A 112,034-nucleotide genomic window follows, 5' to 3' on the forward strand; every position below is an offset into this window, starting at 1 on the left:
CGGCCCGGCGTCTGGCGAGGCCGGTCCATCGGCGCAGGCCCAGCAGGGCCACAGGCAGCAGGACGAACCCGAGCCCGGCCGCGACCGTCGTCGCGGACACACCGAGCAGCAACAAGGGCATGGGCAGCGTGGCGATGCTGGTGAACAGCGAGAAGGTCAGATAGCGGGCCGCCCGAAGGCCCGTGGTCAGGCGCATCCGTGTTCTCGTCCGCTTCTCCGTCACGTTCACAGGGGCAAGGCTCACGGATCGCGCCGGGGCCGGCAGTGGAGCCTGCTACACCATCGTCCGGGGAGTGTACCTGCTCGTGGGCGGGCCGCAGCTCTCCCTAGCGTTGGCGTACATGACGATCAATCATCCAATTCCTGACGCTCCGCCGCGTCATGGCACCGGGAGAACGCCTGTGCCGTGGCGCGCCGTCGGAGCCTTCATCGGCCTCGCCTTCGGCGGGGCGTGGGTGGCCATGCTGCCCCTGCTGCTGAGCGGCTTCCGCCGTGCCGAGGTCGCGCACGACATGAGCGCGCTCATCCAGATCTGCATCGCGGCGATGATGCTGACCCCGGCCCTGGCCGGGGTCGTGGTACTGCGGTGGATCCACCGCTCGGCGAACATCCGGGCCGCGATCGGCCTCGTCAGGCCCCGGCCGTTCGGCCGGCTGGCACGCGAGAGCCTGCTGGCCCTGGCAGTGCCGTGCGGAGTGCAGATCCTCACGCTCATGGTCGCGGCCCTGGCCGGGACCTACAGGTTCGACCTGACCGGCTTCTCCGGCTTTCGCGCCCAGTTCGCTCCCGGCACCGTCGGGCAGAGCGGGATCCCCGTGGCGGAGCTCGCGGTATGGCTCGGGACCCTCGTCCTCAGCATGGTCATCTGGCTGCCGATGTTCTTCGGCGAGGAGGTCGGCTGGCAGGGCTACCTGCTGCCCCGGCTCCTGTCGCTCGGCGTGTGGCCGGCGATGGCCTGCACAGCACTGGTGTTCGCCCTGTGGCACCTGCCCACCCTGATCATGGGCGGGCAGTACCCGGGCCACTCCCCGCTGGCCTCCGTGGCGTACATGATCATCAGCACGGTCCTGCTCGTGCCGATCTTCACCTGGCTGCGCATGCGGTCGGGATCCGTTTGGCCGGCGGTCCTCGCGCACAACTTCGTCAGCAGTGCGGGCGTGCAACTGATATGGCTGTTCTCCGACGCCGATCACCCGATCGACCCCCTGCACGTGGGTCTGAACGGCTGGCCCGGCTGGATCGTCATGGGAGCGTTCGTCGCGTTCCTCGCCGCGACCGGCCGGCTCCGATGGGCGGCGAGCGCCGGAGCGCAGGAGTCGCGCCGCCCGTAGGGGAGCTCAGGGGCCGTTCTCGCAGGAACCCTTCCCGCCCGCCGGTGCCGGCGGTGCGGGCGTCATCCCCTGGGGAGGAGGCCGCGCTGGAAGGCGGCGGCCACCGCCGACGCCCGGTCGTTGACGCCCAGCTTGGCGTAGATGTGCAGCAGGTGCGTCTTGACCGTGGCCTCGCTGATGAACAGCCGGGCGGCCGCCTCCCGGTTGGTGGTGCCCTGCGCGATCAGGTCGAGGATCTCCAGTTCCCGCCCGCTCAGCGGGTCGGCGGGGGCGCGGACCTGACCGAGCAGGCGGGTGGCCACCGACGGGGAGAGCGCGGCCTCCCCGCGCGCAGCCGCGGCGACCGCGCGTGCCAGTTCCTCCCTCAGCGCGTCTTTGAGGAGGTAGCCGGTCGCGCCCGCTTCGATCGCGGGCAGCACGTCGCTGTCGGTGTCGTACGTGGTCAGCACCAGCACCCGCGCCTTGAGGCGCAGCCGGGCGAGCTCCCTGATGGCCGTCACCCCGTCCATCCTGGGCATCCGCAGGTCCATGAGGATCACGTCGGGGTCGAGCGCCCGCGCCAGGTCGACGGCCTGGGCGCCGTCGCCGGCCTCGCCGACCACCTCGAAACCGGGATCGCCGGCGAACATGCCGCGGATGCCGTCGCGGACGATGGGGTGGTCGTCGGCGATCAGCAGCCGGACGGGGGCCTCAGGCACTCCGGGACTCCTCAGGGGTGGTGGCGAGCGCGGTGATGGCGGGCACGACGGCGGAGACGGCGGTGCCGGACCCGGGCTCGGACTCGATCTCGAAGGCGCCCGCCAGGCGGGTCACCCGGTCGCGCATCGACGCCAGGCCGAAGCCGCCGCCGTCGAGCGCCCGCGCCCGGTCGAAGCCCGCGCCGTCGTCGCGGACGTCGAGGCTGACCACGTCCTCCATGTAGGACAGCGTGAGCCCGGCCCGCGACGCGCCGGCGTGCTTGGCGATGTTGGCCAGCGCCTCCTGGGCGATGCGGAGCAGGGTCGCCTCCACCTGTGGATGCAGGGGACGCGCCGTGCCGGTCGTGGCGACCTCCACGCGCACGGCGTTCAGCTCCGACCACCGGGCGGCGATCTCCGCGAGCGCCGCCGGCAGCGGGGCGGACTCCAGCGGGCCCGGCTGGACGGCGTGCACGGATCTGCGGGCCTCGGCCAGGCTGTCGCGGGCCAGCCCCACCGCGTGGTCGAGGTGCCGCCGCCAGGCCTGCGGGTCGGCCTCGGTCTGCACGGCCGCCTGGAGCTGGGTGATGATGCCGGTCAGGCCCTGGGCGAGCGTGTCGTGGATCTCCCTGGCCATGCGCTGGCGCTCGTCGAGCACGCCGGCCTCGCGGGCCTGGACGAGGAGCTGGGCGTGCAGGCCGGCGTTCTCCCGCATCGCCTCCTCCAGCCGCGTCACCATGCGCTTGCGTTCGGCGCTGCGCTCGGCCGTGACCTCGCCGACGAAGCTGAACAGGCTGACCACGGCCACGATGGCGACGGTGAAGAGCAGGTGGGTGGCGATCGCGGGCGGGGTGGGCTCGGGCAACCCTCCGGTGTAGGCCGTGATCGAGATGGCCGCCGTGGCCGTCACCCCGACGAACCTCCACTTCCCCTTCAGCAGGTGCCAGGAGTGGAGGTATCCGGTGAAGGCGAAGAAGCTGCCGAACCACAGTCCACGCGAGCAGAGCACCGCGATCATGATCACCAGGCCCGTGACATAGACGACCGGTTGGCGCCCGGGCATGAACCAGATCCACGCCGCGGCGAGCACGGAGAGGCCGAGCGTGACGAGATGGTACGTCCCCGGCCGGTCGTCGGCCAGCCACGACAGCGCCATCGAGATGGCCAGCAGGACGTACGGGACGGCGGTGAGCAGCCGCTGCAGCAGCCGCTCCCACCGGTCAAGACGGGCGCCGTCCCCTGTCGTCATCACTCACTCCCACCGGAAGAACCTGGCCGCGGCGAGACTGACGATCACCGCGTACGCGGCCATGACGCCCAGCATCAGCGGGCCCGGCGACACCCCCGCCCAGACGTCATGAAGGGCCTGCCGGAACGCGCCCATAGGGGTGAACGCGCCGATGCGCGCCAGGATATCCGGCATCTGGTCCACCGGTTGCATGAGCCCGGCGAGGTAGGCCAGCGGAAAGTACAGCAGCACGCCCACCCCGTTGGCGGTGCGCCCGTTCGCCGCCAACGCCGCGATCAGCAGGCCGATGGCGAACATCGCGGCCGTGCCGAGCAGGAACACGGCGGCGATCAGCGGCGCCTGGGAGGGAACGTGCGCGCCCAGGATGGTGCCCGCGACCGTGATCAGCAGCGCGCAGGCGATCAGCGCCAGCACGAACTGCAGGATGAGCTGCACCGCCAGCATGCTTCCAGGCCGTACCGGGGTGGTGGAGAGCCGGCGCAGGATGCCGCGTTCGCGGTAGGTGGCCAACGTGGTCGGCAGCTGGTAGAGGCCGACGAGCCCGACGGCGATCACCAGCGTCATCGGCAGGAGCACCGTGTCGCCGGGCGGGATCGAGCTGCCGAAGACGAAGAGGATGAACAGCGGGATGAGCACCGAGAAGATCGAGCCGGGTTCGCGGGCCAGCAGCTTGAGCTCGACGGTGGTGAGCTTGGCGACGACGGTCATGGGAATCTTCCTCACGGGTGGAACGAGCGGCCGGTCAGGGCGGTGAACGCGTCGTCGAGCGTGCGCTTGTCGATGCGCAGGTCCGCGACGGGGATGAGGTTGCGGGCCAGTGCCGAGGTGACGGCCGTGGCGAAGTCACCCCGGCCCGTCACGCTCACCCCGTCGCCGTCGCGGGTCACGCCCGAGACGCCGGGAAGGCCGCTCAGCAGGGCGACCGGGTCGCTGGCGTCGCCGGCCATCAGCGTGAACCGCATCTGGTGCTCGGCGTCGACCCCGTCGATCAGCTCCGCCGGGCTGCCGGTCGCGACGATGCCGCCCCCGTCGAAGACCGCGACGCGGTCGCAGAGCTCCTCCACCTCGTCCATGAAGTGGCTGACCAGGACCACGGTGACGCCCGACGCCCGCACCTGCTTGATCAGCTCCCAGGTGGCGCGGCGGGCCTGCGGGTCGAGCCCGCTGGTGAGCTCGTCGAGGAAGGCCACCTTCGGGTTGCCCACCAGGGCCAGGGCGATGAACAGCCGCTGCTTCTGGCCTCCCGACAACTTGCCGAAACGGGCGTCGCGCTTGCCGGACAGCCCCCATTGGTCCAGCAGCTCGCGCCAGTCGCGCGGCTCGGCGTAGAAGGAGGCGTACAGGTCGAGCGCCTCCCACACCTTGATGTTCTCGGGCAGCTGGGTGTGCTGGAGCTGCACCCCGATGCGCTCGCGCAGCGCGCGGCCGTCGCCGATCGGGTCGAGCCCGAGCACCCGGATCGTGCCGCCGTCGGGCCGCCGCAGACCCTCCACGCATTCGACGGTGGTGGTCTTGCCGGTGCCGTTGGGGCCGAGCAGGCCGAAGATCTCGCCCTGCTCGACGGAGAAGGAGACGCCGTTCAGAACCGTGTGGTCGCCGTACCTCTTGGTGAGGCCGGCGACGTCGATGACTGCCATGCGTCCATCATGGTTTCGCAGCTCACGGTGGGGATCGACCCGCCGGCCATGCTCGGCGGCGGATCGGGCTGAGCGCGGAATCCACCGATCGGTGGATGGCGCGCTCAGCCCGCTTCTGTTCACGGCGGTCCCGGTCAGCCGGAGAAGGCGGTACGGGCGTGCACGGCGGTCCCGGTCAGCTGAGCAGCGGCATGAGCTGCTCCTCCTCGTAGTCGAGGTGCGCCTCCAGTTCCTCGGTGAGGCGGTTCACCTCGGCCAGCAGCGCCCGCGGCGCGAGGTCGTCGGCCGCCAGCACGGCCCGCAGGCGATCCAGGAGCCGCTGGACGACCACGTGCTCGGCGCGCAGCCGTTCCAGCGCGGGGGCCAGCTCCGGATGGCGGTCCTCCAGCGCCGGGAACATGAACCCGTCCTCGCGCGCATGGTGCACGTGCAGGCCCTGGCACAGGGTCAGGCAGTTGACCCGCAGCTGCGCGCCCAGGCGCGGGCCCGAGGCGGCGACCTCCCCGCGGATCAGCGCCAGCTCCCTGCGGAAGGCGTCGTGCACCTTCTTGAGCGCGTCACCCAGAGAGCCGGCGGGCGGCCCGGCGTCGCGCTCGACGAGCGCGACCACCGGCAGGTCCCTGCCCGCCCTGTCCTGGTACGCCCCCCACGCGGGGTCGGCCTCCACCGCTCGCGCGAACACGCGGTCGCGTTCCTCGCCCTCCAGCACGACCGCCGTCGCGGGGTAGGCGAAGATGCCGTCCTCCACGGTGACCTCAGGGTCGGCGAGCAGGTTGTGATACCAGGCCGGGTGCCTGGGCGAGCCGCCGGCCGAGGCGATGACGACGACGCGGTCACCGTCGGGCAGGTAGCCGAGCGGCGTCGTACGCCGTTCGCCCGACTTCGCGCCGACGGTGGTCAGCAGGAGCAGCCTGGCTCCTTCGAAAGGGCCGCCGACCTGGCCCTGGTTGGCACGGAACTCGTCGATGATCTGCTGGTTCAAGTCGATGGGCATGCTGGGTTATCGCTCCAGGCGGGTGTGGTGAGGGCAGGGAAGAACCCCGCACGGCATGCCGGCACGGGCGGGTCAGGACACCACCTGGGGCATGGGGCGACGCGCGGGGGCGGTGTGCTCAGGCAGCACCGATGTTGCGGCTGGTCACGGCGTCATCCCCTTGGATCCGGCGCCTCCATGCCGCCCCGCGTCCTCGGGCGGGCGACACGCGACGCGGCCATCATTACGCCCATATGCTCATGACACTGTCAAGCCGCACGGCGGCGACCGGTGGAGACGCAGGCGAGAGTCGAACTCGCACGGACGGCTTTGCAGGCCTACCTCCGCACCCGCGGACTGCGCCGGGCCCGCCTCGGCCCCCATCGCGTCGAGGCGGATCGTGCGCGAGGACGGAGTCGAACCGCCACAGCCGAAGCGCCCGGTTTACAGCCGGGTGGGCTCCCCTATGCCCAGCTCGCGCGAGGAGAATCGAGGTCGGCCCGGCAGGAGTCGAACCTGCGACGCCCGGTTTGTAAGACCGGCGCTCTGACCACCTGAGCTACAGGCCGTGGTCTGGCTGAGTGGCCCCAGCAGGATTCGAACCTGCAACGGACCCGGCTTCGTAGGCCGGCGCTCTCTCCATTGAGCTATAGGGCCGGAAAAACATAGTGGTAGCACCCCGTACCGGATTTGAACCGGTGTTCTCCCGGGTGAAAGCCGGGCGTCCTGACCGCTAGACCAACGGGGCCTGCCTCGACATGCGTCGAGGTTCGTACGTCCGGCGGGATTCGAACCCGCAACACCCGGCTCCTGAGGCCGGCGCCTCTCCCGTTGGGCTACGGACGCGTGGAGCCGCAGCGGGGTCTCGAACCCCGTCCTGCTGGGTGGAAGCCAGCTGCCTTACCCGTTCGGCCTCTGCGGCGTGATGCGCTCATGAAATTGTCAAAGGGCGTCGGCCCGTATGCGGGCATGGACAAGAGAAAAGGCCGCCCGATGGGATCCGGCGGCCTCTGGATGCGCGTGGCGAGAATTTATCCAGAAGCCTGCCCGGCCAGCCCGCAGCCGAGCACCACAAGCCGGCGGCAGCTGCGCCGTTCCTGCTCCAGAGTGGTGACCGCGTATCGCATGACTGGCCTTTCCTGACGTTTCCGATCTCGACGGAGTAAACATTAACCGGCGGGCGCCGGCGGGTGCCACTCATTTATTCAGACGTACCGGCCGCCGATATGGTTTCCGCCGTGGCCGGTGGGCCGCGGCCCGGGGTCACCGGCTTTACTGGGGGCATGCGGATCGGAGAGCTGGCCGCGCTGCTCGGGGTGTCGACCCGGACGGTGCGCCACTACCACCAACAGGGCGTCCTGCCGGAGCCACCGCGGCTGGCCAACGGCTACCGCCACTACGGCATGCGCGACGCCGTCGCCCTGGCCCGCGTCCGCCGTCTGGTCCAGCTCGGGCTGAGCCTGGACGAGGCACGAGACGTGATCGCCGACGACCGGTCGAGGGAACTGACCGAGGTCCTGACCGAGATCGACGCGGATCTGGCCAGGCAGGAAAGGGAGATCCGGGAGCGGCGGGCGAAGCTGGCGGAGGTGCTCAGGCGGGCCGAGTCGGGATCGCTGGACCCCGACGACGTCGCCTCGCCCGATCTGGTGGCGTTCCTGCGCGTGGTGGGCCTGCCCGAGTCGAAGGCGGCGGCCTGGGACCGCGAGCTGCTGGTGCTGATGGACAGCGTGGCCGGCGAGCCCGGCAGGAGCAGCGCCTTCACGCAGCTGGAGTCGCTGGCCGCCGATCCGGAGGTGACGGCCATCGGGCACGAGTTCTACCGCAGGCTGGACGAGCTGGCCGACGCCGAGCCCGGCGACCCCAGGATCGCGCCGCTGGCCCGCTCGCTCGCCGGCTACAGCATGGAGCACCTGCTGGCCGATTCCGGGCTGGGCGCGCACGGGTGGGATCCGGCGCTGCTCGAGCCGTTCCTCGACGGGCTGGCCCCGGCGCAGGCCGAGGCCGTGCGCCAGGCGATCGGGATCATCGCGGGCGGGGTCGCGGGCGGGTTCGAGAAGGACACCGGCACGTCGGCGACGGCCGGGCGGCGGGCGGGGAGGGACGACGGCCGCGCCGGCCGGCCGGCGCCCGGCGGCTCAGGGCGCCGGTACGAGGCCGTCGGCGACGAGGCCGTCGAGGACCGCCTCACCCAGCGCTTCGACCGCGGACTTCGGGCGCACCATCACCGTGAACTCCTTGATCAGGCCGGCCTCGTCCAGGTGGATGAGGTCGATGCCGTGGATCTGCCTGCCGCGTACGGTGGCCTGGAAGACCAGGACGATCGACGGGGTCTCGGCGCCGCCGACGCCGGTCTGGGCGGCGCCGTCGAGCCGGCCGACGTACCGGAAGTCCTCGAAGACGCGCAGCAGCACGCCGAACAGTCCCAGGACGGCGGGCTTGCCCTCGAAGGGGGTGAACGTCACCGGGCTGTAGAGGCGGACGTCGTCGGTGAACAGCTCGTCCAGCGCGGCGAGATCGCGCCGCTCGACGGCGGCGCTGAAACGGTCGGCGGCGGTCATGGCCGTCCTTCCTAGTAAAAAAGGCGAATAGTCAGTTTCTTGACTATCATGGCGGTGTCCGTACGGGAAGAGGAGGACGTCGCGGTGGCTTTGCGGCACGCCGTGCTGGCGGCACTGCTGGACGAGGAGCTCAGCGGGTACCAGCTGGCCAAGGCGTTCGGCCTGGGCGTGGCCAACTTCTGGCACGCCCTTCCCCAGCAGCTCTACGCCGAGCTCGCCCGGCTGGAGCGCGACGGGCTGGTCAGCGGCCGGGAGGTGGTGCAGGACACCCGGCCCAACAAGCGCCTGTTCACCGTGACCGACGCCGGCCTGGCCGAGCTGGAGCGGTTCGCGGCGACCGCCAACAAACCCTCGTTCATCCGCGACGACCTGCTCGTGAAGGTCCAGGCCGCCGACCACGTCGCCGCCGGCACGCTCATCGAGCAGCTCGCGGAGCGGGCCGCGTTCGCCGACGCCAAGATCGAGCTGCTCGGCGGCCTGCTGCGGAAGCTGCGCGGCGGCATGAGCGAGGAGGAGTTCCTGCGCCACGGCGAACGCGTCGGCCCCTACCTGACGTGCCTGCGCGGCATCGCGTTCGAGCAGGGCAACCGTGACTGGTGCCGCCGGAGCGCGGCGATCCTGGAAGAGAGGCGGACGGCGCATGCGCGAGGGTGACCACCTGCGTTACGTCGCCCTGGGCGACAGCCAGACCGAAGGGCTCGGCGACGGCGACGACGCCAACGGCCTGCGCGGGTGGGCCGACCGGCTCGCCGAGCAGCTCGCCCGCGCTGCTCCCGGCCTCCAGTACGCCAACCTGGCCGTGCGCGGGCGCGTGGCCGCCCAGGTCCACGCCGAACAACTCGAACCGGCCCTCGCCCTGCGCCCCGACCTGGCCACCGTCGTCGCCGGGGTCAACGACCTGCTCCGGCCCAGGTTCGACGCCGACGAGGTGGGCGGCCACCTGGAGGCGATGTTCGCCGCGCTCACCGCCCAGGGCGCCCGCGTGGCCACCGTCACCTTCCCCGACCTGGCGCGGATCACCCCGCTCGCCCGCCCGTTCAGCCCGCGGGCCGCCGCGCTCAACCAGCGCATCCGCGCCGCGGCCCGCCGCCACGGGGTCGCCGTCGCCGAGACCGCCCACCACCCGGTCGTCACGGACGCCCGGTTGTGGAGCCCCGACCGGCTGCACGCCAGCCCGCTCGGGCACGAACGCATCGCCGCGGCGGTCGCCCACGCGCTGGAGCTGGCCGGCAGCAGCGACGCATGGACGCATCCCCTGCCGCCCGTGCCCGCCCCGCCCTGGTGGCGCGCCGCGGGCACGGAGCTGCGCTGGGTCGCCGGCTTCCTCGGCCCCTGGGCCGGCCGGCGCCTGCTCGGCCGCTCCTCCGGTGACCACCGCACCGCCAAACGCCCGGAACTGCTGCCCGTCGGTGCGTGGCCCTCCTTACGTGAGGAGCGGACAAAGTAGTCAGTTGATGGGCGCTTTGGGCGCTGGAGGTCCTGGCCTCGATGAGGCCGTGAGCGCCTGACCTTCCGGGTGGCCGCGCTGCCCTGCACGAGGCGTTTGCGGGCCTTCGCGGCGCCGCACTACGGTGACGGCATGGATCTCTTCTCGCGCTCTTGGACGGCGCTGCGCACGGCGGTCGCCGGCCTGCCCGACAAGGACTTCGCCCGGCCGTCCGGCTGCGCCGGCTGGCTCGTGCGAGACCTCGCGTGTCACCTGATCATCGACGCCCAGGACGTCCTGATCACGCTCGTGACCCCTGCGGAGAAGGACCCGACCTGCGACGCGGTGACCTACTGGAAGGTCGGTTCGACGCCGCCGACCGGTGACGACCCGCTCGACGCGCTGATCGTCCGGCTGGCCGCCGCGTACGAGGAGCCGCGGCTGCTGAAGTTCCACCTCGACGACGTCGGCTCCGCCGCCGGCCGCGCAGCCGAACTCGCCGACCCGCGCCGGCGGGTCGCCACCCAGGACATGGTCCTCACCGCGGGCGACTACCTGGCCGCGTACGTCCTGGAGTGGACGCTGCACCACCTCGACCTGATCGCGCACCTGCCCGACGGGGAGGAGCCCCCCGCGGAAGGGCTCGCCCGGTCCAGGGAGATGCTGGAGAAGATCGCCGGGACCGCGTTCCCCGCGTCGTTCTCCGACAAGGACGCGCTGCTGGTCGGCACCGGGCGGCGTGCCCCGGCCGACGCGGAGAAATCCGAGCTGGGAGACCTGGCCGCGCGCCTCCCCTTCGTCATCGGCTGATCGCCCGACGGTCGGGACAGCTCTTCGGGGCGGCTCGGGCCGGATTCTGCCGCTACGCCCGAGCCCGCCCTGACCTCACACCGCCCATCGACGTCACCGTGCTCACCACCTCATGGGGCTGGGGCCCGACCGTGCGCCGCGCTGCGGGGTGACCCGGAAGCATCAGGTCAACGCTCTGACCTTGCCCAGCCGCACGGGCGCCGGTAGCGAGATCATCGCGGGATCCGCTGATCGCCCGGCGCACGCCCGGGCGTAGCAATGGCGTCAATTATCGGGCTCTAGTCGTATAAAACCCGTCAAGAACGACAAGACGTCTGAAATTCCGGGATTTGCTTGCCTTAACGCCGCCCGCTCCGGCGGGCGAAACACCTATCACCCAACTGAGGAGTGAGGATGACAGACGTCATCTTCGTCGGCCTGACGATCGCGGTCTTCGTGATCCTCGGGCTGGTTGTGAAGGCGGCGGAGCGGCTGTGAACGCCGTCAACGCCACTGGCCTGGTCGTGATCGCCGGCCTGGTGGTCTTCGCGGTCGCGGCCCTGCTGTTCCCGGAGCGGTTCTGATGTCCCCGACTCTGGCCGGGATCTTGTTCATCGCGTCCCTGCTGCTCGCTCTCGCGCTGTGCCACCGGCCGCTGGGCGACTACATGTACCGCGTCTACACCGGCACCAAGCACTCGCGGGTCGAGCGGGTGATCTACCGGCTGATAGGCGTGCGACCCGGCAGCGAGCAACGCTGGGGCGTCTACGCGCGTAGCGTGCTGGCGTTCTCGCTGGTGTCGATCCTGTTCCTGTACGGCCTGCAGCGGCTGCAGAACCACCTCTTCCTGTCCCTGGGCATGGAGCCGGTGGAGCCGGCGCTGGCCTGGAACACCGCGGTCAGCTTCGTCACCAACACCAACTGGCAGGCCTATTCCGGCGAGTCCACGATGGGCCACGTGGTGCAGACCGCGGGCCTGGCGGTGCAGAACTTCGTCTCCGCCGCGGTCGGCATGGCGGTGGCGATCGCGCTGGTGCGCGGGCTCGCCCGCACGAAGAGCGACACGCTGGGCAACTTCTGGACGGACCTGGTCCGCGGCACGATCCGCATCCTGCTGCCGATCGCCTTCGTCGCGGCGCTGGCACTGGTGGCCGGTGGCACGATCCAGACGTTCGCCGGTCACAGCACGTGGACGACGCTGACAGGCGGGGAGCAGACGTTCACCCCGGCCGCGGCCGCCTCACAGGAGGCGATAAAGGACCTGGGCACCAACGGCGGCGGCATCTTCAACGTCAACTCGGCCCACCCCTTCGAGAACCCGACATCGTGGACCAACTGGTTGACGATCTTCCTCCTGTTGGTGATCTCGTTCTCACTGCCGCGCACCTTCGGCCGGATGGTCGGCGACAACCGGCAGGGCTACGCCATCGTCGCGGTGATGGCGAGCATCTTCATGATCAGCGTGACGCTGACCAACTGGGCCGAAATGAGCGCGGGCGGCACAGTGCCGCAGGCCGTCGGGACGGCGATGGAGGGCCGCGAGGTGCGCTTCGGCGTGTCGAACTCGGCCATGTTCGCCTCCTCCACCACCCTGACCAGTACCGGCTCGGTCGATTCCGCCCACGACTCCTACACCGCGCTCGGCGGCGGCATGCTGATCTTCAACATGCTGCTCGGCGAGATCGCTCCCGGCGGCGTCGGCGCGGGCCTGTACGGCATGCTGATCCTCGCTGTGATCACCGTTTTCGCGGCCGGGCTGATGGTCGGCCGCACCCCTGAATACCTGGGCAAGAAGATCGGCGCCCGCGAGATCAAGCTCGCCTCGCTCTCCTTCCTCATCACCCCGGCGCTGGTGCTGGTCGGTACGGCGGTGGCGATGGCCACCGCGACGGGACGGGCAGCGATGCTGAACAGCGGCCCGCACGGTCTCTCGGAGATCCTGTACGCCTACACCTCGGCGTCCAACAACAACGGCTCCGCCATCGCCGGGGTCAGCGTGAACACCCCGTTCCACAACAGCACACTCGGACTGTGCATGGCTCTCGGCCGCTTCCTGCCCATCGTGCTGGCCCTGGCGCTGGCCGGATCCCTGGCCCAGCAGGCGTCCGTTCCTGCGGGCGTGGGCACGCTGCCCACCCACCGGCCGCAGTTCGTCGGCATGGTCGTCGGCGTGACGATCATCCTGGTCGCCCTCGCCTTCCTGCCCGCGCTGGCGCTCGGGCCGCTCGCAGAAGGAATTCGCTAGCCATGTCCACGTCGACAGTGCAGGCTCCGGGCCGTACCCCCGCACCCAAGGGTGGAAAGGTGGGCGGCGGGCTGCTCGATCCCAAGCAGATGATCCGATCGCTGCCGGACGCGGTGAAGAAGCTCAACCCGGCCACCATGTGGCGCAACCCGGTGATGTTCATCGTCGAGATCGGCGCGGTCTTCACCACCGTCCTGGCGATCGGCGATCCCTCGTGGTTCGCCTGGGCGATCGTGGTGTGGCTGTGGCTGACCGTCGTCTTCGCCAACCTGGCCGAGGCGGTGGCCGAGGGGCGAGGCAAGGCGCAGGCCGCCACGTTGCGGGCAACCAAGCGCGACACCACCGGCCGACGGCTCAAGAGCCGCACCTCGGCCGAGTGGGACGTGGTCGGCGCGCCCGAACTCAGGCAGGGCGACTTCGTGGTCGTCGAGGCGGGGGAGATCATCCCCGGCGACGGCGACGTGGTGGAGGGCATCGCGTCGGTGGACGAATCGGCCATCACCGGCGAGTCAGCGCCGGTGATCCGCGAGTCCGGCGGCGACCGTTCGGCGGTGACCGGTGGCACGAAGGTGCTGTCCGACCGGATCATCGTGCGGATCACGCAGAAACCCGGCGAGAGTTTCGTCGACCGCATGATCGCTCTGGTGGAGGGCGCGAACCGGCAGAAGACGCCGAACGAGATCGCGCTCAACATCCTGCTCGCCGCCCTGACGATCATTTTCCTGGTCGCCGCCGCCACGATGCAGCCATTGGCCATCTACTCCAAGTCCATCAACCCCGGCGTGCCGGACTCGCTCGCCCTGACCGGCGACGGGGTGAGCGGCATCGTGCTGGTGTCGCTGATCGTCTGCCTGATCCCCACCACGATCGGCGCGCTGCTCTCGGCCATCGGCATCGCCGGCATGGACCGCCTGGTGCAGCGCAACGTGCTCGCCATGTCCGGCCGCGCGGTCGAGGCGGCAGGGGATGTGTCCACGCTGCTGCTGGACAAGACCGGCACCATCACCCTGGGCAACCGGCAGGCGTCGGAGTTCGTCGTGGTGGACGGGGTGAGCGAGGCCGAACTGGCCGAGGCCGCACAGCTGTCGAGCCTGGCCGACGAGACCCCCGAGGGGCGCTCCATCGTGGTCTACGCCAAGCAGGCCTACGGGCTGCGCGAGCGCCAGCCGGGCGCGCTGGCCCACGCCGAGTGGGTGCCGTTCACGGCACAGACCCGCATGTCCGGGGTGAACCTGGACGGCCGCGAGGTCCGCAAGGGCGCGGCCACCGCGGTCATGAAGTGGGTGCGCGACGCCGGCGGCCACCCCACGGACGAGGTCGGGCACATCGTGGACGGCATCTCCGGCTCCGGCGGCACCCCGCTGGTCGTCGCCGAGAAGGGCCGGGTGCTGGGCGTCGTGCACCTCAAGGACGTGGTGAAGGCCGGCATGCGCGAACGCTTCGACGAGATGCGCCGCGTGGGCATCCGCACCGTCATGATCACCGGCGACAACCCGCTGACCGCCAAGGCCATCGCCGACGAGGCCGGGGTGGACGACTTCCTGGCCGAGGCCACCCCCGAGGACAAGCTGGCGCTGATCAGACGGGAGCAGGAGGGGGGCCGCCTGGTCGCCATGACCGGTGACGGCACCAACGACGCCCCCGCCCTGGCTCAGTCCGACGTCGGCGTGGCCATGAACACCGGCACCTCCGCCGCCAAGGAGGCCGGGAACATGGTCGACCTGGACTCCAACCCGACCAAGCTCATCGAAATCGTCGAGATCGGTAAACAACTGCTCATCACGCGGGGCGCGCTGACGACGTTCTCGATCGCCAACGACATCGCCAAGTACTTCGCCATCATCCCGGCGATGTTCGCGGCGGTCTACCCGGGCCTGGACGCGCTCAACATCATGCGCCTGGCCAGCCCCCAGTCGGCGATTCTGTCGGCGGTCATCTTCAACGCCCTCGTGATCATCGCATTGATCCCCCTGGCGCTGCGCGGGGTCCGCTACCGGCCCACCAGCGCCTCCAAACTGCTGTCGCGCAACCTGTACGTCTACGGCCTGGGTGGCATCGTGGTGCCGTTCATGGGCATCAAACTCATCGATCTTCTGATTCAGTTTCTTCCGGGGATGTCATAAATGGACCGCATGCCCAGCTGGGTCCGCCGGCACCTCGCCGCGCTGCGCGCGCTGCTCGTGCTCACGGCGGTCACCGGCCTCATCTACCCGCTGGCCGCCACCGGCGTGGCCCAGGCACTGTTCAACGGGAACGCCAACGGCTCGATCATCGATAAGGACGGCAAGATCATCGGCAGCGCGCTCATCGGCCAGTCCTTCACCGACGCCGACGGCGACCCCATCCGCAGGTACTTCCAGTCCCGCCCGTCGGCGGCCGGTGACAGCTACGATCCCACCTCGACCAGCGCCGGCAATCTGGGCCCTGAGGATGTCGTGGACGTGCTGCCGGTGCCCGGCGCCAAGGACGAGGAGGGCGAACCGGACGAGGGTAAGCGGTCGCTGCTCACCCAGGTGTGCGCTCGGTCCAAGGCGGTCGGCGCGTTGGAGGGCGTCAGCGGCGCCCGGCCGTACTGCACCGCGGACGGGGTGGGCGCGGTGCTCAAGGTGTTCTCCGACCGTGCCGTGAGCGTCAACCAGGCCTGTCCGGCCACCCCGTTCGTGACCGCGTACCAGGGCGTGAAGGTGGAGTGCGCCAGGCCGGGCGAGGACTACGCGGCCGGGAAGACCGTGACGGTCAGAGGGAACGCGGGAACCCCGGCCGTGCCCTCCGACGCGGTCACGGCGAGCGCCTCCGGCCTCGACCCGCACATCTCGCTCGCTTATGCCGAGTTGCAGGCGCCGCGCGTGGCGAAGGAACGCGGTCTCCACCAGGCCAGGGTCGAGCAGCTCATCGAGCGGCACACCGTCGGTCGGGCGCTCGGCTTCATGGGCGAGCCGGCGGTGAACGTGCTGGAACTCAACCTCGCGCTCGACCGCTCATGAAAAGGGGTCGCCTGCGGGTCTACCTGGGGGCGGCCCCCGGGGTGGGCAAGACGTACGCGATGCTCGGCGAGGGCCGCCGGGCCTGTGAGCGCGGCCGGGACGTGGTCGTGGGGTTCGTCGAGACCCACGGCCGCTCCCGCACCGCCGCCCTGCTGGAGGGCCTGGAGGTGATCCCCCGCAAGACGCTGGTCTACCGAGGGGCCACCTTCGCCGAGTTGGACGTGGACGCCGTCATCGCCCGCGCGCCGAAGGCGGCGCTGATCGACGAGCTGGCCCACACGAACGTGCCCGGCTCGAAGAACGTCAAGCGCTGGCAGGACATCGACGACATCCTCGACGCCGGTATCGACGTCATCTCCACGGTGAACATCCAGCACCTGGAGTCGGTCAACGACGTCGTGCGGGAGATCACCGGCATCCCGCAGCGCGAGACCGTGCCCGACGAGGTGGTGCGGCGAGCCGACCAGATCGAGCTGGTCGACATGTCCCCTGAGGCGCTGCGCCGCCGCCTGGCGCACGGCAACGTCTACGCCCCTGAGAAGGTGGACGCCGCGCTGTCCAACTACTTCAGGGTGGGCAACCTGACCGCGCTGCGGGAACTCGCCCTGCTCTGGGTCGCCGGCAAGGTCGACGAGCAGCTCGACCGTTACCGCGCCGACCACGGCATCGACAGCACGTGGGAGGCGCGCGAGCGCGTGGTGGTGGCGCTTACCGGCGGCCCGGAAGGCGACACGCTGGTACGCCGGGCCGCCCGCGTCGCCGCCCGCACGAAGGGGGCCGACCTGCTGGCCGTCCACGTCACCAGCGCCGACGGGCTGGACGGCGGCGACCCTGCCAACCTGGCCCGCCAGCGCGCCCTGGTCGAAAGCATGGGCGGCACCTACCACCAGGTCGTCGGCGACGACATCCCGCGCGCCCTGCTCGACTTCGCCGGCGGCGTCAATGCCACCCAGCTCGTGCTGGGAGCGTCGAGAAGGGGGCGCTTCGCCCAGATATTCTCCCGTGGCGTCGGGGTCGAGACCACGGCCCTGTCCGGCTCCATCGATGTCCACCTGGTCACCCACGAGGAGGCCAAGAAGGGCCGCCGCCACCCCGAGCGCTCCCGGGCCGCGCTCACCAGGAAGCGCAGGCTGGCCGGCTGGGTGGTCGCGGTGGCGGGCCTGCCGCTGCTGACCGCCGCGCTCGCCCCGCTTCGCGGTGTGCTCTCGCTGCCCACCGAGATCCTGCTGTTCCTGAGCCTGGTCATCGGGATCGCGCTGATCGGTGGAACGTGGCCGGCGATCACCGCGGCGGTCGGCGGCTTCCTCCTGCTCAACCGGTTCTTCACCCCTCCCCTGTACACCTGGACCATTGAGGACCCTGAGAACCTTCTCGCCCTGGTGGTGTTCGTCCTGATGGCGACCGCGGTCAGCGCGATCGTCGACCTGGCCGCCCGGCGTTCCCGGGAGATGGCCCGTGCCCGCGCCGACGCCGCGACGCTGTCCACCCTCGCCGGGCACGTGCTGCGCGGCGAGGCGGCGCTGTCCTCCTTGCTCGGGCGACTGCGCGAGACATTCGCCCTGGACTCGGTCACCCTGCTCGAACGCGTTGGCGAGCCCACGCTCGACGATCAATTCGAAGGCGACGCCTGGCGCATCATCGCCACCTCCGGCTCCGCGCCCTGCACCACCCCTTCCGCCGCCGATACCGACGTGACCATCAGTGACCGACTGGTGCTCGCCGCGCGGGGACGGTTGCTGGATGCCAGCGATCGGCGGGTGCTGGAGGCGTTCGCCGCAGAGGCGGCCGTCGCGCTGCGCCAGGAACGTCTGCAGCGAGAGGCGGAACAGGCCAAGCCGCTGGCCGAGGCCGACCGGATGCGCACCGCGCTGCTGGCGGCCGTCAGCCATGACCTGCGCACCCCGCTGTCGGCGGCCAAAGCCGCCGTCGAGAGCCTGCGCAGCCACGACGTTCACTGGTCTGCGGAGGATCGCGAGGAGCTGCTGGCCACCGCCGACGAGTCCCTGGCCAGGCTGGACCGGCTGGTGGAGAACCTGCTCGACATGAGCCGCCTACAGGCCGGCGCGCTCGGGATCTCCCTCCAGCCGCTCGCCCCGGAAGAGGTCGTCCCCCACGCCATCGACGACCTCGGGCCGCTGCGCGACCGGGTCGAGGGCGACATCCCCGCCGACCTGCCCGAGATCCTCGCCGACCCGGCCCTGCTCGAACGAGTGCTGGTCAACCTGATGAGCAACGCCGTCCGCTACAGCCCGCCCGCGCAGCAGGTCCTGGTCACCGCCAGCTGGCACGACGACCAGGTGGAGATCCGCGTCATCGACCGCGGCCCCGGCATCCCGCCCGAGGCGTACGAGCGGGTCTTCCTGCCGTTTCAGCGGCTCGGCGACCGCGACAACGGCACCGGCGTCGGCCTCGGCCTCGCGCTGTCACGCGGGCTCACCGAGGCCATGGGCGGTGCCCTCGTTCCCGAAGAGACGCCAGGAGGCGGTCTCACGATGATCATCAGAATGCCGATCGGCTCCGGGCGGTGACTCCATGACCAAGATCCTCGTCGTCGACGACGAGCCGCAGATCCTGCGCGCACTGCGCATCAACCTGGCCGCCCGCCACTATGAGGTGGCGGTCGCCGCCGACGGCGGCTCCGGCCTGCGTGAAGCCGCCGAATGGCATCCCGATCTGGTCGTACTCGATCTCGGGTTGCCCGACATGGACGGCATCGACGTCATCCACGGCCTGCGCGGCTGGACCAAGATCCCTATCGTCGTCCTGTCGGGCCGGGCCGGCAGCGCCGACAAGATCGAAGCCCTGGACGCGGGAGCCGACGACTACGTCACCAAGCCGTTCGGCATCGACGAATTCCTCGCCCGCATCCGCGCCGTCACCCGCCGAGCTGCCGTCCACGAGGCCGAGCTGGCCAGCATCGAAATAGGCGACCACACCGTGGACCTGACCCGCAAGACCGTCTCGCCAGGCATACGGCTCACCCCCACGGAATGGCACATCCTGGAAATCCTGCTTCGCAACCCCGGAAAGCTCATCCCCCAGCGCTACCTGCTGGCCGAAGTATGGGGCAGCAAACACGTCAAGGAAACCCACTACCTGCGCCAGTACATGGCCCAGCTTCGCAAGAAGCTCGAACGCGACCCCGCCCACCCGGTTCACCTGATCACCGAACCCGGCATGGGCTACCGCTTCACCCCATGACCGGAAACGGGACACACCCGCTGGCCGAGGTGGCCTGCCCGCGAGATCTCGATGGGGTCGTTGCCGGCGATCACTCCGTGCCGGCCGGAATGCAGCCACTCGCTGAAGCCTTCGCAGGCCTCCAAGACGCTGATCCCTCGTGATAAGGGAGCGACTGTTCCGGCATAAGCAATCCTTCTGCTGAACTGCGGAAACATCCCCATTTTGCCGCTTATGCTCGCGTAGTAATCATGCGTTCCTGTGGACGACGAGTTCCCCGCCGGCGACCCAACCCGTCCACCACCGGAACGGTGCTGCTTGCCGGCGGAGGCGACCCCTCCGTGGCATCAGGCGAAGAGGAGCCGAAGATGTCCGTGCCAGGACACGTCGCCGGCACCCGCAGGGCGGCCCTGTACGTCATCAAGATCGGAAGTGCCGGTCTGGACCACGAGAAGCTCTTCGACGAGGTCGCCGGCCTGCGCGCCCGCGGCGCCAGGCTGCTGCTCGTCGCGGGCGGCACGGCCGGGATCGCCCGGCACTACGCTGACATCGGCCGGCTCGTCCGGACCATGCGCACGGGCGGAGGAGAGGTGCGCTACTGCCCGCCCGCCGAGATCCCGCACATCGTCGCCGCCTACGAGCAGGTGACCCTGCCCCGCGTGCGGCGCGCGCTCTCCGAGCGCGGCCTGCGCGTGTTCGCCGCGGTCGCGCAGACCGGCGCCCTGGTGTCCGCCCTGGCCAACCCGCCGGTACGGGCGGAGATCGACGGCCGGACGTGCGTGGTGCGCGACCATCGCGCCGGCACGGTGTGCGCGGTGGACGTCGACGGCGTCAACCGGCTGCTCGAGGTGTTCGACGTCGTGTGCCTGGCTCCGCCGGTCTCCGACGCCACGGGCGGCACGCCGCTCAGCGTGGACGCCGACGTGCTCGCCGCAGAGCTGGCCAACGCCCTGGACGCCGACCACCTGCGCCTGGTCACCGGCACGGCCGGCCTGCTCGCCGACCCGGCGGACCCGGCCGGCCGGATCCAGCACGCGACCCGCGGCGAAGGCCAGGCGTACGCGCGGGGCCGCATGCGCCAGAAGGTGCGGGCCGCCGAGATCGCGCTGTCCGGCACCGCGGACGTCGCGATCACCGGGCCGCACATCCTGTCGCCCGCGTCCGGCACCCGCTTCTGGCGCGCTCCCGCGCCGGCCGCCGACCTGTCGCTGCTCGCCAGGACCGTGGAGATCTCCTCGGTCTCGTACGACGAGCGGGAGCTCGCGGAGTTCCTCGTGGACTGGTGCACGGAGCACGGCGTCCACGCCGAGATCGACGAGGCCGGCAACCTGGTCGCGACCCGCGGCTCAGGACCCGAGCGGATGCTCATGCTCGGCCATCTCGACACGGTCGCCCACCGCTGGCCGGTGCACTGGAACGGCCAGGTCCTCTCGGGCCGCGGCTGCGTGGACGCCAAGGGCAGCCTGGTGGCGTTCCTGGAGACGCTGGCAGGGATGGACGTGCCCGGCCACGCGCAGGTCCGTGTCGTCGGCGCGGTCGAGAGGGCGAACACCGCGCGCGGCACGTCCTTCGTCCGCGACCACTATCCGGCCGGCGCCGTCATCATCGGCGAGCCGAGCGGCGCGGAAACGCTGACCGTCGGCAACCACGGCCAGCTCAAGGTCCGCCTGAGCGTCACCGAACCCCTCGGCCACACCGCGGGCACCGGCGTCGTCACCACCGGCGAGCGCATGGTGCACCTGCTGGGCCGGCTCCGCGACGCCATCGCGGACGCCTCTCCGAAGGCCCTGATGGCCGTCCTCGCCATCCACGCGGTCAACGCCGGACATCTGCAGCAGGGCGAGGCCGTCTTCGACGTACGCGTGCCGCGGGACACGCCGGTCGAGAACCTGGTCGCGCTGGTACGGCTGGTCGCCGACCCGGCAGGCGTGGAGGTGCTCGCCGCCACGCCGGGCGTGCTCACGCCCAGGACGAACGCGCTGGTGAGCGCGTTCTCACGCGCCTTCCGCGAAACGGGGGCGACACCGCGGTTCCTGGCCAGGCGAGGCGGCAGCGCCATGAACACCCTCGCCGCGACCTGGCAGGACGTCCCCATGGTCGCCTACGGTCCCGGCGACGCCGCGCTCGACCACACCCGTGGCGAGCGGCTGGACGCGGCGGAGTTCAGAAGGGCCAGGGCGGTGCTGGCGAAGGCGGTCACGAGCTGGGTCACCGAACGAGAGATGACGACACCGTGACGATCACCGCGGTCTTCACCCGCCGTCCCATCTGGCACAGCCTGGTGGGGGTTTGTACGGTGTCGTGATCTCGGGACGGGTGGAGACGGCCGTACTGGCTCAGGCTCTCGGATGGGATGGGGTCGCTGCGTTGCTAATGAACGGCGAAGCCGCCGTCGACGAAGAGCATCTGGCCCGTGACGAAGGCGGAGGCGTCACCGGCCAGAAAGACCGCCGCTCCGGCGAAGTCCTGAGGAACGCTATTGCGTCCTGCCATGTGGCGGACCGCGAGTTCCTCGGTACGGCCGGGTACGGACCGTGCGGGCTCGGTCAACGGGGTCAGCACGAACCCTGGAATGATGGTGTTCACGCACACCCCACGAGCCGACCACGCCTCCGCCTGCGAGCGGGTCAACCCGGCGACGGCGGCCTTGGCCGCTCCGTACACGCCGCTGTTGCCGAAAGCGCGGACGCTCTGCTGCGAGCCGATATTGATGATGCGGCCCCAGCCGCGCGAGGCCATTTTCGGGCCGAAGTACTGTCCCAGGAGATAGGGGGCGGACAGGTGAACAGCGACGCTCTGCTCGTAGTCGTCGTAGGTGAGGTCGGCCATGGGCTTGCGGATGTTGTTGCCGGCGGCGTTGACCAGGACGTCGATGTCGCCCGCAGTGGAACAGAGCCGCTCGACACCGTCATGCTTTCCCAGATCAGCGCTGATCCACGAAACGGCGACGCCGTGCCCGCGCAGCCGTTCCGCTGCCTTGTCCAGCTCCTCTTCCCGGCGGGCCACCAGGACGATCTCCGCTCCTGCCCGTCCGATCGCCTCGGCCATGGCATATCCGATGCCTGAGCTTCCGCCGGTCACCAGAGCACGACGGTGGTGAAGGGAGAACAGCTCCCGCAGATAGTCCAGCACGAACGGTCAAGCTAGCACCGGCTCCGCCGTCGCCGGCAGCGTTGACTCACTGATCGAGTCACCGATACGCCGAACGCGGAACCGAGCATGAGCGTGCGCATGACGGGGGCCGCCGACGGGCCCGTCGCCAGGACCGGCACGTATCGCGTCCGCTGTGCCGCGCGGTGGTCAACCTCGAGCGAAAAGCGGCCCCAACGTGCCGCCGCCTGATCCGAGCGTCTGTCACGTAAGGACCGAGTCAGCGATCGAGGTGGGGCTGTACGCGGGCGATCTCCCGCGAGATGGCCGCCGCCGTGGCGTGCAACGCGGGGACGACGGTCGGCACCGACAGGCGGTCGGACGGCGCGGAGACCGTGACGGCGGCCGCCGTGCCGGAGCGGGCGAGAACCGGCACGGCCACCGAGGCGGTGCCGGTTTGGAACTCCTCGCGGTCGACCGCGTACTTGCGCCGGCGGACCTCGCTCAACTCGCGATCCAAGGCGGCGCGGTCGGTGATCGAACGGGGAGTACGGCGGGCGAAGCCGCTCTCCCGCAGCACGCGTTCCCGGAAATCGGGCTTGCAGTGGGCGAGCAACACCTTGCCCGAGGCGGTGCAGGTCAGGGGCATCCGCCCGCCGACCCGAGTGTTCAGCTTCGTGCTGGCGCTGCCTGAGATCTTCTGGATGTAGACCACGCCGAGCCCGTCGAGGATGGCCAGCTGCACGGTTTCGTGGGTGATCTCATACAGGTGCGCCAGGTAGGGCGTCGCCACGTCGCTCAATCCCAGACCCTGCTGCTCGGCCAGGTTGCCCAGATCGAACAGCCCCAGGCCCAGCCGCACCCCCTGCTCAACAGGCTGCAGCAGCCCTTCGGCGACGAGCTGGGCGATGAATCTGTTGGCCGTGGCCTTGGGCAGCCCGGTCAGCCGGGCTATCTCCGCGCGGCTCAAGGGCGTCGCCGAGCCGCCGACCGCGCGCAGCACGGCCAGGGCCCGGCCGAGCACGGAGTCGCGCGACCCATCTGTCTGACTCACTCAGTGAGTCTCACCCTTCGATGTCAGCAGGTCAACTCCTAGCATCCGGTCACCAAGCAGCGGCTCTTCGAAAGAGATCTCTTATGACCTCATCTTTCTCTGTCACCACCCGGACGGTGCATCAGGTGGTCCTCGACCACATCACCCTCGGGTACGAGACCGACGGCCGACACGACGGCCGGCCCGTGTTCCTGTTGCACGGTTTCCCTGACACCACAGCGACGTGGGACAGCGTGGTGGCGGATCTGCTCGCGCAGGATCCGGATCTCCTCATCGTACGGCCCTACATTCGCGGCCACGGCCCCACCGTCCTGAACGAGGGGCACCCGGTCTCGGCGGAGACCTCCGCCCTGGCCGAGGACGTGGTGAGACTGGCTGACCATCTCGGCGTCGCGGGTTTCCACCTTGTGGGCAGCGACTGGGGGTGCCGCGCGGCCTACGCGCTGGCCGGGCTGTGGCCCGAGCGGGTGTTGTCGATGGTCACCCTGGGGACCGGCTACAACGAAGCGACGCCGATCACTGATCTGTCGATGTCCCAGGTGTCGTCGTTCTGGTACCAGTGGCTGTTCAACACACCGCACGGTGAGAAGCTGCTGCGCGAGCGTACACGGGAGTTCTGCCTGCACTTGTGGCGCGTGTGGTCCCCTTCCTGGGAGTTCGACGAGGCGGAGTTCGCCGCCGCGGCCCCGGCCTTCGACAATCCCCAGTTCGTCGACACGGTCCTGCACTACTACCGCTACCGCTGGGACGGCGCACCGGGGGTCCCCGCCTACGCGGAGCCGCAGCGCCAGGTGGAGTCCATGCCGGACATCGTCGTACCCACCACGCACATCCAGGGATTGGAGGACCACTGCACCCGCCCGGAAACCGCCACGCGGTTCGAGAGCCGGGTGAGCGCCCCGTACACCCGCGTGGACCTGCCTGGCATCGGCCACTTCCCGCAGCGTGAGGTCCCCGGCAAGGTCGCCGCGGTCATCCGTGACGCCCTCCGGCGGGCACAGGCATAGCCCACGGCGAAACGAGCGGCCAAGGCACCCGCGGCACGGGGGACAGCGGGACCTCGCCTGAGGCGCCGAGCCTGGCGCTCCCATGTCAGGCCGCGTCCTCGCGACAACACCAAGCTCCCAAGCGAAATAGGTACACCATGGCATCGCCATCTCATACTTCCGTCCCAGCCTCTGCCGCGCTGCGCCGCGTCGTCTACGCGGCCATGGCGGGAACAGTGGCCGAATGGTACGAGTTCTTCCTCTACGCCACCGCCACCACACTCGTCTTCGGCCAGTTGTTCTTCCCGCAGACCGGCAACCCGCTCGACGGAGTCATCAGCGCCTTGCTGGTCTACGCCGTCGGGTTCCTTGCTCGTCCCCTGGGTGGCCTGATCTTCGGGTACTACGGTGACCGGCTCGGCCGTAAGAAGCTGCTGCAGGTCAGCATCTTCCTGGTCGGGGTGGCCACCTTTCTCATGGGGTGCATCCCCAGCTTCGCATCTTGGGGGTACGGAGCGCCGCTCAGCCTGGTGGCCCTGCGCTTCCTTCAAGGCTTCGCCCTGGGAGGCGAATGGGGCGGCGCGGTGCTGCTGGTCGCCGAGCACAGTCCCGACGACCGGCGCGGCTTCTGGGCGAGCTGGCCGCAAGCGGCCGTACCGCTCGGCAACATGCTGGCGACCCTCGTCCTGACCATGATGAGCCTGAGCCTGTCCAACGACGCGTTTCTGAGCTGGGGATGGCGGGTCGCGTTCTGGCTCTCGGCGTTGATCGTCATCATCGGCTACTACATCCGCCGCCGCGTCGACGAGGCTCCTATCTTCCTCGAGGCCGTGAGCGGCCCAGAACATCGACGACCCCGGGCCGGCGTCATCGTCCTGGTGCGCCACCACCCGCGTAAGGTGCTCACCGCCATGGGCATCAAGCTCGTGGAGAACATCCTGTACTACCTGGTCGTCACGTTCTCCATCACCTACCTCAAGATCGTCGTCGCCATCGACACCTCGCACGTCCTGCTGCTCATGCTCCTCGCCCACGCACTACATCTCTGCCTCATCCCGCTCGTGGGCCTCGCCTCGGATCGGATCGGCCGCCGACCGCTCTACCTGAGCGGGGCGGCGCTGGCCGTGGTGTGGGGATTCGGCGCCTGGCCCCTCATGGCCACCGGCGACAACGCCGCGATCCTGCTGGCCATCGGTCTGGGCCTGGCCGTGCACGCCCTGGTGTACGCGCCTATGCCCGCGATGATGGCCGAGCTGTTTCCCACCCGCCTGCGCTACACCGGGCTGTCCATCGGCTACCAGGTCACCTCGGTCTTGGCCGGGTCTGTCGCCCCCTTGGTCGCCACCACGCTGCTGAACACGTACGACTCCACGCTGCCCATCGGCCTCTATGTGTTCATCGCAGCGGCCCTGTCGTTCGCCGCCGTCATGTTCACGGCCGAGACCAAAGGGTTGTCCTTGCGCACGCTCGACGAGCACGTCCGCCCGGTCCCGACCGACCTCACCACAGGAGAGCGTCGATGACCGTCCCGCCCGTGCCCGCGTCCGCCGAACCGGCCGGGACACTTCCGTCCGCCCTGCTCCTGTCCGGCTTGCCGCCGCTGCGCCGAACCGACAGCCGGGAGCTCGCCAGGGCGGTGTCGGCGAGGGCCCGGTTGGTGGTGCTCGACGACGACCCCACCGGCACCCAAGCAGTCGCCGACGTGCCGGTGGTGACCACCTGCGACCTAGATGATGTGCGGTGGGCGCTCAGGCAGCCGAGTCAGGCGGTGTTCATCCAGACGAACACGCGCAGCCTCGGCGAGGGCGACGCCGCCGAACGCAACCGCCGCATCGTCGACGTCCTCGCCCAGGCATGCGCGGCCGAGCGCGTCGACGCCGTACTGGCCAGCCGCGGCGATTCGACCCTTCGGGGACATTATCCGCTGGAGACCGATGTCCTCAGCGAGGCCCTGAACCGGCACGGTCGGCCGGTCCGCGGCGTCGTCCTCGTCCCCGCCTACCTCGATGCCGGCCGCGTCACGGTGCACTCAGTGCACTACCTGCGCACCGGCCAAGGCCTGCTACCGGTGGGTCGCAGCCAGTTCGCTGAAGATGCCACCTTCGGCTATCACAGCTCCGATCTGCGCGACTGGGTGGAGGAGAAGACCCGCGGCCGCATCAAGGCCGCGGACGTGGTGACCGTCACGCTTACCGACATCCGCGTCGGCGGCCCGGAGCGGGTGACCACGCTGCTGCGTCAGGTTCGGCCGCACCGGCCGGCGGTCGTCGACGCGGCCGAAGAGGATGACCTGCGGACCTTCACCCTCGGCCTGCTGGCCGCCGAGCGCGAAGGGCTGCGCTTGATCTACCGCGTCGGCCCGTCGTTCGTGCGGACCAGATCGGGGCAGGCCGCCAGGCCACCGTTGGCTTCGGGACAGCCACGCGCCATCGGCACGTCCCGTGGCGCGCGCGGCCTCATCGCCGTCGGCTCGCACGTCCAGCTCACCACCGCCCAGTTGTCGCGGCTGCGCCTGCTCGACGATCTGGTCGAGGTGGAGTTGCGGACGGCCGCGATCCTCGACCCCAGCACGCGCGACCAGCACATCGCCGACGTCGCCGCCACCGCCGGGGCGGCCCTGCGCGACGCCGACGTGGTCATCAGCACCACCCGCACCCTGGCCGCCGGGGACGACCCGGACAGCAGCCTCGCCATCGCCCGACGGATATCGGCGGCGCTGACGGAGACCGTCGCCGCGACCGTGCGGCTGCGTCGTCCCGGCTTCGTCGTCGCCAAGGGCGGCATCACCTCCAGCGACATCGCGACCCATGCGCTCGGTATCAGCAGGGCGATCGCGCGCGGCACCCTGTTGCCCGGAATCGTCTCGCTATGGGAACCAGTGTCCGGCCCGTTCGCCGGTGTTCCCTACATCGTCTTCGCGGGCAATGTCGGCGACGAGACCTCTCTCGCCGACGTCGTCACGCTTATGCGCAGCGCATGACCTCCGACCTCCACTTATATGCACCCACGGGCAGGATCACCATGTCTTACCACGAGATATCCGACCGCTCACCACGCATCGCAGTGCTCGGCCTCGGCGCGATGGGCATGCCGATGGCCACGCGACTGCACCAGGCCTTTCCCGTGACGGTGTTCGACGTCAACGACACACGCAAAGCCTGCCTGGTCGCCGAAGGCGCCACCGACGCGCCAAGTCCCGCCGAAGCCGCCGCCGGCGCGGACGTGGTGCTGCTCGCCGTCCGCGACCAGCGCCACGTCGAGCAGGCGCTGTTCGGCGACGGCGGCGCGGCCACGGGCCTGCGGCCCGGCTCGCTCGTCATCCTGACAAGCACCGTCGGCCCACAGACGGCACGAGACGTCGCCGGCCGGCTGGCCCGGGATGACATCGCACTGGTGGACGCCCCCATCAGCGGCGGGCCCGCCCGGGCGGGAACCGGCGACCTCCTCATCGTGGTCGGGGCTTCGGAGGAGGCCTTCCTCCACGCCCGGCCGGTCCTCGACCAGCTCGCCTCCACCCTCATCCGCATCGGGTCCGCGCCGGGCGACGGCCAGGCGCTCAAGGCGATCAACCAACTCCTCGCAGGCGTCCACATCGCGGCCGCCGCTGAGGCCGTCGCCCTGGCCCGGGGGCTCGGGCTGGATCTGGAGGCAGTCCTCCAGGCCACCACATCGGGAGCGGCGGCCTCGTTCATGCTGGCCGACCGAGGCCCACGCATGATCGATTACGGTGAAGACGACGCCCCGGTGCGCTCGCGCCTCGACATCTTCGTCAAGGATCTGGCCATCGTCGCCGACCTTGCCGCCGCGACGCGCGTTCCGATCCCGGTGGCCGCCGCCGCACAGCAGCTCTTCCTCCTCGGCGAGCGCAGCGGTCTCGGCGCGGCCGACGACTCGAGCCTGACCTCGATCCTCTTCCGGCGAGCCTCTCCCCCGCGACCGTGATCGAATGCCATCGCCTGCTGTCCGGAGCGCCGTCAGGCCGGCGAGCATCACCGCCGCGTCTGCCCGCCGAACGGCGAGCACCGCCAACGCGGCCGCGACCACCCGGTAGGGCGCGACCGGCGCGAGGCCGCCGTACAGCGGGCCGAGGTCGAGCACCGGGATGTGGAACCCCAGGACGGTGGGCCAGCCTGTCCGCACCGTGACGATCACCACGGTCTTCACCCGCTGTCCCACCTGGCACAATCTGGTGGCAGGGACTCGCGGGCGTCACATCCGAGAGCGGGCCAGGGAGAGGTCAGCGGGGCTCGCCGGAGCCGAGATGGCGGGTGTCGCCGAGGTAGACCGTGCGGTTGTGGTAGAAGTCGTCCTCGCGCAGCGTGGTGATGCTGCCGGACGGCGCTCGGAAACTGACATGGCCGACCGCCTCGATCGGCATCTTGATCCAGGACGCCACGACGAACGTCAGCGACCCACCGTGCGTCACGATGATCTGGTGTTCACACGGCCGCCGCACGATCTCGTCCATGGCCGCGTAGACGCGCCGCGCCAGCGCCGCCCTGGTCTCGGCGCCCTGCACGCCCTCGTCGTGTTCCAGCCGCTCCCCGTCCGCCGGCGGCGGGACGAAGCGCTGGTCCAGCCACGCCTGCGGTTTTCCCCCTGCCTCTCCGTAGGACTTCTCCCGCAACCGGCGGTCCAGGATCGCTTCGACGCCGAACAACTCGGCGACCTTCTCGGCCGTTTGCCGGGTGCGCCGCAGGTCGGAGGAGAACAGCTCCACGTCGGCGCCGTCGGGGATCCGGGCCCGCAGCGCCCGGGCGACGGAGGCCGCCGCGCCGAGTCCGGCCGGCGTCAGCTGCGAATCATGCCAACCGCCGACGATTCCCTCGACGTGGTGTGTCGCCTCCGGATGGGTGATGGCGTAAAGGGTGCGCATCACTGCATTCTTCTTGCGCGGGGGCGCTGGTTCACGTGATTTTCAGGGTGGCTGCTCGTACGGGTCCCGGCCCGGTGAGAGGGTTCACCGGGCGAACGGGTAGCCGCGCAGCGCGTTCTGGAGGGCCTTTCTGGCGATCTTGACGAAGCCGGGGGTCGCCGCTCCGGTGGAGACGGCCAGGGTCACGGGGATGGGGCCGGGCGGGTCCGGCAGGGACAACCTGACCGTGCGCGGCAGGCCCCACAACTCGTCGCCGTTCGCGATGAGGCAGGCCACGCCCAGCCCGGCCTTCGCCGCCGCGCGTAACCCGACCAGCTCCGATCCCTCGTACGCGACCCGCCACGGAACGTCGGAGGCGTCGAACGCCTCCAGGATGCGGCTGCGCAGCGTGCACGGCTCGGTGAAGAGCGTCAGCGGCAGCGCCGCCCCCTCGCCGTGCGCCGGCTGGCCGAACCAGTCCATGCGCATGCGGCCGAGCTCGTACCCGGTGGCGGAGGCGCGCGCCGAACGCGGCTGTAACAGCAGCGCCAGATCCAGCTGGCCGCTGATCACCTGGCTCTCCAGCGACTCGCTCAATCCGGTTCGCACGCCGACCTGCGCGTGCGGCATGCCCCGGGTGAGCAGCCGCAGGATGTCGGGCAGCGCCTCCGCGAGCTGGTCGCCGATGCCGATCGACACCCGTACGTTCCCCGCGGGCGGGACGAACCGGTCGACGGCCTCGTCGTTGAGCGAGACGATCCTGCGGGCGTACCCGAGGAGTTCTTCGCCCTGGTGGCTGAGCCGCAGCTCCCTCCCGGTGGAGACGAAGATGGGCCCTTTGACGAGGTTGCCGAGCTGGCGGATTTGCTGGCTGATGGCGGGCTGGGTCACGTGTAACGCCTCCGCCGCCCGCCGGAAACCGCCGAGGTCGACGACGGTCACCAGAGCCCTCAGGCGGTTTATCTGCAGATCGTGATACATTTTCCCTTCCGTTCCAGCGAATTACCGTTTTCTCAAGCCTGAAAGTGGAAACCGCCGGGAGCGGTGTGGCCGGCTCCCGGAGATTCCCGGTTCATCCGTCCACACCACCTCCCCTGGCGGACCCCGCTCCACGGGCCGCCGCCGGCGGCGGCATCTCCGCAGGTCAGTACGGCAGCCGAACGCCGCCCGGGGTGCGCGTGTCGAGGTCGAGAGAGATGCTGCCCTTCGACCGGCGGATCGTGCGCTTTCTCTGCGACCTGCTGATCCGGAGCTGTCGCATGACGTCTCCCCCAATCTTTCGATACGGATGCGGCGAGCCTAGGTCGAGAAAATCCGAGAAGCCTACACATATGGCCACGGGCGGAGTGTGAATCTTTCACGCTCCGGAAGTGACGCGGAAACTATGCCCGCCGGGGCCGCCGTTCCAGACTTTGGTGCGTCGGAACACCACACCTGACCCCGAGGGGGCTGCGATGACCACCACACTCGACCGCACCGACCGGCACGTCACCGGCTACGCCATGGCCACCTGGACGGACGCCGAGGACCTCGTCCGCATCGAGGACCTCGACCACCCCGCCCCCGGCTTCTACGCGCTTCCCTCCTACACCGGGTGACCGTCATGAACCGGGCGAATCCTCCGCTGATCGGCTTCAAACGCCACCTGCGAGCGACCACCGTTCCCGGGGAGGCCGTCTACCTCACCTCGGCGCGAAAGACGATCGCGCTCTCCGGGCCGCGGATCCAGGCGCTCGCCCCGCTGCTGGACGGCAGCCGCAGCCTGGCCGAGGTGCAGGAGCACGGAGGACTTTCGCCGGTCGAGCTGGAACAGCTCCTCGGCAAGCTGGCGCGGGCCAACCTGGTCGGGCCGCGCCGGCCCGCCGCCGTCCCGGGCGACGCCGCGGCCGAGGCGTACTGGGACCTGGCCCACATGGACGCCGACCAGGCCGTCTCGAACCTGGCGCGGGCGACCGTCCGGCTGCTCGCGCTGGGCGGAGCCGACGCCGGGCAGGCGGCCGAGACCCTGCGGTCCATGGACGTCACCGTCGGCGAGGCGCCCGCGGCCTTCTCCCTGGTGCTCTGCGACGACTACCTCGACCCCGAACTCGAGCGGGTCAACGCGAGCATGCTGGCGGACGGCCGGCCCTGGCTGCTGGCCAAGCCGACGGGCGCCGACCTGTGGATCGGCCCGGTCTTCCAGCCGGGGACGGGCGCCTGCTGGTCGTGCCTGGCGACCAGGCTGCGCGGGCACCGGCGCGGTGAGCGGTGGCTGCGCGACACGCTGAGCGACCTGGTGGCCCCGCCGGAGGCCTCGCTGCCGCTCACCCGCGCGCTGGGCCTGCACCTCGCGGCGCTGGAGACGGTCAAGTGGCTGGCCGGTTCGCGCGGCGAGCGGCAGAACGCCGTGTGGACGCTCGACACCATGTCGCTGGAGAGCGGGCGCCACCGCGTGGACCGGCGCCCGCAGTGCCCGGCCTGCGGCGACGCCGGCCTCGTCGCGGCCCGCGTGGCCGGACCCGTGGCCGTCGTCTCCAGGGACAAGACGGCCGCCGGCGGCAACGGGCACCGTGCGCTGGCCCCCGAGCAGGTGTGGGAGCGCTACCGGCACCTGGCCGACCCCGTCACCGGCATCACCGAGGAGATCCAGCGCGACCCCCGCAGCCCCTCCTTCGTGCACTGCTACTTGTCAGGACCCAACCTCGCCCTCGCCGACGACAGCCTCTCGGCGATCAGGATGGGCCTGCGCCAGCAGAGCGGCGGCAAGGGAAGCACCGACCTCGAAGCCAGGGTCGGCGCGTTGTGCGAGGCGGTGGAGCGCTACTGCGGCGCGCGGCTCGGCGACGAGCCCACGGTGCGGGGCAGCTACCGCGACCTGGGCGCGGAGCGGGCCATCCACCCCGACGCGTGCCAGCTCTTCCACCACCGGCAGTTCCTCGGCCGCGACGCCTGGAACGCGGCGAACATGGCCTTCCAGCGCGTCCCCGAACCCTTCGACGCCGCGGAGGTCATCGACTGGACCCCGGTCTGGTCGCTCACCGCGAACCGCCACCGCCTGCTCCCCACCGACCTGCTCTACTTCACCAGGAACGGCCACGCGTCGCTGCGCGCCGACTCCAACGGCAACGCCGCGGGCGCCAGCGTCGAGGACGCGATCGTCCAGGGTTTCCTCGAGTTGGTCGAGCGCGACGGGGTAGCACTGTGGTGGTACAACCGCACCAGCCACCCCGCCGTGGACCTCGACTCGTTCGACGACCCGTGGATCGCCGGCCTCCAGCGGCGCTACCACGGTCTCGCCCGCGAGCTCTGGATCCTCGACATCACCTCAGACCTGGGCGTGCCGGTCATGGCGGCGGTCTCCCGGCGCGTCGACAAGCCCGCCGAGGACGTCATGCTGGGCTTCGGCGCCCACTTCGACCCGCGTGTGGCGGCGCGCCGCGCGCTGACGGAGCTGGGGCAGCTGCTGCCGTCCGTGGTGGGCGCCCGCGCCGACGGCAGCGGGTACGGGCCGGCCGACCACCACATCCAGCACTGGTGGCGGACGGCGACCACGACGAACCAGCCCTACCTGCGCCCCGGCGGGCGCGGGCCCCGTAAGGACCTGACGGACTATGCGTACACCCCACGCGAGGATCTGCGCGACGACATCGAGCACCTGCTCGGGTTGGCCCGCAGCCAGGGCCTGGAGGTTCTCGTCCTCGACCAGACACGCCCCGACATCGGCATGCCGGTGGTCAAGGTCATCGTCCCCGGCCTGCGCCACTTCTGGGCGCGGTTCGCCCCCGGCCGGCTCTACGACGTGCCGGTCCGCCTCGGCCGGCTTGCCGCGCCCACCGCGTACGAGGACCTCAATCCCATCCCGTTGTTCCTGTGAGCCACCCGAGTATGGAGTAGCGATATGTCCAGAGGGCCCTTCCCCCTGTGGTCCTTCCGCGAGGACGTGTACATCGAGCCCGTGCCTCAACGCAGTGTCGTGGTGGTGCACAGCCGCTGGGAGGACACGACACTGCCGAGCCCCAGGCCCGCCGTGCTGGAGGCCATGCGGCGGATGAGCCTGGGGCCGATCTCCCTGGGCAACGTGGTCCTCGAGGACCCCGACAGGCGGGAACTGGCCGCGCTGCTCGACCGGCTGCACCATCTCGTGGTGCGCTCGTTCGGCCTGGACCAGGAGCAGCCGCTGATCTCCGTGATCCCGCTCACCCAGCAGGCCCGCTTCCGGCTCCCGGAGACGCCGCTGGCGCACCCGGTCCGGCTGTCCAGGTTCGCGCTGATCCGGACCGACGGCAACCACTGCTCCATCGAGTCCCCGCTGTCGCTGCACCGGGTCATCCTGCACCGGCCCGACGCCATGGCCCAGCTCGGCGAGCTGATGCGGCCGGCCGTACCGGCCGAGCAGGCGGCCGACTCGGTGATCACCTACCTGATGGCCGCGGGCATGGCGGTGCAGGCCGAGGAAGGGGATCCGTTCCAGCCGGTGCGCTTCGCGGAGGACTGCGACCCCGCCCTGGTCGCCTGGTCGCCGTTCGACCTCATGTTCCACACCCGCTCCACGCTCGGCCGGCACGATCACGACTTCGGGGCGACCTATCCCCTGGGCGAGCAGCGGGCCGTCGAGCCCGTGGTGAAGCCGGGCTCCGCCGAGGCCGCCATCTCGCTGCCGCGTCCCGCCTGGGACCGGCTGGTCGCGGCGGACCCGCAGCTGACCACCGCGGTCGAGGCCGCAGAGCCCGGCCACCGCCACGCCGGGCGGCCGCTGACGGCGGAGAAGCTCGGCGAGCTGCTGTACCGCGCGGCCAGGGTGCGGGCGCTGATCGGCTCGTCGCTGGAGAGCTCGGCCACCGCGACCAGCGACCGCCCCTACGCCAGCAGCGGAGGCCGCTACGAGCTGGAGCTGTACGCGATCATCGACAGATGCGCCGGCATCCCGCGCGGCGTCTTCCACTACGACCCCTTCGGCCACCGGCTCGAACCGATCCCCGCCGACCCGGCAGGCGCGGACGAGCTGCTGCAGACCGGCAGGGTGGCGGCCAACCTGGCGGGCACGCCGTCCGCGCTCCTCTTCATCACCGCGCGTTTCCGCAGGGTGTCGTGGAAGTACGACGGGATGAGCTATGCCCTGGTGCTCAAGAACGTCGGCGCGCTGAGCCAGACGCTCTCCCTGGTCAGCACCGCCATGAGGCTGTCCGTCTGCCGGATGGACATCGGCGACACCGACACCGCGCCCCGCGTGTTCGGCCTCGACTGGCGCGTGGAGTCGAGCGTCGGCGGGTTCGTCATCGGCCACCACGCGGGGCCCGACGTCGAAGGACCGGCGGAGCGGTACGCGGTCAACGACGACGACTGGGCCGCCAGGGCGCGGGCCATGCTGACCTGATCGTGGATCTGTTGTACATTGCGTGCGGACCCCGGCTGCCGACGAGGGGGCCCCGTCGGGCTTCGGAGGAGAAGTCGATGGCTGGACAGTCCGGTTTCGCGCAGCGCTGGCTGGCACGGCTGGTTCCCAGGTCACAGGTGGAGCTCAGGACGGGCGGGCTCGGCGCGCTGCGCATGGCGCGGGCGGTGACGATCGCGGTCCTGCTCGGCTACGTCGCCAACGTCTCGTTCTTCGTCTGGGTCGACGGTCTGCGCGGGGCGGGCCTGGCGGTTTTCGGCCTGTGCCTGGCCGTGTTGTTCCTGCTGCAGCTCGCGCATTCGACGGGCGACAGCCTGGCGTGGCCGGCCCGGACGCGGGTTGCGACCCTGTCGGCCCAGGCGGTGGTGACGTTCGCCCCCTTTCTCTGGGTCGGCCCGCAGGCCGGGACCATCGCCGGCTTCCTTGCCGGATCCATGCTGCTGACCGTGACGGGTCCGTTCCGTTGGGCGCTCTACGCGCTGGTCGGCGGCGGGGTGCTGCTCGCCCTGTCGCCGGGACAGGTCGACGCGGTGGGCCTGTTCTACGGTGCGTACTTCACGCTGCTGACCGGGCTCATGGTGTACGCCGTCAGCTCCCTGGCGTCGCTGGTGGACATGCTGCACGCGGCGCGCGGCGAGCTGGCCAGGATGGCCGTGGTCAAGGAGCGCCTGCGGGTCGCCCGCGACCTGCATGACCTGCTCGGACACGACCTGTCGGCGGTGACGGTGAAGAGCGAGCTGGCCTACCGGCTGCTGCCCGCCGCCGCCGAGCGGGCCCGCGAGGAGCTCCAGGACGTCCTGAAGGTGGCCCGCCGCTCGCTGGCGGACGTCCGGGCGGTGGTGGGCGACTACCGGCCCATGTCGCTGGCCGCCGAGCTGGCCTCGGCCGAGTCCATGCTGGCGGCCGCCGAGATGCGGGTGCAGGTCCACAGCTCCGTCGAGGGCCTGTCGGAACGGCTGGAGACCGTGCTGGCGGTCGTGCTGCGCGAGGCCGTCACCAACGTGTTGCGGCACAGCAAGGCGCAGCGCTGCGTGATCGAGGTGGCGGTGGACGACGGCCGGGTGCGGCTGCGCGTGGCCAACGACGGGGCCGAGCCGTCACCCGGTGCGGCACCGTATGCGAACGGCTCCGGGCTGGGCAACCTCGAGGCCCGGTTGACGGCCATCGGCGGCACGCTGGAGGCGGTCCGGGTCGAGCACGGGTGGTTCGCGTTGACGGCGGTGGCGCCGTTGCGGTCGGGGACGGCCGAACGTCCGCCGGGCGAGGCCGCCCCGTCAGGCGAGGTGGCCTCGCAGCCGTGGCACCTGCGCGTGGCCCGGCTGGTCACCGTCGTGGTGCTGGCCGGATACGGCGTGCTGCTCGTGATCAACGTGCTCGCGCTGGAGCAGCCGCCGGTGGATCTGGCCGGCGCCGTGGGGTGCGTCGCCGTCCTGGTCGGCGCGCAGATCGTGATGTCGCTGCGTGACTCGCGCTCGTGGCCGGTGCGGGCCCGGGCGGGGATGCTGGCGCTGCAGGCGGTGGTCACGGTGCTGCCGCTGGTGTGGATCGCCATGCCATGGGGGTCGATGGGCGGTTTCCTGGCCGGGTCGTTGCTGCTCACGCTGGCCGGATGGCCTCGGTGGGCGCTGTACGCGGCGGCCGGCGCCGGCGTGCTCCTGCTGTCGCTGGCCTACGGCGAGCCGCTGGATTGGAGCGCCTATCTGACGATCTCCACGCTGCTGACCGGGCTGGTGGTGTTCGGCGTCAGCTCCCTGTCCGGCCTGGTGAAGCAGGTCGACCAGGCCCGCGGCGAGCTGGCCAGGATGGCGGTGACGCGCGAGCGCCTGCGGGTCGCCCGCGACCTGCACGACCTGCTCGGGCACGACCTGTCGGCGATGACCGTGAAGTCGGAGCTGGCCTTCCGCCTGCTGCCCCGGCTCGCCGGGCGGGCCAAGTCGGAGATCGCGGACGTGCTCGACATCGCTCGCAGGGCGGTCGCGGGCGTGCGCTCGGTGGCCAGCGGCTACCGGCACATGTCGCTGGCCGCGGAGGTCGACTCGGCCCTGTCCACGCTGACCGCGGCCGGGATCGACGCCCGCGTGGACATCGCCGCGGACACGATTCCCGACGAGCTCGACGCGGTGCTCGCGATGGTGCTGCGCGAGGCCGTCACCAACGTGCTGCGCCACAGCGACGGCGCCGGGTGCCGGATCACGGCTGACGGGGACGGGCGTGAGGTGCGCCTGAGCGTCGCCAACGACGGCGCCAGGCAGAGCCCGGTCCCCCTGCTGGAGGGCGGCACCGGCCTGGGCGATCTGGCCGGGCGGTTGCGGGCGATCGGCGGGCGGCTCTCGGTCGAGGCGCACGACGGGACGTTCCGCCTGGTCGCCACCGCGCCCGCCGGGGCTCTCAGCTCGCGGGTTGACAGCAGGGCTGACTAAGGGTAAGGAGCCGGCGGCATTGCCTCTTCCCCGAGGATGAGTACGATTCGGGGGCAGACGGTTGGACCTGTGGCCTGATCCGATGGCGGATAGCGGCATTTCGGCGTGTGGCGCCGCACCCGGTCGCACGATGGCGGGGACCCTCGTTACCGCTGGGGCGTGAACAAGGGGAATGGGCATTGTTGTCGCTGAAGATCCTCCTCGCCGAGGACGTGCACATGGTGCGCGGCGCGCTGGCCGCACTGCTCGACCTGGAGCACGACCTGACCGTGGTGGCCCAGGTCGACACCGGTGACAAGATCGTGCCCATGGCGCTGGAGACCCGTCCCGACGTGGCGATCATCGACGTCGACCTGCCGGTGCTCGACGGCCTGTCCGCGGCCGAGGAACTCCACGCGAAGCTGCCGACCTGCCGCACGCTGATCCTCACCGGCCTCGGCCGCCCCGGCACGCTGCGCCGAGCGCTCTCGGTGTCGGTCTCCGGCTTCCTGCTCAAGGACCAGCCCTCCGACAGGCTGGCCCAGGCCGTACGCGAGGTGGCGGCCGGGCGGCGCATCGTGGACCCGCAGCTCGCGCTGACCGCGTGGGACGTCGGCGAGATGCCGCTGTCGGGGCGGGAGGTCCAGGTGCTGCGGCTGGCCGCGGACGGCGCGGAGCCGCCGGAGATCGCGGCCGCCATGCACGTGTCGGTGGGGACCGTGCGCAACTACCTCACCAAGATCGTCACCAAGCTCAACGCCAGGAACCGCGTCGACGCCATTCGCATCGCGACCGAGGCCGGCTGGATCTGACGCGGGTCCGGCGGCGGGGCCACCGGGGGCGTGCGGGCGTCCGCCACCACCTGCGATCAACGCTGGGAGAACGCGGCACGGTCGGGTTCGGGCAGCCACTGGCGGCCGGGGTCGTAGGGGCGGAAGCCGGTGCGCACGGAGTCGACGAGCCGGGCCAGCATCGGATGCTGGTTCTGCCGGTGGAAGAGCAGCGAGCACGGATAGACGGGGGCGGGCCGGACGACCGGGATCTGGACGACACGCGGGTTCCAGGGCAGCCGGCACGCCAGCCCCACGAGGCTGATACGTCCGCCGGAGGCGATCTCCTCCACGAAATACTCCCAGCCGAAATCCGGCCCGCTGTCGTCGATCGGGATGTCGAAGGCCTCGCCCAGCAGGCGGTAGTAGTCGGCCCACTCGCTGCCGGGGACGTTGCCGGGCATCCACATGGTCGAGCCGGCGAGCCGTTCGACCTCCACCTCCCGGAGGCCGGCCAGCGGGTGGTCACGGCCGGCCAGCAGGTGCACGGGCTCCAGGTAGGCCGGCACGTGCCGCAGGTGCTCATCCAGAGGTCCGTTGGCGCGGGCGAAGGCGGCGTCGACGGACCCGCGGGCGAGCGCGCCGCGTGCGGACCTGAGCCCGTTGGAGGTGATGATCTCGACGTCGGCCTTCTCGGTGGCCTGGTGGAACGCCCTGACCAGGTCGACGGAGGCCGAGAGCCGCGTGTCGAGCACGTCGATCCGCAGCGCGCGGCGCCGGCCGCGCAGCGCCTCCACCGCCTGGTCGGCCAGCCCGACGAGGGCCCGCGCGTGCGGGAGGAACGCCCTGCCGTCCTCGGTGAGCGCGGCCCCGTTGCGCGAGCGGAAGAGCAGGGTCAGGCCGAGGCCTGACTCCAGCCGCGCGATCCGTTTGGAGATGGCCTGCTGGCTGATGCCCAGCTGGACGGCGGCCTCGCTGAAGGAGCGGTCCTCGACGACGGCGACGAAGGCGCGCACGGCGCCGAGATCCAGCTCTGCCACAACCTCTGGTTGTGGCGAATCGGCGTGTTGATTGTTGGACAACCCTTCCTGCCCTCGGGTCGAATGCTCGGGTCGCGTACGAGCCTACAACCACAAGGAGTCCCGGCCTGTGGGATCTTTCGTCCATCTGCACGTGCACACCGAGTACAGCATGCTCGACGGAGCCGCCAAGGTCGGCCTGCTCATGGACGAGGTGGCACGGCAGGGCATGCCCGCCGTGGCCATGAGCGACCACGGCAACGTGCACGGCGCGTACGAGTTCTACCACGCGGCGCGCAGGGCGGGCGTCAAGCCGATCATCGGCATCGAGGCCTACGTCGCCCCGGCTTCGCGGCGCCGCCGGCAGCCGGTGTTCTACAGCGACAACCTCGCCATGCGCAGGTCGAACGACGACACCGGCGAGGGTGGTGACGTCTCGGGGCGCGGCCTGTACACGCACATGACCATGTGGGCGGCGGACGCGCGGGGGCTGCGGAACCTGTTCCGGCTGCAGTCGCGGGCCTGGCTCGAAGGACACGTGCAGAAATATCCGCGTATGGATGATGAACTGTTCGCCGAGCACGGCCAGGGCATCATCGCCACCACCGGCTGCCCGTCCGGAGAGGTGCAGACCCGGCTCCGTCTCGGCCAGTACGACCAGGCCGTCGAGGCCGCCGCCCGCTCCCGGGACGTCTTCGGCAAGGACAACTACTTCCTGGAGCTCATGGATCACGGCCTGGCCATCGAGCGCCGGGTCCGCGACGACCTCCTCAGGCTCGGCCGGACGCTCGGCCTGCCGCCGCTGGCCACCAACGACTCCCACTACGTGACGGAGAGCCAGGCCCAGGCGCACGACGCGCTGCTGTGCATCGGCACCGGCAAACGGCTCGCCGACGCCGACCGGTTCCGCTTCGGCGGCAGCGGCTACTACGTCAAGAGCGCCGGGGAGATGCGTGCGCTCTGGGACGCCGAGGTCCCCGGCGCGTGTGACAACACGCTGCTGATCGCCGAGCGGATCGGCGACTACGGCGAGGTGTTCGCCCACCGCGACCTGACTCCGCGCTTCCCCGTCCCCGAAGGCGAGAGCGAGTCGAGCTGGCTGCGCAAGGAGGCCCTGGAAGGCGCGCGCCGCCGCTACCACGGCGAGCCGTCCCAGGACGTGCTGGAGCGCATCGACTACGAGCTGTCCGTCATCGACACCATGGGCTTCCCCGGCTACTTCCTGGTGGTCGCCGACATCTGCAGCTTCGCCCGCGAGAACGGCATCGGCCTCGGTCCCGGCCGCGGCTCGGCCACCGGGTCGATGGTCGCGTACTGCACGGGCATCACCGAGCTCGACCCCATCGAGCACAAGCTGATCTTCGAGCGCTTCCTCAACCCCGAGCGCGTCACCATGCCCGACGTCGACCTCGACTTCGACGACCGGCGGCGGGACGAGATGATCGACTACGTCACCCGCAAGTACGGCGAGGAGCACGTCTGCCAGATCGTCACGTTCGGCACCATCAAGGCCAAGGCCGCCATCAAGGACTCCTGCCGCGTGCTGGGCCTGCCGTACGCGCTCGGCGACCGCATCACCAAGGCGTTCCCCGCGGCGAACGGCGGCAAGGAGATCCCGCTCGCCGCCATCCACGACGACCGCCACCCCCGCCACGGCGAGGCCGCCGAGCTGCGCCAGATGTACGAGCAGGACCCCGACGTCAAGCGGGTCATCGACACCGCGACCGGCGTGGAGAACCTCACCCGGGGCACCGGCGTCCACGCCGCCGGCGTGATCCTGTCGTCCGAACCCCTGATGGACGTGGTGCCGCTGGTCAAGCCGAAGGCCGACGGCCCCGTCATCACCGGGTTCCCGTTCACGCAGGCCGAGGACATGGGCCTGCTGAAGATGGACTTCCTCGGCCTGCGCAACCTCACCGTCATCGGCGACGCCGTCGCGAACGTGCGCGCCAACAAGGGCATCGACATCGACATCCACGACGTGCCGCTCGACGACCCCACGACGTACGAGCTGCTGGCCCGGGGCGACACGCTCGGGGTGTTCCAGCTGGACAGCGGCGGCATGCGGGTCCTGCTGCGGCTGATGCAGCCCACGACGTTCACCGACATCGCGGCCGTGAACGCGCTCTACCGGCCCGGCCCGATGGAGATGAACGCGCACACCAACTACGCGCTGCGCAAGACCGGCAAGCAGCGGGTCGAGCCCATCCACCCGGAGCTGGAGGAGGCACTCGAACCCATCCTCGGCGACACCTACCACCTGGTGGTCTTCCAGGAACAGGTCATGGCGATCGCCCAGCAGCTCGCCGGATACTCGCTCGGCGGCGCCGACATGCTGCGCAGGGCCATGGGCAAGAAGAAGAAGGAGGTCCTGGACGCCGAGTGGGACACGTTCTCGGCCGGCATGCGCGGCCGGGGGTTCTCCGACGAGGCGATCAAGGCGGTCTGGGACGTCCTGGTGCCCTTCAGCGGCTACGGGTTCAACAAGTCGCACACCGCCGGCTACGGCCTCGTCTCCTACTGGACCGCCTACCTCAAGGCCAACCACCCCTCCGAATACCTGGCCGCGCTGCTCACCTCCGTCGGCGACGACAAGGACAAGATGGCCGTCTACCTGTCGGACTGCCGGCGGCTCGGCATCAAGGTGCTGCCGCCCGACGTCAACGAGAGCCGCCTCGACTTCGCCGCGGTCGGCTCCGACATCCGCTTCGGCCTCGGCGCGGTCCGCAACGTCGGGGCGAACGTGGTGGACGCGATCGTCACCGCCCGCGCCGCCAAGGGGCGCTACACCGGCTTCAACGACTTCCTGTCCAAGGTGCCGACCGTCGTCTGCAACAAGCGCGTCATCGAGTCGCTGGCCAAGAGCGGCGCGTTCGACAGCCTGGGGCACGACCGCGCGGCCCTGGTCGCGGTGCACGAGCAGGCCATCGACGCGGTCATCGACCTCAAGCGCAACGAGGCGCAGGGCCAGGACTCGCTGTTCGGCGAGCCGGGCCAGGCCGGCGCGTTCTCGGTCGCGGTCCCCGACGGCGAGTGGGACAAGGCCACCCTGCTCGCGTACGAGCGCGAGATGCTCGGGCTGTACGTGTCGAGCCACCCCCTCGACGGCGCGGAGCGCGTCCTCGACGCCCACCGCGACGTCACGATCGCCGGCCTGCTCGCCTCCGAGCGGCAGGAGGGCGTGACCCGCGTCAGCGGCATCATCTCGGGCCTGCAGCGCAAGGTCACCAAGCAGGGCAACCCGTGGGCGATCGTCACCCTGGAGGACCACGACGCCGCCGTCGAGTGCCTGATCTTCCCCAAGACGTACACGCTGTACGGCGAGCTGCTGGCCGACGACCGCGTGATCTCCGTCAGGGGCCGCATCAACGTCCGCGACGAGACGATGAGCATCTACGGCGAGGAGATCACCCTCCTTGACGTCTCCACCGCGAACACCGCCTCCCCCGTCGTCATCTCGATCCAGGAGACGCGCCTGAACCAGCGGCTGGTGCGGGAGTTCAAGCACATCCTGGCCGCCCATCCCGGACGGGCGCCCGTACACGTGCGCCTGCACCGCCAGGGCCGCAAGGACCTGCTGCTCAACCTCGAACCCTTCAGCGTCGCCGCGGAGCCGGCGTTCTACGGCGACGTCAAGGCGCTGCTGGGGGCCGGCTCGATCGGCGCGGCATGAGCCCGGTGACGCCGAGCGCAGCCTGCCCGCGCTGCCGCACCGGCGAGGTCCTGGCGGTGCTGCGCGTCCCCCACGGCTGGACGAACGCCTCGGGGCGGCCGGTCAGGGGCGTCCGCGAGGTGGTGCTGTGCGCCCGCTGCGACGCCGGCCATCCCGTCGCGGGGCCGCTGGTCGCGTACCTCATCGTGCACGAGGAGGTCGAGCCCGCCCAGCTGGCCGGCCTCGCGCCGCTCCTGCGCCGGTGGATGGACGGTGCCCGTCCCTCAGCGCTGGACGAGCACGCGCTGCGAGCCGAGATCGAGGCCTGGCGCCGCGGCGACCTGTGACCCCCGCTGCCCGGCACGATCACCGCGCGCGAGCGGCATCGCTGAACGCCTCCGGGGCCGCCCGCGTATCTCCTCATGACCCGCCGATCGTGAGGAGGCGCCCACAGTGGCCGTTCCCGCAGGGACCGGGCGGACCGCGACGGCCGTCGCGCTGGCGGCGGCCACGATGCTCGGCGCTCCCGGCACGGCCGCCGCCGACCCGTCTCCCGCCGAGGCCAGGGCCAGGTTGGTGAAGCTCAACGAGCGGGCCGACCAGATGGTCGAGCGGTACAACCAGGCCACGGAGGCCCACAAGAAGGCGAAGAAGGCCTACGACGCTCTCAACGCCGAGCTCGGGCGCCGGTCGGCCCGGGCCGACGCCCTGCGCCGGGACCTCGCCGCGCTGGCCGCCCGCGACTACCGGCTCGGGTCCTTCCCCGCCTGGAGCGCCCTGACCGGCCGGAGCGACCCCGAGGCGGTCCTCGGCTCCATGGCCTCCCTCGACCAGATCGCGCAGGCCGAGGCGGCGAAGGCGCGCGCCTTCGAGGCCGCCGCCAAGGACCTGCGCGACCGGCGCGACCAGGCCAGAGGCGTCCTGCGCAACGCCGACGCCGCACGCGACAAGGTACGCGGAGAGAAGGCGAAGGTCGACAAGCTGGTCGACCAGCAGACCAGGCTCCTGCGCCGGCTGGGCGCCTACAACCAGGGCAACCCGAGCAGCCCCGGCATCCCGTACACGGGGGCGGCCTCGGGCAACGCCCGCGCGGCGCTCGAGTTCGCCTTCGCCCAGGTCGGCAAGCCCTACCAGTACGGTGGCACGGGCCCGGGCTCCTTCGACTGCTCCGGTCTCGTCCAGGCCGCCTGGCGCGCCGCGGGGGTCAAGCTGCCGCGCACCACCTGGAGCCAGTGGAGCTGGGGCGCCGCCCGCCGCGTCCCCCTGGACGAGGTGGAGCCCGGCGACCTGCTCTTCAGCAAAGGGCTGGGGCACATGGGGATGTACGCGGGCGACGGGAAGATGGTGCACGCGCCGCAGACCGGAGACGTGATCAAGGTGGTCGACCTCGACGGCTACTGGCGGGGCCGGCTGGCCGGCGCGGTCCGGCCCTGACAGCTCACCCGCGGGTGTAGCGGTCGAGGACGGTGCGCGCGGCGGCGCGGATCGACGGGCCGGGATCGTCGGGCACGCCGGTGGTCAGCGCCGTGAACAGGATGCCGAGGACGCTCGTCTCCAGCAGCATCGCGTCCTGTTCCGTGATGGCGATGCCGGCGGCGCGGCACTGGCGCACGATGAGGTCGCGCCGCTCGCGCAGGGCATCGGCCAGCATGCTCCGCAGGGCGGGGTTGCGGGTGCTCTCCAGGTGCAGCTCGAACAGCGCCAGCGGCTCGCCGCGCTCGTCGGCCACCATCAGGGTGAGCACCTTCACCAGTGCCTCTTCCAGGTGGGCGGGGTCGAGCGGGCGCACCGCGTGGGCGTCGACCCGTTCGGACAGGCGCCGGCCGATCCGCTGGATGATGGCGTCCATCAGGGCGTCGCGGGTGCGGAAGTAGCGCGAGGCGGTGCCGTCAGGTTCGCCGGCCGCGGCGTCGACGGCTCGGTGGGTCAGCCCGCGGGAGCCTTTCTCCGCGAGCACCGCGATGGCGGCGGCGGCGAGGTGGTCGCGGCGCTGAGGGTTAGGGCGTGGCACGGTCGGGTCGGTCTCCCCGGTCGGTGAGGTCTGTCGTGTGGTCCGCTGTGTGCCCTGCCGGGCCGCACCATTTCACCAGAGCCCGCCGGATGCCGTCGCGCTCTCCGGCCCAGGCCACGTAGCCGTCGGGGCGGATCAGCGCCGCCTCCGGCCGCAGGCCGCCGAGCGGGCGCACCCGCCGGACGCGGTCGGCCCACGGCCGTGCGGCGCTGGTGTCACCGGAGGCCAGAAGGACGAACCGGCCCTCCCGGAGGACCTCATAGAGGCGCCCGCCGGTGGTCGGCCCGTCGGGCGCGCGGCGGCCGGCCAGCGGGTGGGCGTCGGTGTCGCCGGGAGGGTAGGCGATCTCCAGCCCGGACATCAGCCCCAGGATGCGGCGGCGGCCGGGGCCGGTGTGCAGCAGGGCGGCCATGACGTGCCGGTTCATCCGCAAGCGGAGCCGCGAGCCGGTCAGGACCAGCCGGGTGAGGTGGTCGGTCAGCGCCAGCACGGAGGCGCCCACCGGATGCCGCTCGGCGTGGTAGGTGTCGAGCAGCCAGGGCGGAGCCCATCCGCGCAGGTCGGCGGCGAGCTTCCAGCCGAGGTTGACGGCGTCCTGGATGCCGGTGTTCATGCCCTGGCCGCCGATGGGAGAGTTCACGTGCGCGGCGTCGCCGGCCAGGAACACCCGTCCCGACCGGTAGGCGCGGGCCTGGCGGCGCTCGGCGGCGAAGCGGGAGAACCAGCGCGGCTCGCTCATCCGGTAGTCGGTGCCGGCGATGTCCTCGAACGCGCGCCGGATCTGCCCGAAGGCCGGCTGCCGGCCCGGGGCGTCCCCGTCCAGCAGCCACGCGCCGACCCGGAACCAGCCGTCGCCGAACGGGATGGCCACGACCGCGCCCGCCGCGCCCACCTGGGTGATGGGTGGCAGGCCCGGCCCGGGTATGCGGACGTCGGCCAGCAGCATGGGCAGGCTGTAGGTCTCGCCCGCGAAGCCCACGTCCAGCAGCTCGCGGACGGTGCTGTGGGCGCCGTCGGCGCCGATGACGTAACGGGCCGGCAGCTCGGTGCCGTCCTCCAGCGCGAGCCGTACGGACGCGGCGTCCTGGGAGAGGCCGACGACGCCGGCGTTCCTGACGATGTCCACGCCGAGCTCGGCGGCGCGATCGAGCAGCACCTGCTCGGTGCCGCTCTGCGGCACGATCAGCAACATCGGGTAGCGCGTGTCGAGCCGCTCGAACTCGACCCGGGAGGCGTAGGCGGGGTGCACCGTGCCGAGCGGGTTTCCCCGCGCGACCAGCTCGTCTCCCAGGCCCCGGGCGTCGAGCAGTTCCAGCGCGCGGGCGTGCAGGCCGAACGCCCGCGTGACGCCGGTCCCGCCGTTCCGCTTCTCGACGATGGTGCAGCGTACGCCGGCCAGAGCCAGCTCGCAGGCGGCCATCAGCCCGGTCGGGCCCGCGCCCACGATGACGACGTCGTCCAAGATTCGCCCTTTCGCTACAAATGTATCGCTACATTTATAGCGTAGCCGACCGCTGCAGGAATTAATGCGCACATGTCCAGCTCTGGGCCAGATAAGGTGAATGCCGGATATCGGGAGGGTCGATGCAGGCAAGTCGCGGACGTGCCACGCTGGCCACCGTCGCCGCCGCGGCCGGCGTGTCGGTGGCCACCGTGTCCAAGGTGCTCAACGACCGCAGCGACGTCGCACCGGCCACCCGGGCCCTGGTGCGGTCCCTGCTCCAGGAGCACGGCTACGTCCCGCCGCGGCGTGGCCGGACCGAGCCCGGCATCGTCGAGGTGCAGGTGGACGACCTCTGCGCGTGCTCATCCGAGATCATCAAGGGCGTGATCGAGGCGGGCACCGCGTCAGGCGTGTCGGTCGTCGTCACCAGAAGGGCCACCGGGTCCCGCGACGTGACCGCCGGACGCCGGGCAGTGATCACCCTCTTCGAGGAGCCGGCCCCGCGACAGCTCGCCGCGCTCTCACGGGCCGGACTGCCGGTCGTCGTCATCGACCCGCTCGGCCTCCCCGGCGCCTCGGTGACCAGCGTGGGCCCCACCAACTTCGCCGGCGGCATGTCCGCCACCCAGCACCTCCTGGCCCTCGGCCACCGCCGCATCGCCTACCTCGGCGGCCCCGCCACCGCGGCCTCCAACCAGGCCCGCATGTACGGCTACCGCGCCGCCATGGAGGCCGCGGACGTGCCCGTCCTGCCCGGATACGTGGTCACGCCCGGCTACTGCTATCCCGACGGGGTGCGGGGAGGCGCCGCACTGCTCGACCTCTCCCCCGCGCCGACGGCCGTCTTCGTCGCCTCCGACGAGGCCGCGCTCGGCGCGATCCACGCTGCCAGGGCCCGTGGCCTGCGCGTCCCCGAAGATCTCAGCGTCGTCGGCTTCGACGACACGGACGTCGCCTTCATGTCCTCGCCGCGGCTGACCACCGTGCGCCAGCCGCTGCGCGAGATGGGGGCCGTCGCCCTGCGCACGGCCCTGCGCCTGGCCGCCGGCGAGGAGGTCGAGTCGCGTCACGTCGAGCTCGCCACCGAGCTGGTCGTCCGCGAATCGAGCCTGGCGGCCTGAGCCGCTGCTTTCCGCGAGCGGGCGTCTCCACCCTGATCTCCAGGCCGGCACGGAGATGACGGCCGGACCGGCAAGGCTCAGTTCTTCTGCAGCACCATCTCGGACGGTTGATCTCGGTGGTGACATGGAAGCCGCCCCGGGTGAACCCGTACCGGCTTCGGCCCGCAGGTGATCGGCCTGGTGATGCCCCGGATGGTCAGGTCGCCGCCTACGGCCAGGAGCCGCGTCCTTCCTCGTGAGAGCCTGGTTCATCGGCTGCCGGGGTGACGTCCCCGCGCATCCGCCGCGCGGCGGCCCGAGCGGCGCGGCGGATGCCCGCGTACCCGGTGCAGCGGCAGAGGTTGGAGGCGAGGACCTCGTCCATCCGCCGCTCGTCGCGGTCCAGGTAGGGCTCCTCGGCGAGCGCGCCGGCGAGCAGCATGAGGAACCCGGGCGTGCAGAACCCGCACTGCAGGGCGTGCTCGGCGGCGAACGCCTCCTGCAGCGGATGCGGCCCGCCGTCGCCCGCGAGCCCTTCGACCGTACGGATGTCGGCGCCGTCCGCCTGCACGGCCAGGAGGAGGCAGGAGCGGATGGCGGTGCCGTCCACCAGCACGGTGCACGAGCCGCACACACCGTGCTCGCATCCCAGCGTCGTGCCGGTCAGCCTGAGCCGGTCGCGGAGAGCGTCGGCGAGGCTGGTGCGCGGCTCGACGTCGAGCCGGTGGGCGCGGCCGTTGACGGTGAGCTCGACGTTCATGGTGTTCCCGCGTTCTCGACGGCTCGGGCGAGGCAGCGCCGCACCAGGGTGGCCAGCGCGTGCCTGCGGTAGGTGGCGGGCGCGTGCGGCTCGTCGGCCGGGTCGGCCTCCGTGGCGGCTCGTGCCGCGGCCTGCGCGAGCAGGTCCGGCTCCGGCCGCTCCCCCGCCATGAGGCGCTCGGCCTCGACGGCGCGCAAGGGGACGTCGGCGGCGTTGGCGAGCCCGATGCGCACCCAGGCCACGCGGCCCTCGGACACGCGCAGCAGGACCAGGGCGGCGGCGAGCGCGAAGCTGCCGTGGGTGCGGCGGTGCTCCGCGAACGCCGCGGCGGTCCCCTCCGGCGGGCGCGGCAGCCGCACGCCGGTGACGAGTTCCTCGGGCAGGCAGGCGGTGGTGAAGGGGCCGCGGAACCACGAGCCGGCGGGCACCGTGCGCCTGCCGGACGGGCCGTCCAGCTCGATCCCGGCGTCGAGCGCCATGGCCAGGGCGCACCACTCCGACGCCGGGTGTGCCCAGGCCAGGCTGCCGGCGAAGGTGCCGCGCGCGCGGATGGGCGGGTGGGCGACGTACGGCGCCACCTGGCGGAACAGTTCGGCGAGCGGGTCGCGGAACCGGGCGCGCTCCAGTTGGGCGTGCCGGACCAGCGCGCCGACGTGCACGGAGCGGTCCTCGACCGCGATGTCCGACAGCCCGGGGATGCGGTTGACGTCGACCAGGAGGGCCGGGCGCTCGGTCCGGTAGCGCAGCTCGATGAGCAGGCTCTGCCCGCCGGCGAGCACGCGGCTCTCCGGCCCGCGCTCGGCCAGCACGGCCACCGCCTCCGGCACCGAAGCGGGCGCTACGTAGTCGAATTGCGGCGGTTTCATATCCCTCATCCCGGGCATCCGATATCCCACGTTGGTACCGAATGCGGGGGTGTCCAAACATTGCGGTACATCGGGATGCCGCTTGCGCGGCGCGAGGACCCCGACCTGCTCTCCGGGCGGGCCCGCAGGGTCGCCGACCTCGAACTGCCCGGCACCCTGGAGCTCGCCTTCACCCGCAGCCCGGTGCCGCACGCGCTCATCCGCGGCGTCGACGTCGCCGCCGCGCTCAAGGAGCAAGGGGTGGCCGGCGCGTGGTCCGCCGCCGAGCTGCCCTACCTCGCCGCCCGTGCCGTGCCCGGCGCGCGGGACGCGCCGCCGTGGCCGCTGCTCGCCACCGGGCGCGTCCGCTACCCGGGCGAGGCGCTGGCCGTGACCGCCGCGGACAACCGCGCCCGCGCCGAGGACGCCGCGGAGGCCGTCCGGCTGGACCTCGAACCGCTGCCCGCCGTCTGCGACCCGACAGCCGCCCAGGAGGCACCCCCGCTGTTCGGGGATGACGCGACGGCCGCCGATGAAGCACCCCCGCCGCCCGGCGTTCGCGGCAACGTGGTCGCCGAGCGCACCTTCGGCGAGCCGGCCGGCGACGTGTTCGCCACCGCCCCCGTGGTCGTCGAGGCCGCCTACCGCGAGCAGCTCCTGCTGCCCACGTCCCTGGAGGCGAGGGCCGTCCTGGCCGACCCCGGCGACGGCGGCGGCCTGACCGTGTGGGCCTCCCACCAGGCTCAGCACCGCCTGCGCGACGCCCTCGCCGAAGCGCTCGGCCTGGACAGGGAGCGGATCCGGGTCATCGTCCCGGCCACCGGCGGCGCGTTCGGCGCCAAGAGCCAGACCTACCCCGAGTACGTGGTCGCCGCCCTGCTCGCGATCCACCTCGGCAGGCCCGTGCGCTGGTGCGAGGACCGCGCCGAGGCCCTGCTGGCCGGCCCGCGCGGCCGCGGCCAGAACCAGCGCGTACGGCTGGCGGCCGACGACGACGGCACCTTCCTCGCGTACGAGCTGCTGGTCGACGCCGGCGTCGGCGGCTACCCGCACACCGGAGCCTTCGTCCCCATGATGACCGGGGCGATGAGCACCGGCGCCTACCGCACGCCGCACGTGCACACCCGGATCCGGTGCGTGCTCACCACCTCCGCCCCGACCGCGTCGTACCGGGGCGCCGGCCGCCCCGAGGCCGCGTACGCGCTCGAACGCACCGTGGACCGGCTCGCCCGCCGGCTCGGCATGGACCCCGCCGAGCTGCGCCGCCGCAACTTCGTCCACCCCGGCCAGTTCCCCTATCTGACGCCGACGGGCCGCACCTACGACTCGGGCGACTACGCCGCCACGCTGGACCAGGCGCTGGCCGCCGCCGGCTACGACGACATCCGCGCCGAGCAGGCCAGGCGCCGCCGGGAGGGCGGGCCGCCGGTCGGCGTGGGCATCGCCACGTACGTCGAGCGCTCGGGAGGGCCTCCGGACAGCGACGAGTTCGGCAGCGTGGAAGCCTGCTCGGACGGCACGTTCATCGCCCGCGTCGGGTCCACGTCCACCGGGCAGGGCCATCTGACCGCGTTCGCCCAGGTCGTGGCCTCGGTTCTGGACGTGGACATCGGCCTGGTCCGGGTCGTCGAAGGCGACACCGGCGAGATCCCGTACGGGTTCGCCACCTTCGGCAGCCGTTCCATGCAGGTGGGCGGGGCGGCGCTGTGGCGGGCCGCCGAGTCGCTGGTCGCCGCCGCGCGCCGCCGCTGCGCCGGCCTGCTCGGCCTGCAGGAGGACGACGTCTCGTACGCGGAGGGCCGGCTGCTGGCCGGTGCCTCGGAGCCGCCATGCCCGGGAGCGGGCGACGCCCCGGGCGCCGGGCTCGACACGGGCCCGATCACCGGGCTGAGCCTCGGCGAGCTGGTCGCCCGCACCGGCCCGCTGCGCGCCGACGAGATCTTCGCCCCGCCGCAGGCCTTCCCGTACGGCGCGCACGTGGCCGTGGTGGAGATCGACCCGGATCTCGGCACGGTCCACGTGCGGCGGCTGGTCGCCGCGGACGACTACGGGGTGGTCGTCAACCCCATGATCGTCGACGGCCAGGGTCTGGGCTCGATCGCCCAGGGCCTCGGGCAGGTCCTCTACGAGCAGGCGGTCATCGGCGCCGACGGCATGCCGTACGCGCGCACCCTGCTGGACTACCTCCTGCCCACAGCCGCCGACATGCCGCCGGTCACGCTGCTGGAGACCGTCACGCCCAATCCCAACACGCCGCTGGGCGCCAAGGGCGCGGGCGAGGCCGGCTGCATCGGCATCCCGCCCGCCGTGGTCAACGCCGTGTGCGACGCGCTCGACGTCGACCACATCGACATGCCGCTGACACCCGCCGCGGTCTGGGCGGCGGCTGCCCGGCACGGCTCGCGCGCGTAACCCTTGCCCGGACGCATGAGGACGACGCGGGCGGGGAAACGGAGGGACAACCGAAGGAGGGAGCGCCGGATGGCCAACTGCCTGGTCACAGGGGCGACCGGCTACATCGGGGGACGGCTGGTCCCCGAGCTGCTGGCCGCCGGTCACGACGTCCGGTGCATGGTCCGCTCGGCGACCAGGCTGCGCGACCTGCCGTGGGCCGGCCGGACCGAGGTCGCCGAGGCGGACGCCACCGACCCCGAGCAGACGTACGAGGCCCTGCGCGGCATCGAGGTCGCCTACTACCTGATCCACGCGATGGGCACGTCCGGCCGGTTCGCCGATCAGGACCGCCTGGCCGCGCGCACGTTCGCGGCGGCAGCCGAGCGGGCGGGCGTGCGGCGCGTCGTCTACCTCGGCGGGCTGGCCGCCGACAGGCGGCTCTCCCCGCACATGAGCTCCCGCGCGGAGGTGGGCGAGATCTTCCTGCGGTCGGGCGTGCCCGCGGTGGTGCTGCGTGCCGCCGTGATCATCGGCTCGGGCTCGGCGTCGTTCGAGATGCTGCGCCACCTCACCGAACGGTTGCCCGTCATGACGACACCGCGCTGGGTGCGCACGCCCACGCAGCCCATCGCCATCCGCGACGTGCTGCACTACCTCGTGGCCTGGGCCGCCGTGCCCGGCGAGGTGAACAGGAGCTTCGACATCGGCGGCCCCGACGTGCTCACCTACGCCGACATGATGCACGGGTACGCCTCCGTGGCCGGGCTGCCGTCCCGGGTGATCGTGCCGGTGCCGGTGCTCACCCCCAAGCTGTCCAGCCACTGGGTCGGCCTGGTCACGCCGGTGCCCGCGGGCATCGCGCGCCCGCTGGTCGAGTCCGTACGCACCGAGGCCGTCTGCCACGAGCACGACATCGCCCGTCACGTACCCGACCCTGAGGGCGGGCTGACCGGGTTCCGGCAGGCCGTCTCCCTGGCGCTGCAGAAGATCAAGGAGGCCGACGTGGCCACCCGCTGGTCGTCGGCGTCCACGCCCGGCGCGCCGAGCGACCCCCTGCCCACAGACCCCGGCTGGACCGGCGGGAGCCTCTACATCGACCGCCGCGACAGGCAGGTGGACGCCGGTCCCGAGGCGCTGTGGCGGGTCATCGAGGCCGTCGGCGGCGAGAACGGCTGGTACTCCCTGCCCGTCGCGTGGCAGTTGCGGGGCCTGCTCGACCGGCTCTTCGGCGGGGTGGGGCTGCGGCGCGGGCGGCGCGACCCCGCCCGGCTGCGGGTGGGCGACGCGGTCGACTTCTGGCGGGTTGAGGAGGTGCTGCCCGGCCGGCTGCTGCGCCTGCGCGCCGAGATGCGCCTGCCCGGCCTGGCCTGGCTGGAAATGGGCGTCCGCGAGGAGGGCGGCCGCACCTACTACACCCAGCGGGCGATCTTCCATCCGCGCGGGCTGCTCGGCCACCTCTACTGGTGGGGCATCTCGCCGTTCCACGGGCTGATCTTCGGGCGGATCCCGGTGAACATCGCCGCCGCGGCGGCCCGTCCACCCCGCCGCGCGCCCGTCAGCGTGCGAGGGCGAGGCTGAGCGAGCCGGTGGCCAGCGCCAGGAAGGCGCCGGGGAACACCATGGCGGCGTACACGCGGGCGCGTACGTGCACGATGACGGCACCCACGAAGAACAGCACGAGCCCGGCGGCGGCGGCGACGCCGACGAACGGGACGCCCAGCAGCCCGAGCAGCAGCCCCGCGGCTCCGGCGGCCTTGAGCGCGCCGAGCAGCGGCAGCCAGGACCGCGAGATGTTCACGCGCGCCGAATTGGCGAGGACGAATCCGGCCTTCATGAAGTCCGCTGTCGCCGCCCACGCGTTGGCGGCGACGGTGAGGACGGTGACGATGGCGTAGGCGGTGAACACGTGTATCTCCGGCGGCATGGTCAGCAGGTCGGTGTCCAGCCTTGCCCGGCTCCGTGCCGGACGTCCAATACATGCATCTATAACCTGATGGTATGGATGTGGACACGCGGCTCCTGCGCTCCTTCATCGCGGTGGCCGAGGAAGGGACCCTCACCCGCGCCGCGGAACGGCTCTTCGTGTCGCAACCCGCGCTGACCAAGCAGATCAAGCAGCTCGAAGCGCAGCTCGGCGTGCGGTTGTTCACACGCTCGAAGGCCGGCATGGCCCTCACAGGCCCGGGCAGGACCCTGGCGGAACGGGCGCCGGAGTTGGTGTCCGCCTGGGACCGGGCGCTGCGGGACACCCGGAGCGCGTCCGCCCGGGCGGCCCGCGTGCTGCGGGTCGGTTTCCTGGCCAGCGCCGCCAACGAGGCCACCCAGGACATCATCGCCGGCTTCGCCCGCCGCCGGCCGGGATGGCGCGTCGAGATGCGGCAGGCGGCCTGGTCCAACCCGACGGCCGGGCTGGCGCAGGGCGACGTCGACACCGCCCTGCTGCGGCTGCCGTTCCCCGGCCAGCACAGCCTGCACGTGGAGGTGCTGTTCACCGAGCCGCGCTGGGTGGCTCTGCCGTCAGGCCACCGGCTGGCGGCCCGCGAGCAAATCCCCTTCCGCGACCTGTGGGACGAGCCGTTCGTCGCGGCTCCGGAGGCGACCGGGCAGTGGCGGGACTACTGGCTGGCCGCCGGCGAACGCGAGGGCCGTCCGGTCAGCGTCGGCGCCGTCACCGACCAGCCGGACGAGTGGCTCAACGCGATCGCCAGCGGTTACGGCATCGCCCTGGCCCCCGCGTCCTCCGCCCGCTTCTACGCCCGGCCCGGGGTCACCTACCGTCCCGTCACCGGCGTCAGCCCCACGCGGGTCGCCGTCGCCTGGTCCCCCGCCGACGACGCCAATCCCGTGATCCAGGACTTCGTAGGCTGCTGCCTGGCCATCAGGCCATGATCCGGGCCGGCCGGCGCGTGTCCGGCGGGACCTGCCGGAAGGCGACCTGAAGCGGATCGTAAGGTGCTTCCTCCAGGATGGGAGTCACAGATGAGCGGCTCCCGTCACGATCGGCGGAACGCGTACTGGCATCAGGAGGACCCGGAATGCGCAAGATCATCAACTCGACCTACATCAGCCTCGACGGCGTCATCGAGGACCCGGCGTGGACGATGCCGTACTTCGACGACGAGGCCTCCGCGTTCGCCGGCGAGCAGACGGACGCGGCCGACGCGCTGCTGATGGGCCGCCGCACGTACGAGGGTTTCGCCGCCGCCTGGCCCAACCAGGACGAGAGCGACCCGAGCACCGGCGCGGCCTACTTCAACAACGTCAAGAAGTACGTCGCCTCCACCACCCTCACCGACCCGGAGTGGAAGAACAGCGAGGTGCTGCAGGGCGACCTCATCGAGGAGGTCACCCGGCTCAAGGCCCAGGAGGGCAGGAACATCCTGATGTACGGCTACGGCACGGTCACCCACGCCCTGGTCAAGGCGGGCCTGGTCGACGAGGTGCGGTTCTGGATCACCCCGGTGTTCGTGGGAGGCCCGTCGATCTCGGGGCCGCTGAGCGACGTCGCGACCACGCTGACCCTGGCCGACACCAAGGTGATGAAGAGCGGCGTGATCATCGCGACCTACACGGCGGCCGACCGGTAGGAGGGACCGCCGGGAAAACCGGTTGAGTGTTCCTCCGGCGTGCCCATAGGTTGCCCGCGACCCCGTCGCAGTGAGGACAGAGGACAAAACCGCGTGACCCCGCCTGCTCTCCAGACCTGACACCTTCTTCAGCTCACCTTCAGGCCGGCCCTGCCGCCGGCTCTGCCGGGCTGCCCATGTGCGCCCGGTTCTCCAGCGTTCGAGGCCGCGCGTAATCGGCCTCGTGTCAGGTCTAGAGAGATCATGTCTTCACAACCTCATACTGTGCTGCCCTGGGTCGTCCGCCGGACCAAGCTGCCTCTGCTGTCGCTTCGGTGCGTGGCCTGCCGGTCCGAGTCGGCCACCACCGGCGAGGGCAGGTTCCGCGTCAACGCCAACGCCAAGCTGCTGGACGTGTGGCTGCTGGTCCGCTGCGTGTCCTGCGACCGGACGAGCAAGCTCACCGTGCACGAGCGGGCGCCGGTCAGGTCGTTCGACCCGGCCGAGCTCGACGGCTACCACGCCAACGATCCGGAGCTGGTGGCCGCCAGGCTGCTGGATCCGGCGTTCACCCGGCGCAACCGCGTCACCCTGGACTGGAAGGGGGCCTGGCGGCTGGACACCTCGTCGGCCTGGCTCGACGAAGGGTGGCCCGTACAGGTGGAGGTCGTCTTCGTGGATCCGGTGCCGGTGCGCCCGGAGCGGCTCATCGCCCAGGGGCTCGGCCTCAGCAGGAACGAGGTGCTGCGCCGGGTCAAGTGCGACATTCCGCTACGCCGGACGACGAGCGCCGGGTTCACCTTCACCGTGATGGCCGAGTACTGACGGTGACGTAGCCCTTCACCGCCAGCCGGACCCGCTCAAGGAGCATGGCCGGCTGGCGTCCCGGGCTCTCGTGGGCGCCTTCCACGGGAGCCCGGCGGACGCGCGCGCACTTCCGGTTAGTGTTGCCCCTCATGACCCACACCGAGATCGAGATCAGCGCGGAGTTCGTGCAGGATCTGCTGCGCGACCAGCATCCCGACCTGGCCGGTCGCCCCGTGCGGTTCGGCGCGCGGGGCTGGGACTACCAGATGTGGCGGCTCGGTGACGACCTCGCCGTCCGGTTGCCCTGGGCGACGCGGAACGCGGACGAGCTGCTGCGTGGCGAGTACACCTGGCTGCCCGCCCTCACCCCGCGCCTTCCCCTGCCGGTTCCCGTCCCCCAGCGCTTCGGCGAGCCCTCCGCGCGGTTTCCGCACCCCTGGATGGTCACCACCTGGGTGCCGGGCGAGCCGGCGGACCGCGCCCCCGTCACGCGAGCCGCGGAGGCGGCCGACGCCCTGGCCGCCTTCCTGACTGCCCTGCACCAACCCGCCCCCGACCAGGCACCCGTCAGCCGTTTCAACCGCGGAGGGGCGCTGGCCGACAGCTCGGAGGGTTTCGCCAAGCAGCTCGCAGGGGCCACCGAGCTGGGGCTCGTCCCCGACCCCGACGCCGTCCGCGCGGTCTGGGACGACGCCGTCGCCGCGCCCGGCTGGACCGGCCCGGCGGTGTGGCTCCACAGCGACCTGCATCCCGCCAACGTCCTCACCGCGGACGGCACCATCTGCGGCGTGATCGACTTCGGCGACCTCTGCGCCGGCGACCCGGCCTGCGACCTCGCCGCCGCGTGGTCTCTGCTGCCGGACGGCGCCACCGACCGCTTCCACGCCGCCTACGGGCCGGCCCTGGACTCCGCCACCCTGCGCCGCGCCCGCGGATGGGCTGCGGGGAAAGCCCTGGCCGGGATCCTCATCGGAGAAGCCGGCGTCCAGGGCCGTCCCGGCGGCAAGCCCACGTGGGGCCCGCCCGCCCACGCCGCACTGCGGCGCCTCACCGCAACGCCGAACCCCTGATCGACCGCTCCCCCGCACCTGCCGCCTCCCTGGCCGCCCTTGGCCGGGGAGCAGCCGGCGAGCTGCTGAGCGCCCTCGCCCGCGTGGCTGCGTGAGCTGAGACCGCCCGCCATGCCCTGTCAGCCGCCGTGTCAGGACGGTGACGGTCCCGTATCAGGGCGGTCGGCGAAGGTGGATGCCATGAGCGCGAGGCCCGGAACCGGGCCCGACCCCGAACACTGTTCGTAAGGAGTTCAACGATGGCAACCAGCGGCTTCTCCGCGAAGGGACTGCGCAGGCTGCGTGAGGTGCTGGCCCGGCATGTCGAGTCAGGACGGATCCCCGGGCTGGTCGCCCTGGCCAGCCGGGGCGGCCAGACGCACGTCGAGGCGCTGGGGACCATGCGGCACGACGGTGGCGCGCCGATGCGCCGGGACACGATCTTCCGGATGGCCTCCACCTCCAAGCCGGTGTCGATCGCGGCGGCGATGGTGCTGCTGGACGAGTGCCGGTTGCGGCTGGACGACGTGGTGGAGCCGTGGCTGCCGGAGCTCGCCGGCAGGCAGGTGCTCAAGCGGATCGACGGCCCGCTGGACGAGACCGTGCCGGCGCGGCGGCCGATCACCGTACGCGACGTGCTGACCTCCACCTTCGGGCTCGGCATGGACATGACGGCGCTGGGCACCCCGATCCTGAACGCGATCTTCGAACGCGGGCTGACGCCGAACCTGCCGGTGGAAGCGCCCGAGCCGGACGAGTGGATGCGCCGCCTGGGCGAGCTGCCGCTGATGCACCAGCCCGGCGAGCACTGGCAGTACCAGATCAGCAGCGACCTGGTCGGCGTGCTGGTGGCCCGGGTCACCGGCCAGTCGTTCGAGGACTTCCTGCGCGAGCGCGTTTTCGAGCCGCTGGGCATGAAGGACACCGGCTTCCACGTGCCCGCCGACCAGATCGACCGGCTGCCGCCCTTGTACGCCCCCGACCCGCAGACCGGCGAGTTCCTCGTGTGGGACGAGGCCAAGGCAGGACGCTGGAGCCGGCCCCCAGCGTTCCAGGGCGGCGGCGGTGGGCTGGTCTCCACCGCCGACGACTACCACGCCTACTTCCGGATGCTGCTCAACGGCGGGGTGCACAACGGCGAGCGGATCCTGTCGCGGCCCGCTGTGGAGCTGATGACCACCAACCGGCTCACGGCCGAGCAGAACGCCGCCCGCACCGCCCTGGCCACCAGGAACGTGCATCTCTCCTTCGGCCAGGGACAGCAGGGCGGCTGGGGCTTCGGCATGGCGGTACGCACCTACCGCGGCGACTACGCGCCCATCGGCCAGTTCGGCTGGGACGGCGGCAGCGGCACCTCAGCCTACGCCGACCCGGCCAACCAGGTCACCGGTCTCCTGCTCACCCAGCTCGGATACACCGTCCCCGACCCGGCGCACCTGATGAACGACTTCTGGACGACGCTCTATCAGGCCCTGGAGGACTGACCCGCGCGGACGGCGCGGAGTGGGGGCCGCCTACAGTGGGTGTTCGTGCTCTACGGCAGATCCGCGGAAATCAGCGCGCTCGACGAGGTGATCGCGCGGGCTCGTGACGGGTCCGGGGGCGCGGTGGTGGTGCGGGGCGAGGCAGGCGCGGGCAAGACCGCCCTGCTCGACGCGGCGGCCGCGCGCGGTGGTGCGATGCGGGTGTTGCGGGCCACCGGCGTCGAGTCCGAGTCCGACCTCGCGTTCGCGGCGCTGCACCAGGTGTTGTGGCCGGCGGCCGGTTCGCTCGGCGCGCTGCCCGAGCCGCAGCGCGACGCCCTGCGCGCGGCCCTGGGACTCGCCGCGGGCAGTGCCGGGGACCGGTTCCTGGTGGGAGCCGGCGTGCTCTCGCTGCTGGCCGAGGCGGCCGCGCCGGACGGGCTGATCTGCGTGGTCGACGACTTCCAGTGGGTCGACCGGGCCTCGGCCGACGCGCTGCTGTTCGCCGCCAGGCGGCTGGGGACCGAACGGATCGCGATGGTGTTCGCCGTACGCGGGGAGGCTCCGGTCAAGGGTGTGCCGCTGACGGTGGAGGTGCGCGGCCTGCCCGAGTCCGCCGCGGCCGAACTGCTGGAGTCCCGCCACGGCGTTCTGCCCGAACGGGTGAAACGGGAGCTCGTCGCGCTGACCGGCGCGAACCCGCTCGCCCTGGGCGAGATCGCCGCCCGCCTGTCGCCCGCGCAGCTCACCGGCCGCGAGCCGTTGCCCGACCCCCTGCCCGTGGGTAGCCGGCTCTTCGGCGATCGGGTGAGTGTGTTGTCCGCTGCTGCCCGGCTGGTCGCCTTGGTCGCCGCCGTGGAGGCCGACCTCGGCCTGGTCCTGCGCGCCGGCGAGTGGCTGTTCGCCGGGCACCCGGCAGAGCCCGGCGCGCACGTGGCCCGATCGTTCCCCTCCGGGCCGGGGACGCAGGCCGGGGCCGGGCGGGTCGCGCTGGCGGAGCTGGAGAGGACCGGACTGGTCGAGGTGTCGGGCACGAGCGTGCGGTTCGCTCATCCGCTCATCCGGTCCGCGGTGCACGAGGCGGCCGCCCCCGACGACGTCCGCCGCGTGCACGCCGTCCTCGCGGAGCTGACCGCGGATGACCGCCGCGCCTGGCACCTGGCCGGAGCCGCCCTGGGGCGGGACGAGCAGGTCGCCGCCGCGCTGGTGGCCGCGGCTGAGCGGGCGCGTGACCGGGGCGGGTACGGCGCCGCGGCCACCGCCCTGGCCAGGGCCGCCGAATTGACCCCCGAGCCGCGTGCCCGTGCCGTCCGCCTGAAGGACGCCGCCGTCGCGGCCTGGCTCGGCGGCCGCCCCGGGCAGGCGGAGTCGCTGCTGGCCGAGGCGCGCGAAGGGGCCGGCGGGGACAGCACGCTCGCCATGGAGATCGCCCAGCTCCGCGGCCGGTTCGAGCTGAACTCGGGCAACGCCGCTGAGGCCGTACGGATCCTGGCGGCGGGCGACAGCCTCGACATGCTGGCCGACGCCGTGGAGGCGGCCTCGTACGTCGGCGACACGGCGGCCATGGTCGAGCTCGGCCGGCGGGCGGCGGCGCACCCCGAGGGGTTCTTGCGGAACACGGTGGCCGGGATCGGCCTGACGCTGGACGGCGACCCGGGCGGGCCGGTGCTGCTGCGGTGGGCACTGGCCCGGACCGGCGAGCTGGAGGACGCGGCGGGATACCTGTGGGCGGCGGCCGCGGCCAGCGCTCTGGGCGAGCCGGACCTGGCCGGCGAGCTGGCCGAGCGGGCCGGGCGGGTGGCGAGGGTGTCGGGGATGCGCGGGCAGTTGCCGGTCGTGCTGGAGTTCGTGGCGACGGCCGAACGCTTCGCGGGGCGGCCGGCGCGCAGCCAGGCCGTCTCCGAGGAGGGCCTGGAGCTGGCCCGTGAGGCCGGGTACGAGAACACGGTGGCCGCGCACCTGGCCAACCTGGCGGTGCTGGCGGCGCTGCGGGGCGAGGAGGAACTCTGTGAGCGGCAGGCCCGCGAGGCGCTGGCCATCGCCATCCCCCACCGGGTGGGGCTGCGCGCCGGCGTCGCGTCGTACGCGCTGGCGCTGCTCGACCTGTGCCTGGGCCGCTACGCCGCGGCGCACGACCGTTTCACCGCCATCGCCGCGGCGGGACCGGGCGCCGGACATCCGATCGTGGTGGGGCGGACCGCGCCGGACCGCGTCGAGGCCGCCATGGGCGCGGGCGACGAGAAGGGCGCGCGGGTGGCGATGGCCGCGTACGAGCAGTGGTCGGCGAACGCCGCCACGGCCGAGTCGCACGCCCTGCGGGCCCGCTGCCGGGGCCTGGTCGAGTCCTCCGAGGACGCCTTCGGCGAGGCGCTGCGACTGCACACCAACCCGTTCGAGGCGGCCAGGACGGCCCTGCTGCTGGGTGAGCGCCTGCGCCGGACGCAGCGGCCGGGCGAGGCGCGGGCCCATCTGCGGACGGCGTGGGAGACGTTCGAACGGGCGGGCGCCCGCCCGTGGGCGCGGCGCGCGCAGGAGGAGTTGCGGGCGGCGGGCGAGAGCGGGCAGGCCCCGCCCGCGGCCGTGCTCGACGCGCTGACCCCGCAGGAGCTGCGGATCGCGGGCCTGGTCGCCGATGGCTTGTCGAGCAAGCAGATCGCCGCCCGGCTCTTCCTCAGCCCGCGCACGGTCGAATATCACCTGTACAAGATCTATCCGAAGCTGGGCATCGGCTCCCGTACGGATCTGGCGCGGCTAGTAGTTCTACAGAAGGCGCCCGTAGCCGGCGACGGCATGCTGTGAGGCATGCAGAACGTGAACATCTGGAGTGAAGAGTTCGGCGCCGGGACGGACGCGCCGATCCTGTTGATCATGGGTTCGATGTCGCAGGGCATCCTGTGGCCGGACGAGTTCGTCGGCCGGCTGACCGCGGGTGGCCGCCGGGTGATCCGGTACGACCACCGCGACACCGGCATGTCGGGCACGGTCGACTTCGAGGCGGAGCCGTACACGTGGGACGCCATCAAGAACGACGTCTACCGCGTGATGGACGCCCACGGCCTGGAGAGCGCGCACCTGGTCTGCCACTCGGCGGGCGGCCTGCTCGGCCAGTTCGTCGCCGTGGAGCGGCCGGAGCGGGTGCGCTCGCTGACCGTCATCGGCTCCTCCCCGCTCGGCGGCGGCGAGGGCCAGGTGATCATGCGGGCCCTGATGGGACAGCCGCAGCCCGAGGGCAGCCTGCCGGAGCCGACGGCGGAGTTCGTGGCGTTCTACCGTACGTCGATGGCCGCCCCGCCGCCGGCGGACCGGCGCGCGCGGATCGACGGCATGATCGCCGAGCAGCGCCTGCTGCACGGCACCGGGCTGCCGTTCGACGAGGACGCGGCGCGGCGGCTGCAGGAGCGGATCTACGACCGGGCCCGCGACCTGTCGGCGGTGGCCAACCACCGGCTGGCCGCCATGGCCAAGCCCGACTTCGAGCCGGTGGGCGTGCTCCATCGGGTGAAGGCCCCCACGCTGGTCATCGAGGGCAGCCACGAGCCGGCCAAGCCGGGCCACAGCGCGATCATCGCCGAGCAGATCCCTGGGGCGCGGCTGATGATCGTTGCGGGCATGGGGCACACCCTGCCGCCCGAGGTGCACGAGGAGCTGGCCGCCGCCATCCTCGCCCACACCGCCGGGTGATGGGGCGCGCGCGGGCGCCGTGGCCGAGCGGCGCGGTTCGCTCGCCGAGCCGCCAGGTGGAAAGGAAGCGGATAATCCGGAATGGACCTAGTTGCTAGGCTGGACGAATGACCGCGATGGCGCCCGCCCGCACAGAACCGGACCTGTCCTACCTGCTGGACCATGCCGGCCACGTCCTGAGAACCCAGATGGCCGCCGCCCTGGCCGAGATCGGACTGACCGCGCGCATGCACTGCGTGCTCGTCCACGCCCTGGAGGAAGAGCGCACGCAGATCCAGCTCGCCGAGATCGGCGACATGGACAAGACCACCATGGTGGTCACGGTCGATGCCCTGGAGAAGGCCGGCCTGGCCGAGCGCCGCCCGTCCAGTGCCGACCGGCGAGCGCGGATCATCGCGGTCACCGAGAAGGGCGAGGAGGTGGCCAGAAGGAGCCAGGAGATCGTCGACGGCGTGCACAAGGCCGTCCTGGGCGCGCTGCCGGACGATGAGCGCGAAGTCCTCTTGAGGGCGATGAACCGCCTGGTCACCGGACACCTGGCCACCCCCGCGGAGGCTCCGCAGGCCGTGCGGCGGGCTCGACAGAAGGCGTAAGTCGATCCATAGCAGATAGTCTGCAACGAAACTATCTGCTATGTTCTCTCCTGTCCTCAAGGAGCAGGAGAAACGTCATGTCACCCACCACACCCCGATCGCCCTGGCTCGCACTCGGCGTGCTGTCCGCCGCGATGCTGATGACGATCCTCGATGGCAGCATCGTGACCGTGGCGATGCCCGCCATCCAGCGAGACCTCGGCTTCACCCCCGCCGGCCTCAGCTGGACCGTCAACGCCTACCTGATCGCCTTCGGCGGTCTCCTGCTGCTGGCCGGCCGGCTGGGCGACCTGATCGGCCGGAAGATGATGTTCCTCGCCGGCAACGCGGTCTTCACCGCGGCATCGGTCCTGGCCGCGGCGGCCACCGGACCTGGCACGCTCATCGCCGCCCGGTTCCTGCAGGGCGTCGGCAGCGCGATGGCCTCCGCCGTCGTGCTGGGCATCCTGGTGACCCTGTTCACCGAGGCCAGGGAGCGTGCCAAGGCGATCGGCGTCTTCAGCTTCACCGGCGCCGCCGGCGCCTCGATCGGCCAGGTTCTGGGCGGGGTCCTGACCGACCTGCTCAGCTGGCACTGGATCTTCCTCATCAACGTGCCCATCGGGCTGGCCACGGTCGCCCTGGCGATCCGGGCGCTGCCCGGCGACCGCGGCGCCGGGCTCGCGGGCGGCGCCGACGTCCTCGGCGCCGCGCTGGTCACCAGCGGGCTGATGCTGGGCATCTACACCGTGGTCAAGGTCGAGGAGTACGGCTGGCTCGCCACCCACACCCTCGCCCTCGGCGCGGTCTCGCTCGCCCTGCTGGCCGCCTTCGTCCTGCGTCAGGCGAGCGCCAAGGCGCCGCTGATGCCGCTGCGGATCTTCCGCTCGCGCAACGTGTCCGGCGCCAACCTGGTCCAGATCCTCACACTGTCGGCCATGTTCGCCTTCCAGATCCTCGTCGCCCTCTACATGCAGAAGGTCCTCGGCTACGGCGCGCTAGAGACCGGGCTGGCGATGCTCCCGGCGGCGCTGGCCATCGGCGGGGTCTCCCTGTTCGTCTCGGCCCGGCTCAACACCCGCTTCGGCGAGCGCGCGGTCCTGCTGGCCGGCCTGGCGTTGCTGCTCGGCGCGATGGGCTGGCTGGCCCGCGTCCCCGTGCGGGCCGACTACGTCACCGACCTGCTCCCGGTGATGCTGCTCATCGCCGGCGGCGGCCTGGTGCTGCCCGCGCTCACCGCGCTCGGCATGTCCGGCGCCAAGGCCGACGACGCGGGCCTGGCCTCGGGACTGTTCAACACCACCCAGCAGATCGGCATGGCCCTGGGCGTCGCCGTACTGTCCACGCTGGCCGCCACCCGCACCGAGCAGTTGCTGGACGCCGGCCAGAGCCAGGCGGCCGCGCTGACCGGCGGCTACCGCGTGGCCTTCGCCATCGCCGCGGCCCTGCTCGTGGCCGCCTTCACCGTCGCCCTCCTCGTCCTGCGCCAGCCCGAGCACGACACCGCCACTCCCCAGCAGGGGGCCCAGCCCACCCCCGTAGCCTGACCAACCGTCCCCACCAGCACGGACAGGATTCGATTCACATGAGCGACAACGATACGAACTCCGGCCCCGCCGAACCCCGCACCCTCACCGACGCGGAACTCAGCAGCCTGCTCGCCGCCCAGCAGTTCGGCGTCCTTGCCACCGTCAAGCGCAGCGGCCACCCCCACCTTTCCACCGTCCTGTACAACTGGAACCCCGCCGAGCGGATCATCCGGGTTTCCACCACGGACGGCCGGCTCAAGGCCCGCCACGTCCGCACCAATCCCAACCTGTCCCTGCACGTGAACGGGCCGAACATCTGGTCGTTCGCCGTCGCCGAGGGCGACGCGGAGGTGTCCGAGGTGACCACCGAGCCGGGAGACGCGGTCGGCGAGGAACTGCTGTCACTCACGCCAGGCTTCGAGGACCCGGCGGACGAGGCCGCCTTCCTCCGGCAGCTGGTCGACGAGCGCCGCGTGGTGATCAGACTGCACGTCTCGCGCCTGTACGGCACAGCCCTGGACATCCCCACCGAGGAACAGGCGCAGCGAGAAGGTTGAGGAAGTCCCCAGGACCTGCGGGCCGCCAAACGCGACATTGTTCGTATGCAGCCCAACCACCGAAGCGCCGGCGGGGACCCCGTGATCGTCGCCGCTCATGTCAGATCTGCTGGAGCCTTCGGGTGAGGAAGCGCTGCTCCGGGGTGGAGGTGGCGAGGTCGAGGGCGCGGCGGTAGGCGGTCCGGGCCTCGGTGTCGCGGCCGAGCCGCCGCAGGAGCTCGCCGCGGGTGGAGTGGAAGTAGAGGTAGCCGTCCAGGTCGAGGCGGTCGACGGCGTCCAGGGCCGCGGCGGGGTCGCCGGCCTGGGCGATGGCCACGGCGTGGTTGAGCTCGACCACCGGCGAGCCGGTCAGGTCGGCCAGCCGCCGGTACATCGCGGCGACCTGCGGCCAGTCGATGCGCCGGCTCGCCTGCAGCGAGGCGATCACGGCCTGGACGACGTAGGCGCCGCGCCCGCCGAGTGCGAGCGCCCGGTCGAGGATCGCCCGTCCCGCCGCGATCTGGCGCAGGTCCCACAGCGAGCGGTCCTGATCGTCGAGCAGGACCAGGTCCTCGCCGGAGAACCGGGCCCGCCGCCGGGCGTGGTGGATCGTCATCAGCGCGAGCAGCCCGTGGACTTCCGGCTCCCGCGGCATGAGCGCGGCGAGCACGTGCCCCAGACGGATGGCTTCGGCACCGAGGTCGGCCCGGCCGCGGTAGCCCTCGTTGTAGATCAGGTAGATGACGGCGAGCACCGCGTCGACGCGCTCGGGCAGCAGATGTTCGGCGGGCACCGCGAAGGGGATCCCGGCCGCCCTGATCTTGTTCTTGGCGCGGGTCAGGCGGCGCTTCATGGTCTCCTCCGGGACCAGGAAGGCCTGGGCGATCTCGGCGGTCCGCAGCCCTCCGAGCGTCCGCAACGTGAGCGCCACCTGCCCTTCCAGCGGCAGCGCGGGGTGGCAGCAGGTGAAGATCAGCTCGAGCCGTTCGTCCTTGATGAGGGTGTCGTCCATCTCGTCCACGGTGGCCTCCGGCGCCGGCAGCAGGTGGAGCTTGCCGGCGAGGGTGCGCTCGCGGCGGATCCGGTCGATCGCCCGGTTACGGGCCGTCGTCAGCAGCCACGCACCCGGATTGTCCGGCTCGCCCGACGCGAGCCAGCGTTGCGCCGCGATCGCGAACGCCTCCTGCGCGGCCTCCTCCGCCCGGTCGAAGTCACCCAGGAACCCGACCAGCGAGGCCAGCACCCGGCCCCACTGCTCCCTGAACACCTCCTCCAGCACGGTCAGAACCGCATCACCGGTCTGACCTCCACCGTGCCGCCGAACCTGGCCGTCGGGAGGCGCGCCGCCAGCTCGATCGCCTCGTCCAGGTCGGCGGCCTCGACCAGGCAGAAGCCGCCGAGCACCTCCTTGGTGTCGGCGAACGGGCCGTCGGTCATCAGCGTCCGGCCACCGGCCACGCGGACGCAGGTCGCCGTCTCCGCGGGCTGCAACTGCGCGCCGCTGACACAGCGCTCGTCTTCGGCGAACGCGAAATAGTCCGCGTACGCCGCCTCCCGTTCCTCATCCGACAGCGCCTCGATGGAGCCGGGCTCACCGTAGATCATCAGGGCGTACCGCATCACAACCTCCAGGGCGAGAAGCTCTTACCCGAACGACGAACGAGCATCAGCGCTAGGGACACCATCGGCATTTTTCTCATTTCAGCACGGCGGGACGCCGGTCGCCGAGCCGGTCATCCCGCCTGGCCCGACCATGTCACGGACGCCACGGCGTACGCGGCGCCGCGCCCGCAGGCCCGGGCGACGATCCTGCCGGCCTCGACGCGTACCGCGCACTCGGTGGCGTCGCCCGCCCCGGGGGTCGCGGCGGCCGTCGCGACGGCGGCGCGGTCGTCGAGGACGACGCGAAGGCCGGGCCGGTCGTCCGGCGCGAACACGCGGCGCAAGCACCCGGCCAGGTCACCGATCCTGAGCCGGACGAGCCGCCCCAGCTCGGCGGGATCGCCCGTCGTCACGGCCAGGGTGATCCGGTCGCCGGGACGGGCGGCGCGCACGGCCTCCTCGGCGGCGTCGAGCCGGCCGGTCCCGAGGAACACGATCACGCCGTCGCCGCCGAAGCCCGCCGGGCGGCCGGTGAGCAGATCGGGCAGCTCCGCAGGTGGATTCCAGGGGTCCCGGACGCGCTGGGCGGGGGCGACGAAGGGCAGGTGCGGCGGGTCCCACGTGTCGGCGAGGTCGAGGTCGGCCAGGTGCCCGCAGGCGCGCGCCACGTCGAAGGGGTCGCCGAACCCGGGAGCCGTGCCCGCGAGGTGGCCGGCGCCGTTCAGCAGGGTGAGGACGAGCTCGGCCAGGCGCACCCGCCTCGTGAGCCGCGGCGCACGCGACTCCAGGCAGAGAGCGAGCAGGAGGGCTTCCAGCTTGGTGACCTGAGCCATCGCGGTACGGCCTGGTTCGTCGTCGAACACGCCGTCCAGCGAGCGCGACTGCAGGCTCCCCCCGGCGGGCGTCTCGCCGGACCACGGCAGCCGTTCGAGCCAGACCCGGGCGAAGGCGGCCGCCGCCTCGCCGAGTGCCGGGGACGACGTGGCCTCGCCCACGTGTTCGACCGAGTCGACCAGGACCGCCAGGTAGAGGGCGCGCTTGCTCGGGAAGTTCGAGTAGACCGCGCCACGGGTCAGCTCGGCCCGCGCCGCGATCCGGTCGACCTTGGCGTCGGAGTATCCGTGCTCGGCGAACTCCTCCCTCGCCGCGGCCAGTACGGCGGCCCGTGTGCGCTCCTGCTGCTGCACCCGGGTCAGCCTGGCCATCGGGAGCCCTCCGCTCGGTTCATGCGGCGTAAGATACAACATCCGGATGGCTCCACCATCTGGACACCCGGCTTACGGCGTCAGGCCCGACTCCAGGTGGGCGAGCGATCGGTCGATCTCGGCGGGCCCGTCCATGCCGGGATCGTGCGCCCACTGCAGCCAGATCAGGGTCACGACCCCGAACACCGCGCCCATGGCGTCGCGCAACCGGGCGTCGCCGGCGTCGCATCCCGCCTTGCCCGCCAGGATCTCGGACGTCTCCCGCAGCAGGCCGGGGCTCTTGCGCAGGTTGGCGGCCACCAGTTCGGGCACCGTCGCCGCGAACACCTCCCGCGCGTGCCCCGCGGCGATCTCCTCGGCCGTCATCGAGCCGAACGCCGTACGGAACGCCCCGCGCAGCACGGTGACCGGCGGACCCGGCGGCTGCTCATGAAGAGCCTCGATGAGCGGCGGGAAGCGATCGAGCGTGACCACATCCTCCTTTGTCGGGAAATAACGGAAGAAGGTGGCGGGCGAGACTTCGGCGGCCTCGGCTATCTGATCGATGGTGGTGGCGTTGTAGCCGCGCTCGCGGAAGAGCCTGAACGCTTCTCGCAGGATCGTCTCCCTGGTCCTGGCCTTCTTGCGTTCGCGCAGCCCGCCGTTGCCCATGCCCGCACTGTACTCCCCCCTCATCTGACGGCTCACCCTCATCGCCGATGACGCGGCCACATGCGCGACTGCCGGAGCGGCCGCGTCATCAGCGTGGGCTCAGTAGGCGACGAATCCGTACAGCGCCAGGTGGTTGGACTTCGTGCCGCCCACCGTGTGATCGATGCTCGACGGCTGCACGGCGCCCTTGACGAACAGGTAGTCGATCTTGCGGGATCCCATGGTCGGCCGCGCTCCGTAGCCGGTCATGCCGAAGCCGCTCAGCGTCGAAGAAGCGATGTTCGTGCGATTCGCGTCGATGCCGATCACCCGGATCGTCGACGCGTTCATCAGGCGCGTGGCGTCCGCGCCGACATGGATGCCCGAGCTCGCGATGCCGGTGGTGCCCGCACCCGCGCAGGCGTTCGCTCCGTTCTGCTCAGGAAGGTGCATGGTCGCGGCGAAGACCGTCGTCCCCGTCTCCTTGATCGAGAAACGCGCCGCGATGGCGCTCGTGCGCTTCCACTTGTGGGTGTTGGCCGCGCTGTCGTCGTTGCTGGGAGGCTTGTACAGCGTGCACCCGGCTCCCCCGGCGTAGGGGGTGCCGGGCTTCAGCCAGCCCGCGCTCCAGTATTTCGAGATGTCGCCCGCCGCCAGGCTCAGCGTTCTGGTGTTGTAGATGATCGCGTTGGTCTGCTTCTTCTTCAGGTCGCCCAGCGACTGCTGGCTGCAGTGGTGCGAGCCGCCCCACGGCTGCGGGTCGTCCCAGGCCACGATCACTCCGTACGTGCCCGCCGGGTAGCCGAACTTCGCTGCGAGCTGGTTGGCGTACGCCGTGGCCTGTCCCGTGCCGCGTACCTGTTGCACGATCAGGAGGTCCGGCGCCCGCACGCCGGAGGTGCCCGTCCTGCCGCTGTCGTCGACCAGCATCGATGTGAGGTGGTCGGGGCCCGAGATCCGGGTGCACGAGCCGTCGGCGTTGTTTCTGATCAGGTTCTCGATGTTGTTGGTGTAGACCCGAAGGACCCTGCCGGCCGCGCCCGCGGACCCTTCGTGCGCCTGCGCGGCCGACGCCGGGGCTGCGGCTCCGACAAGTGCGGCCGCCGCCACGAACGCTAACGCGCCAGATGGTCGATACGTTGAGGCCATATTCGAACATTAACGCTGGGCCGCGGTGATGGGGAGCGTGTCAACGGGCGAGCGAGCCCCGCGCCGGACGCGTACAGCTCGGCGATCCGGACATGCGGCTCCTCGACTACGACGGGGGCTGCCGCTCACCCCGGCGAGCGCGGCCCAATCCTGGCACGCGTCGCCGCCCGCCGCGATCGGGCAGGCCCGCGTCCGCCGGTCGCAGCTGGCTCCGGCGCGACTGCAGGAACGCCGCGAGATCTCTGTCTCTGCGCATGTCCTGCCGCATTTCACCGAGCCAGGCTGATCAGTCTTTGCGTAGGCAAGGTCTGGGCCTGGGGGGCAGGCGTGGGGTGCTCCAGGCTGTCGGCGGGCGGCGCAACGGGCCGTCCGCAACCTTGGAGAAGTTGATGGCCTCACCCACGATCCCGCCAGAACGCCTGTCCGGGCGCCCGTCCGGCGTGGCCGAGGAATGACGGCGTCCATGCTGATCGCGCTCGGCCTTCGCGAGGAACGAGCGAACATGTCCCATGAGAATGGAGGAGAGCACTGATGATGGCTCACAGCGGTCGTGATGAGGCTCTGGAATGGGTGGCGGCCTTCCGATCCGCTGTGATCAGCCCTTACGAGCAGATCCAGCTGACACCGCCACGCGGTTCCCGCGATCAGACGGTACGGCAGACGTTGCTGCCGGCCGGTAGCGGCGAGCGGGTGCGTATCCGGCTGACCAACCGCTACGGCAGAGCACCGCTGACGATCGGCACGGTACATGGAGCACGAGGTGCTGTTCGGCGGCGCGGGAGAGGTGACGATCCCGCCGGGCGGCGAGGTGGTCAGCGACCCGGTGAACCTGACCATCGAGGCAGGCGTCGCCATCGTGCTGGACCTCTGCCTGCGGGGCGAGACAGAGCTCGCCACCTTCTCGCACCAGCCCATGGAGACGGCTTACGTCGCGTCTGGTGATCAGGCCGGCGCTCACGTCCTGAGCGGCGCCGAGCAGGTGCCCGCCCGCTTCTATGTCTCCGGTCTGGACGTGCCGGCTCCGGAGCGCACGGCGGTGATCGCGGTGGCGTTCGGTGACTCCTGGTTCGAGGGCGTGGGCACCACGATGGGCGCCAACCGGCGTTCGGTGGACGTGTTGAACGCCCGGCTGGAGCACGGCTGGGTGGTCAACCAGGGCATCGCGGGCAACCGGCTGTTGACCGACGAGGTGGGCGGGCACGGCTTGTCGCGTCTGGAACGCGATGTCCTGTCGGTGCCGGGAGCAACGCATGTCCTGGTGCACTTCGGCGTCAACGACCTGGGCCTGCCAGGCATGGCCGGACTCCCCCCGGCCACGGCGGAGGACCTGATCGCCGGATTCTCCGTTCTGGCTCGGCGCATCCGCGACCGAGGTCTGACGAGCCTGGCCGCCACCATCGGCCCGTTCGCCGGAGCGATCTATCCGGGGATCACCACGCCGGCGGGGCTGGACGCGCGCCGCCGGGTGAACGGGTGGATCCGGACCAGCGGCGTGTTCGATGCGGTCTTCGACGTCGCGCACGCCGTGCAGGACCCGGAAAATCCCGACTTCATCCGGCCAGAGTTCGACAGCGGAGACGGCATGCACCTCAACGATGCCGGCGCCCGCGCCATGGCCGAGGCGGTGGATGTGGCCACGCTCTCACTTCCACAAGATCTTGCCATCGCCAAGGTGACCGAGCCGGACGCCGGAGTGCGCTGTCGCTAGGACGGGATGGCGCCGAGCTGGCGCATCACCGAGAGGATGTCGACGACCGCCCAGGTCTCGGCGATCCGGCCGTCGGCGAAGCGGGCGATGATGATCTCGTTGTACGTGACGGACTTGCCGGTCGGAGCCACCCCCATGTACTCACCCCGGTGCGTCCCGGTCACCGTGTTCCTGGTGACGACCCGGTCCCCTTCGGCGATCACGTCCTCGACCTCGACGTGCAGGTCGGGGAAGGCCCGGTGAAGCACGGCGAGCACCTCCTTCAACGCTTCCGCCCCCTTCGCCTCCAGCGGCAGCGGGGTGCCGATCTGCACGTCCGGATCGACCATCTCGTCGATCGTCCTGGCGATGATCTCCGCATCGTCGGTGCTGACGGCTTCATGAAAACGTCGGAGCGTTGCCTTGTTACGTGTCACTTCGGTGGCTGACATACGTTCCCTCCTTGGGTTGATTTCTGGTGTTCGCCGCCGATCGCAGCGAGATGTGCCATGTGGCGCAGGTCACCAGCTGTAAGGGCCGAACCGTCCCCAGGCGACGAGCGCGGCGAGCACGAACAGGACCCCGGGCACCGGCAGCCCGGACAGCTCCCCGCGGCGGATGTGCAGGGCCAGCGCTCCCGCCATCATGATCGCCAGGCCGGTCCCGGCGACCGGCGTCAGGACGGGTGCGATTCCGGTGGCTGCCGGCACGACCAGCCCGATCGCGCCGAGCAACTCCAGCACGCCGATCGACCGCACCGACGCGGGGGAGAAATCCTCGATCCACGCATACTTGGGGACCAGCTTGTCCTTCGGCTGGATCAGCTTCGCCGCGCCGGACAGGGTGAAGACGGCGGCCGCGAAGGCCTGAACGATCCACAGGAACACGTTCATCGACGGGTCTCACCGGGTGTCGTGGGTGCGTGCCTGCTGCGCCGCTCCCGCGGGAGGGCGGAAAGGTTGTCGCTCATGGTGAGGAGACGAACGAGCAGCCGTCGAGGGGACAGGCCCCGCACCCGGCAGGATGCATTCCCGGACGTCGCGTCGGACGACGCGAGGTCCGAGCGCGGACCGATCAGGATTGGAGAAGCGCCGGCCTCCGGCCGTCGCCTAACGTGACCGTCGTGGCAGGAGCGCAGGACGACCACGCGTACGCTCAAGCCTGATCGAGCCAGGCGACGCAAGCCCAAGGCCGCGAGAGGCGGCCCGCCAGAGAGACGGAGACACGATGAGCATGACCACGAGGAACGACCCGCAGTCGCCTGCGCCGCACGCCGCCGACAGCCACGACGTGATCCGCGTGCACGGCGCACGCGTCAACAACCTGAAGGACGTCAGCGTCGAGATCCCGAAGCGCCGGCTGACGGTGTTCACCGGCGTCTCCGGCTCGGGCAAGAGCTCGCTGGTGTTCAGCACGATCGCCGCGGAGTCGCAGCGGCTGATCAACGAGACGTACAGCACCTTCGTGCAGGGCTTCATGCCGTCGCTGGCCAGGCCGGAGGTCGACGTCCTCGACGGACTGACCACCGCGATCATCGTCGACCAGCAGCGGATGGGCGCCGACCCCCGCTCCACCGTCGGCACCGCCACCGACGCCCACGCGATGTTGCGCATCCTCTACAGCCGGATCGGCGAGCCGCACATCGGCTCCCCCCAGGCCTTCTCCTTCAACGTCCCCACGGTCAGGGCGAGCGGCGCGATCACGGTCGAACGCGGCGACAACCGCAAGGCCCAGAAGGCGACGTACACGCGGATCGGCGGCATGTGCGGGCGCTGCGAAGGCCGCGGCACGGTCACCGATCTCGATCTCACCCAGCTCTACGACGACTCCAAGTCGCTCACCGAGGGCGCGTTCACCATCCCGGGATGGAAGTCCGACAGCTTCTGGACGGTACGCGTCTACGCCGAGTCCGGCTTCGTCGACCCCGACAAGCCGATCCGCGACTACACCAAGAAGGAACTGCAGGACTTCCTGTACAAGGAGCCGGTCAAGGTCAAGGTCGACGGCGTCAACCTGACGTACGAAGGCCTGATCCCGAAGATCCAGAAGTCGTTCCTGTCCAAGGACAGGGAGGCCATGCAACCGCACATCCGGGCGTTCGTGGACCGTGCGGTCACCTTCACCACCTGCCCCGAGTGCGACGGCACCCGGCTCAGCGAGGCCGCCCGCTCCTCGCGAATCAAGGGCGTCAACATCGCGGAAGCCTGCGCGATGCAGATCAGCGACCTGGCCGAATGGATCCGCGGCCTCGACCAGCCGTCGGTCGCGCCGCTGCTCGCCAAGCTGCTGCACACCCTCGACTCCTTCGTGGAGATCGGGCTGGGCTACCTCTCGCTCGAGCGGCCGGCGGGCACGCTGTCGGGCGGCGAGGCGCAGCGCACCAAGATGATCCGCCACCTCGGCTCCGCGCTCACCGACGTCACCTACGTCTTCGACGAGCCCACGATCGGCCTGCACCCTCACGACATCCAGCGGATGAACAACCTGCTGCTGCGGCTGCGCGACAAGGGCAACACCGTGCTCGTCGTCGAGCACAAGCCGGAGACGATCGCGATCGCCGAGCACGTCGTCGACCTCGGCCCCGGCGCCGGCACCGCGGGCGGCACCATCTGCTACGAGGGCACCGTCGACGGTTTGCGGGCCAGTGGCACCGTCACCGGTCGCCACCTGGACGACCGCGCCCAGCTCAAGACGTCGGTACGCACCCCGAAGGGCACGCTGGAGATCCGCGGCGCGGACCGCCACAACCTGCAGGACGTCGACGTCGACATCCCGCTCGGCGTCCTCTGCGTGGTCACCGGCGTCGCCGGCTCCGGCAAGAGCTCGCTGATCCACGGCTCCATCCCCGCCTCCGCGGGGGTCGTGTCGGTCGACCAGTCCCCCATCCGCGGCTCGCGGCGCAGCAACCCGGCGACGTACACCGGGCTGCTCGACCCGATCCGCAAGGCGTTCGCCAAGGCCAACGGCGTCAAGCCGGCGTTGTTCAGCGCCAACTCCGAGGGCGCCTGCCCCACCTGCAACGGCGCCGGCGTCATCTACACCGATCTCGGGATGATGTCCGGCGTCACCACCACGTGCGAGGAGTGCGAGGGCAGGCGCTTCGACGCGTCGGTGCTGGAATACCGCCTCGGGGGGCGCGACATCAGCGAGGTGCTGGCGATGCCGGTGACCGAGGCCGAGGAGTTCTTCGGCGCCGGTGAGGCCCGCACGCCCGCCGCGCACGCCATCCTCGGCCGGCTCGCCGACGTCGGGCTCGGCTACCTCAGCCTCGGCCAGCCGCTGACCACGCTGTCCGGCGGCGAGCGCCAGCGGCTGAAGCTGGCCACCCACATGGCCGACAAGGGCGGCGTCTACGTCCTCGACGAGCCCACCACCGGCCTGCACCTGGCCGACGTCGAGCAGTTGCTCGGCCTGCTCGACCGGCTCGTCGACGCCGGCAAGTCGGTCATCGTCATCGAGCACCACCAGGCGGTCATGGCGCACGCCGACTGGATCGTCGACCTCGGCCCCGGCGCCGGGCACGACGGCGGGCGGATCGTCTTCGAGGGCACCCCCGCCGACCTCGTCGCCGCCCGTTCCACCCTCACGGGCGAACACCTCGCGGCCTACGTCGGCGCGTGACCGCCGCGCCGGTCACGCGGTCTCCTCAGGCCGGTCGGGGCGCCTCAGCAGCCGGTCGGCCTGGTGGAGCACCTCTTCCAGGTACCGCCGTGCGGCGGCGGGGTCGGCCGGTGCGTCCGGGTCGATGAGCATGCGGTACATGGCCGCGCCCACGACCATGTCGATCACCGTGTCGATCCCCGGGTCGATCTCCGGGTCGATCTCCGGGTCGGCGTCGCCGTCCGGCCGCCCGTCGCGGCGGGCACGCTCGACGGCGGCGTGGATCGCCCGGCGGCGGGGCTCGATGTACTGCTCGCGGTAGGTGGCCAGGAGTGACGGCCGGGTGACGCTGGAACCGATGAGCTGGGCGAGGATCGCCCGGAAGCGGGCGTCGCCGAAGGTGCGCACCCAGGAGTCCATGAGCTGTTCGCCGGCCGGCTGCGCCGCCGCGACGGTGTCGGCCCAGACATCGGCCTCGGGGACGAGCGTGCGGGCCCGCTCGATCGCCTGGGTGAGCAGCTCCTCCTTCGACGACCAGCGCCGGTAGACGGTCACCTTGGCCACGCCGGCGCGCTTGGCGATCTGCTCGAAGTTCGCGCCTTCCAGGCCGCGCTCCACGAACAGCTCCAGCGCCGCCTTCATGATCGCCTCGTCCGCCTCGGGGTCGCGAGGCCTGCCCCGGGTGCGCCGCGTGGAGGTCATCCGAACTCCACCCGCCCCCATCGCGCGCCGGACGCCGCAGGAACGAAGCGGGGAGCGTGCCCGGGCCGCAGCCGCCAGCCGGGGGTGAGGACGGCCTCCATGTGCGCGCGCAACTCCCGCAGCCCCTCCTTGCCCGGCGTTCCCTGGGCGAACGCGGACAAGACCCTATCGGACTGGTAGCGGGTGTTGTCGTGGGCGAACAGCGGCACGACGCCGGTGTCGGAGGCCAGCAGGCTCTGGATGCGCCGGGCCGCCTCGATCTGGTGGACCGTGTCGGCCCCGCCGATGGTCATCTGGCGGACCTGGTCGACGGCCAGGTGGGGCAGCGTGTAGAGGGTGTCGCCCATGAACAGCACGCCGCCTTCGTCCATGCGCAGCAGCACGCACATGTGGCCGGGCGAGTGGCCAGGGGTGGGCAGCAGGATGATGCTGCCGTCGCCGAAGTGGTCCTGGCTGGCCGGGAAGGCGCCGAAGGCGCCGGAGTCGAAGGCCGGGAAGGAGAGGTTCTCCTTGACCAGGTCGAAGGAGTGCGGATAGAACACGCCGTGGTCCCAGTCGCGGCGGTCCAACACCACCGTCGCCCGGGGCAGGTGGCGCAGCCCTCCCGCGTGGTCGTCGTGGACGTGGGTGAGGAACACGGTGGTGACCTCGTCGGCGTCGTAGCCGAGCCGGGCCAGGCGGACCCGCAGGTCCTGCTCGGGGGTCATCTGATACTCGTCGCGCTCGCTCAGCAGGCGCGAGGTCATGTCGTAGTACCCGTCGTGATCGTGGGCCTGCTCCCTGTTGACGCCGGTGTCGACCAGCAGGAGCCCGTGCCGGGGGTGGTCGATGAGGTAGGCGTAGACCGGCACCGTGATCTGCGCCTTGTCCACCAGGGTGCGCACGTAGCCGTTCAGACCCTCCCAGCCGTCCAGGCCGCCGTAGAACTGGCCGTAGGTGACGACGGTGTCGCCGGTGTGGATCGGGAACACCCGCAGGGCACCGTCGTGGACCCGCGGCCGGGCCCCGGGAGCGCGTACGGCCGCCTGCCGCTGTTGCTCGCGCTGGGCCAGCATCTCGCGGCGCCGCCCTTCCACCCGGCTGACCGACAGCCCGCTCAGCACGCCCAGCACCAGCCCGGCACCGCCCAGGAGGAAGGCGCGTCTGGCCTGCCGGACGTGCGGGCCACTAGCCCTCCGGCGTCCGCGGAGCAGGGCGGCCGCCGCCCATCCCAGGCAGCCCGCGGCGGCGAGGGCCAGCAACACCGGCAGATCGGTGACGTAGTACACGACCGCGAGGTAGAGCCCCAGCGTGCCCAGACCGGCCGGAACCCCGAGGAACGCCAGCACCCGGCGCCGCGTGGACCGCCGGCCGAGCACGCGGGGCCACAGCAGCCCGATCACGGACACCGCCAGCAGCAGCCCGTAGACCAGCAGCAGCGGCGCCGGCACGTTCTTCAACCGCAGGATGACCAGCCAGGCCGCGCCGGCCGTGAGGGCAAGGACGAGTAACCCGACCTTGCCGAGGATCTTCATCATCGGGCCGCCTCTTTTCGTAAACGCATACGGATGCGTATACATAATAGGCCGAGCGGGATCGCCACGCGCGCCAGGAGGTCGCGAACCCTCAGCGAGGGCGGCGGAGCTGCCAGATGATCAGGGCGGGGGTGTCGTGGTAGGCGGCCGCGGCCGCCTCCGGGCACCACTGCTGGGCGAGCGGGCCGCCGTGCCCGCCGCGCAGCTCGCCCCACCGGGGTTCGTGGCAGGCCACGATCTCCAGCCCCGCCTCATGGATGGCGGCGATGTAGTCGCCGGCCAGGAACCGGCCGGCCGGCATCGCCCGCGGCCCGCCGTCCGGCCCGCCCACCTTGGCCACGCCGCCCAGGTAGAGCGAGAGCACGTGGATGTCCGACAGCACGACGTGGCCGCCGGGCTTGGCCACCCGGGAGAACTCCGCCAGCGCCGGCCCGAGGGCCGGCTGGTGGGTCAGCGCCAGCGCACAGACCACCAGGTCGAAGCTCGCGGAGCCGACCGGCAGGTCGTGCAGGTCCGCCTGGTGGAACGTGCCGTCCGGGACCTTGGCCCGGGCCAGGGCCAGCATCTCCGCCGACGAGTCCGTGCCGACGACCTCGTGCCCGAGCCGGGCCAGGAACGCGGCGTGCCTTCCCGTGCCACAGGCGACATCGAGGGCCCGGCCCGCCGGCAGCGTGGTGAGGATGCGCCGGACCTGCGGTTCCTCCACCGCGATCAGCGGGTTCTCCTCGGAGTCGTACCGATCGGCCCACTGCGCGTACCCCTCGACCGTGGTGGCGTGGCCGACGACGGTGCCCGCGCTCGACGCCAGGTCCCGGTCGGCGGCCAGCCTGCGGATCTCGGAGATCCGCGCCTTCACGAACTCCTCGTCGCCGAGGTCCCCGGCCTGGGCGCGCAGCAGCGCCACGCCTTCGAGCGCCAGCAGCCAGGCCAGCGGATGAGCGTACGAGGGCATGACGGGCATGGTAGGAAACACGGCCCGGCCGGAGCCACCCGATTTCCCCGGGCGTCGGCGTGGCGCCGCCGCCGGGGACGCGCCCGCCGAAATCCGTTCGCTCGCTCCATCGGACGCCCGTTAGTGTCACGCAGATGAGCGACGTACGCGTGCCCTTGCTCTGGCTCTCGGGGCCGACAGGCGTGGGGAAGTCCTCGGCCGGCTGGGAGCTCTTCGCGCAGCTGAGCCGGAGCGGCGTCAAGACCGCGTTCGTCGACGCCGACCAGATCAGCCTGTGCTATCCCATGCCGGAGGGCACGACGCATCACGTTCGTGCGAAGAACCTGGCCGCGATGTTGCCGAACTTCCTGGCGGAAGGCGTGCGATGTCTCGTCCTTGCCGGCTTCGTCCACACCGCCGAAGAGGTTCGCACGTACACCGACCTTCTTCCCGAGGCCGCGTTCACGCTGTGCCGGCTGCGCGTCGACAGCGCCGAGCTCAAGGAACGGTTCCTCGGGCGGGGGTGGCGCCCGGACCTGGTGGAGGACGCGCTCGCCGAGGCCGCGGCCCTGGAACGCAGCGACTACGCCGACGTGTGCGTGGACACCGGCGGGGTCACGGTGTCCGAGGCCGCCCGGCTGGTCCGTGAGCGGTCGGGGGGATGGCCAGGTGTCCTTCCCGCCGCGACGCCCGAGAGTTCCGTCGCCCGGCGGAGCCGTCCGCCTGCTCTCCGAGGGGACGCCGCGCCGTTCCCCGTGCTGTGGCTCTGCGGTGCCACGGCGGTGGGAAAGTCGACGGTCGGGTACGAGATCTTCCGGCAGATCCACGAAACCGGTGTGCGAGCCGCCTATGCCGATGTGCAGCAGATCGGTGCGCTGCGTCCCCACATGGACGGCCATGACCTCAAGGCGCGTAACCTCGCGGCCGTCTGGAGCGGATATCGCGCGATGGGCGCCCGGTGCCTGGTCGTCTCCGGGGAGGCCGACTCCGACGACGTCGTCCGTGGCTACGGCCAGTCGCTGCCCGGAGCGGCCTTGACCGTGTGCCGCCTGCACGCCGGACCGGCGACGCTGGCCGGGCGGGTCGCGCAGCGTGGCCGGGGCGGCGGGCCGGCCATACCGGGTGACGAGCTGCGAGGGCTGGGCTCCGACTCCCTGCACCGCATCGCCGAACGGGCGGCGCGCGAGGCCGAGCTGCTCGACCGTGCCGGGGCAGGTCAGCTGCGCGTCGAGACCGACGGCCGGCCAGTCGGCGAGGTGGCCGCGGACGTACGCGTACGCAGCGGTGGTTGGCCCTTCCTCTCCGGCTGACCGACGTCATCGCACAGGGCGATCCTCCCGACGCGGACACGGAAGGCGCTTCGTCATGTTCGAGTCCCTCGGGTCGAGCGCGGACCGGCGGTCAGTGCGTCGCGGGGTTCTGTGACCTCGGGGCGCTTCGAAGATCGCTTCCCGGAGGACCGGTGCTCGTTTCCCCGATTCGCGAGGTTCTGATCGTCAGGTGTCCCGCGCGGGTCCGTCACCTGGGCCCGGCCCCGATCTGACCCCTGGACAGGGCGAGGCAGGGGTTGCCGTGTCCTCGCCCTGGGCGTTTTGGGCGTTACGGCCTCCACTGCTCCGCCGGCGACGCACCCGGCAGCGGCTTGCCGATGAGGGCGAGCGGGAGGAAGAAGCAGACCTGGCCGATGGCCATGATCAGCGTGGCGAGCGCCTTGTCGTCGTACTGCTCGGACGCCTGGGCGTAGAGCTCGTCGGGGACGCGCTCGCCCCACGGGTTCGGGGTGAGCACGGATTCGACCAGTTCGAGCGCGATGCGTTCGGCGTCGGTGAAGTACGGCGCGTCCCGCCAGGAGGCCACCGCGGTGATGCTCTCCTCGGTGGCGCCGGCCTTACGGAGGTTGCCGGTGTGCAGGACGGTCAGGTACGTGCTGCCGACGATCTGGCCGGCGCGCAGCTGGACCAGGCTGATGGTGGTCTGCGGGATCGTGCCGTTCCCGGCCGCCTTGTGCAGGGCGCCGCCGATGTCCTTGAGTTCGGGGACGAGCACGGCGGGGTTGGGCAGGCGCGACTCGGTGGTGGTCATGGTGGGGTTTCCCTTCTGGATCTCAGGTGGTGGATCACTGCTCTGACGGATCGCATGGGGCGAAGGTGACCGGTGAGGCGGTCGATTTCATCCGGGCGTGCCGCCGAGGGTTTCCGGCGTGGGCTCGGTGTCCCGGTTCGTGGGCCGGGGGCGCAGAAGGAGGCCGGCGGTGAGGATGGCGGCCAGGTAGAAGGCGCCCGCGCCGAGCATGCCGGCGGTGTAGCCGCTGGTGAGCGCGTCGTGCAGAGGAGTGCCTGCCGGTTGGCTCGTGGTGGCGGTGACGGCGATGCCGGCCAGGACGGCCAGACCGAGGGCGCCGCCGATCTGCTGGCTGGTGTTGACCAAGCCGGAGGCGATGCCGGAGTCGCGCGAGGCGACGCCCTGTACGCCGCCGATGGTGGCCGCGACGAAGCCGATGCCCAGGCCGATGCCGCCGGCGAGCTGGGCGGGTAGCAGCACGAGCAGGGGGTTCTGGTCCGGGGTCAGCAGACTGAACCAGCCCATCGCCGCGGCGGCCACCGTCATCCCGGTCGCCAGGACGATCCGGGTGGAGGTGCGGGCCTGCAGTCTGGGGCCGATGACGCCGGAGCCGAGGCCGATGCCGATGGCGAACGGCAGATAGGCCAGTCCGGTGATCACGGGCGAGTACTGCTTGATCGTCTGCATGTACAGGGTGAGGAAGTAGAAGGTGGCCAACTGCCCGGCGCCCATGAGCAGCATGACCAGGTTGGCGCCGAGCCTGCCGCGGTCGGCCAGCACGCCCGACGGCAGTATCGGGCTGCGCGCGCTGCGTTGGATGAACGTGAACGCCACGAGCAGCGCGACGGCGATCGCGCCGAAGGTCACGGTGAGCCCGTCGCCGACACCATGCGAGCCGGCCCGGTTGATCGCGTATACCAGCGCACCGAGGGCGAGCGTCACCGTGGCCGCGCCGGGCAGGTCGAGGCCGCCGCTCTTGCGAGTGCCGGGCACCAGAGCGAATGTCCCAGCCAGGACCAGCAGCGCGATGGGGATGTTGACAAACATGATCCATCGCCAGCCCGCATACTCGGTGAGTGCGCCGCCCAGCAGCAGGCCGGCAATCGAACCGAGGCCGCCCATGGCGCCGTACACGCCGAGCGCCTTGTTGCGCGCCGGCCCGGCGGGAAAGGTGTCGGCCAGCAGGGACAGCGCGGCCGGGGCGACGATCGCGGCGCCGACGCCCTGCAGGACCCGGGCGGCGACCAGCATGCTCCCGTTGCCGGCCAGGCCGCCCAGAAGGGACGCGGCCAGGAAGACGACCAGTCCGGCGCGGAACAGTCTTCGGCGGCCGAACAGGTCGCCGGCGCGGCCGCCGGCCAGCAACAGGCCGCCGAAGGCCAGGGCGTAGGCGGTGAGCACCCAGTCCAGGTCGGCCTCGGCGATGCCGAGCCCGGTTCCGATGACGGGCAGGCCCACGGTCACGATGGTGCCGTCCATCACCACCAGCAGTTGCGCGGCCGCGATCACCAGCAGCGCCAAGCGGGTGTTGCGGGTTTCGGAGTGAGAGGTCATGCCTGCTCCTCAAGAGCGGTGGCGGCGCCGTGGACGGCGGCGGCGAGCTGGTCGTGCTCGGGGTAGGACCAGCCGAAGCCGAAACGGCGGCGGGTGTAGCCGAAGGCGATGCCGGTGGCCGGGTCGGCGAAGGCCTCCGAGCCGGCCGAGCCGTCGTGGCCGAACGCGTTCGCGCTGAGGAAGCCGTACCGCAGCCCCTTGGCCTGGAAGCCGACCGCGTAGTTGCCCTGGTCGCCGCGGACCAGGTCGGCGCCGGTGGAGTGCAGCATGGAGAACTCGCCGACGGTGTCCGCCTTGAGGAGCGGAGGCTGCCCGTCGATCCCCCAGACGGCCGCCGCGTACAGGCCGGCCAGACCGCGCGCGCTGCCCACCCCGCCGGCCGACGCCTGGCCGCCCGCGCGCACGGCGCGAGCGTTGGCGAACGCCACCTGGTCCAGGGGCGGCGTGCTGTTGAGCCCGTACCCGATGCCGAGGATGCTGTGCGGGCCTGGCAGGTTCGACCAGAACGCGGCCTCCTGATCCGGCGTGGCCGTCCACCACCGGATCGGCCGGAACCGGCCCTCTTCGGCCTCGGGCAGCCCCAGGTACAGGTCGAGCCCGTACGGCACCCGGATGCGCTCGTCGTAGACCTGCTGCAGCGACTGCCCGGTCACCCGCCGGATCACCTCGTTCACCATGGCGAACGAGACGAACCCGCCGTAGCCGTAGGCCGAACCCGGCCGCCAGTACGGCCGCTGCCCGGCCAGGCGGCGCGCGATCACCGCGTCGTCGGCCAGCTCGGCCGCCGGCAGCCCGCCGTCGACACCGATGACGCCCGAGCGGTGCGTCAGCACGTCCCGCAGGGTGATTCCGCCCTTGCCGGCCGCGGCGAACTCCGGCCAGTGCCGGGCCACCGGCTCGTCGAGATCGAGGACCCCCTCCTGCACCAGCAGCGCCGCCACCAGCGTCGCGGCACCCTTGGTGGAGGAGTACACCCCGGTCAGCGTGTCACCGCTCACCTCCGAACCCGCCCACAGGTCCACCACCCGCCGGCCGTGCGCGTAGGCGGTCAACTGCGCGCCCACCTGGCCGTCCTGCTCCGCCACCACCGCGGCGAACGCCTCGCGCACCTGCTCGAAGCCGTCCGCCACCGTTCCGTGGACATCCATCCTGCTCATCGCCGGCAACCCTTCGTGAGTGAGTGTTGTTGGTCGCCGGCATGACGGATGGTCCGCAGGAAAGGTGACCGGGTGCGTTCGCGGTCACCTTTCACTGCTCTGATGCGTCAGGTGTCTGACATAGCTGAGATGAGAGGAATGGTCTTGAGGGCTCCGCATCGATGCGGGTCAGGCTACTCCGACCGAAATTTCCCTGTGACGACAGAGAGGCCGTCGCGTTGCGCGGAGCTCAGACGGTCGGGCCTTGGGATGACGGCGTACGCGCCGCGCCCGCACCGCTCCACCGCGAGCGGGTCGGAGAGGGCAGGACGGCGTCCGATCGTGTCCACGGCGTCGGCCGCCCGCTGGACGGGCCACTCCAGCGCCGTGGCGAGGTCGTCCACGGTGAGCGGCCGGGCGGCGTGCACCAGTGCGGCCAGCACCGTCAGCGCGTCGCGAACGACGGCGCCGGTGGGACCGCTGTCGTTCATCCGCTCGCTGATCCAGGTGAAGAACCGCGCCATCTCGCCCAGCCGGGCGGCGACGGGCGAGCCGGTGCCGAAGATCTCGATCCCGTGCCGTGCGGCCGCCGCGACCTCGGCGTGCGCCCCGGTGTCGGCTTTGAACGCGTGGAGCCAGACGTCGTCGTCGATGACGTACCGCTCCCGGCGGCCGGAATCCTGCGCGCGCCTGACCAGCTCCATCGCCTCGAGATAGCCGATGGCCTTCGACACCGACGCCGGGCTGACCTGCAGCCGGCGTACGAGCTCGGCGGACGTCAGGCTGCCGGACCCGGAGGCGAGCAGGCAGACGAACACGCGAGCGGGCATCCGGGGAAGGCCGGTGCCGGCCAGCAGGATCGCCAACCGCTCCACGAAACCGTGCACGGGCTCGGCCGGCCGTTCCGCGGCCTGAACCGCTCTGCGGCGGCGGGCGCGCTGCCCGGCGGCCTGCTGGGCGCGGTCGGCCAGGTAGCCGCCGGGCGCGCTGTTGCGTGCCACTTCGCGGCTGATCGTGGACGTCGGCCTGCCCAGCCGCCTGGCGATCTCGGCGTATCCCAGCCCTTCGGCCAGCCAGATCGCGATCTGCCTGCGATCCTCGTGGGTCAGCCTGCCTCCGGGCATCGGCTCCCTTTCTCTTCGGGTCCGCGCGTGCGTTCGCCACAGTACATTGCAACGACGGCTCGGCAAGAATTGCATTTACCGACACTTCTGTTGCAACGATTCACGTGAAAGCCCAAGAATTCGTTGACGGGTCCGGAAAGGCAACGTAGCTTTTGCCTGCTTCGAAGACTCAGAGGTGACGAGGAATCCCTTATGGCGAACATTTTGGACGTGACCCGCATTCGAGCTCGCGTCGCCGAGTTGCTGGCCGAATACCGGATCCCTAGCGCCGCGATCGGCGTCCTCCACGGCGGGCGGACCACCGACTTCGCCGTCGGCGTCACGAACGCCCTCACGCGGGACCTCGCGACGTCCGGCACCGTCTACCAGTGCGGCTCCGTGTCCAAGACCTGGACCGCCCTCGCCTTCATGCAGCTCGTCGACGAGGGGAAAGTCGATCTGGACGAGCCGGTGCGGACCTACCTCCCCGATTTCCGGGTGGCCGACCCCGGCGTCAGCGTCAAGGTCACACCCCGCCATCTCCTCAACCACACCCACGGCATCGAGGAGGACTACGGAGATCCGGGCGAGGACGACGACGTGTACGAGCGCATGGTGCGGAACATCGCCGGCGCACGCCAGGTCCACCCCTTGGGCCACACGCACGGCTACAGCCCGGCCCTGGGCTACGCGATCCTCGCCCGCATCATGGAGGTGATCGACGGCGAGCGATGGGACGACATCATGAAGGATCGCCTGTTCGACCCCTTGGGACTGACCTCGACGAGCAGCCGCCGCGAGCACGTGGATCAGGACCGGGCCGCGACCGGGCACCTGATCCGATCCCTCGAAGAGGGCGCCGTCCTTTCACCGCTTGGTCACCTGCCGCGCTCCTTCGGCCCCGGAGGCAACGTCAACACGACAGCCTCGGAACTGCTCATGATGGCGTACGTCTTCCTCCACGAAGGAAGGGCGCCGAACGGGGCCACGATCGTCTCCCCCGGCATCATCCGCGAGATGACGCAGTCGCGGGTCCCCGTACCTGACCCGTACACGTTCGGGCCGGAATGGGCACTCGGCCTCATCGTGTGCGACTGGCACGGGCAGACCGTCTACGCCCACGACGGCAGCGCGGTCGGCCAGAGCGCACGGCTGCGGATCCTGCCGGAGTCGGGCATCGCCGTCTCGATGCTGGCGAACGCCGGCCCGCGCGACAGCTTCTACCGGAAGGTGTTCAACGAGATCCTGGCCGGCCTGGGCGCGGTCACGATCCCCGGCCTGCCGGAGCCCGACCCCACGCTGGCTCTCGATCTGTCGAGGTACGAAGGCTCCTACGAGCGCCCCGGCACCCGCTACGAGGTGGCGGCCGAGAACGGGAGACTGCACCTCAGATTCTCCCTGAACCCCATGGAGGCGCGAGTCCTCGACAGGCCGGAGCAGCTCGACTACGAGCTGCTCCCGATCAGCGAGACCCATTTCTTGATGCCTTCTGACGATCCGTTGGAGGACCCTCAGACCGTCGCGATCTACGACTTCGATAAGGGCGCCGCACGATATCTGCACATCAATTGCCGGGTGAATCCGAGAGTGCCCGAGAGGAGCGGTACGGTGCCCGTCATGGCTGTTTCCACGGTCTCTGACGGCAACGGTTTCTGGGATTCCGTGAAGAAGGCGTACGGCCGGCTTCCCCAGGGCGCCAGGTGGACCCTGGCGGTGGCGAGCACCGACGGGACCAAGGCGGTGAACGTCATCATGCATGACTCGATCGACGGCGTCAGGAACTTCCTCGAGGATCACACCGGCGCCTTCGCCACGACGGACTACTTCGAGGCCGACGCGGCCAACGCGGTCGGCCTCCCGACGCGGTAGCCGCCCCGTCGCACAGCCGGACGGCGGCGAACCTCGCCGGAGCCGTGACCCGCGAAGGCGCTAGCCGAAAGGCGGACCGGAGGCGGCGATCACGTGCTTGACCACCTGGACGTCCTTGAGTTCGAAGGACGCGGCGGGCCTGGGGGCGATCGCCCGCCAGGCGTCCAGCGCCTCCTGGGACTCGAAATGCTCAAAGATGTTCACCCGGCCGGGGTCGGCGACGTCGGCTGAGATGGCCACATCGATGCACCCGGGACAGGCGCGCGCCGCCTCGACGATCCCGCGATGCGCCTCGACGCAACGATCCCTGACCTCCGGATCGACGAACACCTTTCCCGCCACGATCACCGTCATGATGACGCTCCTTCTTCCCTTGCGAACCGTTCGCCCATGCTGACCGGCCGCGGCGGCAGAACTCATCGCCACGGCCGGAGGAGGCGAGACCCGTCGCGACAGGGTCGGCCGGGCCCCTCCACCACCGGGAGACGTTGAGCACCCGGATGTAATAGGTCACCGCCTTTCTGACCAAGAAGGGGAAAGCGGGAGCTACAGGAAGGCACACGGGATGGCCGACAATCCATCGCAGGATCTCCGCAGGACGATGCGGGATCCCGCGGCGTTCGAGGTCTTCTACCGAGGACACGCCGAACGAGTGAGCCGCTTCGTGGCCCGGCGGATGACTGATCCGCACACGGTGGACGATCTCACCACAGAGGTGTTCCTGGCCGCCATCGACACTGCGGCCACCTACCGGCCGGATCGGGGCAGCGAGGAGGCCTGGCTGTTCGGCATCGCGCGCAACGTGGTGGCCTCCGAGCAGCGTAGGGCGGCCAAGGAACTGCACAAGAACGCCAGGGCGGCGGGACAGCGCACGCTGGACGCCGATGACCTCACCCGTCTGGAAGAACGCATCGACGCGGAACGAGCCGTCCGCCCGCTGCTGACCGCCATCGCCGGCCTGCCCAAGAGCCTGCGGGCCGTGGCCGAACTGGTGGACGTGGACGGCCTGTCGGTCGCCGATGCGGCGACCGCGTTGCGCATTCGCGTCAGCACCGCCAGGGTCCGGCTGCACCGCGCGCGCCGCCGGCTCATGGCCGACCCGACCGGCCTCCCTGAATCCATCTTGGAAGGATCGTCATGAATGAGACTCTTGCCGGGTTCGAACAGCGCCGGCTGGCCGAACTCAAGGACCACATCACCGCGCGGGCTGCGGCCGCGCGGAACAGGCGGCCACGCCGCCGGATCGCTCTCGCCGTAGCGGCCGGAGCGGTGGCCGCCACCGTGGCCGCCGTGGCCACCGTCACCTCCATGGGAGGCGGCGACACCGCCTATGCCGTCACCAAGGACTCCGACGGCATCGTCTATGTGACGGTACGCGACTTCCGCGACGCGAAGGGATTGAGCAGGCAGCTCGCCAGCCTGGGCGTCCCGGCCCTCGTCGACTTCGTCCCCGCGGGCCAGAAGTGCAGGGACGAACGGGGGACCTCCGTGAAGGACATCCCGCGCGGCCTGTACCACCCGCCGACGAAGATCCCCGGCGACAAGGAGGGCCAGGGCTGGCGGATGCAGATCGACACCAAGCTGTTCAAGCCGGGCCAGACCTTCGTCTGGACCCTGGAGGTCGATCCCGTCCACGGATGGTCCGGCACCAGCACCATCCTCATGCACGACCCCGTGGCGCCCTGCGTGCTGGTCCCCGACGACACGTGGCACAGCGTGCCCGCTGCATTCCCGTGGCAGACCACGTCTCTGGAGGGGTACGAGGTGGCCGGGAAGACCGTCGGCGAGGTCCGGCCGGAGATCGCCGAGCGCGGCCTCAAGGTCACCTATCTCATCACCGAGCCCCATCCCGACAGCGACCGGTTGCCGCCCGAAATGGCGCGCAACGTCCCCTACGTCATGTACCCGAATAAGCAGAACACTCCGGTCGGCGAGGACTGGTTCGTCTGGCAGGCGGACGAGCCGCAGCGGGGCACGATCCGGCTACTGGTCACCCGCAAGCTCAACGACCAGGTCGCTCAGGAGTGACACGCCGCAAGCGTGTGGTGGCGCACATCACACGACCGCACTGTCACAAGGATCGCGCCGCCGGTGACTCATGGTCGTCAGGACGCCGCGCGATCGATCCGCGCGGCGTGACCGCCACACCATGAAGATCGGAAAGACACCATGAGCAAGGTCTGGTTCGTCACCGGTTCGTCGCGCGGCCTCGGCCGTAACTTCGTCGAGGCCGCCCTGTCGCGCGGCGACAAGGTGGCCGCCACCGCCCGCACCACCGCCGGCCTGGACGACCTGGTCGCCGCCCACGGCGAGGCGGTGCTCCCGCTGGAGCTGGACGTGACCGACAAGGCCGCCGTCTTCGACGGTGTGCAGCGGGCCGCCAAGCATTTCGGCCGGCTCGACGTCATCGTGAACAACGCCGGCTACGCCCAGGTCGGCGCAATCGAGGAGCTGACCGAGCAGGACCTGCGCGACCAGCTGGAGACCAACCTGTTCGGCGCGGTGTGGGTGATCCAGGCCGCCCTGCCTTACCTGCGCGAGCAGGGCTCGGGCCACATCATCCAGCTGTCCTCCGCGGCCGGGCTCCTCGCGATGCCGCTCGGCGCCGCCTACTGCGCCTCCAAGTGGGCCCTGGAAGCGGTGAACGAATCCCTCGCCCAGGAGGTCGCCGAGTTCGGCATCAAGGTGACCGTCATCGAGCCCGGCGGCTTCGCCACCAGGTCGGGCAAGAACCCGGACCCGCTGGACAACGGTCACATGGCCGAGGCCAACCCGATCTACGACGGCCTCCGCCAGCGGCTCGCGGGCTTGACCGGCAAGCAGCCCGCGGGCGACCCGGCTGCCGCGGCACAGGCGCTCCTCACGCTCGTCGACTCCGACGCCCCGCCGCTGCGGGTGCTCTTCGGGCAGGGCTTCTACCCGATGGTCCAGCAGGCCTACGCCGACCGGCTCAAGACCTGGGCCGACTGGCAGGACCTCTCGGCACAGGCGCACGGCCCGCTGGATCGGTGACCCTCCCGTGGCGACGATGGCGCGCAGGGTGTCGGGGAAGTCGCGACACAGCGTCGCCGTGCCCACGCCCGCCTCTTGGCGATGCGCTCCAGGTGCGCGTCCAGTCCCTCCTCGGCGAGACGCTCACCGCAGCCGTAATGATCTTCTCCCGGTTGCGTCGCGCGTCGGCTCGCAACGGGCGTGGCGCATGCCGCCGGAGCCGTCATCGACGTGACGCGCCGTGCGGACCTGAAGCTCCTCACGAACACGGCGGTCCATCAGTACCGAGGCGCTGCGGCAGGAGTCGGGGCCTGACCTGCGGGTCACCCTCGTCTCCCCCGGGTTCACCGACACCGAGGGGGTGGGCAAGGCGCGCTCTGGCCCCGAGCGGTCACGGCAGCCCGCTGACTCGCTCAATCAGCCCGCGTAGCGGGTGGCGATCGCGGCGGCGCGGTTGCGCAGGGAGGTGCGCAACCACTGCGGGGCCAGGGCTTCCGCGCCCGTGCTGAGCTGCCACAGCGCCCATTCGGCGTGCCGCGCGTCCTGGAAGGACACCTCCAGCCGCAGCCGGCCGTCCACGTCGGCTTCCTCGGTGTGGACGGCCACCGCGGTGCCCACCAGCTCCTCCCGCCGCCCCGGGTCCACGCGGACCAGCACGGTGACCTGGTCGCCGCCGGTCCGGAACCGCGCGCTGCGGTCCTGCCAGGCCCGGTCCAGATCGACCCGGTCCGGTCGCTGTGCCGGTTCGGAGAGTTCCTCGGCGGCCAGGACCCGCGACAGCCGGTATGTGCGGTCCGCGCCGGACCTCGTGGCCAGCAGGTAGCCCCGGTCGCGCACGGTGACCAGGCCGATCGGGTCCACCGTGCGCCACTTCGGGGTCTGGTCCACCGCCGCGTAGCGGATGCGCAGCCGGTGTCCGGCGAGCACCGCGCGCCGGACCTCGGCCACTATCGCGTCAGGCACCTCCTCCGCGACCATCCGGCGCGAGAGCAGGTCGGTCTCCGGATCGATGAGCAGTCGCTCCGCCGCGCCGGCCGCGGTGTTCCTGTAGCTCTCGGGCAGCGCGTCGACCACCTTGAGCATCGCCGAAGCGAGCGCCGAGCCGAGACCGAACGCCTGCGCGCCGCGCCGCGATCCGGCGATCAGCAGGGCAAGGGCCTCGTCGTGGTTCAGCCCGGTGAGCTCGGTACGGAACCCGGGCAACAACGCGAACCCGCCGTGCCGGCCGCGTTCGGCGTAGACCGGGACGCCGGCCGCGGACAGCGCCTCGACGTCGCGCAGCACGGTGCGGGTGGACACCTCCAGCTCGCGGGACAGCGCGGCCGCGGACAGCCGGCCGTGTCGCCGCAGCAGCAACACCAGCGAGACCAACCGGTCGGCGCGCATACGAAGAAGTTATCGGAATACACGACAAAGGATGTCGTGATTTGCCGGGAGGCTTGTCTCCGCGGGCCACCCGGGCCGGTGTACGTCCCTGCTTTCGATGAAACGAATGGAGCTGATGCGGCAATGGTGCGAACGGCAGTCAACCCGTGGGCGTGGTCGGTGGAGATGGGGTACAACCAGGGCGAGATCGTCTCCGGGCACACCCGGACGCTCTACTGCGCCGGGCAGACCGCGATGAGCGGCGACGGCAAGCCCCAGCATGACGGTGACATGGCGGCGCAACTGGCGCTGAGCCTCGACAACCTGGAGGCCGTCCTCGGCGAGGCCGGCATGTCCCTCGCGGACCTCGTCCGGCTCAACGTCTACACCACCGACGTCGATCTGCTCTTCCAGCACTACGGCGTGCTGGCGTCGCGGTTGGGCGCCGCCGGGGTGGCGCCGGCCACCACGATGCTGGGGGTGACACGGCTGGCGATCCCCACCCTGATGGTCGAGCTCGAAGGGACCGCCGTCGGGTGATGCGACTTCGCCGTACGTCGAGCGGCAGGTGGGCGTCCGCCCTCCGTTCCAGTACTACGGCGCCAGCACGTAACTACACAGATCACCCGATGCGCCGCGCCTGTTTACCCGGCCACGCTCGAAGCATGACAGCCACCTACCCGCTGCGGACCATCGCCGCCCACGAGCTCGACGCGTGGGCCCGCATGATCACCACGACCTATGGTCAGGACTGGCACGAGGTCGGCCTCAGGAACGCCGCCTCCTCCATCGAACCCGGGCGCACGCTCGCCGCCTACGACAACGAGGAGATCGTCGGCGGCGCGTCGATCTACGGCCGCTTCGGGTACGGCATCGCCAGCCACGTGGCGGAGATCCGGGGCGACAAGAAGGCCATGGCCCTGCGGCCCGGCACCGACCTCGGAGACGGAATGATCCGCCTGCTCGGCCGCCAGGAGGCCCGGCCGCTGCTGGGGAAGGTCTACGACACCGCACGCCGTGCCGCGGCCGGCTGGGTCGATCGTACCGAGAGGTTCTGGGAGGCCGCCTGGCCGACGGCGAGCGCGCCCGCGACGGCGGCACGGAGCTGCGCTTCGCCCTGCACACCGAGCCCGGGGGCGAGGTCACCGGGCTCGGTGTGCAGGGCTATGACGGTGCCGTCGACGAGCCGCTGAAGCACCTGCTGACCGACCCGCGCGCGGCCCGCACCAGCGTGATCGACAACCTCTGGGTCCGCCTGGTCGACGTCGGCCGGGCGCTGGCGGTGGGCGGCACCACCCTGTCGTCCCTGGCGGCGGCGGGGCGGGTCGAGGAGCTACGCTCCGGCGCGGTGACCGCCGCCTCGCTCGCCTTCCGTGGAGAGCGCGAGCCCTTCCATCCCTCGGGCTGGGCCTTCCCCGCCTTCTGACGGGCGCGTTTCGAGACCGAGGACGTCGCCTCGCACGCGCGCCGAAGCGCATCACATCTGTTCCAGGTTGCGAACCCCTGCGCGGACGCCGCCATCCGCCCTCCGCCGGCGGTAGCCGCCTCAACCTCCAGCCGCCGGCCCGGCATCCGGACTCGTTCCTCGGTATCTCTCACGCAGAAACGGCATTCCTCATGCAGCAAGCGAACGCACCTGTCATCTCCGCTCCTCCCGACGGGCGCGCGGGTATCACCGCGGACCTGGTACGCCAGTTGATCGCGGCCCAGTTCCCCCAGCGGGAGGACCTTGCGATCGTCCCGGTGCCGGTGGACGGCCACGACAACCGGACCTACCGGCTGGGCGAGAGCACGGTCCGTCCGCCGACGGCCGAGGGCTACGTGTTGGCTGGAGGGCGAGACCGCCCATCCGTCGCGAATCGACGATATGCCGTCATTCGCCGTGCAGGTGGCCGAGTTCGTCCTGGCGATGCGACGCCACAGGCGGACCGCCGGCGGGCGCGCACAGTTTCTACCAGGGCTCCTCACTGACCCATTACGACGAGGAGACCCGCCGGTGCCTGGCCGCGCTGGAGGATCACCTCAACACCAGACTGGCCGCCGAGGTGTGGCGGGCGGCCATCGATTCGAGCTGGGAGGGGGACCCGGTGTGGTTCCACGGCGACATCGCTGAAGGGAACCTGCTGGTCGCCGACGGCAGGCTCGCCGCCGTCACCGACGTCCTGTCCGACCTGTGCCCTACTTGGTGTCGGTCAGGTGCTTCAGGAGGGTCTCGCTGATATCGCCCAGCTGCCGGATCTGTTCGGGCGACAGGAGGTCGATGAGGTGGGTGCGCACGCTCTCCACGTGGAGGGGGGCGGCGGCCTCGAGCGCGGCCTTTCCCTCGTCGGTGAGAATGGCGAGCCAGCCACGCCGGTCGTCCGCGCAGTGCTCCCGGCGTACCCACCCGGCCTGTTCCAGCTTGTTGATCGCGTGCGAGATGCGGCTGGGCTTGGAGTGGGTCCAGTGGGCCAGCTCGCTCATGCGCATGGTCCGGTCCGGGGCCTCCGACAGCAGGACCAGGAGCTCGTAGTAGGTGGGCGGCATGCCGGCCCCAGCCTGAAGGTCGCGTTCCAGCCGGTCGGTCAGCAGACGGCTGGCCCGGCCGAAGGCCCGCCAGGTGCGCTGTTCGTCGTCGGTGAGCCATCTCGTCATGACCTCATCGTACGCAATAGTTGCGCGCTGAAATACGCTGTGATGTAGTGTCGAACTGAATTATCCAGTACTGAACTACTTTGGATGGAGCACGTCGTGTACCCCAGCGAGCTCAGCGGCACCTACACCATCGACCCGGCGCACAGCCGTTTCGGCTTCGTGGCCCGCCACGCGATGGTCACCAAGGTGCGAGGCAGTTTCCCCGTCGTCGAGGCCACCGCCCACCTGGACGCCGCCGACCCGTCCGCCTCCACCGTCCGCGTGAAGCTGGACGCCGCCGGCGTGAACACCGGCAACCCGCAGCGTGACGGCCACCTGCGCACCGGGGACTTCCTCGACGCCGAGACCCACCCGCACATCACCTTCACCAGCACCGGCGTCAAGCACATCGACGACGCCCGCTTCGAGGTGACCGGCCGGCTGACCATCCGCGGCGTCACCCGCGAGATCACCATCCCGCTCGAGTTCGCCGGCACCGCCGTCGACGCCCAGGGCTTCACCCGGGCCGGCTTCGAGGGCAGCACCATGATCAATCGCAAGGACTACGGCGTCAGCTTCAACGCCGTCCTGGAAACCGGCGGCGTGATGATCTCCGAGGAGATCGCGCTCGAGTTTGACCTGTCCGCCGTCAAGAACGCCTGAAAGCCCCCACATGCCTGCTCTATAAGAACGTCTTCGGAGCGATCACCATGACCAACGCGGAACGCTCCCGCCGCAGCTCCTCGCCGCACCCGTGACCTCCCCCGAACGGACCAGATGCACGGTCACATGGTGCTGCTGGGATCTCGCGTTCGGGGGTCAGGATGGCTGGACCTCGTCGAAGGCGGCGAGGGCTTCGGTGGGGTCCGGGCTCACGAGGCGTTCCAGACCGGCCGCCGTGATCTCAGCCCATCTGCCGGCCCGTGCCCACATCTGTTCCTCGAAGGCGCGTACGGTCTCGTCCAGATCGCCGGGGGCGGTGGCGACGGCTTCGGCGAGTTCGGCACCTTCCAGCATCGCGAGGTTCGCGCCCACCCCCAAGGGAGGCATCAGGTGGGCGGCGTCGCCCAGCAGCGTCACCCCGGGAACGTGGGCCCAGGTGTGGGACACGGGCAGGACGTGGAGGGGGCGGTGGACGAAAGCGGTGCCGTGGCGCAGGAGGTCGAGGACGGGAGCGGCCCAGCCGTCGTACAGAGTCAGCAGGCTTGATCGCATGGCCTCGACGTCGGCCAGGTCCAGGCCCGCGCGCCGGTTCAAGCCCAGGTGCCGGTCCGGATCCGTGTGCCAGTCGAGGGGCGCGCGGAACCGGGCGTACACCTTGACGTGGCCGCCGCTGTTGCGCTGGGCGACGAGGGCGCGGTTCGCGCCGTACACGGCCACGGAACCGTCGCCGATCAGCCGGGCGAGGTCGGGGTGCCGGGTGTCGACGTCGTCCAGGGAGGTCTCGACGAGGGTGATGCCGGTGTAGTGCGGCGTCGCGGACGAGACCGCCCGGCGAACCCGGGACCAGGCGCCGTCCGCGCCGACCACGAGGTCGTACGTCTCCTGCCGCCCGTCCGCGAAGCGGACCAGCACGCCGTCCCGGGTCCCCGGCTGCACTTCCGTCACGCCCCGCCCCCACTGAACGTCCAGGGGGGCGAGCAGCAGGTCCCGCAGCTGTCCGCGGTCGATCTCGGGATTGGCCAGGTCATCCGGGCGCGGTTGCCAGTCGCGAAGGACGGTCCCGTCCGTGTCCAGGATGCGCATGGCCTGCCCTTCGGGACGGGACAGCGCCTGGAACTCCCCCAGCAGCCCGGCCTTGTCCAGCGCGAGCTGGCCCAGGTTTTCGTGCAGGTCCAGCGTGCCGCCCGGAGGGCGGGCGTCGGGGGCGGGATCGCGTTCGAGGACGGTGACGGGGTGATCGTGACGGTGCAGGACACGGGCGAAGGTAAGCCCGGCGGGGCCGCCTCCAATCACGGCGATACGATGTCTCATGTCGATACACTGTATTGCTCCGATACAATGTATCGCAACAGTACGATGTATTCATGACTGTGTGGGACCGTCCGGAGCCACCGACTCGCCCCGCGCCGCTCGACCGGGAGCGCATCGTCGCCGCCGCCATCGCGCTGGCCGACGAGGGCGGGCTGGAGGCGGTGTCGTTGCGCAAGGTCGCCGCCCGGCTGGAAGCCGGCCCGATGCGGCTGTACGGATACATCTCCACCAAGGAGGAGCTGTTCGACCTCATGGTGGACGAGGTCCACGCCGAGATCCTCCCCGAGGACCAACCCGGCGACTGGCGGGAGGCGCTGCGCGTTCTCGCCGGCCGCACCAGGCAGGCCGCCCTCCGTCACGAATGGCTGGCCGACCTGCTCGGCGGCCGTCCGTCCCTGGGCCCCAACGCCCTCTCCGTGACCGAGGCCACGCTCGCCGCCTTCGACGGCCTCGCCGACCTCGACACCGTCATGCGCGCCGTGGAGACCGTCAGCGCCTACTTCACCGGCGCGATCAGGCGCGAGATCGCGCACCTGCGGGCCGAGCGCGCCACGGGCCTGTCCGAGCGCGACTGGCAGCGCAGCTCCGGCCCGCATGTGATGAGGATGCTGGCCACGGGACGTTTCCCGGCGCTGGCCAGGGTCGTGCACGACGGCACGGACGTGGACGCGGAGACGTCGTTCGCGACCGGCCTGGACTGGGTCCTCGACGCCGTGGCCGCCAAACTCGGCCGGCCGCCGGCATGAGGATCTCCACGTGACATCCGCGCCGCCAGGGCATCGCGGCCTGGCAGGTGTGGCAGCTCGGGCCGCACCTGGCGGCGACGAACCGCCCGAAGGTTCCGTCCGGGCTTGGCCTGGTCAGAGGTGCGCGCGGGCCGAGGCGGACCAGTGGGGGGCGTTCCAGCGGTCGGCGATGGCGGCGGCCTGGGCGAAGTGGGCGGCGGCCTCGTCGTCGCGGCCGAGGAAGAGGGCGAGTTCGCCGAGCGTGTGGGCGACCGGACGCAGCGCCAGCGACAGGCTCCCCGCACCGGCCGGAGGCCCGTCGCGATGGGGAAGCAGGTCCGCGTAGCACTCCTCGGCGGCGCCGGTGTCGTTCAGTGCGATGACGGCCATGGCGCGCAGGGTGGTCAGGAAGGTGAAGAAGAAGTCGGGCCGGATCGGTCTCGGTGATGTGCGGGCCCGGCATGCCTCGTCGCCACGGCCGGCGGCGTGGAGGGCGAGCGCGAGCAGGTCGGCGACCATCGGGCCGAGCGCCTCGTGCAGAGCGCGCACGTCGTCCAGGTGGTCGCCGAGCGTGCCGTCGTTCAGCCGGATCGCCGCCAGCGCGAGGCCGACGAAGCCGGCGTGCACCGATCCGGCGCGTTCCATGCGTTCGGTGGCCTCGACGTAGAGGCGCTCGGCGTCGGCGAACCGGCCCTCGATGAGCACCAGGGTCGCCAGCGCGATCTCGACGGCGCCGATCGCCTCCGGCATCCGGTAGGCGCGGGCGAGGTCGAGCGCCTCCCCGGTCACGCGGCGCATGGTCGCCGGGTCGTTGGCCGTGGCGGCGTTCGCCGCCTGGCTGAGCAGCCCGGTCACGCGGTAGACGGGCAGGTCGTGCTCGACGCCGATCTCCACGAGCTCGCGGGCGTACTCCTCCCGCCCGGGGTCGCCGGCGAGGACCAGGAGCGCCGCGGCCCGGAGGCGCGGATCGGTGGCAAGGCCGAGGGCTTCCCGCGCCGCAGCCATGACCGTCGGATCGTCCTCGCCCACCAGCTCGTTGGCGTACGCGATGAGGAGGCGGGACCGCACGTCGGGGGCGAGACCGGTCCGCTTGAGCAGGCGGCTGAGGCGGCCGACGACGGGACGGTCGACCGTGCCGTACGTGCGGGCCTGCCAGGGGGTGGGTTCGGTCCAGGCGGTGAACGCGGCGATCATCAGGTCGTCGCGGCCGATCGACTCGGCGTACTCCACGGCCTTCTCGCGCGTGTCCCTGGCCGCGGCGACGGCCCCGGCCCTGATCTGCGCCCGGAGCAGCCTGCCGAGCAGGTCGACGCGCTCGTCCGGTTCGCTGGAGTTGGCGACCGCGTCGGTGAGGAGGGCTGCCGCCACGTCGTGGGCGTAACGCGCCTCGGCCAGCTCGGCGGCCCGCACGCAGTAGCCGACGGCCTTCGGCGATCCCGCTCGCGCATGGTGATGGGCGAGCGCCGCGACGTCGCCGGTGCCCTCAAGGGCGGCGGCGATCCGGGCGTGCATCCTCGCGGCCCGCAACCTGCTGACGTCGGCGACCAGCGTGTCCCTGACCAGCGCGTGAACGAACCGGACGCGCCCGGGGCCGGGCTCGTCGAGCAACCCGGCGATGACGCCCGCGTCCAGCGCGTCCAGCACGCCGTCCCCGTCGGAGTCGGCGGCCCGCACGAGCACGTCCACCGAACTTTCCCGGCCGGCCACCGCCGCCAGCCGCAGGACGGACACGCCGTTCTCGGGGAGCCTTGCCAGCCGGCGCCGCAGCACGTCCCGTACGCCCTCGGGGACCTCGGAGAGCGCGACCAGCGCGCCCTCGCCGTTCAGCAGCCGCGCGCTCTCCCGCACGTAGAACGGATTGCCACCGGTGCGCTCGGCGATCCCCGCCACCGTCGCGTCGTCGGCCTCGCTTTCGGCCCGTACGAGCTCGGCCACCGCCGCGCAGTCGAGCCCGGGCAGCGCGATCCGGAGCGGCGCGGTGCGGGCGAGCGCACCCAGCGTCTCGGTGAGGTGCTCGCTCTCGTCCGGGCGGTACGCCGCGACGACCAGGATCGGGGCCCGCACGCCGACGCCGCCGCCGAGCAGCCCCAGCGTGGTCGTGTCCGCCCAGTGCAGGTCGTCCAGCACGACGGCGACCGGCTGTTCCGTGGCGGCCGCCGCGAGCCAGCCCCAGACGGCCCGGCGCAGCCGGAACCGCCCGGCGGCGGCGTCGCTGTCCACCGGCATGGAGTCGGAGAGCAGCGGCGCCAGGTCTTCCGCGAACTGCCCCAGAGGGACGGCCGCGGCGACGGCCCGCAACGCCTCGACCCACGCCCACGCGGGTGGCGCGCCGTCGACCTCCGGACAACGCCCGGCGGCCACGAGCCAGCCGTCGCGCTCCAACCGCGCGCCGAGGTGCTCCAAGAGCGTCGACTTGCCCAGCCCCGCTTCCCCCGTGACAAGAGCGACGCGCGCCCCGTCGGCGGCAGCCTCCCCGGCGGCCGAAACCAGCGCGGCAAGCTCGACCTCCCGCCCCACGAACGAGGCAGCACGATGCAGGGTCGCAGCGTGCGAGGGCGTGGCTTGTGTGGGTGTGGACGCGGTGGCCGCGGGTGGGGGGACGGCCGCGCGGAGGATGTCGATGCGCTGGTCGAGGATCGCCTTTTCCAGGGCGACCAGGTCGGGGCCGGGGTCGAGACCGAGTTCGTCGGCGAAGGTGGTGCGGGCGCGGCGGAGCGTCGCCAGGGCGTCGGCCTGGCGGGCGCTGCTCCACAACGCCAGGGCGTGCAGGCGCCAGCCCTCTTCGCGCAGAGGCGCGTCGCGGGTGAGGCGTTCGGCCTCGGGGACCACCGAGGCGAGGTCGCCCGCCCGCAGGCCCGCCGCGACGTGGAGCTCGCGGGCGACCAGGCGCAGCTCGTTCAGGCGGGCGGTCTCGGCGGCGGCCCACGGCTCGTCGGCGACCTCGGCGAACGCGGGTCCCTGCCACAGGCCCAGCGCCTCTGCCAGCCGGGCGCGGGTGGCCCGAGGCTCGGCGAACGTGCGGGCCTCGCCGAGCAGGTCCTCGAAACGCCACGCGTCCACCGACTCGGGCGGCAGCCGCAGCGCGTATCCGGGGGCGGCGCTCACCAGGAGGCGGGCCGGGGTTCGGGGCGGGCGGCCGGGCTCCAGCAGCCGGCGCAGGTTGGAGACGTACGCCTGCAGGGAGGCCAGCGCACGGGACGGCGGCTCGCCGCGCCACAGGTCCTCGATCATCCGGTCGACCGGCACGACCTGTCCGCGCGCCGCGACCAGGAGGGCCAGGACGCCGCGCTGCCGAGGCCCACCCAGGGGGACGGACTCGCCGTTGACCTCCGCGCCGAAAGAGCCCAGAACCCGGATGAAGACCATGACGTGGAACATCGTACGCGCGCGGGTGTTCCATATCGGTTCCAAGTGCCTTCCAAGCGCCCGGGAGCAGCCTTGACGCCACGCCCGCCGCATCAGCCGGGTCCGCGCCGCCTGACCAGGCCCGAACGACAAGACTCGCAAGGAGAAGAACGATGTCGCTGAAGAAGATCAACACCGTCCTTGCTGCCGCCTTCATCCTCTTCATCCTCTGGTTCGGGGTGGAGTTCATCCTGCGCCCCGAGACGATGGCGCCGGGCTTCGGCCTGCCGAGCTGGCCGTCCGGCGACGGCGACGGCTTCCTGATCATCAAGGGAATCCGCGACGTCGTCCTGGCCCTCGTGCTGGGCATCCTGCTGGTGACGGGCCACCGCCGGGCGCTGGGCTGGGCGCTGCTGGTGGAGGCCTTCGCCGCGTACGGCGACATGACCACCGTGCTGGCCCACCACGGCTCGGTGGCCACCGCGCTCGGTGTCCACGGCCTGACCGCGACGCTGATGGTCGTCAACGGCCTGCTGATGATGCGCGAGACCCGCAAGGTCGCGGCCGCTCCGGCGGCGCCCGCCCCGCAGCCCGCCTGACGCCACCCTGGCGCGTGTCGGCGTCGGTCAGGGCGCAGTACGGTGTTCCCCCACTTCTTTGAGAACTCGAATAAGGGAGACGACGATGACGGTCAACGATCTGCGCGGTGTCCTCAAGGGGCGCGTGCTCCTGCCCGATGACGACGGCTTCGAACAGGCTGCCACCGCGTGGAACCTGACTGTCAGGCAGCCGGTGGCGGCCGTGGCGGAGGCCGCGGATGCCGAGGACGTGGCGGCGCTCGTGCGTTACGCGCGGCGGGCGGGCATGACGGTGACCGCGCAGCCCAGCGGGCATGGCGCCTCCGGTGACGTGGACGGCCTGATCCTGCTGCGTACCGGCCTGCTGAAGGAGGTGGAGGTACGCGCGGAGGAGCGCGTGGCCCGGGTGGGCGCGGGCGTGAAGTGGGGGCAGGTGCTGGCCGCGAGCGGCCCGCTGGGCCTGACCGGCCTGTCCGGCAGCGCGCCCGGAGTCAGCGTGACCGGCTACACCCTGGGCGGCGGGGTCGGCTGGTTCAGCCGCAAGTACGGCTTCGCCTCCGACAGCGTGCGGGCCGTCGACATCGTGGACGCCGACGGCGAGCCCGGCCGGGTGACCGCCGAGTCCGACCCCGAGCTGTTCTGGGCGCTGCGCGGCGGTGGCGGGGACTTCGCGGTGGTGACCGCCCTCGAACTCGAGCTGTATCCCGTGCCGGTCCTCTACGGCGGGCGCGTGATCTGGCCGGAGCACCGGACCAGCGAGGTGTACGACGCGTTCCTGGAGATCACCGCCGAGGCGCCGCGCGAACTCAGTGTCTGGATCAACCGGTTCCAGCCCCCCGGCGCGGCGCCGATGGTCACGCTGGATCTGGCCTACCTGGGTGAGGCGGCTCAGGGAGAGGATCTGCTGGCGCGCATCGACAAGATCGAGGGCGCGATCTCCGACAGCCGCGGCGTCGTCCCGATCGCCGACCTGGGTGACATCACCGCCGAGCCCACCGATCCGGCCCCATCCATCGCTCGTGCGGAACTGCTCACCGGCCTGGACGCGGACGCGGTGGAGCTCCTGCTGGCCAAGCCGGTCGAACCGCTCATCAACGTGCAGATCAGGCACCTGGGCGGGGCACTCGCGGAGCCGGGCGGCGGGGCCGGCGCGAGCGGCACGGTGGCCGAGCCGTACCTGCTCGGCCTGCTGGGTCTCGGCCTGCCGCAGGCGGCCGATGCGACGCGCGCCAAGCAGGCCGACATCGTGGCCGACCTGGAGGCCTACACCAGCGGCCGCAAGCCGTACACCGTACTGTCCCCCGGCGAAACGGCGGCGGAGTCCTTCTCCCCCAGCGCGCTCGCGCGACTGCGCCAGATCAAGCGGGCCCGTGACCCGCACAACGTGTTCCGAGCGAACTACCCGGTGCTCGGATAGATCGGTTCCAGCAGGTCACAGCCCCACCGCCCACCGGGGTGGCGGGGCCGCAGGGCGCGATGTCACGCGCCGGGCCGTATCAGGCCGCTCTCGTAGGCCAGGATGACCAACTGGACCCTGTCGCGCACGTCCAGCTTGGCGATGGCCCTGGTGATGTGGGTCTTGGCAGTGAGCGGACTGATGATGAGGCGCTCGGCGATCTCGTTGTTGGAGAGTCCGATCGCCACGAGCTTGACCGTCTCCAGTTCCCGGGAGGTGAGGGCGGCCAGCCGCTGCCCGGCGCTGGGCGTGAGGTCCTGCCGGTGGGCGAACTGCTCGATGACGCGCCGGGTCACGCCCGGCGACAGGAGCGCGTCTCCGCCGGCGACGGCAGCGACCGCCCGGCGGAGCTCGGCGGGTTCGACCTCTTTGGTGAGGAAGCCGCTGGCTCCGGCGCGCAGGGCGGCGAAGACGTGTTCGTCGGTGTCGAACGTGGTGAGGATGATGACGCGACAGTCCGGAGTGGTCGGATCGGCGACGATGCGGCGTGTGGCGGTGATCCCGTCGGTGCCCGGCATGCGGATGTCCATGAGGATCACGTCGGCGTGGGTGCTCGCGGCCAGCCGTACGGCTTCGTCGCCGTCCTGGGCTTCGCCGACGACCGTGATGTCCCGGGAGCGGGCCAGCAGGCTGCGGAAGCCGGCCCGTACGAGTGCCTGGTCGTCGGCGAGAAGCACCTTGATCGTCATGCCGTCGAGCCTGCCACAGGGATGTCGGCCCGCACGGCGAAGCCGCCGCCGGGGACGGGTCCTGCGGTGAGCGCGCCCCCGAGTGCGCTCACCCGCTCGCGCATGCCGGCCAGGCCATGGCCTTCGGTGACATCGGCGCCGCCCGGGACGCTGCGGCCGTTGTCGGTGATCTCGACGGTGATCGAGCGAGGCTGGTAGCCGATCGTCACCTCGGCCTTGCTCGCCCCCGCGTGCTTGAGCGTGTTGGCGAGGGACTCCTGTACGACGCGGTACATGGCGATGGCGGTGATGGCTGGGACGGCCGCGCGGTCGCCGTGCTCGTCGAGGGTCACCTCAAGCCCCGCGGTACGGGCGTCGGCGATGAGGGTGTCCAAGGAGGCCAGATCCGCCTGGGGTGCGGTGTCGCCGGGATCTTCACGCAATATTGTGATGAGGGAACGGAGGTCGGTCATCGCCCGGTTCCTGACGTCCTTCGCCAGGCGTAGCGCCGCGGCGGCCGCTGCCGGGTCCTCCTCCAGAGCGTCGGCGGCGACATTGAGCTGCACGCCGACGACGGCCAGCGTGTGGGCGATGACGTCGTGAACCTCGTGCGAGACGCGCAGCCGTTCCTCGGCAGCGTGCGCACGGTTGTCGGTTTCGCGCAGCCGCTCGTGCCAGCGCATCGCGGCGGCGTAGGTGAGGCCCGCGGCGATGAGGATCGCCAGGAGCAGCCCTTCCCCCGCGACGTGGATCAGGTAGCGGGTCGCGTTCGTGTCCAGGATCCAGTGGGCGTCGACCGCGGAGTAAACCAGCTGGGCCAGGCCGATCGCGGTCACCCAGCGTACGCGTGGTGTGGTGGCGGCGGTGAAGTAGGCGACCGCGGCCGGCCAGATCCAACCGGCGGGAGACCAATGTCCGGTGAGGTGATAGACGAAGATCCCGCCGATCGACAGCAGCAGCACGGTCATCGGCCAGCGGCGTCTGACCAGCAGGAGTGCTCCGAGAAGCAGCCCCAGGGGGATAGGGCCCTGCCAGGGGGTGTGCACCCCGGCGGCGAGGGCTACGGCGACGAAGAAGACCAGAGTGAGAGCAGCGAGCGTGACATCGGTGATCCGGGCGAAGTGCCGGACAGGCGCGGGTTCGCGTCGTGGTGACGGCTCGGCCATGCGGAGGCCCTTTCTCGAGGGGTGACCGGTGTGACGCCGGGCCGGGGCGTACCGGACGGCGTCGCCCAGGTGCTCACATGGGCGACGCCGTCGGCATGTTCTTTCCGTAGGCGATCAAGGACTGCGGAGGCTCCGGATCTGTCTACCAGCCCGGGTGGGCAGGTCCGGATCAGACGTGGGTGACCAGGAGGGTCACGCCCGCCTCGCCGCCACAGTCGACGAGAACAGGACCGACGCCGTTACCGATCTTGGGCGCGAGAGTCGCCTTGGCCACGAATCCCTTCGGGCTGTCCTCCACGATGCGGATGTTCTGTAGCACCGGGTGCTTCCTGTCGAGCCCGGCAAGCACGGCCTTGAGCCCCTTGCCGCCGCCGCAGTGACCGGTGATCGTCACCTCCTCGCCGCGCTTGGTGGTGGGATTGGGGCTGACCCGAACCACCGCCCTGGCGCCCTTCGGCGGCTTCGGCGCGGCCATCGCAGCGGTGGCCGTGCTCGCCGTGCCGGCCTGGGCACCAGCCGGGGCGCCGGCCCATCCCAGCAGACCGGCCGTCAAGCTCAGCCCGGCGATCGCAGTCATCGCTTTCTTGCTCATGGCGATTCCTCCCGTTCTCATCCGGCTATCTCGCCGAGAAACGCTAGGCCGGGCCGTACCGGGATCGCGTCGTCCGTTGATCGTCACTTGACCTTGCACCGTTCGCTGTACGCATTACACCGAAGGGAGCAGGCCTCAGGCCCCAACCCGGCAGGGACTGGCAGGGCTTCGGGGTGGGCACGTCCAGGCAGTCGCGCCGGCATGACGTGGGAGGCCGCAGCTGGCCGCCGTGGGCGTGCCGGCCGCCCGCGCCACGACGGATCGAGGGCGTCACCATGAGCACAGGCCCGCTGTTGTCACTCCGTTGCATGTGCTGCTCGGGTAGCAGTCCGCAGGAGGTCTCGCCAGCCGGGAGCCCGCGCGAGGTCTGCGGGATGCCTCGCCCACAACACGCGGTGGATGCCGACGGGCGAGGCTCCGTCCGATTCGAACCGCGCTGCCTGCGACCGCCTGGCCCGCAGCCGCAGGCGCGAGCACGTGCTCGCCGTCGAAAGCGCGAAGAAACCCGAGACGCGCGTACGGCGGATCGAAAAGGCCTTGGCAGTGCTGCGGGACCGGGATCGTCCGTGCACTCACGGCTCGCCCGGCACGACCGTGGACACGTGACCGGATCGACCCGGCACAAGGCCGCCGCTGGTCGTCCGGCCGCGTTCGTGGACGACCTCAGGGGGCGCGGTGGGGGCGCCGCTCAGCGGCCGCCACCGGCGGCGTGCTCCCGGCGGTCGAGGGCGGCCTGCAGCTGGGCGAGCCACTCCCGGCCCCTTCCGCGCCCGTCGGGGAGTTGGTCATCGCGGTCCCAACGCCAGGAGACCACGAGGGCGAGGCTGAGGATCCGGCAGTCGGCGAGCAGTTCGGAGTCGGCGCCCGGGTAGTGCGCGGCGACGTCCTCCGGAGCATGCGCGAGGTCGAACTCGACGGGTCCGCGGCAGACGGTCTCCAGGTCGATGAAGAGCGGTCCGTCCGCGGTGGCGAGCAGGTTGCCGGGGTGCGGTTCGCCGTGCAGGAGCTGTTGCCGCGCGCCGCGGTCCAGGATCGCGCGGCTGATTCCGTGGAGAGTGTCGGTCAGCAGGGCGCGTTCCGCGGCGCCGAGGTCCGGGCTGACGGCGGGGTCCTCGACCACCCGGAGGGCGTCGGCGACGCGGTCGGTGAAGTGCGGTGTGGCGAGGTCGACGCGGCGCAGGCCGGCGTGCAGCCGGGCCAGGGCGTCGGCGTAGGCGTCGGGCGGGTGGTTCTCGGGTGCGGCGGTGGGCTCGTAGTAGGTCCAGAGGGTGACGGCGAAGCCGTCGCGGACATGGACGCGGGGTTCGGCTCTCGGATCGAGCCCCGCCACCGGGCTGCCGGTCCCGGCGAGGCGCCGGGCGATCTCGACCTCGAAGTCGAGGCGGTGCGCGAGGGGCGCGACCCGGGCGAGCACGCCGCTGGGCCGCAGCCTGACGGCGATCCGGTTCGAGTTGTGCAGCACAGCGGCGTCGTCGGCGCCCAGACCGTACTCGGCGGCCGTGTCGACGGCCGCGGCCACCGCCCGCGGGATCTCGATGTCCTTCATGCCTTCGCTGCCTCTCCCTGCCGGAGTTGACGTGCGGCGCGGGCCCTCGGGACGGCGGCCGGCCGCGGCGAGGGTGGACGCGAGCGCGTCGGCCTGCTCGGGAGGGCGCGCAGCAGCGGGAAGGGTTCGAAGCGGCGGGCGTCGTCGGTGTCGATGCCGCCGAGGTCGTCGGCGACGCGGTCGCAGGTTCGTCCGGTGGGCGGCCGGCGTTGCGTCAGCGCCCGTGTGCGGTCGACCGCTTCCTGGAGGAGTGCGAGGGGTCCGCCGGTCACGTCTGTATGCAACACCACCCGGTCGGTTCCGCGCATTCGGTTTATTGCCGATCGACGGGCACCCGTCGTGGGGCTGGCCGGGAGCGTTGACGACATCAGCGGCTGGCGGCGGCACAGCCAACCGGAGGAGGATCGCTTCGACGCGCTCGTCACGCGGGACGGCGAGGGCTTCGCCCTGATCACGTCCCGCCATCCACTCGATTCGGTCTTCACCCCGAGCACGGCTTGTGGGGGGTGCGGGGCGCCCGTCCCGGCAGCCCGTGGAAGCCGGCGCGGCTCAGTCGTCCAGTGCGGTGAGGGCGGAGTTGACGTAGACGCGGCTGCGCCGGGCCGGGCCGTCGCGCAGCAGCCACATGCGATAGTCGTGCACCGCCCAGTCCCGCGCCTGCCGCTCGGCGAGGGGATCGGCCGCGTAGGTGGCGGCGTGATCGGACAGCCAGGACAGGAACATGCGCACCCGGGAGCGGTAGGTGCGCCGGGTCTCGGCCGACAGCGGCGCGCGCTCCAGCGCCCGCGACCGCGGCGGCATCGGAGATCGTTGGCAGAGGTGTGGCGTTCGAGCGGATCGGGCGGGTCGGGCATAGTGGCCTCATGAAGTACGTGTTGCTGATCTGTGATGATGAGAAGGTGTCGCCGTCCATGGAGGAAATTGCGGTGGACCCGGCGTATCGGGCGTACGGGGCGGAGGTGGATCGGCGGGGAGCCATTATCGGTGGTGCGCGGTTGCGTCCGGTGGCGGATGCGGCGACGGTCCGTGTCCGTGATGGGGAGACGCTGGTGTCCGATGGCCCGTTCGCGGAGACGAAGGACTTCATCGGCGGTATTGACATCATCGAGTGTGCCGATCTGGACGAGGCGATCACGATCGCGGCACGGCACCCCTACGCGAGCCGGGGTTGTGTCGAGGTCCGCCCGGTCTGGGAATGACCACGCCGGAGGCGGTTCGTGCCGCGGTCGATGCGGCGTATCGGGACGAGTGGGGCCAAGTGGTCGCCACACTGATCCGGCTGACCGGGAACTGGGACCTGGCGGAGGACTGCGCGCAGGACGCCTTCGCCGCCGCGTTGGCGACGTGGGGGCGTGATGGCGTTCCGGCTCGTCCGGGTGCGTGGCTGACGACGACGGCACGTCACCGGGCGACCGATCGGCTGCGGCGGGACGCAACGGGGGCGGCGAAGTTGCGGCAGCTTGCTGTGCTGGAGCGGGCTGCGATCGAGCCGTCGGCTGAGGAGATTCCTGACGAGCGGTTGCGGCTGATCTTCACGTGCTGCCATCCCGCGCTGCCGTTCCCTGCCCGGGTCGCCCTGACGCTACGGACGCTGGCGGGGCTGAGCACGGGTGAGATCGCCAAGGCGTTCCTGACCGCCGAACCGGCGATGGCGCAACGCCTGGTGCGTGCCAAGCGCAAGATCGCCGAGGCCGGGATACCGTACCGGGTTCCACCGGCGGAGCTCCTGCCGCAGCGGCTGACAGCCGTCCTCGCGGTGCTGTACCTGATCTTCAACGAGGGCTACGACGAAGAAGACGGGCCCAGGGCACTGGCCGCTGAGGGGATCCACCTGGCCCGGATGCTGGTCCGTCTGATGCCGGCCGAGCCTGAGGCGCGCGGCCTGTTGGCGTTGATGTTGCTGCTGGAGGCCCGCCGCGCGCATCGCACCGACGACGGCGTGCTGGTCACGTTGGAGAACCAGGACCGATCCCAGTGGGATCGCGCGCTGATCGCCGAAGGCCTTACGGCGCTTGACGAAGCGTTGGCCGTGCGGCGCTGTGGGCCGTATCAGGTGCAGGCCGCTATTTCCGCCTGTCACGCCACGGCGCCCGACGCCGCGGCCACCGACTGGCCGCAGATCGCCGCCCTCTATGCGGAGCTCATGCGGTTGGCGCCATCTCCCGTGGTGGACCTCAACCGCGCCGTGGCGGTCGCGATGGCCGACGGCATCCCCGCCGGGCTCGCCCTCGTCGACGAGCTCACCGAGTCCGGCAAGCTCGATGGCTACTACCTGCTGCCCGCGACACGGGCCGATCTTCTCCGGCGGGTCGGCCGCCTCGCCGAGGCCGCGACGTCCTACGAGGAGGCGCTGAAACTGGCGCCGACCGACGCCGAACGTCGCTATCTGACGGGTCGTCTTTCCGAGCTCTGACCAGCACAAAGGCCATCGCGGCCGAATTTTCGAAGTTTCTTCCCGGTTGATGTCGATCCCGGGCGGCCTCCTTCGTCGGTGGGGCGAAACCACCCAAGAGAGAGGCAAGGACATGCCGGACACCGAGTACCTGACCGCCACCATGACCGTCGACCGGACGCCGGAGCAGATCTTCGAGGCCGTAACAGACGTCCGCGGCTGGTGGAGCGAGAACCTCATCGGCCACTCTGCCGCCCTGCACGACGAGTTCGTCTTCACCGACGACAGCGAATACGCCGGTGAGACCGTCCGGGCCAAGAAGGGCTTCCGTTTCGCCCGGTTCCAGATCACCGAGTTCGTGCCCGGCAGGCGGGTGGTCTGGCACGTCGTGGACTCCGACAACACCGGCCTCGACGACCGTGACGAGTGGACCGGCACCAACGTCATCTTCGACATCACCACCGACGCGCAGGGCACGACGCTGCATTTCACGCACGAAGGCCTCACCGCGGCCGAATCCGCCTGCTTCGAAGCGTGCTCGCGCGCCTGGACCTTCTTCATCACCACGAGCCTGTCGCAGCTGCTCACCACCGGCGCCGGCCGGCCCATTGCGAGCTACCGCCGGTGAACCGCCGCGAACTGAAAGACACCGAACCCCTGTCTCACACACAGCTCCGTGGAAACCGCCACTAGTCCGCTGACCTCCACTCGCCGGCGGAAGCCGGGCCCTCGCCAACGGCTCGTGCTGGTACCGGCATGCGCCGCCATGGCGATGGTGGGCCTCGACATCGCCATCGTGAACGTGGCCCTGCCCTCGATCCAGCGGGATCTCAACATCAGCCAAGGCGCTTGCAGTGGGTGATCGTCGCCTACGGTCCGCTGCTCGGCGGATTCCTCCTCGTCGGTGGCCGGATGACCGACCTGCTAGGACGACGCCGCGTCTTGCTCGCCAGGCTCGGCTTGTTCACCGCCGCGTCGCTGGTGGCGGGCGTGGCGCAGCACGCCGCCGTGCTGATCGCGGCGCGCGCCGACCAGAACTCCCGGCTCTTCCGCGGTTCACCCTGACAGCAGCGTCGCCTCGTGGTCCTTGATCACTGCTGTGACCTGGCTGCGTGCGGCCCCAGATGATGGCCCCCTGTTCGGCCTGGGGTCCAGGCCGCGGACGTCACGCAGGGCGATCTGCGCCTCCCAGCCGACCACGACGGTCAGGGCCGAGATCAGGCGCTGAGACGACTCCTCGCTCAGGGTGCCGCGGAGCGGTTCGCCGGGCTCGCTCCAGCCATTCCACCCGGCGGGGGCTGCGTCGCTGGCCGGTCAGCTCTTCACCGTCGCGACCCTTTCAAGATCATCCCAATGTGGGTTTTGGGCTTGTGCGGGCTGTTACCTGACAGGCCAATCCGGCTACGACAAACGCCCGCACAGGGCCCTGCCCCTCCTCAAACGAGCGATCCGAGCCCTGGCGCAAGACACCGCCTGCGGACCAACTCCATGTGGGTCGCCGACTCCCACCCCCGTCGAGTGGATCCGACCCCGCCCTCCGCCCGGCCGTCTCCGACGCGAACACGATCAAGCGGAAACCCCACCCAGCCACATTCACCGCTCCGAAACGATCAGGAACCGCAATCGCGATCGATCACTCCGCTACCTGGCGGCTGGGGACACGTTCGGGAGTGGAAGGCCGGTTCAGGCTGCCTCCGGCTTCGTCCCACCGCTACGACGGTAGAACGACGAGGTCTTTCACCTCCGTACGGACGATCAGCGCCTCGTGGCGCACTGGGGCTCATGACACGATTCTTGCCGGCACCCCTGCAAGCGCTCATCGGCCTGCTCTCGGGCATTGGCCACCAGGTCGCCGTTGCCAGGCGACCCCTACGCTTCAAGATCGCGAAGCGTCGCTGGAGTCCAGCTGGCCCGCACGCAGCTCGGCCGCCACCGCGCGTTCCCGCAACTGCGCCGCCTCCGCACGCGCCGCGTCCAGTTCGGCCCGCACATCCTCCAGCCGTACCCGCTCCAGCCGCAGCTCCCCCCGCAACCGGTCGCGCTCCTTGACCGCCGCGTCGGCCCGCGACTTCTCCCGCGCGGCCAGCTTGTGCTCCCGGGACAGCGCGGCCGCCGACTCGTCCTGGAGCGCCGCCGTCTTCGCGGTCAGCCGCTCCACCTCACCGGCGGCCTGCGCCGCCTCCTGGAGCGCGACCGCACGGTCCCGCTCGGCGGCGGCTGCGGCCCGCTCCGCCTTGACGGCCCGCTCCACGGCCCGATCGCGCTCCTGCGCCGCCGCCTCCTCCCGGGCCCTGGCGCCGACCGCCGCACGTTCGGCCTGCTCGCGAGCACGCACGGCCGCCGCCGTCTCTTCCCTCGCGCGGTCTCGCTCCGTCCGTGCCTGGCCGGCGGCCTGCTCAGCGCGTACGACGTGCGCCCGCGCCTCAGCGATCTGCCCTTCGGCCAACTCCACCCGCTCCGCGAGCTCGCGCACGGCCTGACCTCTGGCTTCCTCGGCCAGCTCCACCTGGTGAGCCGCCTCCGTGGCCTGCCGTTCGGCCAGCTCAGCGCGCCGCTGCGCCTCCTCGGCCGACTGCAGCGCCTGCCTTTCCGTACTGGCCGCCTCCCGCAGCGCCGCCAGCGCCTGCTCGCGGGCCCGTTCGGCATCCGCCAGCGCGGTGTCGCGCTCGTGCTCCGCCTCCTCCAGCCGCGACCGCATCTCGGCCGTCTGCCGGCGAGCGTGCTCGGTGGCCTCACGCGCCAGCCGTACCTGCTCGAACGCCTGCTCCCGTTCCGTGCGCGCGATCGCCACCCGCGTGTGCGCCTCCGCCTGCACGGCACTCAGCTTCGCCTCGACCCCCGCCGGGCTCAGCTCGTCGGCCAGCGCCCGGGCCAGTGGCTCGATGGCCGCCGCCAGCCCGCTCTCCATGCGGTCGTACAGCTGCTCGGCCCTGGCCAGCGCACCCTCGAGCCCTGGCGTGGCCCGCCGCAACTCCCGCTCGCGCTTGGCGGCGGCCTGGCAGTCCTTCTCCGGACAGTACGCCCGTGGCCGGCCTCTCCCCCGCCGCTGCTCGATCGCCGCCCCGCAGTGCTTGCACGGCGTAACCAGATTGCCCTCTTGCGTCACTGCGGCAGTCTAGCATTTTCTATTTTCTAGAAATTACAAATCAGAAAATCCTCTCTCTTGCGCTCGAGCATGGCATCCTCAACTTGCGAGAAGGCAGAATTCCCGCAAGTTATGCGTGCCGGCCGGAGGCGGGATCGGAAGCGAACCAGTGGCGGGTGTCCTGTCTCACAGGACCCGTTCGCCACACCCCTGCAGTGGTTTGGTCACCTCATTGCAGCACTCAGAGAAGGACAAATCCTCTCGAAGCGGTCGTTTCCTTTGCTGCGCGGACCTGCGTGGCGACCGCGGCTTGGTTGGGACCAGCCACTTGTCACTGGAGCATCGGGGGGTGTGGGCTCCGGAGAGCTGTTTCAGATCGGAATTCTCGTGGCGGAACGCCGTAGGCCGTGCGGAAGGCGCGGCTGAAGTCGCCTGCTCGGCCGAACCCCCACCGGGTGGCGATCTCGTGGATCGGCACCCCGGCCAGCTCCGCATCGGCGAGGTCGCGACGTACGCGTTTCAGCCGCTGGTCGCGTATCCACGCCGAAACCGTTTCGCCGTAGTCCTAGAGCCGGTGCAGGTAGCTGCCCAACCGCTGCCCACAGATCCTGGATGAATCGCTTGAGCAGCTCGCTCACGGCGCCGTCGGAGGGCAGGCCACAACCGAGCGCGCGGTCTATCGCGTTCGTCCGCAACGGCGTCACGGCTTTGGGGATGGCGACCATGGCCAGCTCAGGAGCCTCCTGCCCGTCGGGCCGCAGGCTCACCTCGTCCAGCTGCGCGAGGTCGTGCACGTACAGATCGCCGACGCTCACGATGTCCTGCCGCCTCGCCCAGGTCGCCCTTACCGTGCCGTGCTTCGGCACGACGAGCTGGAGAACGTCCTCATCGTCGGTCCCCGGCCGGCCCGCTTCCCGCCGCAGACGTATCGGGCGGAACCTTTTCACCCCGAGAACGGCAACACCGAGGTCCACCACGCGCCCGCCGGTTGAGAGGTCCGTCCCGTTGGCGCCGGTGACCTCACGGCATGAATCGGCGTGGTGATCGAGTTGCTCCAGGCCGTCACCCGAAGACAGGCCGTGGGTTGTTCGAGCATTCGTGCCTCCCTCCGTCGAGTCATCCCTGCAGGCATGACCGGGACGGCATCATGCTCGCGGCAGTCGACGGCGACCACCACGATGGTGTCCGTCAAGGCTGCCGAGATAGTTCTTGATCTCGATGTTCTCGTGAACGCCCATGCTGTTGACGCGCTTGGACAGGGCGCGCCCGAGGGGGGCAGGCAACGCGCCGACCAAGCGCATGGTCTGGGCGCCCGCCCACAGCTGTGCCCGGGTGCCAGGAATCACCTGCTTGACCATCCGTTCGGCGTAGGTCCGAGCCCTTCGTACGTAGCCGGCCATTTCCCGCTCGTAGGCGGGGAAGGCCGCGGTGTGGTCGCCGCCGGCGGCGGCCAGCTCGCCCGCGAGCACGTACGCCCCGATCAGGGCCAGGCTGGTGCTGGCGCCGACGGCCGGCCCGGGGCAGTATGCAGCGTCGCCGACCAGGCTCACTCGTCCTCGCGACCAGCTGTCCAGGCGTAGCTGTGTGATCTCGTCGAAGTAGAACGCCGGCGCGCGGTCCAGCTCGGCGAGCAGCCGAGGCGCTTCCCAGCCGATGCCGCCGAAGTGCTCGAGCAGCAGCTCCTTCTGCCGGGCCGTGTCGCGGCGGTGGTAGTCGAGGCGGCCAGGGGGGCGGAACATGAAGATTGCCCGAGCCTCGTCCAGGTGCCGCGGGCTGTACATGGACAGCACGCGGCCGGGCACGGCCATGGTGATCATCTCGGCGGAAAGCCCGAGGTGGTCGGGAACGGTGGCCACCGCCACATAGCCACCGAGGTGACGGGAGAAGGCGCGTTCCTCACCGAAGGTCAATCCGCGGACGTTGGAGTGCAGGCCGTCGGCGCCGATCACGAGGTCGAAGGAGCGGGGTGAGCCGCGCTCGAAGGTGACCTGCACCTCGTCCCGGCCATCGCCGATGGAGGCGATGGAGTCGCCGAAGACGTATTCGACGTCGTCGCGGGTGGCGTCGTAGAAGATCTCGCTCAGATCGTCGCGCATGATCTCGACGTGCTCGCTGCTGGTCACGCCCAGTGCGCTGTGGTGGTCGAGGCGTATCGGGCCGGCGCCTTCCATCAGGAACGTCACGCGTTCCGTGCCGACCTCGCTGTCCAGAACGGCGTCTCTCAGGCCCATGCGTTCGACGATCCGCAGTGAGGGGCGGAACAGGTCGACGGCGTGTCCGCCGGTCTTGCGGAGCGTGGGGGCCCGCTCGACCACCGTGGGCCGGTAGCCGTATTGGTTCAGCCAGTACGCGAGCACAGGGCCGGCCACGCTGGCTCCAGAAATCAAGATTCGCATCGCGCTTCCCTCGCTCATCCGGACAGGATGGCCGACTTGATCGTCTGCTCGAACACGGCGGCGATCTGCCGGTCTCGTTCGGTCTCCGGCGGCATCGCCTCCAGCAAGGCCTGGGTGCGTTGCTCGATCGGGCCGGCCAGCATCCGGTCGGTGGGCACGTACAGCCTGTTCTCCCGCACGGCCCGCACGACCTGTTCACCAACCACATCCGCCGGCAGCCCGAAACGCTCGAACAGCGCGTCGCGCGCGTCATGGGCGGGTAGCCCGCCGCCGGGATCGAGCTTGGCGCTGTTGGCCATGACGCCGGTGTGCACGAATCCGGGGCAGACCACGGTCACCCCGATGCCGCATTCGCCGAGCTCCCTGTGCTGTCGCAACGCTTCTGATAGACCGA

At 71.2% G+C, this 112,034-nt stretch carries 100 protein-coding genes, 7 tRNA genes and 2 pseudogenes (2 of these 109 running past the window's edge); 56 read left to right on the top strand and 53 right to left on the bottom strand.

The window, feature by feature from the left end; genetic code table 11:
• A protein-coding gene (locus ABGB14_RS35100) for a sensor domain-containing protein (protein ID WP_347648152.1) crosses the window boundary here: on the bottom strand, positions 1-196 show its beginning. It extends 1,037 nt beyond the left edge of the window; only the first 196 of its 1,233 coding nucleotides appear in the window; it begins with the start codon at positions 194-196; the stop codon falls past the left edge of the window.
• A gap of 205 nt (positions 197-401) precedes the next feature.
• Here ABGB14_RS35100 and ABGB14_RS35105 point away from each other — a divergent pair, with 205 nt between their 5' ends.
• Complete coding sequence (locus ABGB14_RS35105; protein ID WP_347648153.1) at positions 402-1,331, top strand: CPBP family intramembrane glutamic endopeptidase; 930 nt, start codon at positions 402-404, stop codon at positions 1,329-1,331.
• 62 nt (positions 1,332-1,393) lie between these two features.
• Here the strand turns inward: ABGB14_RS35105 and ABGB14_RS35110 are convergent, their stop codons facing one another.
• The 12 genes from ABGB14_RS35110 to ABGB14_RS35165 all read right to left on the bottom strand — a co-directional run bounded on the left by ABGB14_RS35110 (position 1,394) and on the right by ABGB14_RS35165 (position 6,789).
• Positions 1,394-2,029 carry a response regulator transcription factor gene (locus tag ABGB14_RS35110; protein WP_347648154.1) on the bottom strand — a complete coding sequence of 212 codons (636 nt, stop codon included), beginning with the start codon at positions 2,027-2,029 and terminating at the stop codon, positions 1,394-1,396.
• The gene (locus tag ABGB14_RS35115; protein WP_347648155.1) at positions 2,022-3,257 is read right to left on the bottom strand and encodes a sensor histidine kinase; all 1,236 of its coding nucleotides are present in this window, start codon (positions 3,255-3,257) and stop codon (positions 2,022-2,024) included. Before ABGB14_RS35115 ends, ABGB14_RS35110 begins: the two co-directional genes overlap by 8 nt.
• A 3-nt stretch (positions 3,258-3,260) precedes the next feature.
• A complete protein-coding gene (locus tag ABGB14_RS35120) occupies positions 3,261-3,965 on the bottom strand; it encodes an ABC transporter permease (RefSeq protein WP_347648156.1) in 705 nt (234 codons plus the stop codon).
• A gap of 11 nt (positions 3,966-3,976) precedes the next feature.
• Positions 3,977-4,894: an ABC transporter ATP-binding protein gene (locus ABGB14_RS35125; protein WP_347648157.1), complete on the bottom strand. Its 918-nt coding sequence runs from the start codon at positions 4,892-4,894 to the stop codon at positions 3,977-3,979.
• 175 nt (positions 4,895-5,069) lie between these two features.
• Complete coding sequence (locus ABGB14_RS35130) at positions 5,070-5,888, bottom strand: nitroreductase/quinone reductase family protein (protein ID WP_347648158.1); 819 nt, start codon at positions 5,886-5,888, stop codon at positions 5,070-5,072.
• Positions 5,889-6,159: 271 nt separating this feature from the next.
• Positions 6,160-6,231, bottom strand: a tRNA-OTHER gene (locus tag ABGB14_RS35135).
• A gap of 37 nt (positions 6,232-6,268) precedes the next feature.
• Positions 6,269-6,348 (bottom strand) — tRNA-Tyr (locus ABGB14_RS35140).
• A 14-nt stretch (positions 6,349-6,362) separates the two neighbouring features.
• Positions 6,363-6,436: transfer RNA gene (locus tag ABGB14_RS35145), tRNA-Val, on the bottom strand.
• A 13-nt stretch (positions 6,437-6,449) separates the two neighbouring features.
• Positions 6,450-6,524 (bottom strand) — tRNA-Arg (locus ABGB14_RS35150).
• Between the two features lie 18 nt (positions 6,525-6,542).
• Positions 6,543-6,615 (bottom strand) — tRNA-Glu (locus ABGB14_RS35155).
• A 25-nt stretch (positions 6,616-6,640) separates the two neighbouring features.
• Positions 6,641-6,713: transfer RNA gene (locus tag ABGB14_RS35160), tRNA-Leu, on the bottom strand.
• A 1-nt stretch (position 6,714) separates the two neighbouring features.
• Positions 6,715-6,789: transfer RNA gene (locus ABGB14_RS35165), tRNA-Gly, on the bottom strand.
• 361 nt (positions 6,790-7,150) lie between these two features.
• Between ABGB14_RS35165 and ABGB14_RS35170 the strand changes: the two are divergent.
• A pseudogene (locus ABGB14_RS35170) lies at positions 7,151-7,342 on the top strand (MerR family transcriptional regulator); the annotation flags it as partial.
• 663 nt (positions 7,343-8,005) lie between these two features.
• Here ABGB14_RS35170 and ABGB14_RS35175 read toward each other — a convergent pair.
• Positions 8,006-8,428: a nuclear transport factor 2 family protein gene (locus tag ABGB14_RS35175; protein ID WP_347648295.1), complete on the bottom strand. Its 423-nt coding sequence runs from the start codon at positions 8,426-8,428 to the stop codon at positions 8,006-8,008.
• 48 nt (positions 8,429-8,476) lie between these two features.
• Here ABGB14_RS35175 and ABGB14_RS35180 point away from each other — a divergent pair, with 48 nt between their 5' ends.
• From ABGB14_RS35180 to ABGB14_RS35225, 10 genes are all read left to right on the top strand, one after another.
• Positions 8,477-9,082, top strand: a complete 606-nt coding sequence (locus tag ABGB14_RS35180) for a PadR family transcriptional regulator (protein ID WP_347648296.1) — start codon at positions 8,477-8,479, stop codon at positions 9,080-9,082.
• Complete coding sequence (locus tag ABGB14_RS35185; protein WP_347648159.1) at positions 9,069-9,875, top strand: SGNH/GDSL hydrolase family protein; 807 nt, start codon at positions 9,069-9,071, stop codon at positions 9,873-9,875. The genes ABGB14_RS35180 and ABGB14_RS35185 overlap by 14 nt, the downstream gene beginning before the upstream one ends.
• Positions 9,876-10,007: 132 nt before the next feature.
• On the top strand, positions 10,008-10,664 hold the full coding sequence (locus ABGB14_RS35190; RefSeq protein ID WP_347648160.1) for a maleylpyruvate isomerase N-terminal domain-containing protein: 657 nt from the start codon (positions 10,008-10,010) through the stop codon (positions 10,662-10,664).
• A gap of 473 nt (positions 10,665-11,137) precedes the next feature.
• Complete coding sequence (locus ABGB14_RS35195; RefSeq protein ID WP_347648161.1) at positions 11,138-11,227, top strand: potassium-transporting ATPase subunit F; 90 nt, start codon at positions 11,138-11,140, stop codon at positions 11,225-11,227.
• Positions 11,227-12,888, top strand: coding sequence for a potassium-transporting ATPase subunit KdpA (gene kdpA, locus ABGB14_RS35200; RefSeq protein ID WP_347648162.1), 1,662 nt, complete (start codon positions 11,227-11,229; stop codon positions 12,886-12,888). Before ABGB14_RS35195 ends, kdpA begins: the two co-directional genes overlap by 1 nt.
• 89 nt (positions 12,889-12,977) lie before the next feature.
• Positions 12,978-15,011, top strand: a complete 2,034-nt coding sequence (kdpB, locus tag ABGB14_RS35205) for a potassium-transporting ATPase subunit KdpB (protein WP_347648297.1) — start codon at positions 12,978-12,980, stop codon at positions 15,009-15,011.
• Positions 15,012-15,872, top strand: coding sequence for a potassium-transporting ATPase subunit C (locus ABGB14_RS35210; protein ID WP_347648163.1), 861 nt, complete (start codon positions 15,012-15,014; stop codon positions 15,870-15,872).
• Entirely contained in the window at positions 15,869-18,400 is a 2,532-nt protein-coding gene (locus tag ABGB14_RS35215; protein ID WP_347648164.1) for a sensor histidine kinase KdpD, read from the top strand. The genes ABGB14_RS35210 and ABGB14_RS35215 overlap by 4 nt, the downstream gene beginning before the upstream one ends.
• Before the next feature lie 4 nt (positions 18,401-18,404).
• Positions 18,405-19,073, top strand: coding sequence for a response regulator (locus ABGB14_RS35220; protein ID WP_347648165.1), 669 nt, complete (start codon positions 18,405-18,407; stop codon positions 19,071-19,073).
• A 347-nt stretch (positions 19,074-19,420) separates the two neighbouring features.
• Entirely contained in the window at positions 19,421-21,289 is a 1,869-nt protein-coding gene (locus ABGB14_RS35225) for a M20/M25/M40 family metallo-hydrolase (RefSeq protein ID WP_347648166.1), read from the top strand.
• Positions 21,290-21,422: 133 nt separating this feature from the next.
• Here the strand turns inward: ABGB14_RS35225 and ABGB14_RS35230 are convergent, their stop codons facing one another.
• Together ABGB14_RS35230 and ABGB14_RS35235 are read right to left on the bottom strand one after the other, a co-directional pair.
• The gene (locus tag ABGB14_RS35230; protein WP_347648167.1) at positions 21,423-22,184 is read right to left on the bottom strand and encodes an SDR family oxidoreductase; all 762 of its coding nucleotides are present in this window, start codon (positions 22,182-22,184) and stop codon (positions 21,423-21,425) included.
• A gap of 238 nt (positions 22,185-22,422) precedes the next feature.
• Entirely contained in the window at positions 22,423-23,196 is a 774-nt protein-coding gene (locus tag ABGB14_RS35235; protein WP_347648168.1) for an IclR family transcriptional regulator, read from the bottom strand.
• A gap of 116 nt (positions 23,197-23,312) precedes the next feature.
• Between ABGB14_RS35235 and ABGB14_RS35240 the strand changes: the two genes are divergently transcribed.
• From ABGB14_RS35240 to ABGB14_RS35255, 4 genes are all read left to right on the top strand, one after another.
• Positions 23,313-24,203, top strand: coding sequence for an alpha/beta hydrolase (locus tag ABGB14_RS35240; protein WP_347648169.1), 891 nt, complete (start codon positions 23,313-23,315; stop codon positions 24,201-24,203).
• Positions 24,204-24,406: 203 nt separating this feature from the next.
• Positions 24,407-25,705: an MFS transporter gene (locus ABGB14_RS35245; RefSeq protein WP_347648170.1), complete on the top strand. Its 1,299-nt coding sequence runs from the start codon at positions 24,407-24,409 to the stop codon at positions 25,703-25,705.
• A gap of 11 nt (positions 25,706-25,716) precedes the next feature.
• Positions 25,717-27,162 carry a four-carbon acid sugar kinase family protein gene (locus ABGB14_RS35250; RefSeq protein WP_347648171.1) on the top strand — a complete coding sequence of 482 codons (1,446 nt, stop codon included), beginning with the start codon at positions 25,717-25,719 and terminating at the stop codon, positions 27,160-27,162.
• A 41-nt stretch (positions 27,163-27,203) separates the two neighbouring features.
• Positions 27,204-28,124, top strand: coding sequence for an NAD(P)-dependent oxidoreductase (locus ABGB14_RS35255; protein WP_347648172.1), 921 nt, complete (start codon positions 27,204-27,206; stop codon positions 28,122-28,124).
• A gap of 295 nt (positions 28,125-28,419) precedes the next feature.
• Here the strand turns inward: ABGB14_RS35255 and ABGB14_RS35260 are convergent, their stop codons facing one another.
• Positions 28,420-29,058 (bottom strand): histidine phosphatase family protein, encoded by a 639-nt coding sequence (locus ABGB14_RS35260; protein WP_347648173.1) that lies wholly within the window; start codon positions 29,056-29,058, stop codon positions 28,420-28,422.
• A gap of 84 nt (positions 29,059-29,142) precedes the next feature.
• Positions 29,143-30,018: a LysR substrate-binding domain-containing protein gene (locus ABGB14_RS35265; RefSeq protein WP_347648174.1), complete on the bottom strand. Its 876-nt coding sequence runs from the start codon at positions 30,016-30,018 to the stop codon at positions 29,143-29,145.
• Between the two features lie 473 nt (positions 30,019-30,491).
• Here ABGB14_RS35265 and ABGB14_RS35270 point away from each other — a divergent pair, with 473 nt between their 5' ends.
• The 5 genes from ABGB14_RS35270 to ABGB14_RS35290 all read left to right on the top strand — a co-directional run bounded on the left by ABGB14_RS35270 (position 30,492) and on the right by ABGB14_RS35290 (position 37,619).
• Entirely contained in the window at positions 30,492-30,635 is a 144-nt protein-coding gene (locus ABGB14_RS35270; RefSeq protein ID WP_347648175.1) for a hypothetical protein, read from the top strand.
• A gap of 5 nt (positions 30,636-30,640) precedes the next feature.
• Entirely contained in the window at positions 30,641-32,890 is a 2,250-nt protein-coding gene (locus ABGB14_RS35275; protein ID WP_347648176.1) for a TOMM precursor leader peptide-binding protein, read from the top strand.
• Between the two features lie 24 nt (positions 32,891-32,914).
• Entirely contained in the window at positions 32,915-34,390 is a 1,476-nt protein-coding gene (locus tag ABGB14_RS35280; RefSeq protein WP_347648177.1) for a SagB family peptide dehydrogenase, read from the top strand.
• A 77-nt stretch (positions 34,391-34,467) separates the two neighbouring features.
• On the top strand, positions 34,468-36,828 hold the full coding sequence (locus ABGB14_RS35285) for a histidine kinase (RefSeq protein WP_347648178.1): 2,361 nt from the start codon (positions 34,468-34,470) through the stop codon (positions 36,826-36,828).
• Between the two features lie 179 nt (positions 36,829-37,007).
• Positions 37,008-37,619, top strand: a complete 612-nt coding sequence (locus tag ABGB14_RS35290; RefSeq protein ID WP_347648179.1) for a response regulator transcription factor — start codon at positions 37,008-37,010, stop codon at positions 37,617-37,619.
• Positions 37,620-37,675: 56 nt separating this feature from the next.
• On the opposite strand, the gene ABGB14_RS35295 is transcribed toward ABGB14_RS35290, so the two are convergent.
• Positions 37,676-38,617 carry a LysR family transcriptional regulator gene (locus ABGB14_RS35295; protein ID WP_347648180.1) on the bottom strand — a complete coding sequence of 314 codons (942 nt, stop codon included), beginning with the start codon at positions 38,615-38,617 and terminating at the stop codon, positions 37,676-37,678.
• A gap of 109 nt (positions 38,618-38,726) precedes the next feature.
• On the opposite strand from ABGB14_RS35295, the gene dnaE reads away from it, so the two are divergent.
• The 3 genes from dnaE (at position 38,727) to ABGB14_RS35310 (ending at position 43,682) form a co-directional block, all read left to right on the top strand.
• Positions 38,727-42,269 (top strand): DNA polymerase III subunit alpha, encoded by a 3,543-nt coding sequence (gene dnaE / locus ABGB14_RS35300; RefSeq protein ID WP_347648181.1) that lies wholly within the window; start codon positions 38,727-38,729, stop codon positions 42,267-42,269.
• A 5-nt stretch (positions 42,270-42,274) separates the two neighbouring features.
• Positions 42,275-42,595 carry a DUF6300 family protein gene (locus ABGB14_RS35305; RefSeq protein WP_347648182.1) on the top strand — a complete coding sequence of 107 codons (321 nt, stop codon included), beginning with the start codon at positions 42,275-42,277 and terminating at the stop codon, positions 42,593-42,595.
• Positions 42,596-42,701: 106 nt separating this feature from the next.
• On the top strand, positions 42,702-43,682 hold the full coding sequence (locus ABGB14_RS35310; protein WP_347648183.1) for a C40 family peptidase: 981 nt from the start codon (positions 42,702-42,704) through the stop codon (positions 43,680-43,682).
• Between the two features lie 4 nt (positions 43,683-43,686).
• Here the strand turns inward: ABGB14_RS35310 and ABGB14_RS35315 are convergent, their stop codons facing one another.
• Together ABGB14_RS35315 and ABGB14_RS35320 are read right to left on the bottom strand one after the other, a co-directional pair.
• A complete protein-coding gene (locus ABGB14_RS35315; protein WP_347648184.1) occupies positions 43,687-44,259 on the bottom strand; it encodes a TetR family transcriptional regulator in 573 nt (190 codons plus the stop codon).
• On the bottom strand, positions 44,246-45,721 hold the full coding sequence (locus tag ABGB14_RS35320) for an FAD-dependent oxidoreductase (protein ID WP_347648185.1): 1,476 nt from the start codon (positions 45,719-45,721) through the stop codon (positions 44,246-44,248). The genes ABGB14_RS35315 and ABGB14_RS35320 overlap by 14 nt, the downstream gene beginning before the upstream one ends.
• A gap of 122 nt (positions 45,722-45,843) precedes the next feature.
• Between ABGB14_RS35320 and ABGB14_RS35325 the strand changes: the two genes are divergently transcribed.
• Entirely contained in the window at positions 45,844-46,824 is a 981-nt protein-coding gene (locus ABGB14_RS35325) for a substrate-binding domain-containing protein (RefSeq protein ID WP_347648186.1), read from the top strand.
• Between the two features lie 208 nt (positions 46,825-47,032).
• Here ABGB14_RS35325 and ABGB14_RS35330 read toward each other — a convergent pair whose 3' ends face one another.
• Both ABGB14_RS35330 and ABGB14_RS35335 read right to left on the bottom strand, forming a co-directional pair.
• Positions 47,033-47,563: a (2Fe-2S)-binding protein gene (locus ABGB14_RS35330; RefSeq protein ID WP_347648187.1), complete on the bottom strand. Its 531-nt coding sequence runs from the start codon at positions 47,561-47,563 to the stop codon at positions 47,033-47,035.
• Positions 47,560-48,429, bottom strand: coding sequence for an FAD binding domain-containing protein (locus ABGB14_RS35335; RefSeq protein ID WP_347648188.1), 870 nt, complete (start codon positions 48,427-48,429; stop codon positions 47,560-47,562). Before ABGB14_RS35335 ends, ABGB14_RS35330 begins: the two co-directional genes overlap by 4 nt.
• A gap of 75 nt (positions 48,430-48,504) precedes the next feature.
• On the opposite strand from ABGB14_RS35335, the gene ABGB14_RS35340 reads away from it, so the two are divergent.
• Positions 48,505-50,820, top strand: coding sequence for a xanthine dehydrogenase family protein molybdopterin-binding subunit (locus ABGB14_RS35340; RefSeq protein ID WP_347648189.1), 2,316 nt, complete (start codon positions 48,505-48,507; stop codon positions 50,818-50,820).
• Between the two features lie 69 nt (positions 50,821-50,889).
• Positions 50,890-52,380 (top strand): SDR family oxidoreductase, encoded by a 1,491-nt coding sequence (locus ABGB14_RS35345; RefSeq protein ID WP_347648190.1) that lies wholly within the window; start codon positions 50,890-50,892, stop codon positions 52,378-52,380.
• On the opposite strand, the gene ABGB14_RS35350 is transcribed toward ABGB14_RS35345, so the two are convergent.
• Positions 52,358-52,726 carry a DoxX family protein gene (locus tag ABGB14_RS35350; protein WP_347648191.1) on the bottom strand — a complete coding sequence of 123 codons (369 nt, stop codon included), beginning with the start codon at positions 52,724-52,726 and terminating at the stop codon, positions 52,358-52,360. The two genes, ABGB14_RS35345 and ABGB14_RS35350, sit on opposite strands and share 23 nt — an antisense overlap.
• Before the next feature lie 74 nt (positions 52,727-52,800).
• Here ABGB14_RS35350 and ABGB14_RS35355 point away from each other — a divergent pair, with 74 nt between their 5' ends.
• The 10 genes from ABGB14_RS35355 (at position 52,801) to ABGB14_RS35400 (ending at position 64,026) form a co-directional block, all read left to right on the top strand.
• Entirely contained in the window at positions 52,801-53,691 is an 891-nt protein-coding gene (locus ABGB14_RS35355) for a LysR family transcriptional regulator (protein WP_347648192.1), read from the top strand.
• Positions 53,692-53,837: 146 nt separating this feature from the next.
• Positions 53,838-54,389 carry a dihydrofolate reductase family protein gene (locus ABGB14_RS35360; protein ID WP_347648193.1) on the top strand — a complete coding sequence of 184 codons (552 nt, stop codon included), beginning with the start codon at positions 53,838-53,840 and terminating at the stop codon, positions 54,387-54,389.
• 264 nt (positions 54,390-54,653) lie between these two features.
• Positions 54,654-55,193 carry a DUF1062 domain-containing protein gene (locus ABGB14_RS35365; protein ID WP_347648194.1) on the top strand — a complete coding sequence of 180 codons (540 nt, stop codon included), beginning with the start codon at positions 54,654-54,656 and terminating at the stop codon, positions 55,191-55,193.
• Positions 55,194-55,324: 131 nt separating this feature from the next.
• Entirely contained in the window at positions 55,325-56,245 is a 921-nt protein-coding gene (locus ABGB14_RS35370) for an aminoglycoside phosphotransferase family protein (RefSeq protein ID WP_347648195.1), read from the top strand.
• Between the two features lie 239 nt (positions 56,246-56,484).
• Positions 56,485-57,708 carry a serine hydrolase domain-containing protein gene (locus ABGB14_RS35375; RefSeq protein ID WP_347648196.1) on the top strand — a complete coding sequence of 408 codons (1,224 nt, stop codon included), beginning with the start codon at positions 56,485-56,487 and terminating at the stop codon, positions 57,706-57,708.
• A gap of 45 nt (positions 57,709-57,753) precedes the next feature.
• On the top strand, positions 57,754-60,486 hold the full coding sequence (locus ABGB14_RS35380) for an AAA family ATPase (protein WP_347648197.1): 2,733 nt from the start codon (positions 57,754-57,756) through the stop codon (positions 60,484-60,486).
• Positions 60,487-60,489: 3 nt separating this feature from the next.
• Positions 60,490-61,368 carry an alpha/beta fold hydrolase gene (locus tag ABGB14_RS35385; protein ID WP_347648198.1) on the top strand — a complete coding sequence of 293 codons (879 nt, stop codon included), beginning with the start codon at positions 60,490-60,492 and terminating at the stop codon, positions 61,366-61,368.
• Between the two features lie 107 nt (positions 61,369-61,475).
• On the top strand, positions 61,476-61,961 hold the full coding sequence (locus ABGB14_RS35390; RefSeq protein ID WP_347648199.1) for a MarR family winged helix-turn-helix transcriptional regulator: 486 nt from the start codon (positions 61,476-61,478) through the stop codon (positions 61,959-61,961).
• A 77-nt stretch (positions 61,962-62,038) separates the two neighbouring features.
• The gene (locus ABGB14_RS35395) at positions 62,039-63,487 is read left to right on the top strand and encodes an MFS transporter (RefSeq protein WP_347648200.1); all 1,449 of its coding nucleotides are present in this window, start codon (positions 62,039-62,041) and stop codon (positions 63,485-63,487) included.
• 38 nt (positions 63,488-63,525) lie between these two features.
• Positions 63,526-64,026 (top strand): TIGR03618 family F420-dependent PPOX class oxidoreductase, encoded by a 501-nt coding sequence (locus ABGB14_RS35400; protein WP_347648201.1) that lies wholly within the window; start codon positions 63,526-63,528, stop codon positions 64,024-64,026.
• Between the two features lie 100 nt (positions 64,027-64,126).
• Here ABGB14_RS35400 and ABGB14_RS35405 read toward each other — a convergent pair whose 3' ends face one another.
• From ABGB14_RS35405 to ABGB14_RS35430, 6 genes and pseudogenes are all read right to left on the bottom strand, one after another.
• Entirely contained in the window at positions 64,127-65,284 is a 1,158-nt protein-coding gene (locus ABGB14_RS35405) for a sigma-70 family RNA polymerase sigma factor (protein ID WP_347648202.1), read from the bottom strand.
• 2 nt (positions 65,285-65,286) lie between these two features.
• Entirely contained in the window at positions 65,287-65,625 is a 339-nt protein-coding gene (locus ABGB14_RS35410; protein ID WP_347648203.1) for a YciI family protein, read from the bottom strand.
• Between the two features lie 113 nt (positions 65,626-65,738).
• Positions 65,739-66,812, bottom strand: coding sequence for a TetR/AcrR family transcriptional regulator (locus tag ABGB14_RS35415; RefSeq protein WP_347648204.1), 1,074 nt, complete (start codon positions 66,810-66,812; stop codon positions 65,739-65,741).
• A 72-nt stretch (positions 66,813-66,884) separates the two neighbouring features.
• Complete coding sequence (locus ABGB14_RS35420; RefSeq protein WP_347648205.1) at positions 66,885-67,487, bottom strand: TetR family transcriptional regulator; 603 nt, start codon at positions 67,485-67,487, stop codon at positions 66,885-66,887.
• Between the two features lie 75 nt (positions 67,488-67,562).
• Positions 67,563-68,591 (bottom strand): hypothetical protein, encoded by a 1,029-nt coding sequence (locus ABGB14_RS35425; RefSeq protein WP_347648206.1) that lies wholly within the window; start codon positions 68,589-68,591, stop codon positions 67,563-67,565.
• A gap of 139 nt (positions 68,592-68,730) precedes the next feature.
• Positions 68,731-68,859 (bottom strand): annotated as a pseudogene (locus ABGB14_RS35430) (transcriptional regulator); the annotation flags it as partial.
• Positions 68,860-69,339: 480 nt separating this feature from the next.
• Between ABGB14_RS35430 and ABGB14_RS35435 the strand changes: the two are divergent.
• Positions 69,340-70,299, top strand: coding sequence for a GDSL-type esterase/lipase family protein (locus tag ABGB14_RS35435; RefSeq protein WP_347648208.1), 960 nt, complete (start codon positions 69,340-69,342; stop codon positions 70,297-70,299).
• On the opposite strand, the gene ABGB14_RS35440 is transcribed toward ABGB14_RS35435, so the two are convergent.
• Together ABGB14_RS35440 and ABGB14_RS35445 are read right to left on the bottom strand one after the other, a co-directional pair.
• Positions 70,296-70,730, bottom strand: coding sequence for an ester cyclase (locus tag ABGB14_RS35440; protein WP_347648209.1), 435 nt, complete (start codon positions 70,728-70,730; stop codon positions 70,296-70,298). The two genes, ABGB14_RS35435 and ABGB14_RS35440, sit on opposite strands and share 4 nt — an antisense overlap.
• Positions 70,731-70,799: 69 nt before the next feature.
• The gene (locus tag ABGB14_RS35445; protein ID WP_347648210.1) at positions 70,800-71,171 is read right to left on the bottom strand and encodes a DoxX family protein; all 372 of its coding nucleotides are present in this window, start codon (positions 71,169-71,171) and stop codon (positions 70,800-70,802) included.
• A 334-nt stretch (positions 71,172-71,505) separates the two neighbouring features.
• Here ABGB14_RS35445 and ABGB14_RS35450 point away from each other — a divergent pair, with 334 nt between their 5' ends.
• Positions 71,506-73,899: an excinuclease ABC subunit UvrA gene (locus tag ABGB14_RS35450; RefSeq protein ID WP_347648211.1), complete on the top strand. Its 2,394-nt coding sequence runs from the start codon at positions 71,506-71,508 to the stop codon at positions 73,897-73,899.
• A gap of 12 nt (positions 73,900-73,911) precedes the next feature.
• On the opposite strand, the gene ABGB14_RS35455 is transcribed toward ABGB14_RS35450, so the two are convergent.
• From ABGB14_RS35455 to ABGB14_RS35465, 3 genes are all read right to left on the bottom strand, one after another.
• Complete coding sequence (locus ABGB14_RS35455) at positions 73,912-74,580, bottom strand: TetR/AcrR family transcriptional regulator (protein ID WP_347648212.1); 669 nt, start codon at positions 74,578-74,580, stop codon at positions 73,912-73,914.
• Positions 74,577-76,097 (bottom strand): N-acyl homoserine lactonase family protein, encoded by a 1,521-nt coding sequence (locus tag ABGB14_RS35460; protein ID WP_347648213.1) that lies wholly within the window; start codon positions 76,095-76,097, stop codon positions 74,577-74,579. The genes ABGB14_RS35455 and ABGB14_RS35460 overlap by 4 nt, the downstream gene beginning before the upstream one ends.
• Positions 76,098-76,185: 88 nt before the next feature.
• Positions 76,186-77,046, bottom strand: coding sequence for a class I SAM-dependent methyltransferase (locus ABGB14_RS35465; protein ID WP_347648214.1), 861 nt, complete (start codon positions 77,044-77,046; stop codon positions 76,186-76,188).
• A gap of 134 nt (positions 77,047-77,180) precedes the next feature.
• Here ABGB14_RS35465 and ABGB14_RS35470 point away from each other — a divergent pair, with 134 nt between their 5' ends.
• Positions 77,181-78,335, top strand: a complete 1,155-nt coding sequence (locus tag ABGB14_RS35470) for a hypothetical protein (RefSeq protein WP_347648215.1) — start codon at positions 77,181-77,183, stop codon at positions 78,333-78,335.
• Between the two features lie 289 nt (positions 78,336-78,624).
• Here ABGB14_RS35470 and ABGB14_RS35475 read toward each other — a convergent pair whose 3' ends face one another.
• The 4 genes from ABGB14_RS35475 to ABGB14_RS35490 form a co-directional block, all read right to left on the bottom strand.
• Positions 78,625-79,107, bottom strand: coding sequence for a carboxymuconolactone decarboxylase family protein (locus tag ABGB14_RS35475; protein ID WP_347648216.1), 483 nt, complete (start codon positions 79,105-79,107; stop codon positions 78,625-78,627).
• Positions 79,108-79,194: 87 nt separating this feature from the next.
• Entirely contained in the window at positions 79,195-80,640 is a 1,446-nt protein-coding gene (locus tag ABGB14_RS35480; RefSeq protein WP_347648217.1) for an MFS transporter, read from the bottom strand.
• Positions 80,637-81,797, bottom strand: a complete 1,161-nt coding sequence (locus ABGB14_RS35485) for a serine hydrolase domain-containing protein (protein ID WP_347648218.1) — start codon at positions 81,795-81,797, stop codon at positions 80,637-80,639. The genes ABGB14_RS35480 and ABGB14_RS35485 overlap by 4 nt, the downstream gene beginning before the upstream one ends.
• A gap of 173 nt (positions 81,798-81,970) precedes the next feature.
• Positions 81,971-82,900, bottom strand: a complete 930-nt coding sequence (locus ABGB14_RS35490; RefSeq protein ID WP_347648219.1) for a helix-turn-helix domain-containing protein — start codon at positions 82,898-82,900, stop codon at positions 81,971-81,973.
• A 210-nt stretch (positions 82,901-83,110) separates the two neighbouring features.
• Here ABGB14_RS35490 and ABGB14_RS35495 point away from each other — a divergent pair, with 210 nt between their 5' ends.
• On the top strand, positions 83,111-84,748 hold the full coding sequence (locus ABGB14_RS35495) for a serine hydrolase (protein WP_347648220.1): 1,638 nt from the start codon (positions 83,111-83,113) through the stop codon (positions 84,746-84,748).
• Between the two features lie 60 nt (positions 84,749-84,808).
• Here ABGB14_RS35495 and ABGB14_RS35500 read toward each other — a convergent pair whose 3' ends face one another.
• Positions 84,809-85,102, bottom strand: a complete 294-nt coding sequence (locus ABGB14_RS35500) for an antibiotic biosynthesis monooxygenase (RefSeq protein ID WP_347648221.1) — start codon at positions 85,100-85,102, stop codon at positions 84,809-84,811.
• 211 nt (positions 85,103-85,313) lie between these two features.
• Here ABGB14_RS35500 and ABGB14_RS35505 point away from each other — a divergent pair, with 211 nt between their 5' ends.
• From ABGB14_RS35505 to ABGB14_RS35515, 3 genes are all read left to right on the top strand, one after another.
• Positions 85,314-85,889 (top strand): RNA polymerase sigma factor, encoded by a 576-nt coding sequence (locus ABGB14_RS35505; RefSeq protein ID WP_347648222.1) that lies wholly within the window; start codon positions 85,314-85,316, stop codon positions 85,887-85,889.
• Positions 85,886-86,776, top strand: coding sequence for a hypothetical protein (locus tag ABGB14_RS35510; protein ID WP_347648223.1), 891 nt, complete (start codon positions 85,886-85,888; stop codon positions 86,774-86,776). The genes ABGB14_RS35505 and ABGB14_RS35510 overlap by 4 nt, the downstream gene beginning before the upstream one ends.
• A gap of 141 nt (positions 86,777-86,917) precedes the next feature.
• The gene (locus tag ABGB14_RS35515) at positions 86,918-87,760 is read left to right on the top strand and encodes an SDR family NAD(P)-dependent oxidoreductase (protein ID WP_347648224.1); all 843 of its coding nucleotides are present in this window, start codon (positions 86,918-86,920) and stop codon (positions 87,758-87,760) included.
• 396 nt (positions 87,761-88,156) lie between these two features.
• Here the strand turns inward: ABGB14_RS35515 and ABGB14_RS35520 are convergent, their stop codons facing one another.
• A complete protein-coding gene (locus ABGB14_RS35520) occupies positions 88,157-89,125 on the bottom strand; it encodes a WYL domain-containing protein (RefSeq protein ID WP_347648225.1) in 969 nt (322 codons plus the stop codon).
• 123 nt (positions 89,126-89,248) lie between these two features.
• On the opposite strand from ABGB14_RS35520, the gene ABGB14_RS35525 reads away from it, so the two are divergent.
• The 3 genes from ABGB14_RS35525 (at position 89,249) to ABGB14_RS35535 (ending at position 90,530) form a co-directional block, all read left to right on the top strand.
• Positions 89,249-89,644: a RidA family protein gene (locus ABGB14_RS35525; protein ID WP_347648226.1), complete on the top strand. Its 396-nt coding sequence runs from the start codon at positions 89,249-89,251 to the stop codon at positions 89,642-89,644.
• A gap of 125 nt (positions 89,645-89,769) precedes the next feature.
• A complete protein-coding gene (locus tag ABGB14_RS35530) occupies positions 89,770-90,297 on the top strand; it encodes a hypothetical protein (protein ID WP_347648227.1) in 528 nt (175 codons plus the stop codon).
• On the top strand, positions 90,261-90,530 hold the full coding sequence (locus tag ABGB14_RS35535) for a hypothetical protein (RefSeq protein WP_347648228.1): 270 nt from the start codon (positions 90,261-90,263) through the stop codon (positions 90,528-90,530). Before ABGB14_RS35530 ends, ABGB14_RS35535 begins: the two co-directional genes overlap by 37 nt.
• A 752-nt stretch (positions 90,531-91,282) precedes the next feature.
• Here ABGB14_RS35535 and ABGB14_RS35540 read toward each other — a convergent pair.
• Positions 91,283-91,738 carry a MarR family transcriptional regulator gene (locus tag ABGB14_RS35540; RefSeq protein ID WP_347648229.1) on the bottom strand — a complete coding sequence of 152 codons (456 nt, stop codon included), beginning with the start codon at positions 91,736-91,738 and terminating at the stop codon, positions 91,283-91,285.
• An 84-nt stretch (positions 91,739-91,822) separates the two neighbouring features.
• Between ABGB14_RS35540 and ABGB14_RS35545 the strand changes: the two genes are divergently transcribed.
• Positions 91,823-92,380: a YceI family protein gene (locus tag ABGB14_RS35545; RefSeq protein ID WP_347648230.1), complete on the top strand. Its 558-nt coding sequence runs from the start codon at positions 91,823-91,825 to the stop codon at positions 92,378-92,380.
• 156 nt (positions 92,381-92,536) lie between these two features.
• Here the strand turns inward: ABGB14_RS35545 and ABGB14_RS35550 are convergent, their stop codons facing one another.
• Complete coding sequence (locus tag ABGB14_RS35550; RefSeq protein WP_347648231.1) at positions 92,537-93,691, bottom strand: NAD(P)/FAD-dependent oxidoreductase; 1,155 nt, start codon at positions 93,689-93,691, stop codon at positions 92,537-92,539.
• A gap of 53 nt (positions 93,692-93,744) precedes the next feature.
• Here ABGB14_RS35550 and ABGB14_RS35555 point away from each other — a divergent pair, with 53 nt between their 5' ends.
• Positions 93,745-94,437 carry a TetR/AcrR family transcriptional regulator C-terminal domain-containing protein gene (locus ABGB14_RS35555; protein ID WP_347648232.1) on the top strand — a complete coding sequence of 231 codons (693 nt, stop codon included), beginning with the start codon at positions 93,745-93,747 and terminating at the stop codon, positions 94,435-94,437.
• A gap of 114 nt (positions 94,438-94,551) precedes the next feature.
• On the opposite strand, the gene ABGB14_RS35560 is transcribed toward ABGB14_RS35555, so the two are convergent.
• The gene (locus tag ABGB14_RS35560; protein ID WP_347648233.1) at positions 94,552-97,782 is read right to left on the bottom strand and encodes a BTAD domain-containing putative transcriptional regulator; all 3,231 of its coding nucleotides are present in this window, start codon (positions 97,780-97,782) and stop codon (positions 94,552-94,554) included.
• Positions 97,783-97,934: 152 nt separating this feature from the next.
• On the opposite strand from ABGB14_RS35560, the gene ABGB14_RS35565 reads away from it, so the two are divergent.
• On the top strand, positions 97,935-98,360 hold the full coding sequence (locus ABGB14_RS35565; RefSeq protein ID WP_347648234.1) for a DUF4267 domain-containing protein: 426 nt from the start codon (positions 97,935-97,937) through the stop codon (positions 98,358-98,360).
• A gap of 85 nt (positions 98,361-98,445) precedes the next feature.
• On the top strand, positions 98,446-99,756 hold the full coding sequence (locus ABGB14_RS35570; protein ID WP_347648235.1) for an FAD-binding oxidoreductase: 1,311 nt from the start codon (positions 98,446-98,448) through the stop codon (positions 99,754-99,756).
• A gap of 62 nt (positions 99,757-99,818) precedes the next feature.
• On the opposite strand, the gene ABGB14_RS35575 is transcribed toward ABGB14_RS35570, so the two are convergent.
• The 3 genes from ABGB14_RS35575 to ABGB14_RS35585 form a co-directional block, all read right to left on the bottom strand.
• A complete protein-coding gene (locus ABGB14_RS35575) occupies positions 99,819-100,484 on the bottom strand; it encodes a response regulator transcription factor (protein ID WP_347648236.1) in 666 nt (221 codons plus the stop codon).
• The gene (locus ABGB14_RS35580) at positions 100,481-101,629 is read right to left on the bottom strand and encodes a histidine kinase (protein ID WP_347648237.1); all 1,149 of its coding nucleotides are present in this window, start codon (positions 101,627-101,629) and stop codon (positions 100,481-100,483) included. The genes ABGB14_RS35575 and ABGB14_RS35580 overlap by 4 nt, the downstream gene beginning before the upstream one ends.
• A 169-nt stretch (positions 101,630-101,798) precedes the next feature.
• Positions 101,799-102,221: a hypothetical protein gene (locus ABGB14_RS35585; RefSeq protein ID WP_347648238.1), complete on the bottom strand. Its 423-nt coding sequence runs from the start codon at positions 102,219-102,221 to the stop codon at positions 101,799-101,801.
• A gap of 399 nt (positions 102,222-102,620) precedes the next feature.
• Here ABGB14_RS35585 and ABGB14_RS35590 point away from each other — a divergent pair, with 399 nt between their 5' ends.
• Complete coding sequence (locus tag ABGB14_RS35590; protein ID WP_347648239.1) at positions 102,621-102,827, top strand: YdeI/OmpD-associated family protein; 207 nt, start codon at positions 102,621-102,623, stop codon at positions 102,825-102,827.
• 82 nt (positions 102,828-102,909) lie between these two features.
• On the opposite strand, the gene ABGB14_RS35595 is transcribed toward ABGB14_RS35590, so the two are convergent.
• The 3 genes from ABGB14_RS35595 to ABGB14_RS35605 form a co-directional block, all read right to left on the bottom strand.
• Entirely contained in the window at positions 102,910-103,767 is an 858-nt protein-coding gene (locus ABGB14_RS35595; RefSeq protein WP_347648240.1) for an aminoglycoside phosphotransferase family protein, read from the bottom strand.
• Complete coding sequence (locus ABGB14_RS35600) at positions 103,764-104,039, bottom strand: hypothetical protein (protein ID WP_347648241.1); 276 nt, start codon at positions 104,037-104,039, stop codon at positions 103,764-103,766. Before ABGB14_RS35600 ends, ABGB14_RS35595 begins: the two co-directional genes overlap by 4 nt.
• A gap of 277 nt (positions 104,040-104,316) precedes the next feature.
• Positions 104,317-104,568: a hypothetical protein gene (locus ABGB14_RS35605; RefSeq protein WP_347648242.1), complete on the bottom strand. Its 252-nt coding sequence runs from the start codon at positions 104,566-104,568 to the stop codon at positions 104,317-104,319.
• Between the two features lie 62 nt (positions 104,569-104,630).
• Here ABGB14_RS35605 and ABGB14_RS35610 point away from each other — a divergent pair, with 62 nt between their 5' ends.
• From ABGB14_RS35610 to ABGB14_RS35625, 4 genes are all read left to right on the top strand, one after another.
• Positions 104,631-104,966, top strand: a complete 336-nt coding sequence (locus tag ABGB14_RS35610; protein WP_347648243.1) for a YciI family protein — start codon at positions 104,631-104,633, stop codon at positions 104,964-104,966.
• Positions 104,963-106,180, top strand: coding sequence for a sigma-70 family RNA polymerase sigma factor (locus ABGB14_RS35615; RefSeq protein WP_347648244.1), 1,218 nt, complete (start codon positions 104,963-104,965; stop codon positions 106,178-106,180). The genes ABGB14_RS35610 and ABGB14_RS35615 overlap by 4 nt, the downstream gene beginning before the upstream one ends.
• Before the next feature lie 112 nt (positions 106,181-106,292).
• On the top strand, positions 106,293-106,787 hold the full coding sequence (locus ABGB14_RS35620; RefSeq protein WP_347648245.1) for an SRPBCC domain-containing protein: 495 nt from the start codon (positions 106,293-106,295) through the stop codon (positions 106,785-106,787).
• A 221-nt stretch (positions 106,788-107,008) separates the two neighbouring features.
• Positions 107,009-107,224 carry a hypothetical protein gene (locus tag ABGB14_RS35625; RefSeq protein WP_347648246.1) on the top strand — a complete coding sequence of 72 codons (216 nt, stop codon included), beginning with the start codon at positions 107,009-107,011 and terminating at the stop codon, positions 107,222-107,224.
• 811 nt (positions 107,225-108,035) lie between these two features.
• Here the strand turns inward: ABGB14_RS35625 and ABGB14_RS35630 are convergent.
• The 3 genes from ABGB14_RS35630 to ABGB14_RS35640 form a co-directional block, all read right to left on the bottom strand.
• The gene (locus tag ABGB14_RS35630; RefSeq protein WP_347648247.1) at positions 108,036-109,265 is read right to left on the bottom strand and encodes a hypothetical protein; all 1,230 of its coding nucleotides are present in this window, start codon (positions 109,263-109,265) and stop codon (positions 108,036-108,038) included.
• 1,124 nt (positions 109,266-110,389) lie between these two features.
• Positions 110,390-111,658, bottom strand: coding sequence for an FAD-dependent monooxygenase (locus ABGB14_RS35635; protein ID WP_347648248.1), 1,269 nt, complete (start codon positions 111,656-111,658; stop codon positions 110,390-110,392).
• Positions 111,655-112,034, bottom strand: partial view of an SDR family NAD(P)-dependent oxidoreductase gene (locus ABGB14_RS35640; RefSeq protein ID WP_347648249.1) — the final stretch only. The gene runs 484 nt beyond the window's last position; only the last 380 of its 864 coding nucleotides appear in the window; its start codon lies beyond the right edge, outside the window; it ends in the stop codon at positions 111,655-111,657. The genes ABGB14_RS35635 and ABGB14_RS35640 overlap by 4 nt, the downstream gene beginning before the upstream one ends.

This window comes from Nonomuraea sp. B10E15 (assembly GCF_039871615.1).
Classification (GTDB): domain Bacteria; phylum Actinomycetota; class Actinomycetes; order Streptosporangiales; family Streptosporangiaceae; genus Nonomuraea.

Excerpts from the sequence above, each read along its gene's own strand:
- ABGB14_RS35115 (WP_347648155.1), bottom strand. The coding sequence starts at position 3,257 with ATGACGACAGGGGACGGCGCCCGTCTTGACCGGTGGGAGCGGCTGCTG.
- ABGB14_RS35120 (WP_347648156.1), bottom strand. The coding sequence starts at position 3,965 with ATGACCGTCGTCGCCAAGCTCACCACCGTCGAGCTCAAGCTGCTGGCC.
- ABGB14_RS35125 (WP_347648157.1), bottom strand. The coding sequence starts at position 4,894 with ATGGCAGTCATCGACGTCGCCGGCCTCACCAAGAGGTACGGCGACCAC.
- ABGB14_RS35130 (WP_347648158.1), bottom strand. The coding sequence starts at position 5,888 with ATGCCCATCGACTTGAACCAGCAGATCATCGACGAGTTCCGTGCCAAC.
- ABGB14_RS35175 (WP_347648295.1), bottom strand. The coding sequence starts at position 8,428 with ATGACCGCCGCCGACCGTTTCAGCGCCGCCGTCGAGCGGCGCGATCTC.
- ABGB14_RS35180 (WP_347648296.1), top strand. The coding sequence starts at position 8,477 with ATGGCGGTGTCCGTACGGGAAGAGGAGGACGTCGCGGTGGCTTTGCGG.
- ABGB14_RS35185 (WP_347648159.1), top strand. The coding sequence starts at position 9,069 with ATGCGCGAGGGTGACCACCTGCGTTACGTCGCCCTGGGCGACAGCCAG.
- ABGB14_RS35190 (WP_347648160.1), top strand. The coding sequence starts at position 10,008 with ATGGATCTCTTCTCGCGCTCTTGGACGGCGCTGCGCACGGCGGTCGCC.
- kdpA (WP_347648162.1), top strand. The coding sequence starts at position 11,227 with ATGTCCCCGACTCTGGCCGGGATCTTGTTCATCGCGTCCCTGCTGCTC.
- kdpB (WP_347648297.1), top strand. The coding sequence starts at position 12,978 with ATGATCCGATCGCTGCCGGACGCGGTGAAGAAGCTCAACCCGGCCACC.
- ABGB14_RS35210 (WP_347648163.1), top strand. The coding sequence starts at position 15,012 with ATGGACCGCATGCCCAGCTGGGTCCGCCGGCACCTCGCCGCGCTGCGC.
- ABGB14_RS35215 (WP_347648164.1), top strand. The coding sequence starts at position 15,869 with ATGAAAAGGGGTCGCCTGCGGGTCTACCTGGGGGCGGCCCCCGGGGTG.
- ABGB14_RS35220 (WP_347648165.1), top strand. The coding sequence starts at position 18,405 with ATGACCAAGATCCTCGTCGTCGACGACGAGCCGCAGATCCTGCGCGCA.
- ABGB14_RS35225 (WP_347648166.1), top strand. The coding sequence starts at position 19,421 with ATGTCCGTGCCAGGACACGTCGCCGGCACCCGCAGGGCGGCCCTGTAC.
- ABGB14_RS35245 (WP_347648170.1), top strand. The coding sequence starts at position 24,407 with ATGGCGGGAACAGTGGCCGAATGGTACGAGTTCTTCCTCTACGCCACC.
- ABGB14_RS35255 (WP_347648172.1), top strand. The coding sequence starts at position 27,204 with ATGTCTTACCACGAGATATCCGACCGCTCACCACGCATCGCAGTGCTC.
- ABGB14_RS35260 (WP_347648173.1), bottom strand. The coding sequence starts at position 29,058 with ATGCGCACCCTTTACGCCATCACCCATCCGGAGGCGACACACCACGTC.
- ABGB14_RS35265 (WP_347648174.1), bottom strand. The coding sequence starts at position 30,018 with ATGTATCACGATCTGCAGATAAACCGCCTGAGGGCTCTGGTGACCGTC.
- ABGB14_RS35270 (WP_347648175.1), top strand. The coding sequence starts at position 30,492 with ATGACCACCACACTCGACCGCACCGACCGGCACGTCACCGGCTACGCC.
- ABGB14_RS35275 (WP_347648176.1), top strand. The coding sequence starts at position 30,641 with ATGAACCGGGCGAATCCTCCGCTGATCGGCTTCAAACGCCACCTGCGA.
- ABGB14_RS35280 (WP_347648177.1), top strand. The coding sequence starts at position 32,915 with ATGTCCAGAGGGCCCTTCCCCCTGTGGTCCTTCCGCGAGGACGTGTAC.
- ABGB14_RS35285 (WP_347648178.1), top strand. The coding sequence starts at position 34,468 with ATGGCTGGACAGTCCGGTTTCGCGCAGCGCTGGCTGGCACGGCTGGTT.
- ABGB14_RS35325 (WP_347648186.1), top strand. The coding sequence starts at position 45,844 with ATGCAGGCAAGTCGCGGACGTGCCACGCTGGCCACCGTCGCCGCCGCG.
- ABGB14_RS35330 (WP_347648187.1), bottom strand. The coding sequence starts at position 47,563 with ATGAACGTCGAGCTCACCGTCAACGGCCGCGCCCACCGGCTCGACGTC.
- ABGB14_RS35335 (WP_347648188.1), bottom strand. The coding sequence starts at position 48,429 with ATGAAACCGCCGCAATTCGACTACGTAGCGCCCGCTTCGGTGCCGGAG.
- ABGB14_RS35340 (WP_347648189.1), top strand. The coding sequence starts at position 48,505 with ATGCCGCTTGCGCGGCGCGAGGACCCCGACCTGCTCTCCGGGCGGGCC.
- ABGB14_RS35345 (WP_347648190.1), top strand. The coding sequence starts at position 50,890 with ATGGCCAACTGCCTGGTCACAGGGGCGACCGGCTACATCGGGGGACGG.
- ABGB14_RS35350 (WP_347648191.1), bottom strand. The coding sequence starts at position 52,726 with ATGCCGCCGGAGATACACGTGTTCACCGCCTACGCCATCGTCACCGTC.
- ABGB14_RS35355 (WP_347648192.1), top strand. The coding sequence starts at position 52,801 with ATGGATGTGGACACGCGGCTCCTGCGCTCCTTCATCGCGGTGGCCGAG.
- ABGB14_RS35360 (WP_347648193.1), top strand. The coding sequence starts at position 53,838 with ATGCGCAAGATCATCAACTCGACCTACATCAGCCTCGACGGCGTCATC.
- ABGB14_RS35370 (WP_347648195.1), top strand. The coding sequence starts at position 55,325 with ATGACCCACACCGAGATCGAGATCAGCGCGGAGTTCGTGCAGGATCTG.
- ABGB14_RS35375 (WP_347648196.1), top strand. The coding sequence starts at position 56,485 with ATGGCAACCAGCGGCTTCTCCGCGAAGGGACTGCGCAGGCTGCGTGAG.
- ABGB14_RS35385 (WP_347648198.1), top strand. The coding sequence starts at position 60,490 with ATGCAGAACGTGAACATCTGGAGTGAAGAGTTCGGCGCCGGGACGGAC.
- ABGB14_RS35390 (WP_347648199.1), top strand. The coding sequence starts at position 61,476 with ATGACCGCGATGGCGCCCGCCCGCACAGAACCGGACCTGTCCTACCTG.
- ABGB14_RS35395 (WP_347648200.1), top strand. The coding sequence starts at position 62,039 with ATGTCACCCACCACACCCCGATCGCCCTGGCTCGCACTCGGCGTGCTG.
- ABGB14_RS35400 (WP_347648201.1), top strand. The coding sequence starts at position 63,526 with ATGAGCGACAACGATACGAACTCCGGCCCCGCCGAACCCCGCACCCTC.
- ABGB14_RS35410 (WP_347648203.1), bottom strand. The coding sequence starts at position 65,625 with ATGCGGTACGCCCTGATGATCTACGGTGAGCCCGGCTCCATCGAGGCG.
- ABGB14_RS35415 (WP_347648204.1), bottom strand. The coding sequence starts at position 66,812 with ATGGCCAGGCTGACCCGGGTGCAGCAGCAGGAGCGCACACGGGCCGCC.
- ABGB14_RS35420 (WP_347648205.1), bottom strand. The coding sequence starts at position 67,487 with ATGAGGGGGGAGTACAGTGCGGGCATGGGCAACGGCGGGCTGCGCGAA.
- ABGB14_RS35425 (WP_347648206.1), bottom strand. The coding sequence starts at position 68,591 with ATGGCCTCAACGTATCGACCATCTGGCGCGTTAGCGTTCGTGGCGGCG.
- ABGB14_RS35435 (WP_347648208.1), top strand. The coding sequence starts at position 69,340 with ATGGAGCACGAGGTGCTGTTCGGCGGCGCGGGAGAGGTGACGATCCCG.
- ABGB14_RS35440 (WP_347648209.1), bottom strand. The coding sequence starts at position 70,730 with ATGTCAGCCACCGAAGTGACACGTAACAAGGCAACGCTCCGACGTTTT.
- ABGB14_RS35445 (WP_347648210.1), bottom strand. The coding sequence starts at position 71,171 with ATGAACGTGTTCCTGTGGATCGTTCAGGCCTTCGCGGCCGCCGTCTTC.
- ABGB14_RS35450 (WP_347648211.1), top strand. The coding sequence starts at position 71,506 with ATGAGCATGACCACGAGGAACGACCCGCAGTCGCCTGCGCCGCACGCC.
- ABGB14_RS35455 (WP_347648212.1), bottom strand. The coding sequence starts at position 74,580 with ATGACCTCCACGCGGCGCACCCGGGGCAGGCCTCGCGACCCCGAGGCG.
- ABGB14_RS35460 (WP_347648213.1), bottom strand. The coding sequence starts at position 76,097 with ATGATGAAGATCCTCGGCAAGGTCGGGTTACTCGTCCTTGCCCTCACG.
- ABGB14_RS35465 (WP_347648214.1), bottom strand. The coding sequence starts at position 77,046 with ATGCCCTCGTACGCTCATCCGCTGGCCTGGCTGCTGGCGCTCGAAGGC.
- ABGB14_RS35470 (WP_347648215.1), top strand. The coding sequence starts at position 77,181 with ATGAGCGACGTACGCGTGCCCTTGCTCTGGCTCTCGGGGCCGACAGGC.
- ABGB14_RS35475 (WP_347648216.1), bottom strand. The coding sequence starts at position 79,107 with ATGACCACCACCGAGTCGCGCCTGCCCAACCCCGCCGTGCTCGTCCCC.
- ABGB14_RS35480 (WP_347648217.1), bottom strand. The coding sequence starts at position 80,640 with ATGACCTCTCACTCCGAAACCCGCAACACCCGCTTGGCGCTGCTGGTG.
- ABGB14_RS35485 (WP_347648218.1), bottom strand. The coding sequence starts at position 81,797 with ATGAGCAGGATGGATGTCCACGGAACGGTGGCGGACGGCTTCGAGCAG.
- ABGB14_RS35490 (WP_347648219.1), bottom strand. The coding sequence starts at position 82,900 with ATGCCCGGAGGCAGGCTGACCCACGAGGATCGCAGGCAGATCGCGATC.
- ABGB14_RS35500 (WP_347648221.1), bottom strand. The coding sequence starts at position 85,102 with ATGACGGTGATCGTGGCGGGAAAGGTGTTCGTCGATCCGGAGGTCAGG.
- ABGB14_RS35505 (WP_347648222.1), top strand. The coding sequence starts at position 85,314 with ATGGCCGACAATCCATCGCAGGATCTCCGCAGGACGATGCGGGATCCC.
- ABGB14_RS35510 (WP_347648223.1), top strand. The coding sequence starts at position 85,886 with ATGAATGAGACTCTTGCCGGGTTCGAACAGCGCCGGCTGGCCGAACTC.
- ABGB14_RS35515 (WP_347648224.1), top strand. The coding sequence starts at position 86,918 with ATGAGCAAGGTCTGGTTCGTCACCGGTTCGTCGCGCGGCCTCGGCCGT.
- ABGB14_RS35520 (WP_347648225.1), bottom strand. The coding sequence starts at position 89,125 with ATGCGCGCCGACCGGTTGGTCTCGCTGGTGTTGCTGCTGCGGCGACAC.
- ABGB14_RS35525 (WP_347648226.1), top strand. The coding sequence starts at position 89,249 with ATGGTGCGAACGGCAGTCAACCCGTGGGCGTGGTCGGTGGAGATGGGG.
- ABGB14_RS35530 (WP_347648227.1), top strand. The coding sequence starts at position 89,770 with ATGACAGCCACCTACCCGCTGCGGACCATCGCCGCCCACGAGCTCGAC.
- ABGB14_RS35540 (WP_347648229.1), bottom strand. The coding sequence starts at position 91,738 with ATGACGAGATGGCTCACCGACGACGAACAGCGCACCTGGCGGGCCTTC.
- ABGB14_RS35545 (WP_347648230.1), top strand. The coding sequence starts at position 91,823 with ATGGAGCACGTCGTGTACCCCAGCGAGCTCAGCGGCACCTACACCATC.
- ABGB14_RS35550 (WP_347648231.1), bottom strand. The coding sequence starts at position 93,691 with ATGAGACATCGTATCGCCGTGATTGGAGGCGGCCCCGCCGGGCTTACC.
- ABGB14_RS35555 (WP_347648232.1), top strand. The coding sequence starts at position 93,745 with ATGACTGTGTGGGACCGTCCGGAGCCACCGACTCGCCCCGCGCCGCTC.
- ABGB14_RS35560 (WP_347648233.1), bottom strand. The coding sequence starts at position 97,782 with ATGGTCTTCATCCGGGTTCTGGGCTCTTTCGGCGCGGAGGTCAACGGC.
- ABGB14_RS35565 (WP_347648234.1), top strand. The coding sequence starts at position 97,935 with ATGTCGCTGAAGAAGATCAACACCGTCCTTGCTGCCGCCTTCATCCTC.
- ABGB14_RS35570 (WP_347648235.1), top strand. The coding sequence starts at position 98,446 with ATGACGGTCAACGATCTGCGCGGTGTCCTCAAGGGGCGCGTGCTCCTG.
- ABGB14_RS35575 (WP_347648236.1), bottom strand. The coding sequence starts at position 100,484 with ATGACGATCAAGGTGCTTCTCGCCGACGACCAGGCACTCGTACGGGCC.
- ABGB14_RS35580 (WP_347648237.1), bottom strand. The coding sequence starts at position 101,629 with ATGGCCGAGCCGTCACCACGACGCGAACCCGCGCCTGTCCGGCACTTC.
- ABGB14_RS35585 (WP_347648238.1), bottom strand. The coding sequence starts at position 102,221 with ATGAGCAAGAAAGCGATGACTGCGATCGCCGGGCTGAGCTTGACGGCC.
- ABGB14_RS35590 (WP_347648239.1), top strand. The coding sequence starts at position 102,621 with ATGCCGACGGGCGAGGCTCCGTCCGATTCGAACCGCGCTGCCTGCGAC.
- ABGB14_RS35595 (WP_347648240.1), bottom strand. The coding sequence starts at position 103,767 with ATGAAGGACATCGAGATCCCGCGGGCGGTGGCCGCGGCCGTCGACACG.
- ABGB14_RS35605 (WP_347648242.1), bottom strand. The coding sequence starts at position 104,568 with ATGCCGCCGCGGTCGCGGGCGCTGGAGCGCGCGCCGCTGTCGGCCGAG.
- ABGB14_RS35610 (WP_347648243.1), top strand. The coding sequence starts at position 104,631 with ATGAAGTACGTGTTGCTGATCTGTGATGATGAGAAGGTGTCGCCGTCC.
- ABGB14_RS35615 (WP_347648244.1), top strand. The coding sequence starts at position 104,963 with ATGACCACGCCGGAGGCGGTTCGTGCCGCGGTCGATGCGGCGTATCGG.
- ABGB14_RS35620 (WP_347648245.1), top strand. The coding sequence starts at position 106,293 with ATGCCGGACACCGAGTACCTGACCGCCACCATGACCGTCGACCGGACG.
- ABGB14_RS35635 (WP_347648248.1), bottom strand. The coding sequence starts at position 111,658 with ATGAGCGAGGGAAGCGCGATGCGAATCTTGATTTCTGGAGCCAGCGTG.